General features: G+C 72.4%; 124 protein-coding genes, 4 tRNA genes and 3 pseudogenes (1 of these 131 running past the window's edge). 31 read left to right on the top strand and 100 right to left on the bottom strand.

Translation table 11 applies throughout. The features are described from left to right. Positions 1–482, top strand: the 3' portion of a protein-coding gene (locus ABD993_RS17020) for a TetR/AcrR family transcriptional regulator (RefSeq protein WP_345418810.1). The gene continues 139 nt to the left of window position 1, outside the view; only the last 482 of its 621 coding nucleotides appear in the window; the start codon falls outside the window, past its left edge; its stop codon occupies positions 480–482. A gap of 44 nt (positions 483–526) precedes the next feature. Next, positions 527–1351, top strand: coding sequence for an ArsR/SmtB family transcription factor (locus ABD993_RS17015; protein ID WP_345418807.1), 825 nt, complete (start codon positions 527–529; stop codon positions 1349–1351). Between the two features lie 70 nt (positions 1352–1421). Here ABD993_RS17015 and tsaD read toward each other — a convergent pair whose 3' ends face one another. From tsaD to ABD993_RS16965, 10 genes are all read right to left on the bottom strand, one after another. Beyond that, on the bottom strand, positions 1422–2408 hold the full coding sequence (tsaD, locus tag ABD993_RS17010) for a tRNA (adenosine(37)-N6)-threonylcarbamoyltransferase complex transferase subunit TsaD (RefSeq protein WP_425569028.1): 987 nt from the start codon (positions 2406–2408) through the stop codon (positions 1422–1424). A 56-nt stretch (positions 2409–2464) separates the two neighbouring features. Then, on the bottom strand, positions 2465–2911 hold the full coding sequence (gene rimI / locus ABD993_RS17005; RefSeq protein WP_345418801.1) for a ribosomal protein S18-alanine N-acetyltransferase: 447 nt from the start codon (positions 2909–2911) through the stop codon (positions 2465–2467). Continuing rightward, the gene (gene tsaB, locus ABD993_RS17000; protein ID WP_345418798.1) at positions 2908–3567 is read right to left on the bottom strand and encodes a tRNA (adenosine(37)-N6)-threonylcarbamoyltransferase complex dimerization subunit type 1 TsaB; all 660 of its coding nucleotides are present in this window, start codon (positions 3565–3567) and stop codon (positions 2908–2910) included. Before tsaB ends, rimI begins: the two co-directional genes overlap by 4 nt. Positions 3568–3664: 97 nt before the next feature. Then, entirely contained in the window at positions 3665–3811 is a 147-nt protein-coding gene (locus ABD993_RS16995; RefSeq protein WP_345418795.1) for a hypothetical protein, read from the bottom strand. Positions 3812–3868: 57 nt separating this feature from the next. Continuing rightward, entirely contained in the window at positions 3869–4588 is a 720-nt protein-coding gene (locus ABD993_RS16990; protein ID WP_345418792.1) for an HAD family hydrolase, read from the bottom strand. Continuing rightward, the gene (gene tsaE, locus ABD993_RS16985; RefSeq protein WP_345418790.1) at positions 4585–5028 is read right to left on the bottom strand and encodes a tRNA (adenosine(37)-N6)-threonylcarbamoyltransferase complex ATPase subunit type 1 TsaE; all 444 of its coding nucleotides are present in this window, start codon (positions 5026–5028) and stop codon (positions 4585–4587) included. Before tsaE ends, ABD993_RS16990 begins: the two co-directional genes overlap by 4 nt. Next, positions 5025–6131 carry an alpha/beta fold hydrolase gene (locus tag ABD993_RS16980; protein ID WP_345418787.1) on the bottom strand — a complete coding sequence of 369 codons (1107 nt, stop codon included), beginning with the start codon at positions 6129–6131 and terminating at the stop codon, positions 5025–5027. The genes tsaE and ABD993_RS16980 overlap by 4 nt, the downstream gene beginning before the upstream one ends. 2 nt (positions 6132–6133) lie before the next feature. Continuing rightward, complete coding sequence (gene alr / locus ABD993_RS16975) at positions 6134–7252, bottom strand: alanine racemase (protein WP_345418784.1); 1119 nt, start codon at positions 7250–7252, stop codon at positions 6134–6136. 160 nt (positions 7253–7412) lie between these two features. Then, the gene (locus ABD993_RS16970; protein ID WP_345418781.1) at positions 7413–8870 is read right to left on the bottom strand and encodes an NAD(P)H-hydrate dehydratase; all 1458 of its coding nucleotides are present in this window, start codon (positions 8868–8870) and stop codon (positions 7413–7415) included. Between the two features lie 16 nt (positions 8871–8886). Then, the gene (locus ABD993_RS16965) at positions 8887–9186 is read right to left on the bottom strand and encodes a DUF4333 domain-containing protein (protein ID WP_345418778.1); all 300 of its coding nucleotides are present in this window, start codon (positions 9184–9186) and stop codon (positions 8887–8889) included. A 167-nt stretch (positions 9187–9353) separates the two neighbouring features. Between ABD993_RS16965 and ABD993_RS16960 the strand changes: the two genes are divergently transcribed. The 3 genes from ABD993_RS16960 (at position 9354) to ABD993_RS16950 (ending at position 10954) form a co-directional block, all read left to right on the top strand. Continuing rightward, complete coding sequence (locus tag ABD993_RS16960) at positions 9354–10187, top strand: dienelactone hydrolase family protein (protein WP_345418775.1); 834 nt, start codon at positions 9354–9356, stop codon at positions 10185–10187. A gap of 183 nt (positions 10188–10370) precedes the next feature. Continuing rightward, complete coding sequence (locus ABD993_RS16955) at positions 10371–10619, top strand: hypothetical protein (protein WP_345418772.1); 249 nt, start codon at positions 10371–10373, stop codon at positions 10617–10619. Continuing rightward, positions 10619–10954 carry a hypothetical protein gene (locus tag ABD993_RS16950; protein WP_345418769.1) on the top strand — a complete coding sequence of 112 codons (336 nt, stop codon included), beginning with the start codon at positions 10619–10621 and terminating at the stop codon, positions 10952–10954. The genes ABD993_RS16955 and ABD993_RS16950 overlap by 1 nt, the downstream gene beginning before the upstream one ends. A gap of 147 nt (positions 10955–11101) precedes the next feature. Here the strand turns inward: ABD993_RS16950 and glmM are convergent, their stop codons facing one another. The 7 genes from glmM to eccCa all read right to left on the bottom strand — a co-directional run bounded on the left by glmM (position 11102) and on the right by eccCa (position 19202). Beyond that, positions 11102–12427: a phosphoglucosamine mutase gene (gene glmM / locus ABD993_RS16945; protein ID WP_345418766.1), complete on the bottom strand. Its 1326-nt coding sequence runs from the start codon at positions 12425–12427 to the stop codon at positions 11102–11104. Between the two features lie 11 nt (positions 12428–12438). Beyond that, positions 12439–12987 (bottom strand): 30S ribosomal protein S9, encoded by a 549-nt coding sequence (gene rpsI, locus ABD993_RS16940; RefSeq protein ID WP_425569024.1) that lies wholly within the window; start codon positions 12985–12987, stop codon positions 12439–12441. A 32-nt stretch (positions 12988–13019) separates the two neighbouring features. Continuing rightward, positions 13020–13463, bottom strand: a complete 444-nt coding sequence (rplM, locus tag ABD993_RS16935; RefSeq protein WP_345418761.1) for a 50S ribosomal protein L13 — start codon at positions 13461–13463, stop codon at positions 13020–13022. Positions 13464–13702: 239 nt separating this feature from the next. After that, a complete protein-coding gene (locus tag ABD993_RS16930; RefSeq protein ID WP_345418758.1) occupies positions 13703–13990 on the bottom strand; it encodes a WXG100 family type VII secretion target in 288 nt (95 codons plus the stop codon). 5 nt (positions 13991–13995) lie between these two features. After that, positions 13996–14307: a WXG100 family type VII secretion target gene (locus tag ABD993_RS16925; RefSeq protein WP_345418755.1), complete on the bottom strand. Its 312-nt coding sequence runs from the start codon at positions 14305–14307 to the stop codon at positions 13996–13998. Positions 14308–14379: 72 nt separating this feature from the next. Beyond that, positions 14380–15525, bottom strand: a complete 1146-nt coding sequence (locus ABD993_RS16920; RefSeq protein ID WP_345418752.1) for a type VII secretion-associated protein — start codon at positions 15523–15525, stop codon at positions 14380–14382. Further along, the gene (eccCa, locus tag ABD993_RS16915) at positions 15522–19202 is read right to left on the bottom strand and encodes a type VII secretion protein EccCa (RefSeq protein WP_345418749.1); all 3681 of its coding nucleotides are present in this window, start codon (positions 19200–19202) and stop codon (positions 15522–15524) included. Before eccCa ends, ABD993_RS16920 begins: the two co-directional genes overlap by 4 nt. Positions 19203–19308: 106 nt before the next feature. On the opposite strand from eccCa, the gene eccD reads away from it, so the two are divergent. Next, positions 19309–20646 (top strand): type VII secretion integral membrane protein EccD, encoded by a 1338-nt coding sequence (gene eccD, locus ABD993_RS16910; RefSeq protein ID WP_345418746.1) that lies wholly within the window; start codon positions 19309–19311, stop codon positions 20644–20646. After that, positions 20640–21854: a type VII secretion-associated serine protease mycosin gene (gene mycP, locus ABD993_RS16905; protein ID WP_345418744.1), complete on the top strand. Its 1215-nt coding sequence runs from the start codon at positions 20640–20642 to the stop codon at positions 21852–21854. The genes eccD and mycP overlap by 7 nt, the downstream gene beginning before the upstream one ends. A gap of 188 nt (positions 21855–22042) precedes the next feature. Here the strand turns inward: mycP and eccB are convergent, their stop codons facing one another. From eccB to ABD993_RS16890, 3 genes are all read right to left on the bottom strand, one after another. Then, positions 22043–23314 (bottom strand): type VII secretion protein EccB, encoded by a 1272-nt coding sequence (gene eccB / locus ABD993_RS16900; protein ID WP_345418742.1) that lies wholly within the window; start codon positions 23312–23314, stop codon positions 22043–22045. A 73-nt stretch (positions 23315–23387) separates the two neighbouring features. Beyond that, positions 23388–23822 carry a nucleoside deaminase gene (locus ABD993_RS16895; RefSeq protein WP_345418740.1) on the bottom strand — a complete coding sequence of 145 codons (435 nt, stop codon included), beginning with the start codon at positions 23820–23822 and terminating at the stop codon, positions 23388–23390. A gap of 5 nt (positions 23823–23827) precedes the next feature. Further along, the gene (locus tag ABD993_RS16890; RefSeq protein ID WP_345418737.1) at positions 23828–24712 is read right to left on the bottom strand and encodes an isopenicillin N synthase family dioxygenase; all 885 of its coding nucleotides are present in this window, start codon (positions 24710–24712) and stop codon (positions 23828–23830) included. 75 nt (positions 24713–24787) lie between these two features. On the opposite strand from ABD993_RS16890, the gene ABD993_RS16885 reads away from it, so the two are divergent. Then, positions 24788–26560, top strand: coding sequence for a hypothetical protein (locus ABD993_RS16885; protein WP_345418734.1), 1773 nt, complete (start codon positions 24788–24790; stop codon positions 26558–26560). Positions 26561–26580: 20 nt separating this feature from the next. Here the strand turns inward: ABD993_RS16885 and truA are convergent, their stop codons facing one another. The 8 genes from truA to infA all read right to left on the bottom strand — a co-directional run bounded on the left by truA (position 26581) and on the right by infA (position 31283). Continuing rightward, entirely contained in the window at positions 26581–27363 is a 783-nt protein-coding gene (truA, locus tag ABD993_RS16880; protein WP_345418909.1) for a tRNA pseudouridine(38-40) synthase TruA, read from the bottom strand. Between the two features lie 55 nt (positions 27364–27418). Next, positions 27419–28168 (bottom strand): 50S ribosomal protein L17, sunset domain variant, encoded by a 750-nt coding sequence (gene rplQ / locus ABD993_RS16875; RefSeq protein ID WP_486362896.1) that lies wholly within the window; start codon positions 28166–28168, stop codon positions 27419–27421. A gap of 2 nt (positions 28169–28170) precedes the next feature. Further along, positions 28171–29217 (bottom strand): DNA-directed RNA polymerase subunit alpha, encoded by a 1047-nt coding sequence (locus ABD993_RS16870; protein WP_345418731.1) that lies wholly within the window; start codon positions 29215–29217, stop codon positions 28171–28173. 97 nt (positions 29218–29314) lie between these two features. Beyond that, complete coding sequence (rpsD, locus tag ABD993_RS16865; RefSeq protein WP_345418728.1) at positions 29315–29920, bottom strand: 30S ribosomal protein S4; 606 nt, start codon at positions 29918–29920, stop codon at positions 29315–29317. A 20-nt stretch (positions 29921–29940) separates the two neighbouring features. After that, the gene (gene rpsK / locus ABD993_RS16860) at positions 29941–30348 is read right to left on the bottom strand and encodes a 30S ribosomal protein S11 (protein ID WP_345418725.1); all 408 of its coding nucleotides are present in this window, start codon (positions 30346–30348) and stop codon (positions 29941–29943) included. Then, positions 30348–30728 carry a 30S ribosomal protein S13 gene (gene rpsM / locus ABD993_RS16855; RefSeq protein ID WP_345418722.1) on the bottom strand — a complete coding sequence of 127 codons (381 nt, stop codon included), beginning with the start codon at positions 30726–30728 and terminating at the stop codon, positions 30348–30350. Before rpsM ends, rpsK begins: the two co-directional genes overlap by 1 nt. 194 nt (positions 30729–30922) lie before the next feature. Further along, positions 30923–31036 (bottom strand): 50S ribosomal protein L36, encoded by a 114-nt coding sequence (rpmJ, locus tag ABD993_RS16850; RefSeq protein ID WP_015883600.1) that lies wholly within the window; start codon positions 31034–31036, stop codon positions 30923–30925. Positions 31037–31061: 25 nt separating this feature from the next. Beyond that, positions 31062–31283 (bottom strand): translation initiation factor IF-1, encoded by a 222-nt coding sequence (gene infA, locus ABD993_RS16845; protein WP_010228514.1) that lies wholly within the window; start codon positions 31281–31283, stop codon positions 31062–31064. Between the two features lie 214 nt (positions 31284–31497). Here infA and ABD993_RS16840 point away from each other — a divergent pair, with 214 nt between their 5' ends. Beyond that, complete coding sequence (locus ABD993_RS16840) at positions 31498–32763, top strand: MFS transporter (protein ID WP_345418719.1); 1266 nt, start codon at positions 31498–31500, stop codon at positions 32761–32763. 73 nt (positions 32764–32836) lie between these two features. Here the strand turns inward: ABD993_RS16840 and map are convergent, their stop codons facing one another. The 28 genes from map to rpsL all read right to left on the bottom strand — a co-directional run bounded on the left by map (position 32837) and on the right by rpsL (position 50080). Continuing rightward, positions 32837–33658, bottom strand: a complete 822-nt coding sequence (map, locus tag ABD993_RS16835; protein WP_345418906.1) for a type I methionyl aminopeptidase — start codon at positions 33656–33658, stop codon at positions 32837–32839. A gap of 37 nt (positions 33659–33695) precedes the next feature. Then, positions 33696–34241 carry an adenylate kinase gene (locus ABD993_RS16830; RefSeq protein ID WP_345418716.1) on the bottom strand — a complete coding sequence of 182 codons (546 nt, stop codon included), beginning with the start codon at positions 34239–34241 and terminating at the stop codon, positions 33696–33698. Between the two features lie 140 nt (positions 34242–34381). Next, entirely contained in the window at positions 34382–35692 is a 1311-nt protein-coding gene (secY, locus tag ABD993_RS16825) for a preprotein translocase subunit SecY (protein WP_345418713.1), read from the bottom strand. A 144-nt stretch (positions 35693–35836) separates the two neighbouring features. Next, entirely contained in the window at positions 35837–36286 is a 450-nt protein-coding gene (gene rplO / locus ABD993_RS16820; RefSeq protein ID WP_345418710.1) for a 50S ribosomal protein L15, read from the bottom strand. Next, positions 36286–36477 carry a 50S ribosomal protein L30 gene (gene rpmD / locus ABD993_RS16815; RefSeq protein ID WP_345418707.1) on the bottom strand — a complete coding sequence of 64 codons (192 nt, stop codon included), beginning with the start codon at positions 36475–36477 and terminating at the stop codon, positions 36286–36288. The genes rplO and rpmD overlap by 1 nt, the downstream gene beginning before the upstream one ends. Next, positions 36477–37103 (bottom strand): 30S ribosomal protein S5, encoded by a 627-nt coding sequence (gene rpsE / locus ABD993_RS16810; protein WP_345418704.1) that lies wholly within the window; start codon positions 37101–37103, stop codon positions 36477–36479. The genes rpmD and rpsE overlap by 1 nt, the downstream gene beginning before the upstream one ends. A gap of 31 nt (positions 37104–37134) precedes the next feature. Continuing rightward, a complete protein-coding gene (gene rplR / locus ABD993_RS16805) occupies positions 37135–37539 on the bottom strand; it encodes a 50S ribosomal protein L18 (protein WP_345418701.1) in 405 nt (134 codons plus the stop codon). Positions 37540–37542: 3 nt separating this feature from the next. Next, positions 37543–38079, bottom strand: coding sequence for a 50S ribosomal protein L6 (gene rplF / locus ABD993_RS16800; protein WP_345418698.1), 537 nt, complete (start codon positions 38077–38079; stop codon positions 37543–37545). 14 nt (positions 38080–38093) lie between these two features. Next, complete coding sequence (gene rpsH, locus ABD993_RS16795) at positions 38094–38492, bottom strand: 30S ribosomal protein S8 (protein WP_345418696.1); 399 nt, start codon at positions 38490–38492, stop codon at positions 38094–38096. A gap of 72 nt (positions 38493–38564) precedes the next feature. After that, positions 38565–38750, bottom strand: a complete 186-nt coding sequence (locus ABD993_RS16790) for a type Z 30S ribosomal protein S14 (RefSeq protein ID WP_344427249.1) — start codon at positions 38748–38750, stop codon at positions 38565–38567. 4 nt (positions 38751–38754) lie between these two features. Continuing rightward, entirely contained in the window at positions 38755–39318 is a 564-nt protein-coding gene (gene rplE / locus ABD993_RS16785) for a 50S ribosomal protein L5 (RefSeq protein WP_345418692.1), read from the bottom strand. Beyond that, positions 39318–39647, bottom strand: a complete 330-nt coding sequence (gene rplX, locus ABD993_RS16780; protein ID WP_345418689.1) for a 50S ribosomal protein L24 — start codon at positions 39645–39647, stop codon at positions 39318–39320. The genes rplE and rplX overlap by 1 nt, the downstream gene beginning before the upstream one ends. 2 nt (positions 39648–39649) lie before the next feature. Beyond that, the gene (gene rplN, locus ABD993_RS16775; protein ID WP_345418687.1) at positions 39650–40018 is read right to left on the bottom strand and encodes a 50S ribosomal protein L14; all 369 of its coding nucleotides are present in this window, start codon (positions 40016–40018) and stop codon (positions 39650–39652) included. Further along, positions 40015–40284 carry a 30S ribosomal protein S17 gene (rpsQ, locus tag ABD993_RS16770; RefSeq protein WP_345418684.1) on the bottom strand — a complete coding sequence of 90 codons (270 nt, stop codon included), beginning with the start codon at positions 40282–40284 and terminating at the stop codon, positions 40015–40017. The genes rplN and rpsQ overlap by 4 nt, the downstream gene beginning before the upstream one ends. Continuing rightward, on the bottom strand, positions 40281–40517 hold the full coding sequence (gene rpmC / locus ABD993_RS16765; RefSeq protein ID WP_345418681.1) for a 50S ribosomal protein L29: 237 nt from the start codon (positions 40515–40517) through the stop codon (positions 40281–40283). Before rpmC ends, rpsQ begins: the two co-directional genes overlap by 4 nt. Continuing rightward, positions 40517–40936: a 50S ribosomal protein L16 gene (gene rplP, locus ABD993_RS16760; RefSeq protein ID WP_345418678.1), complete on the bottom strand. Its 420-nt coding sequence runs from the start codon at positions 40934–40936 to the stop codon at positions 40517–40519. Before rplP ends, rpmC begins: the two co-directional genes overlap by 1 nt. A 3-nt stretch (positions 40937–40939) precedes the next feature. Further along, entirely contained in the window at positions 40940–41761 is an 822-nt protein-coding gene (rpsC, locus tag ABD993_RS16755) for a 30S ribosomal protein S3 (protein ID WP_345418675.1), read from the bottom strand. Beyond that, positions 41761–42198 (bottom strand): 50S ribosomal protein L22, encoded by a 438-nt coding sequence (gene rplV / locus ABD993_RS16750; protein ID WP_345418672.1) that lies wholly within the window; start codon positions 42196–42198, stop codon positions 41761–41763. The genes rpsC and rplV overlap by 1 nt, the downstream gene beginning before the upstream one ends. Positions 42199–42236: 38 nt before the next feature. Further along, the gene (rpsS, locus tag ABD993_RS16745; RefSeq protein ID WP_020622935.1) at positions 42237–42518 is read right to left on the bottom strand and encodes a 30S ribosomal protein S19; all 282 of its coding nucleotides are present in this window, start codon (positions 42516–42518) and stop codon (positions 42237–42239) included. Between the two features lie 16 nt (positions 42519–42534). Beyond that, positions 42535–43371, bottom strand: a complete 837-nt coding sequence (rplB, locus tag ABD993_RS16740; RefSeq protein WP_345418667.1) for a 50S ribosomal protein L2 — start codon at positions 43369–43371, stop codon at positions 42535–42537. A 16-nt stretch (positions 43372–43387) separates the two neighbouring features. After that, entirely contained in the window at positions 43388–43687 is a 300-nt protein-coding gene (gene rplW, locus ABD993_RS16735; protein ID WP_345418664.1) for a 50S ribosomal protein L23, read from the bottom strand. Next, positions 43684–44379, bottom strand: coding sequence for a 50S ribosomal protein L4 (rplD, locus tag ABD993_RS16730; protein WP_345418661.1), 696 nt, complete (start codon positions 44377–44379; stop codon positions 43684–43686). Before rplD ends, rplW begins: the two co-directional genes overlap by 4 nt. Continuing rightward, positions 44376–45032 carry a 50S ribosomal protein L3 gene (rplC, locus tag ABD993_RS16725; RefSeq protein WP_345418658.1) on the bottom strand — a complete coding sequence of 219 codons (657 nt, stop codon included), beginning with the start codon at positions 45030–45032 and terminating at the stop codon, positions 44376–44378. The genes rplD and rplC overlap by 4 nt, the downstream gene beginning before the upstream one ends. A 7-nt stretch (positions 45033–45039) precedes the next feature. Further along, entirely contained in the window at positions 45040–45345 is a 306-nt protein-coding gene (gene rpsJ, locus ABD993_RS16720; RefSeq protein ID WP_003938093.1) for a 30S ribosomal protein S10, read from the bottom strand. A gap of 426 nt (positions 45346–45771) precedes the next feature. Further along, on the bottom strand, positions 45772–46965 hold the full coding sequence (gene tuf, locus ABD993_RS16715; protein WP_345418655.1) for an elongation factor Tu: 1194 nt from the start codon (positions 46963–46965) through the stop codon (positions 45772–45774). A 120-nt stretch (positions 46966–47085) separates the two neighbouring features. After that, on the bottom strand, positions 47086–49188 hold the full coding sequence (fusA, locus tag ABD993_RS16710) for an elongation factor G (RefSeq protein WP_345418652.1): 2103 nt from the start codon (positions 49186–49188) through the stop codon (positions 47086–47088). A 45-nt stretch (positions 49189–49233) separates the two neighbouring features. Next, a complete protein-coding gene (rpsG, locus tag ABD993_RS16705; RefSeq protein WP_345418648.1) occupies positions 49234–49704 on the bottom strand; it encodes a 30S ribosomal protein S7 in 471 nt (156 codons plus the stop codon). Between the two features lies 1 nt (position 49705). Beyond that, entirely contained in the window at positions 49706–50080 is a 375-nt protein-coding gene (rpsL, locus tag ABD993_RS16700) for a 30S ribosomal protein S12 (protein ID WP_093076962.1), read from the bottom strand. A 486-nt stretch (positions 50081–50566) separates the two neighbouring features. Between rpsL and ABD993_RS16695 the strand changes: the two genes are divergently transcribed. After that, positions 50567–52894: an alpha/beta hydrolase fold domain-containing protein gene (locus ABD993_RS16695; RefSeq protein WP_345418643.1), complete on the top strand. Its 2328-nt coding sequence runs from the start codon at positions 50567–50569 to the stop codon at positions 52892–52894. Here the strand turns inward: ABD993_RS16695 and ABD993_RS16690 are convergent. The 3 genes from ABD993_RS16690 to rpoB form a co-directional block, all read right to left on the bottom strand. Further along, positions 52879–53568, bottom strand: coding sequence for a helix-turn-helix transcriptional regulator (locus ABD993_RS16690; RefSeq protein ID WP_345418640.1), 690 nt, complete (start codon positions 53566–53568; stop codon positions 52879–52881). The two genes, ABD993_RS16695 and ABD993_RS16690, sit on opposite strands and share 16 nt — an antisense overlap. A gap of 267 nt (positions 53569–53835) precedes the next feature. Beyond that, positions 53836–57738, bottom strand: a complete 3903-nt coding sequence (locus tag ABD993_RS16685; protein WP_345418637.1) for a DNA-directed RNA polymerase subunit beta' — start codon at positions 57736–57738, stop codon at positions 53836–53838. Positions 57739–57780: 42 nt separating this feature from the next. Beyond that, the gene (rpoB, locus tag ABD993_RS16680) at positions 57781–61290 is read right to left on the bottom strand and encodes a DNA-directed RNA polymerase subunit beta (protein ID WP_345418634.1); all 3510 of its coding nucleotides are present in this window, start codon (positions 61288–61290) and stop codon (positions 57781–57783) included. Between the two features lie 600 nt (positions 61291–61890). Between rpoB and ABD993_RS16675 the strand changes: the two genes are divergently transcribed. Then, the gene (locus ABD993_RS16675; protein WP_345418631.1) at positions 61891–63543 is read left to right on the top strand and encodes a class I adenylate-forming enzyme family protein; all 1653 of its coding nucleotides are present in this window, start codon (positions 61891–61893) and stop codon (positions 63541–63543) included. A gap of 96 nt (positions 63544–63639) precedes the next feature. Here the strand turns inward: ABD993_RS16675 and rplL are convergent, their stop codons facing one another. From rplL to ABD993_RS16590, 17 genes are all read right to left on the bottom strand, one after another. After that, entirely contained in the window at positions 63640–64026 is a 387-nt protein-coding gene (rplL, locus tag ABD993_RS16670) for a 50S ribosomal protein L7/L12 (protein WP_345418628.1), read from the bottom strand. Positions 64027–64073: 47 nt separating this feature from the next. Beyond that, entirely contained in the window at positions 64074–64640 is a 567-nt protein-coding gene (rplJ, locus tag ABD993_RS16665; protein WP_345418625.1) for a 50S ribosomal protein L10, read from the bottom strand. A gap of 238 nt (positions 64641–64878) precedes the next feature. After that, positions 64879–65742, bottom strand: coding sequence for a hypothetical protein (locus ABD993_RS16660; RefSeq protein ID WP_345418624.1), 864 nt, complete (start codon positions 65740–65742; stop codon positions 64879–64881). Between the two features lie 49 nt (positions 65743–65791). Beyond that, positions 65792–66340, bottom strand: coding sequence for a hypothetical protein (locus ABD993_RS16655; RefSeq protein ID WP_345418621.1), 549 nt, complete (start codon positions 66338–66340; stop codon positions 65792–65794). 32 nt (positions 66341–66372) lie between these two features. After that, positions 66373–67614 carry an MCE family protein gene (locus ABD993_RS16650; protein ID WP_345418620.1) on the bottom strand — a complete coding sequence of 414 codons (1242 nt, stop codon included), beginning with the start codon at positions 67612–67614 and terminating at the stop codon, positions 66373–66375. Next, the gene (locus tag ABD993_RS16645; RefSeq protein WP_345418617.1) at positions 67611–68978 is read right to left on the bottom strand and encodes an MCE family protein; all 1368 of its coding nucleotides are present in this window, start codon (positions 68976–68978) and stop codon (positions 67611–67613) included. The genes ABD993_RS16650 and ABD993_RS16645 overlap by 4 nt, the downstream gene beginning before the upstream one ends. Continuing rightward, positions 68975–70312, bottom strand: coding sequence for an MCE family protein (locus ABD993_RS16640; RefSeq protein ID WP_345418614.1), 1338 nt, complete (start codon positions 70310–70312; stop codon positions 68975–68977). Before ABD993_RS16640 ends, ABD993_RS16645 begins: the two co-directional genes overlap by 4 nt. Next, a complete protein-coding gene (locus ABD993_RS16635; protein ID WP_345418611.1) occupies positions 70312–71280 on the bottom strand; it encodes an MCE family protein in 969 nt (322 codons plus the stop codon). The genes ABD993_RS16640 and ABD993_RS16635 overlap by 1 nt, the downstream gene beginning before the upstream one ends. Then, a complete protein-coding gene (locus tag ABD993_RS16630) occupies positions 71277–72440 on the bottom strand; it encodes an MCE family protein (protein WP_345418608.1) in 1164 nt (387 codons plus the stop codon). Before ABD993_RS16630 ends, ABD993_RS16635 begins: the two co-directional genes overlap by 4 nt. Beyond that, positions 72437–73807 (bottom strand): MCE family protein, encoded by a 1371-nt coding sequence (locus ABD993_RS16625; RefSeq protein ID WP_345418605.1) that lies wholly within the window; start codon positions 73805–73807, stop codon positions 72437–72439. Before ABD993_RS16625 ends, ABD993_RS16630 begins: the two co-directional genes overlap by 4 nt. 92 nt (positions 73808–73899) lie before the next feature. Then, positions 73900–74721 (bottom strand): MlaE family ABC transporter permease, encoded by an 822-nt coding sequence (locus ABD993_RS16620; protein ID WP_345418602.1) that lies wholly within the window; start codon positions 74719–74721, stop codon positions 73900–73902. Between the two features lies 1 nt (position 74722). Beyond that, entirely contained in the window at positions 74723–75454 is a 732-nt protein-coding gene (locus ABD993_RS16615; protein ID WP_345418903.1) for an MlaE family ABC transporter permease, read from the bottom strand. 160 nt (positions 75455–75614) lie between these two features. Continuing rightward, positions 75615–76862 (bottom strand): ABC transporter ATP-binding protein, encoded by a 1248-nt coding sequence (locus tag ABD993_RS16610; RefSeq protein WP_345418599.1) that lies wholly within the window; start codon positions 76860–76862, stop codon positions 75615–75617. Positions 76863–77095: 233 nt separating this feature from the next. Next, positions 77096–78055 carry an oxygenase MpaB family protein gene (locus ABD993_RS16605; protein WP_345418596.1) on the bottom strand — a complete coding sequence of 320 codons (960 nt, stop codon included), beginning with the start codon at positions 78053–78055 and terminating at the stop codon, positions 77096–77098. After that, positions 78052–78999 carry a R2-like ligand-binding oxidase gene (locus ABD993_RS16600; RefSeq protein ID WP_345418593.1) on the bottom strand — a complete coding sequence of 316 codons (948 nt, stop codon included), beginning with the start codon at positions 78997–78999 and terminating at the stop codon, positions 78052–78054. The genes ABD993_RS16605 and ABD993_RS16600 overlap by 4 nt, the downstream gene beginning before the upstream one ends. Continuing rightward, positions 78996–80123, bottom strand: a complete 1128-nt coding sequence (locus ABD993_RS16595) for an NDMA-dependent alcohol dehydrogenase (RefSeq protein ID WP_345418590.1) — start codon at positions 80121–80123, stop codon at positions 78996–78998. The genes ABD993_RS16600 and ABD993_RS16595 overlap by 4 nt, the downstream gene beginning before the upstream one ends. 85 nt (positions 80124–80208) lie before the next feature. Next, positions 80209–81495: a sensor histidine kinase gene (locus tag ABD993_RS16590; protein WP_345418587.1), complete on the bottom strand. Its 1287-nt coding sequence runs from the start codon at positions 81493–81495 to the stop codon at positions 80209–80211. A gap of 46 nt (positions 81496–81541) precedes the next feature. Between ABD993_RS16590 and ABD993_RS16585 the strand changes: the two genes are divergently transcribed. The 5 genes from ABD993_RS16585 to ABD993_RS16565 all read left to right on the top strand — a co-directional run bounded on the left by ABD993_RS16585 (position 81542) and on the right by ABD993_RS16565 (position 85962). Then, positions 81542–82189, top strand: a complete 648-nt coding sequence (locus ABD993_RS16585) for a response regulator (protein ID WP_345418584.1) — start codon at positions 81542–81544, stop codon at positions 82187–82189. A gap of 144 nt (positions 82190–82333) precedes the next feature. Next, positions 82334–82744: a sterol carrier protein gene (locus ABD993_RS16580; RefSeq protein WP_345418581.1), complete on the top strand. Its 411-nt coding sequence runs from the start codon at positions 82334–82336 to the stop codon at positions 82742–82744. A 50-nt stretch (positions 82745–82794) separates the two neighbouring features. Further along, on the top strand, positions 82795–83088 hold the full coding sequence (locus ABD993_RS16575; protein WP_345418578.1) for a hypothetical protein: 294 nt from the start codon (positions 82795–82797) through the stop codon (positions 83086–83088). Positions 83089–83326: 238 nt separating this feature from the next. After that, positions 83327–84823, top strand: coding sequence for a MocR-like transcription factor YczR (gene yczR, locus ABD993_RS16570; protein ID WP_345418575.1), 1497 nt, complete (start codon positions 83327–83329; stop codon positions 84821–84823). Positions 84824–84864: 41 nt separating this feature from the next. Beyond that, positions 84865–85962 (top strand): CaiB/BaiF CoA transferase family protein, encoded by a 1098-nt coding sequence (locus tag ABD993_RS16565; protein ID WP_345418572.1) that lies wholly within the window; start codon positions 84865–84867, stop codon positions 85960–85962. Between the two features lie 95 nt (positions 85963–86057). On the opposite strand, the gene rplA is transcribed toward ABD993_RS16565, so the two are convergent. The 5 genes from rplA to ABD993_RS16540 all read right to left on the bottom strand — a co-directional run bounded on the left by rplA (position 86058) and on the right by ABD993_RS16540 (position 88713). Then, positions 86058–86774, bottom strand: coding sequence for a 50S ribosomal protein L1 (rplA, locus tag ABD993_RS16560; RefSeq protein WP_345418570.1), 717 nt, complete (start codon positions 86772–86774; stop codon positions 86058–86060). Positions 86775–86839: 65 nt separating this feature from the next. Next, positions 86840–87271 carry a 50S ribosomal protein L11 gene (gene rplK, locus ABD993_RS16555; RefSeq protein WP_345418567.1) on the bottom strand — a complete coding sequence of 144 codons (432 nt, stop codon included), beginning with the start codon at positions 87269–87271 and terminating at the stop codon, positions 86840–86842. A gap of 64 nt (positions 87272–87335) precedes the next feature. Then, a complete protein-coding gene (nusG, locus tag ABD993_RS16550; protein ID WP_345418564.1) occupies positions 87336–88175 on the bottom strand; it encodes a transcription termination/antitermination protein NusG in 840 nt (279 codons plus the stop codon). Positions 88176–88227: 52 nt separating this feature from the next. Continuing rightward, positions 88228–88581, bottom strand: a complete 354-nt coding sequence (secE, locus tag ABD993_RS16545) for a preprotein translocase subunit SecE (protein ID WP_345418561.1) — start codon at positions 88579–88581, stop codon at positions 88228–88230. A gap of 56 nt (positions 88582–88637) precedes the next feature. Further along, positions 88638–88713, bottom strand: a tRNA-Trp gene (locus ABD993_RS16540). A gap of 167 nt (positions 88714–88880) precedes the next feature. Here ABD993_RS16540 and ABD993_RS16535 point away from each other — a divergent pair. Beyond that, positions 88881–90104: a pyridoxal phosphate-dependent aminotransferase gene (locus ABD993_RS16535; RefSeq protein ID WP_345418558.1), complete on the top strand. Its 1224-nt coding sequence runs from the start codon at positions 88881–88883 to the stop codon at positions 90102–90104. A gap of 39 nt (positions 90105–90143) precedes the next feature. Here ABD993_RS16535 and ABD993_RS16530 read toward each other — a convergent pair whose 3' ends face one another. The 8 genes from ABD993_RS16530 to rpmG (ABD993_RS16495) form a co-directional block, all read right to left on the bottom strand. Then, positions 90144–90353, bottom strand: coding sequence for a hypothetical protein (locus ABD993_RS16530; protein WP_345418556.1), 210 nt, complete (start codon positions 90351–90353; stop codon positions 90144–90146). A 94-nt stretch (positions 90354–90447) separates the two neighbouring features. Further along, positions 90448–90873: a MaoC/PaaZ C-terminal domain-containing protein gene (locus ABD993_RS16525; protein WP_345418553.1), complete on the bottom strand. Its 426-nt coding sequence runs from the start codon at positions 90871–90873 to the stop codon at positions 90448–90450. Continuing rightward, a complete protein-coding gene (locus ABD993_RS16520; RefSeq protein ID WP_345418551.1) occupies positions 90870–91307 on the bottom strand; it encodes an FAS1-like dehydratase domain-containing protein in 438 nt (145 codons plus the stop codon). Before ABD993_RS16520 ends, ABD993_RS16525 begins: the two co-directional genes overlap by 4 nt. 6 nt (positions 91308–91313) lie before the next feature. Then, entirely contained in the window at positions 91314–91481 is a 168-nt protein-coding gene (rpmG, locus tag ABD993_RS16515) for a 50S ribosomal protein L33 (protein WP_181780200.1), read from the bottom strand. A 41-nt stretch (positions 91482–91522) separates the two neighbouring features. Then, positions 91523–91595, bottom strand: a tRNA-Met gene (locus ABD993_RS16510). A 30-nt stretch (positions 91596–91625) separates the two neighbouring features. Next, positions 91626–91698, bottom strand: a tRNA-Thr gene (locus ABD993_RS16505). A 108-nt stretch (positions 91699–91806) separates the two neighbouring features. Then, entirely contained in the window at positions 91807–92034 is a 228-nt protein-coding gene (gene rpsR, locus ABD993_RS16500) for a 30S ribosomal protein S18 (protein ID WP_345418545.1), read from the bottom strand. Next, positions 92034–92204 (bottom strand): 50S ribosomal protein L33, encoded by a 171-nt coding sequence (gene rpmG / locus ABD993_RS16495; RefSeq protein WP_345418542.1) that lies wholly within the window; start codon positions 92202–92204, stop codon positions 92034–92036. The genes rpsR and rpmG (ABD993_RS16495) overlap by 1 nt, the downstream gene beginning before the upstream one ends. A 145-nt stretch (positions 92205–92349) precedes the next feature. On the opposite strand from rpmG (ABD993_RS16495), the gene ABD993_RS16490 reads away from it, so the two are divergent. From ABD993_RS16490 to ABD993_RS16480, 3 genes are all read left to right on the top strand, one after another. Then, positions 92350–92541, top strand: a complete 192-nt coding sequence (locus ABD993_RS16490; protein WP_345418539.1) for a hypothetical protein — start codon at positions 92350–92352, stop codon at positions 92539–92541. A 52-nt stretch (positions 92542–92593) separates the two neighbouring features. Next, positions 92594–95689, top strand: coding sequence for a helix-turn-helix transcriptional regulator (locus ABD993_RS16485; RefSeq protein ID WP_425569022.1), 3096 nt, complete (start codon positions 92594–92596; stop codon positions 95687–95689). Positions 95690–95817: 128 nt separating this feature from the next. Beyond that, positions 95818–96198, top strand: coding sequence for a hypothetical protein (locus ABD993_RS16480; protein ID WP_345418533.1), 381 nt, complete (start codon positions 95818–95820; stop codon positions 96196–96198). 10 nt (positions 96199–96208) lie between these two features. On the opposite strand, the gene ABD993_RS16475 is transcribed toward ABD993_RS16480, so the two are convergent. Beyond that, positions 96209–96436, bottom strand: a complete 228-nt coding sequence (locus ABD993_RS16475; RefSeq protein ID WP_345418530.1) for a hypothetical protein — start codon at positions 96434–96436, stop codon at positions 96209–96211. A 240-nt stretch (positions 96437–96676) separates the two neighbouring features. On the opposite strand from ABD993_RS16475, the gene tenA reads away from it, so the two are divergent. After that, positions 96677–97339: a thiaminase II gene (tenA, locus tag ABD993_RS16470; protein ID WP_345418527.1), complete on the top strand. Its 663-nt coding sequence runs from the start codon at positions 96677–96679 to the stop codon at positions 97337–97339. Here the strand turns inward: tenA and ABD993_RS16465 are convergent. The 4 genes and pseudogenes from ABD993_RS16465 to ABD993_RS16450 all read right to left on the bottom strand — a co-directional run bounded on the left by ABD993_RS16465 (position 97312) and on the right by ABD993_RS16450 (position 101004). Then, positions 97312–98447 (bottom strand): annotated as a pseudogene (locus ABD993_RS16465) (choline/carnitine O-acyltransferase). The gene tenA and the pseudogene ABD993_RS16465 overlap by 28 nt on opposite strands. Further along, complete coding sequence (locus ABD993_RS16460; RefSeq protein WP_345418524.1) at positions 98447–99310, bottom strand: HalD/BesD family halogenase; 864 nt, start codon at positions 99308–99310, stop codon at positions 98447–98449. The pseudogene ABD993_RS16465 and the gene ABD993_RS16460 overlap by 1 nt, the downstream one beginning before the upstream one ends. A 51-nt stretch (positions 99311–99361) precedes the next feature. Then, positions 99362–99781 (bottom strand): phage holin family protein, encoded by a 420-nt coding sequence (locus ABD993_RS16455; protein ID WP_345418521.1) that lies wholly within the window; start codon positions 99779–99781, stop codon positions 99362–99364. Then, positions 99778–101004, bottom strand: coding sequence for a serine hydrolase domain-containing protein (locus ABD993_RS16450; protein ID WP_345418518.1), 1227 nt, complete (start codon positions 101002–101004; stop codon positions 99778–99780). Before ABD993_RS16450 ends, ABD993_RS16455 begins: the two co-directional genes overlap by 4 nt. 42 nt (positions 101005–101046) lie before the next feature. On the opposite strand from ABD993_RS16450, the gene ABD993_RS16445 reads away from it, so the two are divergent. The 3 genes from ABD993_RS16445 to ABD993_RS16435 all read left to right on the top strand — a co-directional run bounded on the left by ABD993_RS16445 (position 101047) and on the right by ABD993_RS16435 (position 102618). Continuing rightward, positions 101047–102036 (top strand): patatin-like phospholipase family protein, encoded by a 990-nt coding sequence (locus ABD993_RS16445; protein ID WP_345418515.1) that lies wholly within the window; start codon positions 101047–101049, stop codon positions 102034–102036. 22 nt (positions 102037–102058) lie between these two features. Then, the gene (locus ABD993_RS16440; protein WP_345418513.1) at positions 102059–102325 is read left to right on the top strand and encodes a hypothetical protein; all 267 of its coding nucleotides are present in this window, start codon (positions 102059–102061) and stop codon (positions 102323–102325) included. A gap of 62 nt (positions 102326–102387) precedes the next feature. After that, positions 102388–102618, top strand: coding sequence for a hypothetical protein (locus tag ABD993_RS16435; protein WP_345418510.1), 231 nt, complete (start codon positions 102388–102390; stop codon positions 102616–102618). Between the two features lie 7 nt (positions 102619–102625). On the opposite strand, the gene ABD993_RS16430 is transcribed toward ABD993_RS16435, so the two are convergent. Then, the gene (locus ABD993_RS16430) at positions 102626–103063 is read right to left on the bottom strand and encodes a protein-tyrosine phosphatase family protein (RefSeq protein WP_345418507.1); all 438 of its coding nucleotides are present in this window, start codon (positions 103061–103063) and stop codon (positions 102626–102628) included. Between the two features lie 19 nt (positions 103064–103082). Here ABD993_RS16430 and ABD993_RS16425 point away from each other — a divergent pair, with 19 nt between their 5' ends. Further along, on the top strand, positions 103083–103865 hold the full coding sequence (locus ABD993_RS16425; RefSeq protein WP_345418504.1) for a putative protein N(5)-glutamine methyltransferase: 783 nt from the start codon (positions 103083–103085) through the stop codon (positions 103863–103865). Here the strand turns inward: ABD993_RS16425 and ABD993_RS16420 are convergent. Then, positions 103825–104223, bottom strand: coding sequence for a TOBE domain-containing protein (locus ABD993_RS16420; protein WP_345418501.1), 399 nt, complete (start codon positions 104221–104223; stop codon positions 103825–103827). The genes ABD993_RS16425 and ABD993_RS16420 overlap by 41 nt on opposite strands. Before the next feature lie 335 nt (positions 104224–104558). Here ABD993_RS16420 and ABD993_RS16415 point away from each other — a divergent pair, with 335 nt between their 5' ends. Then, positions 104559–105218, top strand: a complete 660-nt coding sequence (locus tag ABD993_RS16415) for a winged helix family transcriptional regulator (protein WP_345418498.1) — start codon at positions 104559–104561, stop codon at positions 105216–105218. A gap of 261 nt (positions 105219–105479) precedes the next feature. Here ABD993_RS16415 and ABD993_RS16410 read toward each other — a convergent pair whose 3' ends face one another. Together ABD993_RS16410 and ABD993_RS16405 are read right to left on the bottom strand one after the other, a co-directional pair. Continuing rightward, the gene (locus ABD993_RS16410) at positions 105480–106133 is read right to left on the bottom strand and encodes a GyrI-like domain-containing protein (RefSeq protein WP_345418492.1); all 654 of its coding nucleotides are present in this window, start codon (positions 106131–106133) and stop codon (positions 105480–105482) included. 359 nt (positions 106134–106492) lie between these two features. Next, a tRNA-Tyr gene (locus ABD993_RS16405) sits at positions 106493–106574 on the bottom strand. A 95-nt stretch (positions 106575–106669) separates the two neighbouring features. Between ABD993_RS16405 and ABD993_RS16400 the strand changes: the two genes are divergently transcribed. Further along, on the top strand, positions 106670–107161 hold the full coding sequence (locus tag ABD993_RS16400) for a YajQ family cyclic di-GMP-binding protein (RefSeq protein WP_345418489.1): 492 nt from the start codon (positions 106670–106672) through the stop codon (positions 107159–107161). A 163-nt stretch (positions 107162–107324) separates the two neighbouring features. Then, positions 107325–107663 (top strand): annotated as a pseudogene (locus ABD993_RS36745) (NAD(P)-binding domain-containing protein); the annotation flags it as partial. A 364-nt stretch (positions 107664–108027) separates the two neighbouring features. Here the strand turns inward: ABD993_RS36745 and ABD993_RS16395 are convergent. Both ABD993_RS16395 and ABD993_RS16390 read right to left on the bottom strand, forming a co-directional pair. Further along, complete coding sequence (locus ABD993_RS16395; protein ID WP_345418486.1) at positions 108028–108441, bottom strand: YsnF/AvaK domain-containing protein; 414 nt, start codon at positions 108439–108441, stop codon at positions 108028–108030. Positions 108442–108466: 25 nt separating this feature from the next. Further along, positions 108467–108634 (bottom strand): annotated as a pseudogene (locus ABD993_RS16390) (PRC-barrel domain-containing protein); the annotation flags it as partial. Between the two features lie 271 nt (positions 108635–108905). Here ABD993_RS16390 and ABD993_RS16385 point away from each other — a divergent pair. The 3 genes from ABD993_RS16385 to ABD993_RS16375 all read left to right on the top strand — a co-directional run. Continuing rightward, entirely contained in the window at positions 108906–109718 is an 813-nt protein-coding gene (locus tag ABD993_RS16385; RefSeq protein WP_345418483.1) for a hypothetical protein, read from the top strand. After that, entirely contained in the window at positions 109715–110179 is a 465-nt protein-coding gene (locus tag ABD993_RS16380) for a phage holin family protein (protein WP_345418480.1), read from the top strand. The genes ABD993_RS16385 and ABD993_RS16380 overlap by 4 nt, the downstream gene beginning before the upstream one ends. After that, the coding region (locus ABD993_RS16375; RefSeq protein ID WP_345418477.1) for a DUF3618 domain-containing protein at positions 110176–110444 on the top strand (269 nt) is incomplete at its 3' end. The genes ABD993_RS16380 and ABD993_RS16375, both read left to right, overlap by 4 nt.

Below are 110444 nucleotides of genomic sequence, written 5' to 3'. Positions count from 1 at the left end.
ACACGGAGTTCAGCCACGGCACGCTGCACTACTACTTCACCGACAAGGTGGAGCTGATCATGTACTGCGTCCGGCAGTACAAGGCGGTCTGCGTACAGCGGTACGACGCGATCGTCAGCGACTCGGACACACCGGAGGGCCTCGCGGAGGGGTTCGCCGAGGGCCTGGCCATCACGTGCCGGGAGGACGCGCTGATGCACCGGCTCTGGTACGACCTGCGCTCGCAGTCACTGTTCGAGGAGTCCTTCCGCTCGGACGTCGCGGAGATCGACGAGAGCCTCGAGCGGATGGTCTGGCGCATCGTCGCCCGGTACGCGGAGCTCTCCGGCGAGGAGCCCACCTGCTCCTCCGCCATGGCCTACGCGACCTTCGACGGCCTGTTCCAGCAGGCCCTGCTGCGCCACCTCGCCGGCAGCGAGCTCGCCCTCGACGACCTCCGCGCGGGCGCTCGCCACCTCCTGAGCCACGTCGTCTGCGCCTGACGGTTCGGCGGCGATCGAACCGTCCCCGGCCTAGCCTCGGTCCCGTGCCCGGAGACGCCGACATCGCCGCGGTCGGTGCGCTGCTCGGCGACGAGCGCCGCTGCCGCATCCTGCTCGCGCTCGCCGACGGCCGCGCGCTGCCCGCGAGCAGGCTCGCCGCCGAGGCGGGGATCAGCGCGGCCACCGCGAGCAGCCACCTGGCCAAGCTCCGCGAGGGCGGGTTGGTCGTGGTCGAGGCCCACGGCCGCCACCGCTTCCACCGGCTGGCGGGCCCGCACGTGGGGCGGCTGCTGGAGGCGATGGTCGCCCTCGCCCCGCCGCGCCCGGTCACCTCGCTGCGCGACGGCACCCGCGCCCGGGCCCTGCGCCGGGCCCGCACCTGCTACGACCACCTCGCGGGCGAGCTCGGCGTCGGGATCATGCGCCACCTGCTCGCGGCCGGCCTGCTCACCGGCGGCGACGGGCGGCGGGACCCGGCGGACCCGCCCGTCGGGTTCGGCCAGGACGTGGACTACCGCTTCACCCCGGCCGGGGACGCCTGGCTGGACGAGTTCGGCGTCCGCCTCACCCCCGGCCGCCGGGCGGTGCGGTACTGCGTGGACTGGACCGAGCAGGCCCACCACCTCTCCGGCTCCGCGGGCGCGGGGATCCTCACCCGGCTCGTCGAGCTGGGCTGGATCCGCCGCGCCCCGAACGACCGGGCCGTCATCCTGGCCGATCCCGCCGCCCTGGACCGCACCTTCGGTGCTCCTGCGCGGTCGGAAGGCCACCGGATTCTCCCGCAAGGTCGGGTGCGCGTAGCGGGTGCGGCCGCGGCGCTGCAGCTCGGGGACCAGCCCGTCGCAGACCTCGACCACCGGGTCCCGTGACATCTCCCCGCACCGCAGGCCGCCATCGCGTCGGTCCCGGCGAGGACCGGCGAGACGACGAACGTCTCCGTTACCGCGCCGCCCCCGCCACGACGATCTCCGTGACCGGCATGCTGGAGTCGGCGGGAATCCCCAGGTCGGAGGGTGTGGCGCCGGTGTGGACGAGATGGGCGCCGAGCGCCGCCACCATGGCACCGTTGTCCGTGCAGAGGCCCGGGCGGGGGACGCGCAGCCGCAGACCCGCCGCGGTGCAGCGCTCCTCGGCCATCTCCCGGAGCCGCGAGTTGGCCGCGACCCCGCCCCCCAGGAGCACGGTGTCCATCCCGAACTCCTGCGCGGCGCGGACCGTCTTCATCGTCAGCACGTCCGTGACGGCCTCCTGGAAGCTCGCCGCGACGTCCGCGACCGGGATCTCGCCGTCCAGCGACTCGACGTACCGGGCCACCGCGGTCTTCAGGCCGGAGAAGGAGAAGTCGTGCCGGGAGTCCCGGGGCCCGGTGAGGCCGCGCGGGAAGCGGATCGCGGTCCGGTCGCCGTCCTTCGCCGCCTTGTCGATCCACGGCCCGCCGGGGAACGGGAGGCCGAGCAGCCGCGCGACCTTGTCGAAGGCCTCGCCCGCGGCGTCGTCGATCGTGGCGCCGAGCGGGGTGACCGGGCCTGCGAGGTCCGGCACCGCGAGCAGGCTGGAGTGGCCGCCGGAGACGAGCAGCGCGAGCGCGGGCGGCAGCGGGCCGTGCTGCACGGTGTCGACGGCGACGTGCGCGGCCAGGTGGTTCACCCCGAACAACGGGACGTCCCAGGCCGCGGCGTAGGCCTTCGCCGCCGCGACCCCGACGAGCAGCGCGCCGGCGAGGCCGGGGCCCGCGGTGACGGCGACGGCGTCCACAGCGGAACCCGTGAGGCCCGCCTTCGCGAGCGCGCGGTGCACGGCCGGGACCATCGCCTGGAGGTGGGCGCGGGACGCCACCTCGGGCACGACGCCGCCGAACCGGGCGTGCTCCTCCACACTGGAGGCGATCTCGTTCGCCAGCAGCTCCGGGACGCCGGAGTCCGGCATCCGGACGATCCCGACCCCGGTCTCGTCGCAGGAGGTCTCGATGCCCAGGACGATGCTCACCGCGGGTCCCTCTTCATCGTGTAGGCGTCCGCCATGCTCGGTCGGTAGTAGCGCTTGCGCAGCCCGACCGTGGCGAACCCGGCCTTCTCGTACAGCCCGATCGCGGGCTCGTTGTCCGTCCGGACCTCGAGGAACACCGTCGCGTGGACCTCGTCCGCGGTGTCCAGCAGGGCCGCGAGCAGCGCCTTGCCGATCCCCTTGCCCTGATACGCCGGGTCGACGCCGATCGTGTGCACCTCCGCCTCGGCCTGCGGCGGGCCCGCGGTGAAGCCCAGCCCGGCGTACCCGACGAGCTCGTCGTCCACCCGGGCCGCGAAGTACGGCAGGCCGCGGGAGACCTCGTCCCGGAAGGCCTGGGCCGACCACGGGTCGTCGCCCGGGAAGAGGATCTTCTCGAGCTCGGCGCAGCGGGCGGCGTCGGCGCGGTAGAGGGGGCCGATCACGGGGTGACCTTCTTCCGCTCCCCCGGCGGGACGGCGTCGGGTCGGCGCAGGTAGAGCGGCTCCAACGGGCCGGGGACGCCGTGCAGCGCGGCCACGGCGACCAGCCCGAGCGGGGTCGGCGTCGCGGGCCCGGCGACGGGGAGGCCGAAACGGTCGGCCATCGTCCCGGCGGCGGCCACGACGTGCAGGTCCGCGACCCCGATCGACTCCGCCGCGCCGACGTGGGGGCCGGTGAGCCTGCGGACGCCCTCGCCCGCTCCGTCGTGGGCCTCGGGGCCGTCGTAGGCCGCCCAGTAGACCTCTCGACGCCGCGCGTCCGTCGCGACCAGCAGGTTCCCCTCGCACGGGGTCACGGCCGCGATCGCGTCCAGCGAGCAGACGCCGTGCACCGGGACGCCGAGGGCGTCCCCGAGCGCGGCCGCGGTGACCATGCCGACCCGCAGCCCGGTGAAGGGCCCGGGCCCCGCCCCGACGACGATCGCGTCCAGCTCGGGCAGCCGGACCCCCGCCTCGGCGCAGGCGGCCTGGACGCCGGGCATGAGCAGCTCACCGTGCTTGCGCCCGTCCTGTGTGACCCGCTCCGCGAGCAGCACCCCGTCCCGCACCACCCCGGCGGTGACGGCGGGGGTGGAGGTGTCCAGGGCCAAGACGAGCACCCCCGGAGCCTACGAGCCCCACCCCGAGCCCCCACGGGTCCCCCGCTCCCGACCCGCGAGTGCGACACCACGGCCCCCGAGTCGGACGGCGGCCGGGTCAGGCCGGGGTGGGGACCCGGGCGGGCTCGGTGGTCGGGGTGGCGGGTTCGGGTGGGAGTGCGGTGCAATCCGGGCCGCAGAGGGCCCAGCACTCCCCCGGCGGGTGGGCCGCCGGGCCGAACGGTGGGAGCACGTCGTCGGGCATCGGGCCTCCTCCTCGCGTGTGGAGGACAGAGAGCCGACGGACCCCGCGCGATACGTCCTACCAGTCCCGGAGCAGGTCCGGCAGGTCCGCGAGGCGGTGGATCACGGCGTCCGGTTCGACGTCCACCGGAACCTGCTGGTCCAGCGGGATGTCGCTGTGCGGGACGAGGACGGCGCGCATGCCGATGCCCTTGGCCCCGCTGATGTCGTCGTACGGGCGGTCGCCGACGTAGACGCAGCGGGTCGGGTCGGTCACCCCGACGGCCGCCAGCGCCGCGTGGAACGCCTCGGGGTGGGGCTTCGTGTACTCGAGGTCGCTGCTCCAGGTGACGCCGTCGAAGTAGTCCAGCACCCCGTCCCGGCGCAGCCACTCCTCGTGCCACTCGCCGGGCCACATCGTCGAGGACAGCACCCCGAGCTTGAGCCCCCTGTCCCGCAGCGCCTCCAACATCGGCGCCGCCTCGGGATCGGTGTGCGTGGCCTGCACCCAGAACTCGCGGTAGGCCTCCAGGGCCCGCCCGTGCAGCTCCGACGAGGTGTCCACCGCGGCCTCGGCCAGCACCTCCGCCATGTGGAAGGCCTTGGCACCGTCCTTCACCGCGGCCCAGCGGCCGGTGTCCGCCGCGGCGAGGGCCTGCGCGATCTCCTGGGCCTGCGCGGGGTCGTCCGCGTGCAGGATCTCGGCGTAGGTCCGCCAGCCCGCATGGAAGTCCATGGTCACCCAGGGCGTGAGCGTGCCGCCCCAGTCGAAGACGACGGCGTCGACCCCCCGGCTCATGACATCCGCTCCGCGCGGGCGACGCGGACGTCGTCCGGCCTGCGTTCCAGCGTGACGAGCACGTGCCGGTCGGCGAGCCGCTCGGCCACCCCCTCGCCCCACTCCACCGCCACGACGGCCTCGGTGAGGTCGGTGTCCAGGTCCAGGTCGTCCAGCTCCTCGATGCCGCCGAGGCGGTAGGCGTCGACGTGGACCAACGAGACGCCAGGCCCACCGGGCAGGGGGCGGTGCTCCCTGGCGATCACGAAGGTCGGCGAGGTGATGGGCCCGGCCACCTGCAGACCGCGCGCCAGGCCCCTGACCAGCGCGGTCTTGCCCGCGCCGAGCGGCCCGGACAGCACGACCAGGTCACCGGCGCCGAGCTCGCGGCCCAGCTCCTCGCCGAACGCCTCGGTGTCCGTGGTCTCCGGCAGCTCGACCGGGACCGTCCAGCTGATCACGCGCGCCTCCGCTCGCCGGGGATCCGCGCGGCGGACCGGCGGATGAGGCCCTCGATGGCGGCCTCGACCTCCTCGTGCCGTTCCAGCATCGGCATGTGCCCGACGCCCTCGAGCGCGAGGAACTCCGCCTTGGGGAGCTCGCCCGCGATGAGCTCGCCGTGCGAGAACGGGATGACCTGGTCCGCGGTGCCCGCCACCACCAACAGCTCGCTGCCCGAGAACGCGGGCAGCGCCGCGAGCCGGTCGTGGGTGCCGACGGTGTCGACGAAGTCCGTCAGCGCGTCCACCGCGTTCGCGCTGATCATGGTGTCCACCAGGTCGACCAGCGCCGGGTCCACCTTGCGGTCGCCGAAGGCGAAGCGGCGGGTGATGGACCAGATCAGGTCGCCCAGCGCGCGCCTGCCGGTCTCGACGAGCTTCGGCTGCAGCCGGGCCAGGCCACCGATCGTCCTGGTCAGCGGGTTGAACCGGGACAGCAGGGAGCCCGAGAGCCCCGCCGTGCCCATCTCGCCCGCACTGGTGGCGATCAGGCCCACGCCGAGCACGCGCTCGTCGAACAGCTCGGGATGCTGTTCGGCCAGGGCCATCAGCGTCATGCCGCCCATGGAGTGCCCGATCAGCACGAGCGGGCCGCTCGGGGCGAGGGAGCGGATGACCGAGTCCAGGTCGTGGCCCAGCTGGGCGATGGTGCAGCTCTCCCGGGGGGCCCGCTCGGAGCGCCCGTGGCTGCGCTGGTCGTAGAGGACGGTGCGGACCGGTGGGTCGGTGAACCGCGGCAGGTCCTCGGCCTGGAAGAACCAGGTGCGCCGATCCAGCGCGAAGCCGTGCACGAGTACCACCGTGAGCGCGGGATCACCGGTGTGCGGGTCCAGCTCCTCGCAGGCCAGCCGGATGCCGTCCTCCGTCATGACCGACGACGACGTCCGCGGCGGCTGCGCGCCCGGCTGCTCGCCCGCGGCATCCAGCTCGCCTGCGAGGCGACGCCGGTCCTTGGCGATCTCGTGCCGCTTGTGGGTCGCGACCCCCACGCCGACGGCGGCGCCCGCCGCTCCCGCGATGCCGCCCGCGACGCCCAGCGCCTGCCAGAGCCTGCGGCTGACCATGCTCACTCCCCGGAGTAGGTGCGCCGGACCCGGGTGCCGTGCACACCGGTGGCGACCTCGTAGTGGATCGTGCCGAGCTCGGTCGCCCAGTCCTGTGCGGTCGGTCCGCCCGCTCCGAAGAGGACCGCGACGTCCCCCTCGTGGACCTCGTCGTCGCCGCAGTCCACGACGACCTGGTCCATGCACACCCGGCCCACCACGGGCCGGATCCTGCCCGCCAGGTGCACGCGCATGCGACCGTTCGCGTTGAGCCTGCGGGGCACGCCGTCCGCGTAGCCTGCCGGGACGAGCGCGAGGGTGGTCTCACGCGGGGTGGTCCACTCGTGCCCGTAGGACACGCCCTCGCCCGCCGGTACCCGCTTGACCAGGGCGACCCGGCCGCGGAACTCCATCGCGGGGCGCAGCGGGGACTCGGCCACGGGCCGGTCCAGCGGGTCCAGCCCGTAGACCGCGATGCCCGGGCGGACGAGGTCGAGGTGGAGGTCGGGGCGGGTCATGGTGGCCGCGGAGTTGGCCAGGTGCCGGATCGGGTTCAGCCCGCGCGCCCGGGCGAGCTCCCAGGCCTCGTTCAGCCGGACGAGCTGGCGGTCGATCGTGGGGTTCGTCGGCTGGTCGGCGTAGGCGAGGTGGGACCAGACGGCCACGACCTCGGCGTCCTCGCCCGCCTTCTCCACGGCGTCCAGCAGGTCCGGCCAGTCGTGGAGAAGGCACCCGTTGCGGGACAGCCCGGTGTCGACCTTGAGGTGCAGCCGGGCCGGGCGGCCTGCGCGGCGGGCTCCCGCGAGGACCGCGGCGAGGTGCCGGGTCGAGGAGACCGAGAGGTCGATGCCCGCTTCGACGGCGGGGGTGAAGTCCTCGTCCGGCAGGTGCAGCCAGGACAGCACGGGCGCGGTGATGCCGGCCCACCGCAGCTCCAGGGCCTCCTCCAGGGTGCAGACGCCCAGCCAGGTCGCCCCGGCCCGCAGCGCCGCCCGGGAGACGGGGACGGCGCCGTGGCCGTACCCGTCCGCCTTCACGACGACCATGGTGGCCGCCCCGGACTCCCGCGCGGCCCCGGCGAGCAGCGCGACGTTGTGCCGCACGGCGGCCAGGTCGACGTTCGCCTCGAGACGGGGAGCCACCCGGACATTCTGGCATCCGGTGCCGACACATTCTCAGTCTGCGGCCCCCGAACCCCACGACCCGCGAGTCCGACACCCACGCCCGCCAGTCCGACACCCACGCCCGCGAGTCCGACCCGACGCCCCCCGGCCGGAACGCGGGCCGTCGCCCCCGCCCTGGTCAGACAGCGGCGGCACGGACCTCGCTGATCGCGGCCGGGACGTGGGCCTGCAGGGTCGAGGCCGGGGCGGGGACGGCGGGCCCGTCGCCGGTGCGGCCCGCGGCCAGGGTCGCGGCGCGGGAGTGCACGAACACCGCGCACCCCGCCGCCCACCAGGGTTCCAGCCCCGCGGCGAGCAGGGCACCGATCAGGCCGGACAGCACGTCGCCGGAGCCCGCGGTGGCCGCCCAGGAGTTCTCCGACGGGTGCACCAGGGTCCGGCCGTCCGGGTCGGCGACGACGGTCGCGTTGCCCTTGAGCAGCACCGTCACCCCCAGCGCGGCGGCGGCCCGGCGGGCGGCGCCGATCCGGTCCACGCCCACGTCGCCCGCGATCCGGGCGAACTCGCCGGCGTGCGGGGTGAGCACGATCGGCCTGCCGCTGATCCGTCGTCGGAGGTCCTCGTGCTGGGAGAGGAGGGTGATCGCGTCCGCGTCCACGCAGGTGGGGACGTCCCGGTCGAGGACGGCGCGCAGGACGTCCCGGCCTGCGTCGTCCGTGCCGATGCCGGGGCCCACGCTCCAGGCCTGGGTCCGGCCCGCCGCCTCCACCGACTCGGCGGCGACCACCTCGGGCCAGTACGCCCGGACGGTCTCCAGCGCCGAGCCGGCGAACCGGACCATCCCGCTGGTGGCGAGCACCGCGGCGCCGGTCGAGAGCACCGCCGCGCCGGGATAGGTGGCCGATCCCGCCGCGATCCCGACGACGCCCTGGGTGTACTTGTCGTCGGTCGGCCCGGGGATCGGCCAGCGCTCCCCGGCGTCGGCCGCGTCGAGCACCCACGCGTGGGGGTCCGCGGGACGCAGCCCGATGTCCACCAGCACCGTCTCACCACACTGCGGCGCGGCGAGCACGTGCACGGGCTTGAGCGCGCCGAAGGTGACGGTGAGGTCCGCGTCGACCGCGGCCCCGTCCGTCGCGCCGGTGTCGGCGTCCACCCCGCTGGGCAGGTCGACGGCGACGACCGGCACGCCCGCGGCCCCGGCGGCCTCCACCAGGGTTGCCGCCTGCTCGCGCAGCGCTCCCCTGCCCGAGATGCCGACGATGCCGTCGACCAGGACGTCCGCCCCGGTCACGGCGTCGCGGACGCGGGGATCGTCCGGGGTCAGGACAAGGCCGCGGGCCCGCCGCAGGGCGGCGAGCCCGGTGGCGTGGGCGCGGTCGGGGGTGAGCAGGACGGCGGTGACCCCCGCGCCGGCACGGCGGAGCTCCGCACCCGCCCAGAGCGCGTCGCCGCCGTTGTCCCCGGAGCCGACCAGCAGGGTGACCCGCCTGCCGGTCACCCGGGAGCCGAGGAACCGCCGCACCTCGAGGGCGAGCCCGTGGGCGGCCCGGCGCATGAGGGCGCCCTCCTCGCACCGGGCGAGGAGGACGGCCTCGGCGTCTCGGATCTGCTGTGCGGTCCAGACTCCCTGCATGAGGTGATTAGAGCCCTCAGAGTTCGTTGATGTCGAAGGAGACGTCCGAGCCGTTGACGGCGGTGACCTTGGCCTCGACGTCGAACGCGCGGTCGGGGATGGTCACGTGGCAGGTCAGGGTCGCGCCGACGGTCGCGTCGAGGCTCGACGGGCAGTCGACGGCGCTGGGCGCGGTGTTCAGCTGCTCCTGCACCACCCGGGTGATCTCGGACTTCACGTCGTCGCTGGAGACCGACATGCTGCAGGCGCTCAGGCCCAGGAGCAGGCCCCCGGCGGCGGCCACCGTGCCGATGATGCGTGCGATCCTGGCGTTCATGGCGTTCCTCTTCTGATCCTCGCCGGAGCTGTTTCCGGCCTGGTCAGAACGGTATTTCCGCGGGGGCTGCGGATCAGGAGTGGTGCTACCACACCCTGTGGGCGGGTCAGCCACCCTTCTCGGGTACGGGTTCGGCGCCGGGGGGCGCGCGACGGTAGGTTCTCCCCGTGGCCCGGACCAGCACCTTCACCCGTCCTCCCGCCCTGCGGAACGCCAAGGACGCCCTGGAGCAGCTGTCCCGCCCCGGGCCGAACGAGGTCCTCCGCGGCGACCTCGGCCTGATCGGCACGCCCGGTGTGGTGTTCGCGCCCGCGACCGGGATGGGGCTGCCCGCCGTGGCGTTCGGGCACGACTGGATGCAGCCGACCTCCCGCTACGCCGACCTGCTGCGCCACCTCGCGTCCTGGGGGATCGTCGCCGCGGCGCCCGGCTCGCAGCGCGGCCCGGTGCCGAGCGTGTCGCGCCTGTCCGCGGACCTGCGCACCACGCTCGACGTCTGCGCGGGCGTCCGGCTCGGAGACGGCGCCATCAGCGTCGACGCCCGACGCACTGCGCTGGCCGGGCACGGGATCGGCGCCGCCGCGGCGCTGCTGGCCGCGGCCGGGCACCCGAAGGTGCGGGCGGTCGTCGCGATCGCGGCGTCGCAGACCCGGCCGTCCCCGATGGACGCGGCGAAGGCGATCTCGGTGCCGTCGCTGCACATCGTGGCGGGCGAGGACACGGTCGCCCCGGCGGACGGGCACGCGGCGCAGATCGCGAACGCGACGGTGGGCCCGCGCTGGGTCCGCACCCTGCCGAAGGCGGGCCACACGGACTTCCTCGAGGGCCTGCACTGGTCGGACCTGGTCTTCTCGGGCGGCCCGAACGGCAAGGTCCGCCGGATCACGAGGGCCCTGGTCACGGCCTTCCTGCTCAAGGAGCTCGTCGACGAGGACCGGGTGGACGACCTGGTGGACGGCAAGGTCGGCGGCACCACCCTCGCCCGCTTCACCCCCCAGTAGCCCGCGACTCCCCCACTCCCGACCCGCGAGTCCCCCGTTGTCAGTCGCCGAGTCGGACACGCCCTCCACGAGCCTCGTCGTCGCGCGTCGATCGGACGAGCGGTGAGCCGCCACCGTTCACGATCGCGAACGATGGCCTCGGATCCCGTCCGAGCCGGCCCCGTCCGCGCGACCATCCCCGGCGTGCGATCCGACCTCCGCCTCGATCCCGCCGGTCTCGAAGCCGCCGCCGTCCGTGCCGCGGCCCTGGCCGACGAGTTGACCGTCCTCGCCCGGCGCGCGGACCGGCTTCCGGGCCTCGAGGACCTGCCCGAGTCGCTCGCCGCCGCACGGACCGCGTTGAACGACGCCGCATCGGTCCTGCGCAGCACGTCGTCGGCTGTGGCCGAGGCGGACGGTATGGCCGCTCGCGGGTTCCGGGGCCTGCGCTGATGAGGCCGACCACGGGGGCCGACGCGCTGGCGCAGCAGCTCGCCGAAGCCGCCGCGGAGGCGACCCGGATCAGCCGCATGGTCGCCGGGAGCTGGTGGGACGACCACGGCCGCGACCTCGCCGACGGTCTCGCCCGGATCGGCCTCGAGCTGGACCAGCACGCACGCCGTGCCGCCCGAGCCGCTGACGACGTCGTCAGCCTGCTGGCGGGAACCGACGGCATCCCGCCGCCCACACCGCGCCTGCCGAGCGTGGGCGGGAGGCGGGAGAGCGAGCACCGCGGAGTTCGGCTCCCCCTCCTCGACGACGGGTCGACCGACCGGCCACCGGCCTGACCCCGCCCGCCTGAGTCGACGCCCGACGACCGCACGCCTCGTCACCTGGCCACGCGCGTCGGCCGGGGCGTCCGATCCACACGTCGACGATGTCCGACTCGCCTGTCGGGAACGGGGGACTCGCGGGCGGGGTGCGGGGTGGCGCCGCTACTCCGCGCCGACGACCTGGGAGATGCGGGTGGCAAGGGTCTCGGCCAGGTCGTGGGTGGGGGCCTCCACCATCACCCGGACCAGCTGCTCCGTGCCCGAGGGGCGCAGGAGGACCCGGCCGGTGCGGCCCAGCTCGGCCTCCGCCGCGGCCACCGCGGCGGCGACCGCGGGCGAGGCCGCGACCGCCTCCTTGTCCGCGACCTCGACGTTCTGCAGCACCTGCGGCAGCACCGTGACCACTCCGGCGAGCTCGGCCAGCGAGCGACCGGTCTGGGCCATCCGGGCCATCACGCGCAACGCGGTGAGCAGGCCGTCCCCGGTCGTGGCGTACCGCGGCAACACGACGTGCCCGGACTGCTCGCCGCCCAGGCTGAGGCCGTGGGCCCGCAGGTCCTCCAGCACGTACCGGTCCCCGACCGCGGTGGTGCGCAGGGTGATCCCGGCGTCCGCCATGGCCAGGTGCAGGCCCAGGTTGCTCATGACCGTGGCGACCAGCGTGTCCTCGACCAGCTCGCCGGACTCCCGGAGGGCGAGCGCCAGGATCGCCATCAGCTGGTCCCCGTCGACCACCTGCCCGGTCGCGTCGACGGCGAGGCAGCGGTCCGCGTCCCCGTCGTGTGCGATGCCGAGGTCGGCACGCTCGCGCACCACGGCCGCGCGGAGTGACTCCATGTGCGTGGAGCCGACACCGTCGTTGATGTTCAGCCCGTCCGGCGCGGCGTGCAACGCGACGACGTCCGCTCCCGCCTTCGCGTAGGCGACCGGGGCGGCCTCGGACGCGGCCCCGTGGGCGCAGTCCACCACGACCCGCAGCCCGGACAGCGACACGGGCGTGCTCGCGACGAGATGGGCGACGTAGCGCTCCAGCGCGTCCGGCAGGTCGCGGACCCGGCCGATCGCCGCACCGGTGGGACGGCGGGCGGGCCCCTCGAGGCCCTCCTCGATCTCGAGCTCCAGCGCGTCCGGCAGCTTCTGCCCGCCCGCGGCGAAGAGCTTGATGCCGTTGTCCGGCATCGCGTTGTGCGAGGCGGAGATCATCACACCGAAGTCCGCCCCCAGGTCGGCGACCAGGTGGGCGACGGCGGGCGTGGGGACCACGCCGAGCCGCACGGCGTCCGCCCCCGCCGAGGTGAGCCCGGCGAGTACCGCGGCCTCCAGCATCTCCCCGCTGGCACGCGGGTCCCGCCCGACGAGCGCGACGGGCCGGTCGGAGTCACCGAGCACCCGGGCGGCCGAGGCGGACACGGCAACGGCGAGCTCCGGAGTGAGGAGCTCGCCGTTGGCCAGGCCTCGGACGCCGTCGGTTCCGAAGAGTCGACGCATCCGGGTGGAGATCAGCGCTTCGAGTACTGAGGCGCCTTGCGGGCCTTCTTGAGGCCGTACTTCTTGCGCTCGACGGCCCGCGGGTCGCGGGTGAGGAAGCCGGCCTTCTTCAGCGGCGGGCGGTCCTCGGAGTCGACCTCGATCAGCGCGCGGGCGATCGCCAGGCGCAGCGCACCGGCCTGGCCGGAGGTGCCGCCGCCGTGGAGGTTGGCGAAGATGTCGAACCGCTCGGTCTTCTCGACCGTGACCAGCGGCTCCTTGATGAGCTGCTGGTGGAGCTTGTTCGGGAAGTAGGTCTCGAGCGACTTGCCGTTCAGCGTGAACTGACCGGAGCCCGCCACGAGCCGCACGCGGACGACGGCCTCCTTGCGGCGGCCGACGGTCTGGACCGGGCGGTCCGACACGATCGGGGCCTCGACGGCGAACTCCTCCGCCGCGACCTCGGTCTCGTCCTCGCCGGCCTCGAACGCCGCGGCGTCGCCGATGGTGTAGTCGAGGCTCTCGCCTGCATCCTCGGAGGAGGTGTAGACCTCCTGGTCGGCGGACTCGGGGGTGCTCACGCTCTGTCCCTCTTCGGTGCTCTCGGGGTTGGTCACTGCGCGACCTGGATGATCTCGAACGGCTGCGGCTGCTGGGCCGAGTGCGGGTGCGACGGGCCGGCGTAGACCTTGAGCTTCTTGCTCATGGCCCGGCCGAGCCGGTTCTTCGGCAGCATGCCCTTGATGGCCTTCTCGACCAGCTTGTCGGGGTGGCTGTCGATCATCTCGCCGACCGACCGCTGCTTCAGGCCGCCCGGGAAACCGGAGTGCCGGTAGATGAACTTGTCGTCCCGCTTCTTGCCCGAGACCGCGATCTTCTCCGCATTGATGATCACGACGAAGTCGCCGGTGTCCATGTGCGGGGCATAGGTCGGCTTGTGCTTGCCGCGCAGGAGCGTGGCAGCGTGGGTGGCCAGGCGACCGAGCACCACGTCGGTGGCGTCGATCACGTGCCAGGCACGGGTGATCTCGCCGGGCTTGGGGCTGTACGTGGGCACGGGTCTACCTCGTCGTTCTCGGGCTCGGAGCTGCCTGAAAAGTCAGTCTCTCTTCTCATGCGGCGGAGCGGACGCCGGCCGACCACCAACAGCTCGGTGGCGGCGCGGGTCTCCACCCGTCGCACAACGAACAGTCAGGGTACCCGCTGCTCTCTCGGGGGTTGAAACGACCCCTCCGGACCGCGGACGCCCTGCTCGTGCACAGTACGCGCCCGCGCCCCGGGAGCGACACACCGGGGTCAGGTCCAGCGCCGGGCGTTGACCTGTTCGACCTGACGGTACCCGTCGTTCGCCTGGCCGAGGGCGGTGCCGATGCGCGCGAGGACGGCGGCGAGGTCCGCCGCGGCGGCGTCCCACTGCCGCTGGCGCGCCGCGTAGTCCGTGGCGGCTCGCCCCTCCCAGGTGGCGACGAGTGGCGCCAGCTCGCGCCGCAGGTCGTCCAGCCGGGCGGTGATGGACGCCGAGGTGCCCGCGACGGCGGTCTGCGCGGCGGCCAGCTCGGCGAAGGTGACCCTGATCTCCCCCATCGCGCTCAGCCCAGCGCCGCGCGGATCGCGGAGAGCCCGGCGGAGCCGTCCTCCTCGGCGCGCTGGTAGCTCACGCCGGACCCGACGATCGCCTCGCCGATCCCGCGCAGCGCCGCGGACAGCGCCCGCGCGTCGGCGTCCCAGCGCGCCATCAGGCCCTCGAACGCGGCCGCCGCCTCGCCGCGCCAGGCACCCGCCAACGGGGCCAGCTGTCCGCGCAGCGCGGAGAGCTGGGCCTGCACCTGCTCGTCGGTGGCGAGAACCTGCCTGCCCGCGCGGGCCATCTCCTCGGTCGTGGTGCCGAATCCGCCTGCCATGACCACTCCTGTCTGTCGGTGCGCGCAGCGTCGCAGCGCGGGCGGCGTGCCGGGCCGGAACCGGCGGAGGCGTTAGCGATCGCGAACGAGGGAGTCCCTGACCTGGGCACACGCGGCGTCCACGGCGGCGGAGCCCCCCGGCGGGTACCGGCAGCCGACGGCCAGCTCGTCCGCTCCCTCGAACCGCACCGCCCAGTCCACGGCGTCCTCCCGGTAGCGGGTCCAGCGGCCGTCGACCCGCAGCGCCGACACCGCGGCACCGGCCTCCGCGTGCCGGGCCCGCAGGTCGGCCGCGGCCCGCGCGGGCTCGGCGTCCGCGTCGTATCCCAACGGTGTCCGCTCGACGACGACCAGCGCCGTCGCGTCCGGCTGCCCGGCGGGGGCGAGCAGCACCCGACGCCGCTCCGGGGCCCCGCCGACGTGCGCCCAGCCCGCGGGCAGCGCGAACCGGTACCCGTGCGCGACGACGCCGTCGGCCGGGGTCGGCAGCACCGTGCCGAGACCGAGCAGGGCGACGGCGGCGACCACCCCCGCGACGGCCCACCGGACCCGGCGCGACCGCCGTGCCGGTGGCGGGGCGAGCAGCCAGCCGCCGTCCGCCGCGGGGTCCGCGGCCCCGACGGCACCGCCCGGGCCGGACTCGACCAGCGCCGTCCCCGGCCGCTCCGCCACCCGCACCGGCCCGACCCCGGCGGCGTCGCACAGCTCGGCGAGCAGCGGCGTCCGCGCCACCCCGCCGACGAGCAGCAACGGGGTCCCGCGCGGCAGCCCCTCGACCAGCCGCGCCAGCACCGGGCGGATCGCGGTCCGCACCTGCTCGGCCGTGACCCGCACCGCGCCCCGGGTGGTGCCGACGGTCGCCGCGGGGCACAGGGACAGGGCCTCGCGGACCGTCCGGACGTCCCCCGGCCGCGCCCCGCCCGGCAGCGCAGCGGCGACGGCGCGGTCCAGATCGGCCCCGCCGAGCGGGATCGCGCGGACGAGGACGCCGTCTCGCAGCACCCGCGTCCCCGACTCGCCGACGTCGACGACCATCCCCGGCGGCGCACCGGCCGGGACGACGCGGGCCCCGGGCCGGAACACCGTCGGCGCGACCCCCGCGGGCAGCACCCCGAGCAGGACCGGCGCGCCGTCTCGCAGCTCGGCGACCCGGCCCCCGTCGACGACCAGGATCGCGCCGCCGGACGCCGGGCCCGCCGCGGACCGCGTGCCGCTCACGGCTCCGTCCAGGCGAGCTGCACCGTCCGCGACCCGTGGTCGCGGTCCACCCACACCCCTCGGCCCGGCGGCTGCGGGCCCGCGCGGACGGCGCCGACGAGCGGCCCCTCGTCGGGGCTCCCGTGCAACACCACCGCGGGCCCGCCCAACTCGCGCAGCCGCGCGAGGACCGGGTCGAACATCGCCCGGGACGCGCCCGCCACCCGCCGCGCGAGCACCAGGTGCAGCCCGATGTCGACACCCTGGGCGAGGAGCTCCGCCAAGGGCGCCAACGGGTTCGACGCGGCGCCCACCGGCGCGACGAGATCGTGGTCGTCGACCAGGACGTACACCTCGGGACCGGTCCACCAGTCCCGCGCCCGCCACCGCTCCGCGGTGACCTCCGGGCCCGGCCTGCGCCGCTCCAGCGACGCGACCACCTCCCGGACCGCACCCGCCATCGCCTCCGCGGTGCCCGCGTGGGCCAGCACGTGCGCCTCAGGGAGGTCGCCGAGCAGGCTCCGCCGCGGGTCGAGAACGACGAGCCGGGCCTCCTCCGGGGTGTGGGCCCGGGCGATGCCCCGGGCGACCAGCCGCAGCAGCGCGGTCCTGCCGCTGCGACCGTCGCCGAAGCAGAGCAGGTGGGGCTCGGCGGGATCGAGCCGCAGGACCGTCCCCTCCTCGTCGACACCGACCGGGATCCCGTCGCCCCACAGGGGCTCGGCGGGAACCGACGCGGGCAGCACCCGCACCGGCGGGAAGGCCGGGCCGGGCCGGGGGTCGACCGGGCCCGTGGCCAGCACCATCGCGTCGCCGTCCGGGGCGAGGCCGTGCCCGGGCCGCGCGGGCACGGCCGCGGCCCGGCGACGGTCCACCTCGGAGTCGCCCGGCTCGCCGAGCCGCAGCTCCAGCCGCAGGCCGAGCTGGTCCTTGACCGCGGGCCGCAGCTCGCCCCAGCGGTTCACCGAGGCTGCGAGGTGCACGCCGTAGGCGAGCCCGCGGTGCGCGATCGCGGCGGTCCGGCCCACGGCCTCGTCGACGGCGGCCCAGGAGGCGCCCGCCCAGTCCGCGGTCAGCGCCGCGTACCCGTCCACGACCAGCAGGACGTCCGTCGCGGGCTCCGCAGCCAGGTCCCCCGCCGCGCGCCGGGCCCGGAACTCGGCGACCGACCCGATCCCCTCGGCCCGGAACAGCGCCTCCCGGCGCGCGAGGAGCGCGGCGACCTCGCCGAGCGTGCGCCGCACCAGGTCCGGCTCGCTCCGCCCCGCGACGGTCCCCACGTGCGGCAGGTCGGCCAGGCTCGACAGCGCTCCGCCGCCGAGGTCCAGCACGTGGACCCCGAGCTGCGCCGGGGTGTGCGCCCGGGCCAGCGCACGGACGAGGGTGGCCAGCGCCGTCGACTTGCCGGACCGCGGCCCCCCGGCGACGGCGACGTGTCCCGCCGCCCCGGACAGGTCCACCTCGAGCGGGTCCCGCCGCTGCCGGGTGTGCCGGTCGACCAGTCCGACGGTCACCCGCAGCCCACCGCCCACGGGGAGCGCGGCGAGCGCGGGCGAGGAGGCCAGCGGCGGCAACCAGACCCGGTGGGCGGGCGGTCCGCCCAGCGCCGTGACGGCCGCGACCGCCGACTCCAGCACCGAGTCCGCGGCGGGCTCGGTGACCACCGGCGCGGCGGCGACCCGCGCCGCCGTGAAGCGGTGCGCCCGCCGCGGCGAAGGAGCCGCATCCCGTTGTGCCACACCGGACACGTACGCACCGCGGAACCGGACGAGCTGGTCGGTGCCCGCCGCGAGGATGGCGGAACCGGGCAGCGGGGGGAGGGCGTGGGCGTCGGGTACGCCGAGCACCGCCCGCGACTCCGACGAGGAGAACGTGCGCAGCGCGATCCGGTACGACAGGTGCGACTCGAGCCCGCGCAACCGGCCCTCGTCGAGCCGCTGGGACGCGAGCAGCAGGTGCAGGCCCAGCGAGCGGCCCAGCCGTCCGACGGTCACGAACAGCTCGACCAGCTCCGGGCGCCGCGCCACGAGCTCGGAGAACTCGTCGACGACGACCATCAACACCGGCAGCGGCGGCAGCCCCGGGTCGGCGGCGCGGGCTCGCTCGTAGTCGGCGACGCCCGTCAGGTTCCCGGCCGCCCGCAGCAGCTCCTGCCTGCGGGTGATCTCGCCGGTCACGGCGTCGGCCATCCGGTCGACTAGGCTCAGCTCGTCCGCCAGGTTGGTGATCACCGCGGCGACGTGCGGCAGGCCGGTGAGGCCGAGGAAGGTCGCGCCGCCCTTGAAGTCCACCAGTACCAGGTTCAGCTCGTCCGGGCCGTGGGCCAGCACCAGCCCGACGACCAAGGCGCGCAACAGCTCGCTCTTCCCGGAGCCCGTCGCCCCGACGCACAGCCCGTGCGGCCCGCTGCCGCCCGCCGCCGACTCCTTGAGATCCAGGAGCAGCGGGCGGCCGCCGTCGTCCACCCCCAGGGGCACCCGCATGCGGTCCGCCGCGGTCCGCCCGGCCCGCAGCGCGGCGACGGCGGCGGGCCCGGTGCCGCTCAGGCCCATCAGCTCCGGCAACCCGTGCGCGACGAGCCCGGTCCCCCGTTCCACCCCCTCGGGCCGGTAGCGGGCCATCCGCCGCGCGAGGGCCAGTGCCTCTGCCTCGGCCAGCTCGTCCAGGACCTCGACGGGTGCGGGGTCGGCCAGGCGCACGCGCACCACGGACGGGCTCTCCCGCCGCCCGTCCGCCACGCCGACCCGGAGCACCGTGACGCCCTCGGTGGCGGCCCACGCGCCGGGTCCGTCCGTCCCGTCCACGATCACCAGGAGGTGCCGGGGCTGCGGGTCCGCCGCCCACCAGCGGCGCAGCTCGTCCGGGTCGGCGGTGTGCATGCGGACCGGGCCGAGCGCGTCCTGCTCGACGGCCTGGGCGTTGTGCGGCAACCACTTCACCCAGTCCCACGCGGTTCCGCCGAGCACCGCGACGCGCGCGTCCGCGGGCGAGTGCCACAGCACGTACCCGGCGACGAGCGCCCGGGCGACGGCGCGGGCGCGCTCGGTCGGACCGTCCAGCCAGACCGCGGACGCCGCGCGCAGGTCCACCGCCACGGGCAGGTCGGGGACCACCGAGTGCCGGGCCAGCAGCCGTCGGACGGCCTGGGCGCCGACGGGTTCGACGCCGTCCACCGGGCCGGTGCGCGGCGGCACCAGGGCCGTGGCGAGCCGTTGCGGGCCGCGGCCGAGGCGGATCTGGGCGAAGTCGTCGTCTGCGGGATCGCGCTCCCACAACCTGCCCGCGGACAGGACCTCGGGCCAGGCGGCCGGATGGGGGTGGACGTGCTCCCGGGACACGCGCTGGGCGGTCGCGACGGCACGGGCCCGGCGGCGCAGACCGGTGAGGTAGCGCAGGTAGTCGCGGCGGTCCTCGTCCAGCGAGGCGGTGCGGTCCGAGCCGCGGGCGGACCCGCCGGAGAGCACCATCCCGACCGCGGACAGGGCGAACATCCCGCCGAACACCCAGGCCTCGGGCCGCTCTACCCCGAGCACGCCGACGATCCCGACCGAGCCGAGCAGCATCGCGACCGGCATCGCGCGAGCGAGCAGGCCCGGTGGGACCGCCCGCTCGGGCTCCGGCGGCGGCTCCAGGTGGATCTCCCCGGACGGCAGCGGCGGGACCTCGCGCCGCCGCCTGTGCACCGCGACCTGTCCCATGCGACCCCCGGTTTCCCCGAAACGCCCCGTGCGGACGCCCGGTCCGCCGATACTGCGACAGGCCGCGGGTCGCGCGGGGCGTTTCGGGAGAACTCGGGGGACCGCGGTGACGTACCGGCGGGTGACGGTGCTGGGCCCACGGTCCATGGTGGACGTCGCCCTGCCCGCGGACGTCGCCGTGGCCGAGCTGGCGCCGATGCTGCTGGAGCTGTTGGGCGAGCCGCCGTCACCGGCGCCGGTCCCCTGGCGGCTCGACGGGATCGCGGGGGCTCCGCTGCCCCCGGCGGCGACGCTGGCCCAGCTCGGTGTGCTGGACGGCGAGCTGCTCCGCCTCGGCCCCGCCCTCCCTCCGCCCAGCCCACCGACCTTCGACGACGCCCCCGAAGCCGTGGCCGCCGCGGTGGCCGGGCGGGCCGGGGATCCCGACGCCACGCCCGCCGTGGCGGGAGCACTGGCGGTCGGGATGCTGTCCGCGGGGCTGGCGGGCCTGCGCGGCGACGGGGCGTGGGGGACCGCGGCGGCGGTGCTGGAGGTGGCGGTGGCGGCGGGGCTGGTCGTGGGGGTGGCGCGAGCGGCCGGTGCGCACGACCTCGGGAGTACCGCGGGAGCGGCCGGCGGCGGACCGGACCATGGCGGTGGGGGCGGGCGTGAGCAGGCCGGTGGGCGGACCGCTCGCACGGCCTGGGCGCTCGCCGCCCTGCCGCCCGCCGCGGCGGCGGGCTGGCTCGCGCTGCCCGGCCCGACCGCCGTCGGGTTGCCGGGGGCGGCGGTGGGTGCCGCGCTCGCCGCGTTCGCCGCGCAGGCGGCCCTGCGGATCGTGGCGCCATCGGTGCTCGCCGCCCTTCTCGTCTCCCTGACGAGTGCGTTCGGGCTGGTGGCAGCCGTGCTCACCGGGGCCGGAGCCGCTGCGGTCGGGACGACAGGGGCCTTGGCCGCGATCCTCGCCGCGCCGCTGGCCCCGCGCTGCGCACTGCGGCTCGCGGGACTGCGCCCCGGCGAGGACCCACCCGAGACGGCCACCGCGCAGGCTCGCGGGCACCTCGCGGGGCTCGTGGTCGCGGTCGCCGTCGTCGCGGCGGGTGGCGCGGTCCTCGCCGCGAGCGCACCCGGACCGTGGGGCCCCGCGTTCGCGGTGCTGACCTGCCTGGTGCTCGGGTTGCGGTCGAGGGGGTTCGCCGAACCGCTGCCCGCTCGAGCCCAGCTGGTCGCCGCGCTGGTCGGGGCGGCGGCGCTGACGGTGGTGGCGCCGGTGTCCCCGATGGTGCGGCTCGTGCTCGGTGCCGTGGGACTCGGCGCACTGCTGGGGTGCGCCACGCTCTCCCGCCCGCCGCTCGGCCCGGTCGGGCGCCGGACCGTCGACCTCGCCGAGCTGGCCGCGACCGCCCTGTGCGTCCCGCTGGCCGTCGCCGCGCTCGACCTGTTCGCCCTGGTCCGCGGGTGGTGAGGGGGCTGGCCGTGCTGACCGCCGCGGCGCTGGCACTCGGACACGCGGCGGCGGGCCCGGCGGTGCAGGGTCCGGGGGCGCCGGTCGGCGAGCCGGGGATCCGGCAGGTCACGCAGTGTGTGGGGCCGGGAGGTAGCGGGCTCGGGGGCGGTCTCGCGCTGCCCGGGGTGCACGCGCTCGCCGACGGCGCAGGCGTCCGGGTCGCGGTGATCGACACCGGGGTCGCGCCCCATCCGCGGCTCCCCCGGCTCACCGCCGGTGGCGACTACCTCACCGGCGGGGACGGGCTCACCGACTGCGACGGCCACGGCACCGCGGTCGCCGGGGTGCTCGCCGCCGAGCCGTCCGCCGGGGACGAGGTCGGGGGCGTCGCACCGGGTGTGGACGTCGTGTCGATCCGGCAGGCCAGCCCGTCCTTCACCGTCGCGGGTGGGACCCGGCCCGCCGGGGACACCGCGACCCTCGCCGAGGCGGTGGCGCGGGCGGTACGGCTCGGCGCCTCGGTCGTGACGGTCAGCGAGGCCGTCTGTCTGGACCCGGCGCGGGCCGAGCTGGTCGGACGGCCGTTGGCGGCCGCGCTGCGGGCGGCGGCGGCCGCGGACGTGCTGGTCGTGGCCGCGGCGGGCAACGTCGGCTCCGGCGGGTGCACCGGAGCGCCCGGCGAGGTCCCGTTGCCCGCGGCCGCGGGGTTCGCCCCGGGCGCACCTCCGCTCGCGGACGGCGTCCTGGCGGTCGGCGCCACCACCCCGGACGACGCTCCGGCCCCGTTCACCGTCCGGGGGCCGTGGGTGGACCTGGCCGCCCGCGGGACCGGGCTGAGGTCGCTCGCCCCGGGCGGCGGGCTGACCGAGCCCACGCTGGCCGGGACGAGCCTCGCGGTGCCGATCGTCGCAGGCTCCGCCGCCCTCGTCCGGCAACGGTTCCCGGAGCTGAGTGCCGCGGAGGTCGCGTCGAGGCTGATCGCGACCGCGCGTCGCCCCGCCGCCATCTCCGACGCCGTGGGCGCCGGTGCCGTCGATCCCCTCGCCGCCCTGACCGCCCTACCCCTGCCCGGCTCGCCCGCCGACCCGACCGCACCCGCCACGCCGGACCCGGCTGCCGCCCCGGCCCCGCGCTTCCCGGCCTGGGTCCCGCTGAGCGCCGTGGCGGTCCTCTCCCTGCTCGCGGCCGCGACCCCACTCCTGGTGGCCCGCCCCCGCCGCCCCTGACACTCCGCCGCCCCTGACACTCCGCGCCCTCGGAGACCCGGCCGCCGAGGCGTCACCACCGCCCCCTGCCACTCCGCGCCGACCCCGCCCCTCGGAGACTCGGCGGCCGGGTCTCCGAGGGCGCCGGACCGGCACCTCCGCCACCGGGCGACCCGGCCGGAGCGACTCACCGGCGGCAGCCGCACCCCTCACCCCACCGCCGCCCGGGCCTGGGCCAGATCCACCGTCCCGCCCCGCGGCAGCAGCCGCAGGATGGACTCGGGGGCGGGGGGCGGCGTCGGGTCGAGGCCGAGGGCCGCCGCGGTGTCGGCGTCCGCGACGCCGTAGGCGACCCCCGCCGTCGACACCAACCAGATCGCCCCGCCGCCGGTCGGCGACACCGACCGCACCGGCCCGCCACCGAAGAGGACGACCCCGTCCACCGCGACCGCCCCCGGCGCGACCGGCGGATCGCCCACCGCGACCGACCAGCGACCGGCGGACCAGAGTGCGCAGACCGGTCCGGCGGCGGCCCACTCCGGGGCCGTCTCCGGCCAGCCCGCCACGGGCAGCAGGTCCAACCGGGGTACCTCCGCGAGCGCCGACGGCGCGACCTCACGCGGCCCGGCCCCGCCACGCGCCCGCAACACCTCGGCGAGGGACGCGGGGACCTCCTGGACCCCGCCGGGGAGGACCGCGAACCAGCGTCGGAGGCCGTCGACGCCCTCGACGACCAGGACGTCTCCCGGGCGACCGGGCACCCCGGGAGGCCCGGGACCGCCCGCCTGCTCCGGGACGGCGAGCGCGGGCCCCTCCGGCAGTGCCGAGAGCACCGCCGACGCGACGGTCACGGGGTGCCGCCCGGCGAGCCCGAGCGCGGCCAGGACGGCCGGATCCGTGACGGCGTGCCGCACCCCGCCGACGACCGCGTACCGGTCCCCGGCGGGCGTCTGCGCCCACAGCGCGGGGCCCGGGCCCGGCGGCGGTGCCGCGGTTCCCGCCAGCACCAGCGGGCCGTCGCACACCCCCCACCGCTCCGGGACCCGCTCGCGGAGCCCGACCCCCGTCGCCCCGTCGACGGCGGCGGGCGCGGTCCGCGGCGCGCGGGCGAGATCGGCGTCCGCGACCAGCCGGGGATCCCCGGCTGGCAGTCCCAGCGCGGCCCGGACGAGCCTGGCCGCGATCACGTCGGGCACCGGGACCAGCCGCTCCCGGGCCACGGCGAACACCGCGCCCGACGGCGTACCCACCACCACCGCCTGCGCCGACCACGTCGGCCGCGGCGCGATCACGGCGTAGAGGGCGGCCCCGACGAGCCCGAGCACGGCCAGCAGGGCACCCACGACCGTGGCCCGCCGCTGCGCCCGCAGCTGTTCGTGCAGCGGGACGGGATCGGCACGGACCAGCGCCGCCTCCAGCCGGCGCACCCCGTACCGGTGCGCATCCGCCTGGTCTCTGGTTGCGGGTGGGCGGGGGATCATCACAGCGCGGGTGGGCGGGGGACCATGGGGTGCGACGCTAGCCCCGCACCCCCTCCCCCGAGGCGGAACGGGACTACTCGGCCACCCCGATGTCCTCGTTCCACAGCTCCGGGCGCGCGGCGATGAAGTCCTCCATCAGCTGCACGCAGCGGGGATCGTCCAGCACGGTCACCGAGACGCCGTGCTCGGCGAGCCAGTCGTGCCCGCCGTGGAAGGTCCGGGCCTCCCCGATCACCACGGCGCCGATGTGGAACTGCCGGATCAGGCCGCTGCAGTACCAGCACGGCGAGAGCGTGGTGACCATCGTGGTGCGCCGGTAGTCCTTCTGCCGTCCGGCGTCGCGGAAGGCCGCCGTCTCGCCGTGGACCGAGGGATCGTCGTCCTGCACCCGACGGTTGTGCCCCCGGCCGAGCACCTCGCCGTCCGGCCCGAGCAGCGCGGCACCGATCGGGATGCCCCCCGACGCCAGGCCCTTCCGGGCCTCCTCCAGTGCGATCTCGATCGACATGGCCGTCACCCTACGGAGATGGCGTCGAGCCGCTCACGGATGAACGGACCGCAGGTCACCGCGGGTCCGCCTGCCAACGGCGCGACGACGGCGTCCTGGTCCAGCTCGAAGAACCACACCAGCGACACCAGCTCCTCGGTCGGCGCCCCGGCCTGCGGCGGCAGGACGCGGTGCCTGCCGGACCGCCAGCGCCCGCTCCACAGCGCGAGCAGGTCGCCGATGTTGATGGTGAGGGCAGCGGGGTCGTACGGCGCGTCCCGCCAGCCGCGGGCGTCCGTGTGGACCTGCAACCCGCCGGCGCCCGGCTCGCGGTCCAGCACCGTGACCGTCCCGAAGTCGGTGTGCGGGCCGATCCGGAACTGCCCGGGGGCGGGCTCGCCGACCTCGGTCAGCGGCGGGTAGCGGTTGATGTTGAAGGTCCAGGTGGGGTTGTGGGTCGCGAAGGGCGGCGCGTCGAGGACCGCTGCGCACAGCGCGAGCAGGGCGTCGGAGACCCGACGCATGTGGGCCGCGTACTCCCGCACCACGCTCCGCAGGGAATCGGACGGCCAGACGTTGGGTGGGAACCACAGTGCGTCGACCTCGGGATCCCCGGTCGGGGTCTCGGGGCCGAAGGCCAGCGACTCCTTGAGGTCCGGCACCGCCTCGCCCTCGATCGCCCCGTTGGCCTCGACGCCCGGCGCGAGCCAACCGCGGCCCCCGATCCGCGCCGCCCACCGCTGCTTGTCCGGTCGGGCGAAGAACGCCCGGGCCTCCGCCCGCACGTCCGCCGCCAACCCCGCGGGCACCCCGTGCCCCGTCAGCAGCAGGAACCCGGCCTCGCGCAGGGACGCGTCGACCGCCGCGGGATCGGGGGATCCCAGATCGACGGTCCGGATCGGTTCGCTCACCAGGTGACCCTGCAACGGACGCGGGCGCCGGGCAAGCGTGGCAACCGAGACGAAACACGGCCTACCCTGGGGAGCGTGCCTCAGCCGGATCACCCGTCGGACGATCTGGCGCTCCTCCACCGGTTCGAGCCGGTCCTGCGCTACACCCACGGCGAGCTGTTCCTGCCCATCGCGGTGGACGACTACGTGGCCCACTGCAGCCTGTGGGACGAGCGGGACGAGCCACTCGTCCCCGCGGGCTCGCTCACCCTGGGCTCCCTCGCCGAGGAGGGCCGCCGCTACCGGGAGCGCAGGCTGCACCTGCGGTTCGTGCAGAAGTCGTTGGGCGCCAAGGAGGTCCGGCACTGGCGGCGCACCGAGCGGCCCCGGGTCGGCGGGATCGGCCGGTTCGCGGCGGTGGGGGTGATCGCGCGGCTGATCGACGTCGTGCTGCGGCTGTCCCTGCTCGTCCGCGGCAAGGTGCCCAACGGCCTCGTCGCGGCCGCCCACCGCCAGGGCAAGGACCTGGCGGGCGCCACCTACTACGGCCGGGTCGTGCGCACCGCGGGCTACACCGTCCTGCAGTACTGGTACTTCTACGCGTTCAACGACTGGCGCTCGACCTTCCACGGCGTCAACGACCACGAGGCCGACTGGGAGACCGTGTCGGTCTACCTGGTGCCCGGCCCGTCGGGCGGGCTGGAACCGGCCTGGGTCGCGGGCTCCTCGCACGACCACACCGGGGACGACCTGCGCCGCCGCTGGGACGATCCGTTGCTGGACAAGGAGGGCGAGCACCCGATCCTCTACCCGGGGGCCGGATCGCACTCGCACGCGTTCGTGGCCGGGGACTACGTCGTCAGCGTCGGGTTGCCCGCCCTGCGGGCCGTACTGCGGACCATCCAACGCGTGCGGGCCTGGCTGATGCCCTTCGCCCCCGAACCCGGCAGCGGCAGCTTCGACATCCCGTTCATCGACTACGCCCGGGGCGACGGCGTCGTGCTCACCGAGTGGAACCGGGTCCCGATCGACGACTCCACCGAGTGGGTGCGGGACTTCCGCGGGCTCTGGGGCCTGGACACCAAGGACTCCTTCGGCGGTGAGCGCGCCCCCGCGGGGCCCCGCTACGAGCGCGACGGCTCCGTCCGCGGCTCGTGGGCGGACCCGCTCGGCTGGGCGGGCCTGGACAAGGTCCCCGCGACCGCGGACGAGGAGGTCGCCGCGCTCGAGGAGCGGATGAAGCTCCTGCAGTCCCGCGTGGACGAGCTGGAGACCGAGATCGCCGCCGAGCGGCTGGCCGTCCGCGGGCTCTACGCCGAGATCCGCTACCTCGCCGCCCGGTCGGACGCCGCCCCCGGCCGCCCGGGGCACCTCCAGGAGCTGGAGGTCAAGGAGGCCCACCTGGCCGGGCTGGTGGCCGAACGGGTCCGGCTGACCGAGGAGATCGACGTCCAGGCGGGCAGGCTCGCGGGCCCCCGCCCACCCGGTCCCCCGGGCGCCCACCTGCGCAACCCGCACCTGCCCTACGTCGTGCACGCGGACTTCCGCTCGCGGTTCCTGCGGGTGTGGGCGGCGCTGTCCATCCCGGTGCTGATCGGGGGGCTCGGCGCGCTGCTGTTCTGGCCCAACCTGTCCACACTGTTGTGGTTCACGATCGGCCTGGTCGCGTTCGCCGTGGTGGAGTCGGTGGCCCGACGACGCTCGATCGAGTTCGCCGCGAGCCTCGCCGGGCTGGCGATCACCGCCCTGATCGTGGCGGGGGTGGTGGTCGCGCTGCTCTCCGGCTGGAAGATCGTCCTCGCGGGCTCCCTCGCCCTGGCCGCCCTGATCCTGCTCGTCGTGAACGTGCGCGAGCTCCGGGGGCGCTGAGCCACTGCACGGGCACGGCGTCAGGAGAGCGGCGCCCGCACGTTCCGTGTGATCGACGTGCGGGCCGCGAGCTCGGCGTCGGGCGGGTAGTCGACGCCGACCAGGGTCAGGCCGTGGGCGGGGGCCACCGCGACCCCCGACTCGCGCGAGGTGCGGTCCAGCAGCGACGCGGGCCAGTCCACCGCCCGCCGCCCGCGGCCCACGTCGAGCAGCGCCCCGATCAGGCTGCGGACCATCGAGTGGCAGAAGGCGTCCGCCGACAACGCGGCCGTCAGGACCCCGTCCGACGCGGACCAGGACAACCGCTCCAACCCGCGCACCGTCGTCGCGCCCTCGCGGTGCTTGCAGAAGGCGGCGAAGTCGTGCTCCCCCACCAGCAGCGCGGACGCCGCGTTCACCGCGGTCAGGTCCACCGGGTGCGGCCACGACAGGGTGTCCCTGGCCCGCAGGGGGTCCGCTCCCCACGGGGTCACGGCCACGCGGTAGCGGTAGTGCCGTCGCAACGCCGCGAACCGCGCGTCGAACGCGGCAGGCACCTCGACCGCGTAGCGCACCCGGACGTCCGGCGGGAGCAGCCGGGCGAGCCGCCGCACCAACCAGGCCGGATCGACGTCTGCGGGCAGGTCCACGTGCACGACCTGCCCCGTCGCGTGCACGCCGGCATCCGTCCGCCCCGCGACGGTGAGCTGCACAGGGGACCGCACCAGCCGGGACAGCGCCGAGGTCAGCACCCCCTGCACGGTCCGCAGCGAGGGCTGCACGGCCCACCCGGAGAAGTCCGTGCCGTCGTAGGCCACGTCCAGTCGAAAGCGAACGAGCCCGCCACCGGAATCGGTGGCGGGCTCGGACACGGGGTGCTCAGGACTCAGAGTCGGAGTCCTTCTGCTGCGACGCGGGCAGCGAGAACCCGGCGGCCTCGGCGGCCTCCGAGCTCGCGAACCAGACCTCGGCCACAGTGCGGTCGTAGTGCGCCGAACCGGGGACGTGGTACAGCATCGAGTCCGCGTTGCCCTTGATCTCGAAGCCCTCCGGCGCCTCGGCCGGGTCCTCCAGCGGGGCGTGGCTGCCCTCGCCGTAGGGGGCCTCGTTGGTCGAGGCGGACTCCTCGACCTCGGCGGCCTGCAGGGTCTCGGCGGCCTCGGTCGACTCGGCCTGGGCGGCCTCGATCTTCTCCTCGGTCACCTCCGGCTCCGTCGTGGCGGCCTGCGAGGCGGCGGCCCGGCGAGCACGGTTGGCCTCGTCGGTGACCGTCTTCTGCTGGATCAGCTCGATGACGGCCATCTTGGCGTTGTCGCCCTTGCGCGGCATCGTCTTGGTGATGCGCGTGTAGCCGCCGTTGCGGTCCGCGTAGAACGGGCCGATCTCCTCGACGAGCCGGTGGACGACCGACTTGTCGCGGATGAGCTTCATGATCTCGCGGCGGTTGTGCAGGTCGCCCCGCTTCGCCTTGGTGATCAGTCGCTCCGCGTACGGACGCAGCCGCCGGGCCTTGGCCTCGGTGGTGGTGATCCGGCCGTGCTGGAACAGCGCGGTCGCCAGGTTGGCCAGGATCAGCCGCTGGTGAGCGGGCGACCCGCCGAGGCGGGCTCCCTTGGTGGGCTGAGGCATGGCTACAACTGCTCCGTTTCTGCGTAGTCCTGGCCGTCGTCGCCGAACGGGTCGGCGTCGTAGCCACCGTCGCTGCCGTAGTCGGCGGCCGCGGCGGAGGGGTCGAACCCGGGCGGGCTGTCCTTGAGCGCGAGACCGAGGCCGACGAGCTTCATCTTGACCTCGTCGATCGACTTCGCGCCGAAGTTGCGGATGTCCAGCAGGTCCGCCTCGCTGCGCCCGACGAGCTCACCCACGGTGTGGATGCCCTCGCGCTTGAGGCAGTTGTAGGACCGGACCGTGAGGTCGAGCTCCTCGATCGGCATCGCGAAGGCCGCGATGGTGTCCGCCTCCTGGGGCGACGGGCCGATCTCGATGCCCTCGGCGTCGACGTTCAGCTCGCGGGCGAGACCGAACAGCTCGACGAGGGTCTTGCCCGCCGAGGCCAGCGCGTCACGCGGGCCGATGGAGGGCTTGGTCTCGACGTCCAGCACCAGCTTGTCGAAGTCCGTGCGCTGCTCGACACGGGTGGCCTCGACCTTGTAGGTCACCTTGAGCACCGGCGAGTAGATCGAGTCGACCGGGATGCGGCCGATCTCGGCGCCGGTGGCCTTGTTCTGCATGGCCGGGACGTAGCCACGACCCCGCTCGACGACGAGCTCCACCTCGAGGCGGCCCTTGTCGTTCAGCGTGGCGATGTGCAGGTCCGGGTTGTGCACGGTGACGCCCGCAGGCGGGACGATGTCCCCCGCGGTGACCGCACCGGGGCCCTGCTTGCGCAGGTACATGGTGACCGGCTCGTCCTCCTCGGAGCTCACGACGAGCTCCTTGAGGTTCAGGATGATGTCGGTGACATCCTCCTTCACCCCGGGGACGGTGGTGAACTCGTGCAGCACGCCGTCGATGCGGATGCTGGTGACCGCCGCCCCCGGGATGGAGGACAGCAGGGTGCGCCGGAGCGAGTTGCCCAGCGTGTAGCCGAAGCCCGGCTCGAGCGGCTCGATGACGAACCGGGAGCGGGTCTCGGTGACCGAGTCCTCGGTCAGGGAAGGGCGCTGAGAGATCAGCACGGTGTGACTCCTTCTGTGGTCCCGCGGCACCCACTATTTGATGCCGCAGTGAGCCCCCCGCCCCACTGCAGGGCGGGGGGACCCTCTGTCGAGGGGACTACTTCGAGTACAGCTCGACGATCAGCTGCTCGGTGACCTGCGTGTCGATCTGCGCCCGCTCCGGGAGCTGGTGCACGAGGATGCGCAGGGTCGACGGCACGACCTGGAGCCAGGCGGGCACCGGACGGTCGCCGACGAGCTCCTTGGCGATCACGAACGGGTCCAGCGCCAGGCTCTTCGGCTTGACGTCGATGATGTCGTACTGCGAGACGCGGAAGCTGGGGATGTTCACCTTCTGGCCGTTGACCAGGAAGTGCCCGTGGTTCACCAGCTGCCGGGCCATCCGCCGGGTGCGCGCGAGGCCCGCCCGGTAGACGACGTTGTCCAGCCGCGACTCGAGGATGCGGAGCAGCTCGTCACCGGTCTTGCCGGAACGGCGGTTCGCCTCCTCGTAGTACGAGCGGAACTGCCGCTCGAGCACGCCGTACGCGAAGCGCGCCTTCTGCTTCTCCTGCATCTGCAGGAGGTACTCGGTCTCCTTGATCCGGATCCGGCCGTGCTGGCCGGGCGGGTAGGGACGACGCTCGAACGCCTGGTCGCCGCCGACGAGGTCGACCTTCAGTCGGCGGGACTTGCGGGTCATGGGTCCGGTGTAACGAGCCATGAGTGGTTACTCCCTTTCCCTTAGACCCGGCGCCGCTTGGGCGGGCGGCATCCGTTGTGCGGCTGGGGCGTGACGTCCGAGATCGTCCCGACCTCGAGGCCTGCGGCCTGAAGCGAACGGATCGCGGTCTCGCGGCCCGAACCCGGGCCCTTGACGAAGACGTCGACCTTCTTCATGCCGTGCTCGGCCGCCTTGCGGGCGGCGGACTCGGCGGCCATCTGCGCCGCGAACGGCGTGGACTTGCGCGAGCCCTTGAAGCCGACGTGACCGGCCGAGGCCCAGGCGATGACGGCACCGGTCGGGTCCGTGATGGACACGATGGTGTTGTTGAACGTCGACTTGATGTGCGCGTGGCCGTGCGCGACGTTCTTCTTCTCCTTGCGGCGGACCTTCTTGGGTCCGGCCGTACCACGGGTGCGGGGCGGCATTACTTCTTACCTGCCTTCTTCTTGCCCGCCACGGTCTTCTTCGGGCCCTTGCGGCCGCGCGCGTTGGTCTTGGTGCGCTGACCGCGGACCGGGAGTCCACGACGGTGGCGGATGCCCTGGTAGCACCCGATCTCGATCTTGCGACGGATGTCGGCCTGCACCTCGCGGCGGAGGTCACCCTCGACGCGGAGGTTGCCCTCGATGTACTCGCGAAGGGACGCGAGCTGCTCGTCGGTCAGGTCCTTGCTGCGCAGGTCCACGCTGATGCCCGTGGCGGCCAGGATCTCCTTGGAGCGCGAGCGCCCGATCCCGTAGATGTAGGTCAGTGCGACCTCCATCCGCTTGTCGCGGGGGAGGTCGACACCAGAGAGTCGTGCCATGCGGCGGGTGTCTCCTTAGTCGGCCGGGTACTCCCGACGGTCGTCCTGGGGGACTAGTCCCAGGCACCGGCCCGGTACCGGTGGTGAACCGCGCCTCTCGTGGCACGGCAGATCCGTCGGGTTCCTCTGTTCTGACGGTCGGACCCCGACGAGCGGGTCCTCCCTGAGCCAGCTGCTCCGCGAGGTGCGGGTGATCAGCCCTGACGCTGCTTGTGACGCAGGTTCTCGCAGATCACCATGACCCGCCCGTGACGGCGGATCACCTTGCACTTGTCGCAGATCGGCTTGACGCTCGGCTTGACCTTCACGTCTGTCGATCCCTCTGGTTGAGCGTCACTTGTAGCGGTAGACGATGCGGCCGCGGGAGAGGTCGTACGGAGAGAGCTCCACGACCACCCGGTCCTCGGGGAGGATCCGGATGTAGTGCTGCCGCATCTTCCCGCTGATGTGCGCGAGGACCCGGTGCCCGTTCTCCAGCTCCACGCGGAACATCGCGTTCGGCAGGGGTTCGACGACCCGGCCCTCGACCTCGATCGCCCCGTCCTTCTTGGCCATAGCCTCCGCGTTCCGTGACAGGTTTCCTGTGGTGTCGTACAGGCGCACCGAAGGCGGGACGGAGCCGAGGGTGCGGTCAGACACGAACGGAACCGGCGCCACACGGCGCGCCGAGGATCCAGTGTACGTGGTGCTTGACTCACCGTGCCGCCAGGGGGTACTCGCGCGCAAAGCGCTTGACCCCGACCCCGGGGCGGGTGGTCCAGTATGCGCCATGAGCACCGGGACGTCCCCTTCGCAGACCACACGGATCCCCCGTGCGCTGCGCCCGTTCCGGCACCGTGACTACACCCTGCTGGCCGCCTCCATGGCCGCGTCGCTGTTCGCGAGCGGGCTGTGGGTCGTCGCGCTCGTCTACCAGGTCATCGCCCTCGGCGGCGGGCCGTCCCAGCTCTCGCTGGTCAGCGCCGCGGCCGCCACCGGTCTGCTGCTGTCCGTCCTGCTCGGCGGGGTCGCCGCCGACCGGATGTCCCGACGGCGGCTGCTCCGGCTGGTCGAGACCGTCCGGATCGCGATGGCCGGGCTGGCCGCCACACTGGCGCTGACCGGGACCCTGCAGCTGTGGAGCCTGGCCGTCATCGCATTCGCGGTCGGCGCTGCCGAGGCGTTCTTCTTCCCCGCGTACTCGGCGATCCTGCCGACCCTGCTGCCGCCGGACGAGCTGCTGGCCGCCAACGGCCTCGAAGGCATCCTGCGCCCGGCCACCATGTACGCCGCGGGACCCGCGCTGGCGGGAGCACTGGTCGCCGGGTTCGGCCCGGCGTACGCCCTCGGCGGTGCCGCGGCGGGCTACCTGCTGGCCCTGCTCCCCCTGCTCGCCATCCGGGTGCCCGCGATGAGCGCCGAGCGGGGGAGGACCTCCGTGCTGGGGGATCTCGGCGAGGGCTTCCGCTACCTCCTGCGCACCGGCTGGCTGTTCGCCACGCTGGCGTTCGCCGTGCTCCTCGTCCTCGTCGTGATCGGCCCGATCGAGGTCCTGCTGCCCTTCGCCGTGCGTGACCGGACGGCGAGCGGACCCGGCGGCTACGCCCTGGTGCTGGCCCTGTTCGGGCTGGGCGGGGCGGTCGGCTCGGTGGTCGCCTCCGCGGGCCGGATGCCGCGGCGCTACCTCACGGTGATGATCCTGCTCTGGGGTCTCGGCGGGGTCCCGCTGGTGCTCGTCGGGTTCACCGACCGGCTGTGGGTGATGGGGGCCGTCGTGGCCGTCGTGGGCGCCACCCACGGCGCCGCGATGGTCATCTGGGGCACGTTGCTGCAGCGGCGCGTCCCGCCCGCTCTCCTCGGCCGGGTCTCCAGCCTGGACTTCTTCGTGTCGCTGGCCCTCATGCCCGTCTCGATGGCGTTGGCGGGCCCGATCGGCGAGAGCATCGGCATCCCGCTCACCTTCACCCTCGCCGCACTGGTCCCGGTCCCCCTCGCGGTCCTGGCCCTGCTGATCTGGCGCCTGCCCCGGGACGAGACCGCGCACTCCCTCGACTGAACCGCGCGCCCTGGTCGAACGAGGGCGCGTCGAGGACCGCCTCGCCGCGCTCCCGGTCTCCTCGGCCGCGCGCTCAGCCCGGGAGGGTGAGGACGGAGTGCCCGTCCGCCGTGACCGCCACGGAGTGCTCCCAGTGCACGGCCCGCAGGCCGGACTCGGTGACGACGGTCCAGCCGTCCTCCAGCTCCCGGGTCTCCGGGTCCCCCGCCGTGAGCATCGGCTCGATGGCCAGGGCCATGCCGGGGACCAGCTTCGGGCCCTTGCCCGGCTCGCCGTGGTTGGGCAGGAACGGGTCCATGTGCATCGACGTGCCGATGCCGTGCCCGCCGTACTCGGCGACGATCCCGTAGTCCGCCCGGTCCGCGATCGCCGCGGCCTTGCAGGCCTCCTGGATCGCGTACGAGATGTCGGTCAGCCGCGCCCCGGGCCGCACGGCCTCGATGCCGGCCCACATCGCGGACTCGCAGGCCTTCGACAGCGCCCGGTCGGCGTCCGAGACGTCCCCGACGGCGATCGTCACCGCCGAGTCGCCGTGCCAGCCGTCCAGGATCGCGCCGCAGTCCACCGAGATCAGGTCCCCCTCGGCGAGCACCTGCTGCGCCGAGGGGATCCCGTGGACGATCTGCTCGTTCACCGACGCGCAGATGCTCGCCGGGAACCCGTGGTAGCCGAGGAACGAGGGGACGGCGCCCGCATCGCGGATGACCTGCTCGGCCACCGCGTCCAGCTCGCCGGTCGAAACGCCCGGCTTCGCCAGGTCCGCGACCGCCGCCAGCGCGGCCGCGACGACCGCACCCGCCGCCCGCATGGCCTCGATCTCGGCCGGGCTCTTCAGCTCGATGTCGCGCCCCCGCAGTCGTGCCAGCGCGCCGCGCACGCCGCCCTGTCTGCCCATCATGCCGGCCTCCCGGACAACCGGGCCTCCTCGAGAGTTACTTGCCGAGCGCCGCGGTCACCCGGTCGGTGATCTCCGCGACCTCCCCGACGGCGTCGATCACGACGAGCCGGTCGGCGTAGTACTGCAGGAGCGGGGCCGTCTCGTCCCGGTAGACCTGCTGCCGGTTCCGGATGACGTCCTCGGTGTCGTCCGAGCGGCCGCGGCCGAGCAGCCGCTGGACGAGCTCCTCGTCCGGCACCTCGAACTGGACCACGGCGTCGAGCTCCACACCCAGGCCCGCGAGGATCTCGGAGAGCGAGTCCGCCTGCGAGGTGGTGCGCGGGAAGCCGTCCAGGATGAAGCCCTTGGCGGTGTCCGAGTCCGACAGCCGGTCGGAGACCATGCCGACCGTCACCGAGTCCGGCACGAGGTTCCCGGCGTCCATGTAGGTCTTCGCCTCGAGACCCAGCGGCGTCTCGTCCTTCAGGTTGGCGCGGAAGAGGTCTCCCGTGGAGATGTGGGGGATGTCGAACTGCTCGGCCAACCGCGCGGCCTGGGTGCCCTTGCCCGCTCCGGGCGGGCCGACGAGAACGAGTCGCACTGGGAGCTCGACCTCCTAGCTTTCTTCTCCTGGGCCGCCCACTCCGGCGGCGGCGAGGTGTACCCCGGGAGGCCTGAGGGCCCCGGCCGGTCGATGGTGCATCTTCGACGGCCTGTCGAACAAGGCCCCCTCATCGCACTCTAACGCAGGAAACCCTCGTAGTTGCGCTGCATGAGCTGGCTCTCGATCTGCTTCACGGTGTCCAGGCCCACACCGACCATGATCAGCACCGCGGTGCCGCCGAAGGGGAAGTTCTGGTTCTGACCGGAGCCCGTCAGACCCAGGAAGAAGTTGGGCAGGACGGCGATGATGCCCAGGTAGAGGGACCCGGGCAGGGTGATCCGGCTCAGCACGAAGTTGAGGTACTCGGCGGTGGGTCGACCGGGGCGGATGCCCGGGATGAACCCGCCGAACTTCTTCATCTCGTCCGCCCGCTCCTCGGGGTTGAACGTGATGCCCACGTAGAAGTAGGTGAAGAAGATGATGAGCGCGACGTACAGGAGGATGTGCAGCCAGTTGGACTGGTCGACCAGGTAGGTCTGCACGAACTGCTGGAGCCCGCCGCCCGCGTTCCCGATGAACTGCGAGAGCAGCTGGGGCAGGTACAGCAGCGACGACCCGAAGATCACCGGGATGACGCCTGCCTGGTTCACCTTGAGCGGCAGGTACGTCGACGTGCCGCCGTACATCCGACGGCCGACCATCCGCTTGGCGTACTGCACCGGGATGCGGCGCTGGCCCTGCTCGACGAACACGACGCTCACGATGATCGCGAGGCCGAACACGCAGACGCCCGCGAAGACCAGCGGACCGGCGTTGTTGAAGATGTTGACGCCCTCGGCCGGGATGCGGTGCGCGATCGAGGCGAAGATCAGCAACGACATGCCGTTGCCGATGCCCTTCTCGGTCACCTGCTCGCCGAGCCACATGACGATCGACGTGCCCGCCGTCATCACGATGACGATGATGGACAGCGTCCACACCGTGGAGTTCGGGATGATCGGCTCGGTGCAGTTCCCCAGCAGGGCGCCGCGGTCCGCGAGCGCCACGATCCCGGTGGCCTGCAGGACCGCCAGCGCGATCGTGAGGTACCGGGTGTACTGGGTGAGCTTGTTCTGCCCCGACTGCCCTTCCTTCTTCAGCGCCTCGAACCGCGGGATGACCACGGTGAGCAGCTGGATGATGATCGACGCCGTGATGTACGGCATGATCCCCAGCGCGAGGATGGACAGCTGGAGCAGCGCGCCGCCCGAGAACAGGTTGATCAGCGAGTAGATGCCCGCGTTCTCACTGCCCTCGACCTGCCGGATGCACTCCTGCACGTTCGGGTAGGACACGCCGGGCGACGGGATGTTCGCCCCCAGCCGGTAGACGGCCACGACCCCGAGGGTGAAGAGGATCTTCTTCCGGAGATCCGGGGTCGTGAAGGCCGCCCGGAAAGCGCTGAGCACCTCGGTGATCCTCCTGGTCTTGTCGCCGCGCGGCCACTGATGGTGACGGCCCGGGCGGGAACCGACTCTAACAGCGACGACGCCGCCCGTTCGGCCGCCCCTGGCAGGGCGGACCGGACGGACGGCGTCGCCGGTGGTACCTCTTTACAGTTCGCTGGCAGAGCCGCCGGCGGCCGCGATCTTCTCCTTGGCGGAGCCCGAGAAGCGGTGCGCGGAGACGGTGAGCTTCACACCGTCCAGGTCCCCGGTGCCGAGGACCTTGACCGGCCGGCCCTTGCGGACCGCGCCGACCTCGACGAGGGCCTCGGGGGTGACCTCGCCGCCCTGCGGGAAGAGCACCGCGAGGTCGCCGACGTTCACGACCTGGTACTCGACCCGGAACCGGTTCTTGAAGCCCTTGAGCTTGGGCAGCCGCATGTGCAGCGGCATCTGCCCGCCCTCGAAGGCCGGGGACACGGTCTTGCGGGCCTTGGTGCCCTTGGTACCGCGACCGGCCGTCTTGCCCTTGGAGCCCTCACCACGACCCACACGGGTCTTGGCGGTCTTGGACCCCGGAGCCGGACGCAGGTGGTGAACCTTGATCGTCTCGCTCATCAGGACTTCACCTCCTCCACCGTCACCAGGTGACGGACGGTGTTGATCATGCCGCGGACCTGCGTGGTGTCCGGCCACTCCTGGGACTGGCGGATCTTGCGCAGGCCGAGGGCCTTGAGGGTCTCACGCTGGTTGCGCTGCCCGCCGATGGCGGACTTGATCTGCGTGACCTTGAGCTTCTTGTCCGCCATCAGGCCCTCGCAGCCTGGGCCGCTTCGGCCCGAGCACGCAGCATCGACGCGGGCGCGACGTCCTCGAGGGGCAGACCGCGACGGGCCGCCACCTCCTCCGGACGCTGGATCATCTTCAGCGCGGCCACCGTGGCGTGCACGATGTTGATCGCGTTGTCGCTGCCCAGCGACTTCGAGAGGATGTCGTGGATGCCCGCGCACTCCAGCACCGCGCGGACCGGGCCACCGGCGATGACACCGGTACCGGGGCTGGCCGGGCGCAGCATGACCACGCCCGCGGCCGCCTCGCCCTGGACCCGGTGCACGATCGTGCCGCCGATGCGGGGGACGCGGAAGAAGTTCTTCTTCGCCTCCTCGACACCCTTGGCGATCGCCGCCGGGACCTCCTTGGCCTTGCCGTAGCCCACGCCGACCAGCCCGTCGCCGTCGCCGACGATCATCAGCGCGGTGAAGCTGAAGCGCCGACCACCCTTGACGACCTTGGCGACACGGTTGATCGTGACGAGCCGCTCGATGTACGGGGTCTTGTCCTGGGCCGCCCCGCCACGGCCTCCGTCGCGGCGGTCCCGGCGGTCGTTGTTCGGCCCGCCCGGTCCACCGCCCTCGCGCCGCGTACGTCCCGGCATCAGACGGTCCCTTCCATCTTCTTCTCCAGCATCAGAACTTCAGGCCTCCCTCGCGGGCGGCATCGGCGAGCGACGCGATGCGACCCTGGTAGCCGAAGCCACCGTGGTCGAACACGACCGCGTCGATGCCTGCGGCCTTGGCGCGGTCGGCGATGAGCTCGCCCACCTTGGCGGCCTTGGCCTTCTTGTCGCCCTCGAGGGCGGCCACGTCCGCGTCGAGCGTCGAGGCGTGGGCGAGCGTGTGGCCCGCCACGTCGTCGATCAGCTGGACGTGGATGTGGCGCGAGCTCCGCTTCACGGCCAGGCGCGGCCGCTCGGAGGTCCCGCTGATCTTCTTGCGCAGCCGGGCGTGGCGGCGGGTGACCCCGCGCCGACGGGTGGCGGACACCCGCGAGCCAGTGCGCTTCTTGGCGTTCGCAGAAATCGTCTCGGCCATCGCTTACTTACCCGTCTTCCCGACCTTGCGGCGGACGTTCTCCCCCGCGTACCGCACGCCCTTGCCCTTGTAGGGCTCCGGCTTGCGGATCTTGCGGATGTTCGCCGCGGTCTCGCCCACCAGCTGCTTGTCGATCCCGGAGACCGAGAACTTGGTCGGCGACTCGACGGCGAAGGTGATCCCCTCGGCCGGCGTGACGACGACGGGGTGGCTGAAGCCGAGCGCGAACTCCAGGTTCGAACCCTTGAGCGCGACGCGGTAACCGACGCCGACGATCTCGAGCTTCTTCTCGTAGCCCTTGGTGACACCCTCGACGAGGTTGTTCACCAGGGTCCGCGACAGGCCGTGGTAGGCCTTGGTCCTGCGCTCGTCGTCCGGCCGCTTGACCGCGACGACGCCGTCCTCGAGCTCGACCGTGATCGGCGCGATGACGGTGTGCGACAAGGTCCCCTTGGGGCCCTTGACGGTGACGGTCCGGCCGTCGATCTTGACGTCGACGCCGGACGGAACGGTGATCGGCAGCTTCCCGATGCGGGACATCGTCTACTCCCCTCTCACCAGACGTAGGCGAGGACTTCCCCGCCCACGCCCGTCCGGTATGCCTGCTTGTCCGTCATGAGGCCCTGGCTCGTCGAGATGATCGCGACGCCCAGGCCGCCGAGAACGCGCGGCAGGTTGGTCGACTTCGCGTAGACCCGCAGGCCCGGCTTCGAGACCCGGCGGAGCCCGGCGACGCTGCGCTCGCGGTTCCGGCCGTACTTCAGCTCGATGACCAGGGACTTGCCGACCTCGGCGTCCTCGGTGTGGTGGCTCGCGATGTAGCCCTCCTTCTGCAGGATCTCCGCAATGGCGACCTTCAGCTTGGAGTGCGGCATCACGACCTGGTCGTGATAGGCCGAGTTCGCGTTCCGCAGACGCGTGAGCATGTCTGCGATCGGATCGGTCATCGTCATAATCGGTGTCTCTTCCCCGCCGTGGTTCCCTGATCCTCAGGGCCTACGGCGAACGAAACGACAGCTGGTCTCTTACCAGCTGCTCTTGCTGACGCCCGGCAGCTCGCCGGCGTGCGCCATCTCGCGGACGCACACCCGGCAGAGGCCGAACTTGCGCAGGACCGCGCGCGGACGCCCGCACTTCTGGCAGCGGGTGTACCCGCGCACCTTGAACTTCGGGGTCTTGGCGGCCTTGATCTTCAGCGCCTTCTTCGCCATGTTCTCAGTTCTCCTTGAAGGGGAAGCCGAGCCGGCGCAGGAGCGCCCGGCCCTCCTCGTCCGTGGTCGCGGTGGTCACGACGGTGATGTCCATGCCACGCGGGCGGTCGATGGAGTCCGGGTCGATCTCGTGGAACATGGACTGCTCCGTGAGACCGAACGTGTAGTTGCCCCGCCCGTCGAACTGGGTGGACGAGAGACCGCGGAAGTCGCGGATACGCGGCAGCGCGATCGTCAGCAGCCGGTCCAGGAACTCCCACATCCGGTCGTTGCGGAGGGTGACCTTCGCGCCGATCGGCATGCCCTCGCGGAGCTTGAACTGCGCGATGGACTTGGTGGCCCGGCGGATCTGCGGCTTCTGACCGGTGATGGTGGTCAGGTCCCGCACGGCGCCGTCGATCAGCTTCGAGTCACGGGCGGCGTCTCCGACACCCATGTTCACGACGACCTTCACGACGCCGGGGATCTGCATGACGTTGGAGTACGAGAACTCCTCCTGCAGACCCGACTTGATCTCGTCGAGGTAGCGCTGCTTGAGGCGCGGGTTGGTCTTCTCAGCGGTCGTCATCAGATCTCCTTCCCGGACTTGCGGGAGATCCGGACGCGCTTGGCCTTGCCGCCGTCCTCGGACTCGACGAGCTTCTTGCCGACTCGCGTCGGCTTGCCGTCGGAGTCGACGACCATCACGTTCGAGACGTGGATGGCCGCTTCCTGGGTGACGATCCCGCCGGACTGCGCGCCCCGCTGGTTCTGGCTCACCCGCGTGTGCTTCTTGATGCGGTTCACGCCCTCGACGAGGACCCGGTCGCGCTCGGGGTAGGCCTGGATGACCTTGCCCTTCGCGCCCTTGTCCTTACCGGCGATGACGAGGACCGTGTCGCCCTTCTTGACCTTCATGCTCACAACACCTCCGGGGCGAGGGAGATGATCTTCATGAACTTCTTGTCGCGCAGCTCGCGACCGACCGGACCGAAGATGCGGGTCCCCCGCGGCTCGCCGTTGTCCTTGATCAGGACGGCGGCGTTCTCGTCGAACCGGATGTAGCTGCCGTCCGGACGACGCCGCTCCTTGACGGTGCGGACGATGACGGCCTTGACGACGTCACCGCGCTTCACACCGGCGGCGGGGATCGCGTCCTTCACGGTGGCGACGATGGTGTCGCCGATCCCCGCGTAGCGCCGCGCCGAACCGCCCAGCACCCGGATGCACAGGATCTCCTTGGCACCGGTGTTGTCCGCGACACGCAGCCGCGACTCCTGCTGGATCACTTCGCCTTCTCCAGGATCTCGACCAGCCGCCACCGCTTGGTGGCCGACAGGGGTCGGGTCTCCATCAGCCGGACGCGGTCGCCGACGCCTGCCGTGTTGGCCTCGTCGTGCGCCTTGACCTTGCTGGTCCGCCGGATGACCTTGCCGTACAGCGGGTGCTTCACGCGGTCCTCGAGGGTGACCACGATGGTCTTGTCCATCTTGTCGGACACGACCAGGCCCTCACGGACCTTCCGCTCCCCGCGCGTGCTGACTGTCTCGCTCATGCCGCGCCCTCATCGTCGCTCGGGGCGGCCGAGAGGCCCAGCTCGCGCTCGCGCATGACGGTGTAGACCCGCGCGATGTCGTGCCGGACGGTACGCAGCCGCCGGTTGTTGTCCAGCTGCCCGGTCGCCATCTGGAAGCGGAGGTTGAACAGCTCCTCCTTGGCCTCCTTGACCCGCAGCACGAGCTCCTCGTCGGACAGCTCACGCAGCTCGGCAGCAGTGGTGGCCGCCATCAGATGTCACCACCCTCACGGGTCACGATCCGGCACTTCATGGGCAGCTTGTGGATGGCGCGACGCAGGGCCTCGCGGGCCAGCTTGTCGTCCGGGTAGCTCATCTCGAAGAGCACCCGGCCGGGCTTGACGTTCGTCACCCACTTCTCGGGGGAGCCCTTACCGGAACCCATGCGGGTCTCGGCGGGCTTCTTGGTCAGCGGACGGTCCGGGAAGACGTTGATCCAGACCTTGCCACCACGCTTGATGTGCCGGTTGATCGCGATACGCGCCGACTCGATCTGGCGGTTGGTGACGTAGGCCGGCTCGAGCGCCTGGATCCCGAGGTCGCCGAACGTGACCTTGGTGCCACCGGTCGACATCCCCGTCCGGTGCGGACGGTGCTGCTTGCGGTGCTTCACCTTGCGGGGGATCAGCATGACTCAGTTCTCCCCGGTGCTAGGCGCGGGAGCGTCGGCGACAGCGGTGGTGGCCCCACCCTGTCCGGCCGCGGCGCGCCCGGCGTCCGTGCTGGTCGCGGTCGTGCCCGAGGCACCCGAGCGACGGCGGGCCGGGCGCTCGCGGCGCGGGGCGCCACGACCCGGGTCCGCGGCGGCGGGCGCGCCCTCACGGCGGCCACCGACGACGTCACCCTTGTAGATCCAGACCTTCACGCCGATGCGACCGAAGGTGGTCTTGGCCTCGAACAGGCCGTAGTCGATGTCCGCGCGCAGCGTGTGCAGCGGGACGCGACCCTCGCGGTAGAACTCCGAGCGCGACATCTCCGCGCCACCGAGGCGACCGGAGCACTGCACCCGGATCCCCTTGACCTGCGGCGAGCGCATGGCCGACTGGATGGCCTTGCGCATCGCGCGCCGGAAGGCGACGCGGTTGGACAGCTGCTCGGCGACACCCTGTGCCACGAGCTGCGCGTCCGACTCGGAGTTCTTGACCTCGAGGATGTTGAGCTGGACCTGCTTCTTGGTCAGCTTCTCGAGGTTGCCGCGGATGCGGTCGGCCTCGGCGCCGCGGCGGCCGATCACGATGCCCGGACGCGCGGTGTGGATGTCCACCCGCACGCGGTCCCGGGTCCGCTCGATCTCGACCTTGGAGATGCCTGCCCGCTCCATGCCCTTGGAGAGCATGCGGCGGATCTCGACGTCCTCCTTCACGTACTCCGCGTACTGCTTGTCGGCGTACCAGCGGGACTTCCAGTCCGTGGTGATGCCGAGCCGGAACCCGTGCGGGTTGATCTTCTGCCCCATCAGCGGGCCCTTCCCTTCGCACCGCGGTCTGCACGGGCGCGGCCACTGGACTTGGCAGCGGGCCGGGACTCGACCTCGATGGTGATGTGGCTCGTCCGCTTGCGGATGCGGTACGCACGCCCCTGGGCGCGCGGCCGGATGCGCTTGAGCGTCGGGCCCTCGTCGACCATGGCCACGGCGACCACGAGGGTCTCCGGGTCCATGTCGAAGTTGTTCTCGGCGTTGGCCGCGGCGCTCGCCACGACCTTGGCCACCGGCTCCGCGGCGGCCTGCGGCGAGTACCGCAGGATGGCCAGGGCCTCGTTCACCGGCAGGCCGCGGACGAGGTCCACGACTCGACGGCACTTGGTCGGCGACATGCGCACGAACCGGGCCTTCGCCAACGCTCGAGCGGGCTCGAGCGCGGCGTCGGCGGTGCTGCTGGCTGCGTCAGCCATTACTTCTCCACCTCTCCTTAGTCGCTACTCGGTCCGCCTCAGCGCCTGCGCGCCTTGCGGTCGTCCTTGATGTGGCCACGGAACGTGCGGGTGGGAGCGAACTCCCCCAGCTTGTGGCCGACCATCGAGTCCGACACGAACACCGGCACGTGCTTGCGGCCGTCGTGCACCGCAATCGTGTGGCCGATCATGTCGGGGATGATCGTGGACCTGCGGCTCCAGGTCCGGATGACGGTCTTCTTGCCCGACTCGTTGAGAGCGTCCACCTTCTTGAGCAGGTGGTCGTCCACGAACGGGCCCTTCTTCAGGCTACGCGGCATGTCTTAACCTCCCTGCTCAACGCTTGTTCTTACCGGTACGACGCCGGCGGACGATCAACTTGTCACTGGGCTTGGTGCGACGGGTGCGGCCCTCGGGCTTGCCCGCGGGGTTGACCGGGTGGCGACCACCGGAGGTCTTCCCCTCACCACCACCGTGCGGGTGGTCCACCGGGTTCATGGCGACACCACGGACGGTCGGGCGCTTGCCCTTCCACCGCATGCGGCCCGCCTTGCCCCAGTTGATGTTGGAGTGCTCGGCGTTGCCCACCTCGCCGACGGTGGCGCGGCAGCGCACGTCGACGTTGCGGATCTCGCCGGACGGCATGCGCAGCTGCGCGTAGGGGCCGTCCTTCGCCACCAGCTGCACGCTCGACCCGGCGGACCGCGCGATCTTGGCGCCGCCACCGGGGCGGAGCTCGATCGCGTGGATCACGGTGCCGGTCGGGATGTTGCGCAGCGGCAGGTTGTTGCCGACCTTGATGTCGGCGCGCGGCCCGGACTCGACCTTGTCGCCCTGCTTCAGGCGGGCAGGGGCGATGATGTAGCGCTTCTCGCCGTCCGCGAAGTGCAGCAGCGCGATGCGGGACGTCCGGTTGGGGTCGTACTCGATGTGCGCGACCTTGGCCGGAATGCCGTCCTTGTCGTTCCGCCGGAAGTCGATCAGGCGGTAGGCACGCTTGTGACCGCCGCCCTGGTGGCGGGTGGTCACCCGGCCGTGCGCGTTGCGCCCGCCCTTGCTGTGCAGCGGACGGATCAGCGACTTCTCCGGGGTGTCGCGGGTGATCTCCGCGAAGTCGGAGACGCTGGAACCGCGGCGGCCGGGGGTGGTCGGCTTGTACTTACGGATACCCATGGGTCAGCTCGCTCCCTCAGCTCGCCCGGGCGCCGAACACGTCGATGTCCTTGCTCTCCTCGGAGAGCGTGACGATCGCGCGCTTGGTGTCCTTGCGCTTGCCGTAGCCGGTCTTGGAGCGCTTGCGCTTACCGGGGCGGTTCAGCGTGTTCACGCTGGTGACCTTCACCCCGAAAACCTTCTCCACGGCGATCTTGATCTGGGTCTTGTTCGCGTCCGGGTGGACCTCGAAGGTGTACTGCTTGCCGTCGAGCAGCGAGTAGCTCTTCTCGGACACCACCGGCGCGAGCAGGATGTCGCGCGGGTCGGGGATCACTTGACCTCCTCCTTCGCGGCGGTCTCGGCGCGCTCGGCACGCTTGGTCTTCACGCCGATCGGGCCGGCGAGGAAGGCCTCGAGCGAGGCCTCCGTGAACACCACGGCGTCGTTGACGAGCACGTCGTAGGTGTTCAGCTGGTCCGGCGCGATGAGGTGCACGTCCGGCAGGTTGCGCAGGCTCAGCAGGTTCACCGAGTCGTTCCGGTCGACGACCGCGAGGACCCGGGTCTCGGCTCCGGCGATCGCGGCGACGGCGGTCCTGGCCGCCTTCGTCGAGGGGGTGTCCCCGTCGACGATGCCGGAGACCACGTGCACCAGGCCGGCGCGGGCGCGGTCCGAGAGGGCCCCGCGCAGGGCGGCTGCCTTCATCTTCTTCGGGGTCTTCTGCGTGTAGTCCCGCGGCGTGGGGCCGTGGACGACGCCACCACCGGCGAACTGCGGCGCGCGGGTCGAGCCCTGACGGGCGCGGCCGGTGCCCTTCTGGCGGTACGGCTTGCGCCCACCGCCGCGGACCTCGCCGCGGGTCTTCGTGTCGTGCGTGCCCTGGCGGGCCGCGGCCAGCTGGGCCACGACGACCTGGTGCATCAGCGGGATGTTCGCGGTCACGTCGAAGACGTGGGCCGGGAGGTCCACCGAACCGGTCTTCTTCCCGGCGGCGTCCTTCACCTCGACGGTGTTCGTGCTGCTCATGCCTTCGCACCACCCTTCGCGGCGCTCTTGACCACCACGAGGCCGCCCTTGGGGCCGGGGACCGCGCCCTTGATGAGCAGCAGCCCACGCTCGGCGTCCACACGGTGGATCTTCAGGTTCTGCGTGGTCTGGCGGTTCACGCCCATGCGGCCCGCCATCCGGACGCCCTTGAAGACGCGGCCCGGGGTGGCACAGCCACCGATGGAGCCCGGCGAACGGTGCTTGCGCTGGGTGCCGTGCGAGGCGCCGAGGCCCTTGAACCCGTGGCGCTTCATGACACCCGCGGTGCCCTTGCCCTTGGTGGTGCCGACGACGTCGACGACCGACCCGGCGTCGAACGCCTCCGCGGTGATCTCCTGGCCGAGCTCGTAGCTCGCGGCGTCGGAGGTGCGGAGCTCGATGGTGAAGCGCCGGGGGGTCACGCCCGCCTTGGCGAAGTGACCGGCCTCCGGCTTGTTCACCTTGCGCGGGTCGATCGCACCGAAGGCGAGCTGGACCGCGACGTAGCCGTCCGTCTCCTGGGAGCGGATCTGGGTCACGACGTTCGGCCCGGCCTGGACCACGGTGACCGGAACCACGCGGTTGTTCTCGTCGAATACCTGGGTCATCCCGAGCTTGCGCCCGAGGATCCCGGTGATCTGCCTGTCGCTCATCGGTGCCCTACTGGATGTTGACGTCGACGCTGGCCGGCAGGTCGATGCGCATGAGCGCGTCGACCGTCTTCGGCGTGGGGTCGAGGATGTCGATCAGCCGCTTGTGCGTGCGCATCTCGAAGTGCTCGCGCGAGTCCTTGTACTTGTGCGGCGAGCGGATGACGCAGTACACGTTCTTCTCGGTGGGCAGCGGCACAGGACCGACGACCCGGGCACCGGTACGCGTCACCGTCTCCACGATCTTGCGAGCAGACGCGTCGATTGCCTCGTGGTCGTAGGCCTTGAGCCTGATGCGGATCTTCTGTCCCGCCATGGTCGTGGGTCGTCCTCTTCTTCCTGCCGCTGCTTTCGCGGGTGTCTCCGGGTGTTCCCCCGGGGGAGCCCCGACCAGTTCGCTCACCACGGGCATCGACGCACGCGGGCCCGGAAGGGCTCGGCATCCGATGCGGCTCGTGTCCGCGCTCTGTTCAGGTCTCACCCTGTGGGCTCCGGTCCACGAGGTCGGGCGTGTCGCCTGACTACTCACAGACCGGTCCCCGGGACTCCGCTCTCCCCCCAGGGGGATCACTTCACTCCGGGGTCGACGCTCCGACTCACACCCGCCCCAGTTCCGGTGGTCCGGCTTGGTGCGTGTGCAGGCCTTCGCGCGCAACCCGTCAAGGATGCCACACGGCGAAGTGCGGCCCTCGACCGGGGTGCGGCCCGTGGACCACAGGGGGTCCACGGGCCGCAGGGGGTCTTACTTGTTGATCTTGGTGACCTGGCCGGCGCCCACGGTCCGTCCACCCTCACGGATGGCGAGCTGCAGGCCCTCCTCCATGGCGATGGGCTGGATCAGCTGGACGCTGATCTCCGTGTTGTCGCCGGGCATGACCATCTCGGTGCCCTGCGGCAGGGTGACCACGCCGGTCACGTCCGTCGTCCGGAAGTAGAACTGGGGACGGTAGTTGTTGAAGAACGGCGTGTGACGGCCACCCTCGTCCTTGCCCAGGATGTAGACCTGGGCCTCGAACTCGGTGTGCGGGGTGATCGAGTTGGGCTTCACGACGACCTGGCCGCGCTCGACGTCCTCGCGCTTGATGCCGCGGAGCAGCAGGCCGACGTTCTCACCCGCGCGACCCTCGTCGAGGATCTTGCGGAACATCTCGACACCGGTGACGGTGGTCGTGGTGGCCTTCTCGCGGATACCGACGATCTCGACGGTCTCGTTGACCTTCACGATGCCACGCTCGATACGGCCGGTGACGACCGTGCCGCGGCCGGTGATCGTGAAGACGTCCTCGACGGGCATGAGGAAGGGCTTCTCGATGTCCCGCTCGGGCTCCGGGATCGACTCGTCGACGGCGTCCATCAGCTCGAGGAGCTTGTCCGCCCACTCCTTGTCGCCCTCGAGCGCCTTGAGCGCCGAGACGCGGACGATCGGCAGGTCGTCGCCCGGGTACTCCTGCGACGACAGCAGCTCGCGAACCTCGAGCTCGACGAGCTCCAGGATCTCCTCGTCGTCCACCATGTCGGACTTGTTCAGCGCGACCACGATGTACGGCACACCGACCTGGCGGGCGAGCAGCACGTGCTCACGCGTCTGCGGCATGGGGCCGTCGGTCGCCGCGACCACCAGGATGGCGCCGTCCATCTGCGCCGCACCGGTGATCATGTTCTTGATGTAGTCGGCGTGCCCGGGGCAGTCGACGTGCGCGTAGTGCCGCTTCTCCGTCTGGTACTCGACGTGCGCGATGGAGATCGTGATACCGCGCTGCCGCTCCTCGGGAGCCTTGTCGATCTGGTCGAACGCCGACGCCTCGTTGAGGTTCGGGTACTTGTCGTGCAGAACCTTGGTGATGGCCGCCGTCAGCGTGGTCTTGCCGTGGTCGATGTGACCGATCGTGCCGATGTTGACGTGCGGCTTGGTCCGCTCGAACTTCGCCTTCGCCACTGCAGTGTCCTCCTGGACTTGATCTTCTACTCCGCCGTGCTGACGGCAGGTCTGGGGGTTGAGAGGTGCGGGTCGCGGACCTTACAGGCCCGCGACTCGCTCCTCACGAGCGGTCCGGACTTACTCGCCGGTCGCCTTCGCGATGATCTCCTTGGCGACGCTCGAGGGGACCTCGGCGTAGCTGTCGAACACCATCGTGTAGTTCGCCCGGCCCTGGGTCCGCGACCGGAGGTCGCCGACGTAGCCGAACATCTCCGAGAGCGGGACCAGCGCCTTGACGACGCGGGCACCCGCCCGCTCCTCCATGGCCTGGATCTGGCCGCGGCGGGAGTTGAGGTCACCGATCACGTCGCCCATGTAGTCCTCGGGCGTCGTGACCTCGACGGCCATCATCGGCTCGAGCAGCGCGGGGCTGGCGAGACGCGCAGCCTCCTTGAGCGCCATCGAACCGGCGACCTTGAAGGCCATCTCGGACGAGTCGACCTCGTGGTACGCACCGTCGACCAGGGTCAGCTTGATCCCGACGAGCGGGTAGCCCGCGAGGATGCCGTACTGCATGGCGTCCTGCGCGCCGGCGTCCACGGACGGGATGTACTCCCGCGGGATGCGGCCACCGGTGACCTTGTTGTCGAACTCGTACAGCGCACCGTCGGCGGTGTCCAGCGGCTCCAGGTTGATCAGGACCTTCGCGAACTGTCCCGAGCCACCGGTCTGCTTCTTGTGCGTGTAGCTGTACTTCTCGACGGCCTTGCGGATCGTCTCGCGGTACGCGACCTGAGGCTTGCCGATGTTGGCCTCGACCTTGTAGTCGCTCTTCATCCGGTTGACGAGCACCTCGAGGTGGAGCTCACCCATGCCTGCGATGATCGTCTGGCCGGTCTCGTCGTCCAGGGAGACCTGGAACGTCGGGTCCTCCTCGGCGAGCTTCTGGATCGCGATGCCCAGCTTCTCCTGGTCGGCCTTGGTCTTCGGCTCGACCGCGACCTGGATCACCGGGTCCGGGAACGTCATCGACTCGAGCACGATGGGTGCCTGCGGGTCGCTGAGCGTGTCGCCGGTGGTGGTGTCCTTGAGCCCGATGACGGCGTAGATGTGGCCCGCCATGGCCTCGTCGACCGGGTTCTCCTTGTTGGCGTGCATCTGGAAGAGCTTCCCGATGCGCTCCTTGCGGTCCTTGGTCGAGTTCACGACCTGGGAACCCGCGGCGACCCGGCCCGAGTACACCCGGACGTAGGTCAGCTTGCCGAAGAACGGGTGCGCGGCGATCTTGAAGGCCAGGCCCGCGAACGGCTCGTCCTTGCTGGGCTTGCGGCTGGCCGGGGTCTCCCCGTCCGGCAGCGTGCCCTCGACCGGCGGCACGTCGTACGGCGACGGCAGGTAGTCGATGACCGCGTCGAGCATGGGCTGGACGCCCTTGTTCTTGAACGCGGAGCCACAGAGCACCGGGTACGCCGAGCGGTTCTTGACGATCGCCCGGATACCGGCCTTCAGCTGCTCGACCGTGAGCTCCTCGCCACCGAGGTAGAGCTCCATCAGCTCGTCGTCCGTCTCCGCGACGGCCTCGATGAGCGCGGTGCGGTACTCCTCCGCGCGCTCCTTGAGGTCCGCCGGGATCTCCTCGACGGCGTAGTCCTCGCCCTTGGCCACCTCGCCGCGCCAGGTGAGCGCGCGGTTCTCGACCAGGTCGACGACGCCGATGAAGTCGTTCTCGGAGCCGATGGGCAGCTGGATCGGCAGCGGCGTGGCGCCGAGCCGGTCCTTGATGGTGCTCACGGTGAAGTAGAAGTCCGCGCCCAGCTTGTCCATCTTGTTGACGAAGCAGATGCGGGGGACGTCGTACTTGGTGGCCTGCCGCCAGACCTGCTCGGACTGCGGCTCGACCCCCTCCTTGCCGTCGAAGACCGCCACCGCGCCGTCGAGCACGCGCAGGGATCGCTCCACCTCGACGGTGAAGTCGACGTGGCCCGGCGTGTCGATGATGTTGATCTGGTGGTCTTTCCAGAAGCAGGTCGTCGCGGCGGACGTGATCGTGATGCCGCGCTTCTGCTCCTCCTCCATCCAGTCCATCGTGGCCGCGCCGTCGTGGACCTCACCGATCTTGTAGTTGATCCCGGTGTAGTACAGGATCCGCTCGGTGGTGGTGGTCTTACCGGCGTCGATGTGGGCCATGATGCCGATGTTGCGGACCTTGGTGAGGTCCGTCAGCACATCCTGTGCTGCCACTTCTCAGCTCTCCCTAGACCAGGTTGGCGCGGGCCGGTCGGCTCGTCACCAGCGGTAGTGGGCGAAGGCCTTGTTGGACTCCGCCATCTTGTGCATGTCCTCGCGCCGCTTCACGCTGGCGCCGAGGCCGTTGCTCGCGTCGAGCAGCTCGTTCATGAGGCGCTCGACCATGGTCTTCTCGCGCCGCTGGCCCGCGTAGCTGACCAGCCAGCGCAGCCCCAGCGTGGTCTGCCGGACGGCACGCACCTCGACCGGGACCTGGTAGGTCGCGCCACCGACACGGCGGCTGCGGACCTCGAGGGCGGGCTTGACGTTGTCCAGCGCGCGCTTGAGCGTGACGACCGGGTCGGCCCCGGTCTTGTCGCGAGTGCCCTCGAGCGCGGCGTAGACGATCCGCTCGGCGAGCGAGCGCTTGCCGTCCTTGAGCACCTTGTTGATCAGCTGTGTCACCAGCGGGGAGGCGTAGACCGGGTCGTTGACCAGCGGACGCTTCGGAGCGGGGCCCTTGCGAGGCATCTCAGCTCTTCTCCTTCTTCGCGCCGTACCGGCTACGGGACTGCTTGCGGTTCTTGACGCCCTGGGTGTCGAGCGAGCCGCGGATGACCTTGTACCGGACACCCGGCAGGTCCTTCACACGGCCGCCACGCACGAGCACGATGGAGTGCTCCTGCAGGTTGTGGCCCTCACCCGGGATGTAGGCGGTGACCTCGATGCCGCTGCTCAGCTTCACGCGAGCGACCTTCCGCAGCGCGGAGTTCGGCTTCTTCGGGGTCGTGGTGTAGACGCGGGTGCAGACGCCGCGGCGCTGGGGCGAACCCTTCAGCGCTGCCGTCTTGGTCTTGGAGACCTTGTCCTCGCGGCCCTTGCGGACCAACTGCTGGATCGTGGGCATGAACCCTCTGTTCTCTTTCCCTGCTGATGCTGCTCAGGTGTCTCACCCCGGCGGCTGCCCGGGTGGGCGGATCGTGCCGTCCGACCAGGTCCGGGGGCTCCGGTTCCACTCCGGGTGCCGAACCACGGGGTCGGGCGTGTCGCGGCCCGTGCACCGACCGCGGAATCGGGGAACTCCGCGGGGCGTCCGGGACGGACGTCGAGGCGCGCGAGAACGCGCGCACGGACCAAGCGTACGCGGCCCGTCTGACGAGGGTCAAAACGGGTCCACACCCGTGCCCCGCGGGCATCGGGCGGCCACGTGCCGGTCATCGCCGCGTTGCCGGAAGGGTGCCGCATCCGGCAGGCGACAGGCAAGCCGACTCACCCGCTCGTCGCAGATCGTCTCCCGCTCGCCGCACCCCGGTCGCCACCGGGCCCTGCGGGGGCCAGGTCTGGCCCGCACGCCCCGTCGGCGCCGCTGACCTGCGTCATTACCCTCCCGATCGTGCGCCTCACACTGCCGTGTGCCGCTGTCCGTGCGGCGACCCGACTGCTCTCCTCCGTGTCGCTGTCCCCCAGGCTCCCGTTGCCGGTCGCCCGCGGGCTGCTCGACCTCCAGGGCCGGGTGCTCCCGGTGCCCCGCGGGACCCGCACGGAGCGGACCCCGACGGGCCTGCGGGTGCGGACCCCCGGCGCCGACCGGGACCGCGTCGTGCTGTTCCTGCACGGCGGCGGCTACCTGACCGGGTCCCCGTGGTCGCACCGCTCGCTCGCGGCCTGGTTGAGCGAGGCCGCGGGCGCCCCGGTGGAGCTGCTCGACTACCGCCTGGCACCCGAGCACCCGTATCCGGCCGGACTGGACGACGCGGAGCAGGCCTACGTGCGCCTGCTCGACGCGGGACTCCCTGCTCAACGCCTCGCCCTCGCGGGAGATTCCGCGGGCGCCGGGCTCGCGGTGGCGCTGCTGCTCAGACTGCGGGACAAGGGGACCCCACTCCCCGCGACGATCGGGCTGATCTCCCCGTGGGTCGACCTCTCGCTCACCGACCCGCACCTGGAGTCCCACGCGGCGTCCGACGCGATGCTCGGCCCCGAGCTGCTCCGCGCGGGCCTGCGGGCCTACCTGGGCGGCAGGCCGGTGCCCGCCGAGCTGCGCCCGCTCGAGGCCGACCTGTCCGCGCTCCCGCCGGTCCACGTGGTCGCCGGGGCGGACGAGGTGCTCGTCGGGGACGCGGACCGGTTGGTCGCCCGGCTCCGGGAGGCCGGTGGCACGGTGACCTACACCCGTTCCGAGGGGATGTGGCACGACCACGTCACCGAGGCGGGCGTGCTCGACCGGGCCCACACCGACCTGCGGGACCTCGGCCTGGCCCTGCGCCGGGACCTCGCCGCCCGACGGGTGCGGGTCGCCGTCGTCGGAGCCGGGTTCGGGGGCATCGGGATGGGCGTGGCCCTGCGCGAGGACGACCTCGGCGAGGTCACGCTGCTGGAGAAGGCCGAGCGGCCGGGCGGGGTGTGGCGGGACAACACCTACCCGGGGGCCGCCTGCGACGTGCCGTCCCACCTCTACTCGTACTCCTTCGCCCAGGGCCGGGAGTGGAGCAGGCGCTACGCGGTCCAGCCGGACATCCTGCAGTACCTCGAGCGGGTCGCCGCCGAGCACGGGCTCGACGCCGTGCTGCACACCGGCACCGAGGTGACCGACGCGGTGTGGGACGACGCCGCGGCGCTCTGGCGGCTCGCGACCAGCGAGGGAGCCGTCGAGGCGGAGGCACTCGTGTCCGCGTGCGGCCAGCTCTCGCACCCCGCCGTCCCCGATCTGCCCGGCCTGGACGACTTCATCGGGCCCGCGTTCCACTCGGCTCGCTGGGACCACTCGGTGGACCTGCGCCGCAAGCGGATCGCGGTGATCGGGACGGGGGCGAGCGCGATCCAGTTCGTCCCGGAGATCGCCCGCGAGGCCGCGCAGGTCACGGTGTTCCAGCGCAGCGCGGCCTGGATCCTGCCCAAGCCCGACGCCGCGTACGGCCCCCGCGCGCACCGCCTGTTCAGCCGGTTCCCGTTGTGGCACAAGCTGTCCCGGCTCGGCTGGACGGCGTTCTTCGAGGCGGGCGCGCTGGGCCTGACCCGGGTTCGGGCGATCGCCGCGCCGTTCCCCGTCGTGCACCGGGCGCTGCTGCGCCGCCAGGTCGCCGACCCGGTGCTGCGGGAGCGGCTCGAGCCGGACTATCCCGTGGGCTGCAAGCGGATCCTGTTCTCCTCCGACTGGTTCCGCACCCTGGCCCGGCCCCGGGTGCACCTGACCGAGGAGAAGATCGCGGAGGTGACCCCGACGGGCGTCCGCACCGCGGACGGCACCCTGCACGAGGCGGACGTCATCGTGTTCGGCACCGGTTTCCGCACCCAGGACTTCCTGGCCCCGATGCGCGTGGTCGGCCGGGACGGCCGCGAGCTGTCCGCGCAGTGGCGAGACGGCGCGCGGGCCCACCTCGGGGTGACGGTGCCGGGCTTCCCGAACCTGTTCCTGCTCTACGGCCCCAACACCAACGTCGGCTCCGGGTCGATCGTGCACATGCTGGAGTGCCAGATCCGGCACGCCCGCGAGGGCATCCGCAGGTTGGCCGCAGGCGCCCGCACCGTCGAGGTGCGCCCCGATGCGGCGACCGCGTACGACGTGGAGATGCAGTCCCGGCTCGGCGACAGCGTGTGGACCGAGTGCGCGAGCTGGTACCGCACGGAGACCGGACGGATCACGAACAACTGGCCGGGGACCATGCGGGAGTACGCCCGACGCACCGCGGCGCTGGACCCGGCGGACTACGTCATCGGGTAGGCGCGGGCCACGAGCTCGGCCCGGCTGCGCACGCCCAGCCGGGCGAAGATCCGCTTGAGCGTCTGCTTCACGGTGTTCGGCGAGATGTGCAGCCGGTGCCCGATCTCGGCGTTCGTCAGCCCCCGAGCCACCAGCGCCACGATCTCCCGGTCCCGGTCGGTCAGCGGGACCGCCGCCGGGCGCCCCTGCAGTCCGGCCACCAGCGCGGACACGTGGTGGGCCAGGGCGCCTGCGTGGCGGACGTCCGCCGCCCCGAACGGGGCCGCCGACGCGTGCCTGCAGAACCCGAGGGTGCCCACGATCCGACCGCCGCCCAGCAGCGGGGCGACGATGTAGTGCTCCAGCCCGGCGGGCCCCATGACGTGGTCGTAGAGCGCCGACGAGTGCCAGCCCTGCTCCCCCAGCAGGTCCAGCGCGCTGACGGGGACGTGCTCGGCCACCATCAGCCCCAGCACGGGATCCTCGGCGCGCCCGATCTCCTCGTAGCGCTGCAGCACCCGCTCGGGGATCCCCGCGGCGTCCACGCTGACCGGCCGCCCGTCCGGGCCGTGCAGGTAGATGCTGTGCACCTCCGCGCCCACGAGGGAGCCCACGTGGCGCAGGTACGCGGCACGCAGCTCGGCCTCGGACCGGGTCGCGGCCAGTCTGCCCGCGACCGCATGGACGGCGTTCACGTCGAAGTACTCACCCGGGTACTAGCAGGGACGACCGGATGAACCGGAGTATGACAGGCCGCGCCCGCAGTGGGGGGTGCCGCCGGCAGGGCACGACGACGTGCCGACCGGCGGCCACGCGGCCGCCGGGGACGGTGGGGCACGTCCGTCCCCCCGGAGGCACCCTCGCCCGACGGTGGGCGGGGGTGCCCCTCGGCGTCGGACACCACCGTGAACGCCGAAGGGCCGGTCACCTCTCGGTGACCGGCCCCGTCGGAGTCGTTCTGCTTACCGGTAGTCGCGACCGAAGTCGTAGTCGTCCAGCGGGACCGCGGCACCGGTGCCCGTGCCGAACACGTCGGGGCTGTAGTAGCCGTCGTCGTAGCTCGGCAGCGCGTAGGCGGCCGCGCGGGCCTCCTCCGTGGGCTGCACCTGGATGTTGCGGTACCGGCCGATCCCCGTACCGGCGGGGATCAGCTTGCCGATGATCACGTTCTCCTTGAGCCCGACGAGCTTGTCGCGCTTTCCGTTGATCGCGGCATCGGTGAGGATCCGGGTGGTCTCCTGGAAGGAGGCCGCGGACAGCCACGACTCCGTGGCCAGCGAGGCCTTCGTGATCCCCATGAGCACCGGACGGCCGGAGGCCGGCTCGTTGCCCTCGGCCACCACGCGCCGGTTCTGCGACTCGAAGTCGCCGCGCTCGGCGAGCGCGCCCGGCAGGAACTCGGTGGCCCCCGAGTCGATGATCGTGACCCGGCGGAGCATCTGCCGGACGATCACCTCGATGTGCTTGTCGTGGATGTCCACGCTCTGCGTGCGGTACACCTTCTGCACCTCACGCACGAGGTGCAGCTGCACCTCACGCGGGCCCATGACGCGCAGGACCTCGTGCGGGTCCGCCGTGCCCTCGAGCAGCAGCTGCCCGACCTCGACGTGGTCGCCGTCGCGGAGCGGGCGCTCCTCGCCGTCGACCGTGGTCATGGCCAGCCACTGACGCTTCGACAGCTTCTCGTAGACGATCTCCTCGCCGCCGTCGTCCGGCGTGAGGGTGATCTTCCAGAAGCGGTCGCCGTCCTCGATGCGGATCCGGCCGTCGACGTCCGCGATGGGCGCCTTACCGCGCGGGACACGGGCCTCGAAGAGCTCCGTGACACGGGGCAGACCGGTCGTGATGTCGTCACCGGCGACACCACCCTGGTGGAACGTCCGCATCGTCAGCTGCGTGCCGGGCTCACCGATGGACTGGGCGGCGACGATGCCGACGGCCTCGCCCACGTCGACCAGCTTGCCGGTCGCCATCGAGCGGCCGTAGCACATGCCGCAGATGCCGGTACCGGACTCGCAGGTCAGCGCGCTGCGGACCCGGATGCTCCGGACGCCTGCCGCCACGAGGGCGTCCAGCGCCGGGTCCCCGAGGTCCCCGCCCTTCTCGACGATGATGTTGCCCGCCGAGTCGCGGACCTCCTCGGCCGAGCACCGCGCGTACACGGAGGTACGGATGTAGCGGTGCGGGATGAGGGTGCCGTCCGCGGTCTCCTCGGTGACGGCCATGTTGACCGCACGCGTGGTGCCGCAGTCGACCTCGCGCACGATGACGTCCTGCGAGACGTCCACCAGACGACGGGTCAGGTAGCCCGAGTCGGCGGTCCGCAGCGCGGTGTCCGCCAGCCCCTTCCGGGTGCCGTGCGTCGAGATGAAGTACTCGACGACGGACAGACCCTCGCGGAAGTTCGCCTTGATGGGGCGCGGGATGTACTCACCCTTGGGGTTCGCGACCAGACCACGCATACCGGCGAGCTGCCGGACCTGCGTCATGTTGCCCGCGGCCCCCGACTTCACGATCATCGGGATCGGGTTGTCGTCCGGGAAGTTGTCCTCCATGGCCTTGGCGACCTCTTCGGACGCCTGGGTCCAGATCTTCACCATCTCGTCGTTGCGCTCCTGGTGGGAGAGCGCACCACGGGCGTAGCGCTTGTTGACCTGGTCGGCTTTGGCCTCGTAGCCGTCGAGGATCTGCTGCTTGTTCGGCGGCACCACGACGTCGTCGATCGCGATCGTGACGCCGGACCGGGTGGCCCAGTAGAACCCGGCGTCCTTCAGGCGGTCCAGGCACTGCGCGACCTCGGTCATGGAGTAGCGCTCGGCCAGGTCGTTGATGATCGCGGCCTGGCGCTTCTTCGGGAGCGCCTCGTTGACGAACGGGTAGTCCGCCGGGAGGAGCTCGTTGAAGAGCACGCGACCCAGGGTCGTCTCGGCGAGCCAGACGTCTCCCTCGGGCACCTCGATGCCGGCGATCGGGGCGACCCCGGGCAGCCGGATCTTGATGGGCGCCTGCAGGTGCAGGGCCTTGCGGTCGTACGCCATGATCGCCTCGGCGACCGAGCTGTACGACTGGCCGTGCCCGAACGCGTCCGGGCGCTCACGGGTCAGGTGGTACAGACCCGTGACCATGTCCAGCCGCGGCATGGCGAGCGGGCGACCCGACGCGGGCGACAGGATGTTGTTGCTCGAGAGCATCAGCACCCGGGCCTCGGCCTGGGCCTCGGCCGACAGCGGCAGGTGGACCGCCATCTGGTCACCGTCGAAGTCCGCGTTGAACGCCTCGCAGACCAGCGGGTGCAGCTGGATGGCCTTGCCCTCCACCAGCTGCGGCTCGAAGGCCTGGATGCCGAGGCGGTGCAGCGTGGGCGCACGGTTGAGCAGCACGGGGTGCTCGGAGATGACCTCCTCGAGCACGTCCCACACCTGCGAGCGCCCGCGCTCCACCATCCGCTTGGCGGACTTGATGTTCTGCGCGTGGTTCAGGTCGACCAGCCGCTTCATCACGAACGGCTTGAACAGCTCCAGCGCCATCTGCTTGGGCAGACCGCACTGGTGCAGCTTGAGCTGCGGGCCGACGACGATGACCGAACGGCCCGAGTAGTCGACGCGCTTGCCGAGCAGGTTCTGGCGGAACCGGCCCTGCTTGCCCTTGAGCAGGTCGGACAGCGACTTGAGCGGCCGGTTGCCAGGGCCCGTCACCGGACGGCCGCGGCGGCCGTTGTCGAACAGCGCGTCGACGGCCTCCTGCAGCATCCGCTTCTCGTTGTTGACGATGATCTCGGGCGCGCCGAGGTCGATCAGTCGCTTGAGGCGGTTGTTCCGGTTGATGACCCGGCGGTACAGGTCGTTCAGGTCGGACGTGGCGAAGCGGCCACCGTCCAACTGCACCATGGGACGCAGGTCCGGCGGGATGACCGGGACGCAGTCCAGCACCATGCCCATGGGCGAGTTGCCCGTGGTCTGGAAGGCCGCGACGACCTTGAGGCGCTTGAGGGCGCGGAGCTTCTTCTGCCCCTTGCCGCTGCGGATGATCTCGCGCAGCTTCTCGGCCTCGGCCGGGATGTCGAAGGTCTGCAGCAGGTTCTGGATCGCCTCGGCGCCCATGGCCCCGGTGAAGTAGTCCCCGTACCGGTCGTACAGCTCGCGGTAGAGGCCCTCGTCCGGGATGAGCTGCTGGACGGCCAGCTTGGAGAAGGTCGTCCAGATCTCGTCGAGTCGGTCCAGCTCGCGCTGGGCCCGGTCGCGGAGCTGGCGCATCTCGCGCTCGCCACCCTCCTTGACCTTGCGGCGGACGTCGCTCTTGGCGCCCTCCGCCTCGAGCGCGGCGATGTCGGCCTCGAGCTTCTGGGCCCGGGCCTCCAGGTCGCCGTCGCGGCGCTGCTCGACCCGCTTGCGCTCCACGCTCATCTCGTTCTCGAGCGTGGACAGGTCCTGGTGACGCAGCTCGGTGTTCACCGAGGTGATCACGTAGGCCGCGAAGTAGATGATCTTCTCGAGATCCTTCGGCGCCAGGTCGAGCAGGTAGCCCAGCCGGCTCGGCACACCCTTGAAGTACCAGATGTGCGTGACCGGGGCGGCCAGCTCGATGTGCCCCATCCGCTCACGCCGCACCTTGGCGCGAGTGACCTCGACGCCGCAGCGCTCGCAGATGATGCCCTTGAACCGGACGCGCTTGTACTTGCCGCAGTAGCACTCCCAGTCCCGGGTCGGGCCGAAGATCTTCTCGCAGAAGAGTCCGTCCTTCTCGGGCTTGAGGGTGCGGTAGTTGATGGTCTCCGGCTTCTTGACCTCGCCGTGCGACCACTGGCGGATGTCCTCGGCGGTGGCCAGACCGATCCGCAGCTCGTCGAAGAAGTTGACGTCGAGCACTGAGTGAGCCTCTGTTCCTTCGTCGGGTCGGGGTCGCGTCTACTAGTTGACGACGTCGTCGACGGTCATCGAGTCGCTGCCGGGGCGGCTGGACAGGTTGATGCCCAGGTTCGCCGCGGCGCGCTCGAGGTCCTCGTCGTCCGTGTCGCGCATCTCGATGGCGGCACCGTCGGAGCTGAGCACCTCGACGTTCAGGCAGAGCGACTGAAGTTCCTTCAGCAGCACCTTGAACGACTCCGGGATGCCCGGCTCGGGGATGTTCTCCCCCTTGACGATGGCCTCGTAGACCTTGACCCGACCCACCACGTCGTCCGACTTGATGGTGAGCAGTTCCTGCAGCGTGTAGGCCGCGCCGTAGGCCTGCATCGCCCAGCACTCCATCTCACCGAAGCGCTGGCCGCCGAACTGGGCCTTACCGCCGAGCGGCTGCTGGGTGATCATCGAGTACGGGCCGGTGGAGCGCGCGTGGATCTTGTCGTCCACCAGGTGGGCGAGCTTCAGGATGTACATGTAGCCGACGGCCACCGGGAACGGGTACGGCTCGCCCGAACGCCCGTCGAACAGCTGCGCCTTGCCGTCCGGGCCGACCATGCGCTCGCCGTCCCGGTTCGGCCGGGTCGACGACAGCAGCCCGGTGATCTCGTTCTCCTTGGCGCCGTCGAACACCGGGGTGGCCGTGTTCGTGTTCGGCGGGACGGAGTAGAGCTCCTCCGGCATCTTGGCCGCCCACTCGGGCTTGCCCTCGATCTCCCAGCCGGACTTGGCGATCCACCCGAGGTGGGTCTCCAGGACCTGGCCGATGTTCATCCGTCGCGGCACACCGTGGGTGTTCAGGATGATGTCGACCGGGGTGCCGTCCGGCAGGAACGGCATGTCCTCGGCGGGCAGGATCTTGCCGATGACGCCCTTGTTGCCGTGGCGTCCGGCGAGCTTGTCGCCGTCGGAGATCTTGCGCTTCTGGGCCACGTAGACGCGGACCAGCTCGTTCACGCCGGGGGGCAGCTCGTCGTCGTCGTCCCGCGAGAACACGCGGATGCCGATGACCTTGCCGTTCTCGCCGTGGGGCACCTTCAGCGACGTGTCGCGCACCTCGCGCGCCTTCTCGCCGAAGATCGCGCGGAGCAGGCGCTCCTCCGGGGTCAGCTCGGTCTCGCCCTTGGGCGTGACCTTGCCGACCAGGATGTCGCCGGGCTGCACCTCGGCGCCGATCCGGATGATGCCGCGCTCGTCCAGGTCCGCGAGGACCTCCTCGGAGACGTTCGGGATGTCCCGGGTGATCTCCTCGGCGCCGAGCTTGGTGTCCCGGGCGTCGATCTCGTGCTCCTCGATGTGGATCGAGGTGAGCACGTCGTCCTGCACGAGGCGCTGCGACAGGATGATCGCGTCCTCGTAGTTGTGGCCCTCCCACGGCATGATCGCCACGAGCAGGTTCTTGCCCAGGGCCATCTCGCCGTTCTCGGTGCAGGGCCCGTCCGCGAGGACCTGCCCCACCTCGACGCGCTGGCCCTCGTCGACGATCGGCTTCTGGTTGTTGCAGGTGCCCTGGTTCGAGCGCCGGAACTTGTTCAGCCGGTACGTCTGACGGGTGCCCTCGTCCGCCATGACGGTGATGTAGTCGGCGCAGAGCTCCTCGACCACACCCGCCTTCTCGGTGACGACGACGTCTCCCGCGTCCACCGCGGCGCGGAGCTCCATCCCGGTACCGACGAGCGGCGACTCGGAACGGAGCAGCGGCACGGACTGGCGCTGCATGTTCGCGCCCATCAGGGCGCGGTTCGCGTCGTCGTGCTCGAGGAACGGGATGAGCGCGGTCGCCACCGACACCATCTGGCGCGGCGAGACGTCGATGTAGTCGACGCCGTTCGGCGTGATCAGGTCGACCTCGCCGCCCTTGGTGCGGACCAGGACCCGCTCCTCGGTGAAGCTGCCGTCCGGGTTGAGCGGTGCGTTCGCCTGCGCGACGACGTACCGGTCCTCCTCGTCCGCCGTGAGGTAGTCGATCTGCTCGGTGACCCGGCCCTCGACGACCTTGCGGTACGGCGTCTGGATGAAGCCGAACGGGTTGACCTGAGCGAACGTGCTCAGCGAGCCGATCAGGCCGATGTTCGGGCCCTCAGGGGTCTCGATGGGGCACATGCGGCCGTAGTGCGACGGGTGCACGTCTCGCACCTCGAAGCCCGCCCGCTCACGGGACAGACCACCCGGGCCCAGCGCGGAGAGACGCCGCTTGTGCGTCAGACCGGCCAGCGGGTTGTGCTGGTCCATGAACTGGGACAGCTGCGAGGTCCCGAAGAACTCCTTGATCGCGGCCACGACGGGCCGGATGTTGATCAGGGTCTGCGGGGTGATCGCCTCGACGTCCTGCGTGGTCATCCGCTCACGGACGACGCGCTCCATCCGGGACAGGCCCACGCGGACCTGGTTCTGGATGAGCTCGCCGACGGTGCGCAGGCGCCGGTTGCCGAAGTGGTCGATGTCGTCCGTCTCGACGGGGATGTCCCGCCCGTCGGACTGCGCGGTCATCGAGGTCTCGCCCGCGTGCAGCCGGACGAGGTACTCGATGGTCGTGGCGATGTCCTCCTCGGTCAGCGTGCCGACCGAGGTGGGCTCCGACAGACCCAGCTTCTTGTTGATCTTGTACCGGCCGACCTTGGCGAGGTCGTAGCGCTTGTCCTTGAAGAACAGGTTCTCCAGGAGCGTCTGCGCCGACTCGCGGGTCGGCGGCTCGCCCGGACGCAGCTTGCGGTAGATGTCCAGCAGCGCCTCGTCCTGCCCGGCGGTGTGGTCCTTCTCCAGCGTGGCCAGGATCGTCTCGGAGAACCCGAAGCGCTCCCGGATCTGCTCGGCCGACCAGCCCAGCGCCTTGAGCAGCACGGTGACCGGCTGACGGCGCTTGCGGTCGATGCGGACACCGACGGTGTCCCGCTTGTCGACGTCGAACTCGAGCCAGGCGCCACGGCTCGGGATGACCTTGACCGAGTAGACGTCCTTCTCGGTGGTCTTGTCGATGGCGTGGTCGAAGTACACGCCGGGCGACCGCACGAGCTGCGACACGACGACGCGCTCGGTGCCGTTGATGATGTAGGTGCCCTTGTCGGTCATCACCGGGAAGTCACCCATGAACACCGTCTGGCTCTTGATCTCGCCGGTGGTGTTGTTGGTGAACTCCGCGGTGACGAACAGCGGGGCGCCGTAGGTCATGTCCTTGTCCCGGCACTCCTCGACGGAGGCCTTGACCTCGTCGAAGCGCGGGTCCGAGAAGGACAGCGACATGGAACCCGAGAAATCCTCGATCGGAGAGATCTCCGTCAGGATCTCCTCCAGACCGCCGACGGGGTTCTCGTCCCCGGCGTCGATCCGGCGCTGGAACCAGGCCTCGTCGCCGACCAGCCACTGGAAGGACTGGATCTGCAGGTCGAGGAGGTCGGGGACCTCCAGCGGCTCAGCGATCTTCGCGAAGGAGACACGGGTGGGTGCGCCAGGGAAGTTCGGGTTCGCCGACACGACGTTCCCAGGGTTCGCAGTGGTCACGGTGGCGCGGGAGACAGCCAAGATGCGTCCTTCCGAGAACTACGCTCTCGTCTGGCGAATCCGGCCCCGCAGGCGCTACCGTCGTCGTCGTCCGCACCGAGGTGGTCGGTGCGTCCGGTCCGATGCAGATGACGTCTCGGGTCGTGCCGGGGAGCTGAACTCGCCGTCTGTTGTCAGGGCGCGACCGCCGGTCCAGGTCCGCCGAGCACGATGACGGACCTTCTTCCACCGGCGAGAATCCGGTGCGAGACTTCCGACAGCGTGCACGCCGAACCTGGGCGGAGGCAGCGCAAAGAGTCAGACTAGCCGCGAAGGCAGCCGCTGTCGAGACACGTCGCTCAGCTCACTGGACGCAGCCAAGCACCGTGACGTAAGAGTGACCTGACAGGCGCACCGAGTCAAGACCGTACGCGTCGGTAAGTGGTCCTTTACAAGGGACGACCGGTGCGGACGTGGCCCCCGACACTCGACCGACGGCGAGTCCTGTGACCTTTCCCGCCGATCGCACGTTCCGAAGTTCACTCGTTCAGAGCAGTGCCGCCGTCACTCCGGTCAGTTTACGCGCGGGCCCGGCGGGTCGATGATCGACGGGCCCCATCACCGACGACGGAGGCCCACTCGATGAGTGACTACGACTCGCGGCCCTGGCTGGCCCGCTACGACGAGGGGCAACCGACCTCGATCACCCCCGAGTACCCGGACATGGTGGCGCTGTTCCGGGCCACCGTGGCGCGCCACGGCGACCGGGACGCCCTGCGCTACTTCGACGGCCGCATCACCTACGCCGAGCTCGACGCCCTGTCCGACGTCCTCGCCGTCGGGCTGCTCGCCGAGGGCTTCACGGCGGGCGAGCGGGCGGCGCTGTTCGTGCAGAACGACCCGCAGTACGTGATCGCGCTGCTGGCGGTCTGGAAGGCGGGCGGGATCGCCGTCAACGTGAACCCGATGAACCGCGAGCGGGAGCTGCGGCTGCTGCTGGACGACTCCGGGGCGAGCGTGCTCGTCGTCCTGGAGACGCTGTACCGGGACGTCGCTGCGGCCGTGGTGCCGGAGACCGCGGTGCGGACCGTGCTGACCACCTCCGAGCTGGAGTACCAGTCCCGCGACGACCCCCGGATCCTCGGCGGCGTCGCGCGGATCGCCTCATCGGACACACTGGACATGGCCTCGCTGATCGAGCGGTCCCGCGGCCAGGCCCCACCGCCGGTCACGCTCGCGCCGGAGGACACCGCCGTCCTCACGTACACCTCGGGCACGACCGGGCCGCCCAAGGGCGCCATGAACACCCACGCCAACCTGGTGTTCAACTCCCAGACCTACCGCGAGCTCTGCGAGCTGGGCCCGGACGACGTGGTGCTCGGCGTGGCCCCGCTGTTCCACATCACCGGGCTGATCGGGCACGTCACCACGGCGATGCTGCTGGGCGCCCCGCTGGTGCTCTTCCACCGCTTCGACCCGGGGGCGGCGCTGGAGATCATCCGCGAGGAGCGGGCGACCTTCACGGTCGGCTCGATCACCGTGTTCATCGCCCTGATGAACGCGCCGGAGGCGAACGCGGACGACCTGAAGACGCTCACCAAGATCTGGTCCGGCGGCGCACCGATCCCGCCGTCGACGGTGACGGCCTTCCAGGAGACCTTCGGGCAGTACATCCACAACATCTACGGGCTCACCGAGACCACCTCACCGAGCCACGGCGTACCCGCCCACGCCCGGGCACCGGTCGACGAGGCGTCGGGGGCGCTGTCCGTCGGCGTGCCGGTCTACGACACCGTGGTCCGGATCGTCGGCGAGGACGGCGAGGACCTGCCCGTCGGCGAGGTCGGCGAGATCGTGACGACGGGCCCGCAGGTGGTGAAGGGGTACTGGAACAAGCCGGAGGAGACGGCGAAGGCGCTGCCGGGCGGGGCGCTGCACACCGGGGACGTCGGGTACATGGACGCGGACGGCTGGTTCTACATCGTCGACCGCAAGAAGGACCAGATCAACGTGTCCGGCTACAAGGTCTGGCCGCGCGAGGTCGAGGACATGCTCTACGAGCACCCTGCGGTGCGCGAGGCGGCGGTCGTCGGCGTGCCGGACGAGTACCGGGGCGAGTCGGTGAAGGCGTTCGTGTCGCTGCGCCCGGGCGCCTCCGCGACGGAGGAGGAGCTGATCGCCTTCACCAGGGCCCGGATGGCGGCCTACAAGTACCCGCGGGCCGTGGAGTTCCTCGACGAGATCCCCAAGACGGTGTCCGGCAAGCTCCTGCGCCGCGAGCTGCGGGGCCGCTGAGACAGGCGCTGGGACAGGCGCTGGGACAGGCGCTGGGACAGCAGACGGGGCGGGCACCCGCAGTGGGTGCCCGCCCCGTCGGAGGTGCGGCGCGGATCAGCTCAGGCTGACCTTGGCGCCTGCCTCCTCGAGCTTCGCCTTCGCGGCGTCGGCCGCGTCCTTGGCGACACCCTCGAGGATCGGCTTCGGGGCCGACTCGACGAGGTCCTTGGCCTCCTTCAGGCCGAGGCCCGAGACCAGCTCGCGGACGACCTTGATGACCTGGATCTTCTTGTCACCGGCGGCGTCGAGGACGACGTTGAACTCGTCCTTCTCGGCCTCGGCCTCGGCCGGGGCGGCACCGGGGGCCGCGGCGGCGACGGCGACCGGGGCGGCCGCGGTGACCTCGAAGGTCTCCTCGAACTTCTTCACGAAGTCGGAGAGCTCGATGAGGGTGAGCTCCTTGAACGCGTCGAGCAGCTCGTCGCTGGACAGCTTCGCCATGGTGGCGGTTCCTTTCGGGTGTAGCGGAAGTGTGGGGGGAGCTGTGGTCAGCTCTCGGTGGGGGCTGCGTCCTCGGCGGGGGCGGCGGTCTCGCCGCCCTCGGCGGCCTTCTTGTCGGCCAGGGCCTGGACCAGCCGGGCGACCTGCGACGCCGGGGCGTTGAACAGACCGGCGGCCTTGGCGAGGTTGCCCTTCATCGCGCCGGCCAGCTTGGCCAGCAGGACCTCGCGGGACTCGAGATCGGCGAGCTTCTCGACCTCCGTGCTCGTGAGAGCACGGCCGTCCATGTAGCCGCCCTTGATGACGAGGCCCTTGTTGTCCTTCGCGAAGGCCTTCAGCGCCTTGGCGGCGTCGACCGCCTCGCCCTTGACGAACGCGATGGCCGTCGGGCCGGTCAGGAGGTCGTCCAGACCGTCCACGCCCGCGTCCGCCGCCGCACGCTTGACCAGCGTGTTCTTGGCGACGCGGAAGCTCGCGTCGTCGCCCAGCGCGCGACGCAGCTCCTTGAGCTGCGCCACGGTGAGGCCGGTGTAGCCCGTGACCACCGAGGCGGACGCGCCCCGGAACCGGTCGGCGATCTCATCGACCGCCTCGACCTTGTCGGGTCGTGCCATGTGGTGCCTCCTCTCGGGTGTCGGTGGAACCACCGCGAGGGGCCGGACACGACGAACGCCCCGTGCGCAGGCACGGGGCGTGGCAGCAGGCGAAAGCCCGACTGGTGAACCTCGTCCTCCTGCGCGGGCCGCCCGGCGAGCCGGACCTTAGACATCCCGGAGGATGCAGACCTGCGGTCTTCGGTGGAACTGGGACGAGCATACGCGGCCGCGGCGGACACCCCGCCCCGGGGGTCGGTCAGGCGACCTGGACGGCGGCGATCTTCCACGTCCCGTCGACCCGCTCGCCGGTGACCGTGAGGCGGCCCGCCGCGGCGACCTGCTGCTGGTCACCCGCGGCGCGGGTGGCCTGCTGGTCCAGGAACACGACCAGGACGGCACGGTCGCCCGTGATCGACTCCACGGCGGCCTGCGAGATCGTCGCGGTGACGACGGCCTGCTGCTGCGGCGCCAGGTTCCGGACCTCGCCGAAGAGCTGGTCGAACTGCTGCGCGAACTCCGGGGTGATGACCTCCCGCGCCGCGGCCTCGTTCTGGTCGAGGCGGGTGAAGTCGTAGGAGTAGACGGTCTTCACGGCGTCGCCGAGCTGCTGGGAGACCTGCGTGGTCTCGGCGACGTCCACCAGCGCGGTGTTCCGGGCAGCCGGGGAGCTGCGCAGGGTCCACCAGCTCACCCCGGCCAGCACCGCCAGGGCCAGCAGCACGACGGTCGCGCCCGCGAGCAGCATGGTGCCGCGGCGGGTGCGCGGGGGCGCGGGAACCCGGCGTCGCAACCCGGCGGCCCGCCGCTCCCCCGCCGGCGACGGGTGACCGTCCCGAGCGTCGGCGGGCGCGCTCCCCGCCGGCGTCTCCTGGGCGCCCCGGGTGTCGCTCAGTGGCTCTTGGGCGTCCCGAGTGTCAGCGGGGGCCGGCGTGTCCGCGGGGGCGGGCGTGTCCGCGGGGACCGGGGTGTGGGCCGCGCGGTCCGTGACCGGGCCTCGGGCGACCCGGGGGGCGGCCGTGTCCGGGCCGCGGCCCGCGACCGTGGGGCGGCGGATGCCGGTGCTCGCGCGGCGGGTGGTGCCGGTGCGGGGGGTGCCGGTGCTGCTGTTCTGGGGAGCCATGGCTCTCGACCTCCTGGGGCCGTCGGTCGACCGGGGCGGGTGGGCGGTGTCAGCCGGTGGCGCCGGGGGCGCGGACCGGGGCCAGCCTGCTGACCTTCCAGCCGTCGTCGGTGTGGGTCATCTCGAGCTGGAGGCGCTGGCGGGTGGTGATCGGCTGCTGGCCGTCCGGGGTGACCTGCACGTCCACCCCGACGAGCACCCTGGCGATCCCCGCCTGCTCGTTCAGCTCGCTGACCGCGGCGTCGGAGACCGTGGCCGTGGTGGTCCGCTTCGACTCCCCCACGAACTGCGCGTACTGGGCGCGGTTGGTGCGGAACTCCTCGAGCACGGCGCCGGTGGAGGTCTGCTCCCAGCGGTCGAGGCCGCCGTCGACGTCGTGGAAGTCGAGGGTGTTCAGGCTGATCGCGGCCTGGCGCGCGGCGACGAGAACGTCGTCTCGCTGCTCGGCCAGCGAGCGCTGCGCGCTGGTCAGCGTGGTCAGCCAGAGCACCCCGAACACGAGCGCGGCGACGAGCGCCACCGCGGCGGCGATCTGCAGCGCCCGACCCCGCTTCGGCGGGGCGGGGCTCGCGGGTGGGGTGTCCAGGAGCGCGGTCATGGTGGTCTCCATCCGGTCGGCGGGGAGCGACCTCAGGCGAGGATCCCGGCGGGAGTGCCGAGGGGAAGCGTGATCGGGGGGACGGGGCCGTCGGAACCCGACGGCAGCGGCATGTCGGCGGACGGGTTGCCCCCCGCGGTGGCCGGTGCCTGCGGGGTGGTCGAGCCCCTCTGACGTGGGGCGTTCTGCGCGCCGCGGACGCTCGTCGGGCTGCCCTGCGGCTCGGCGCAGTAGGTGCCGGGATCCACCCGGGTGTTCTCGAGCTGGTTCCCGGCGCGGTGCGGGGTGGCCTCGTACCCGGCCACGCAGGGCACCGGGTCGAAGACGTTGAGCACGAGCCCGAGGTGGGCGGTGCCGTCGTTCGGCACGGCGGTGTAGGCGTTGGCGATCACGCCCGGGTAGGTGACCAGGAGCTGAGCCAGGTTCGCCTGCCGGGGCTCGGCGATCCGGGAGACCGTGAGCAGGTTCGCGACCGTCTCGGACAGCCCGCCGCCGCTCTCCCGCAGCAGCGCGCGGATCTCGTCCGCGGCCTGCGGTGCCGTCTGGATCAGCCTGCGCAGGTCCGGGTCCGAGGTCTTCAGCTGCTCGGCGATGAGCTTGAGCGAGGCGCTGAAGTCCGCGAACTGGCCCGCGGTCTCGTTCTGCGTGGTCAGCACGGTGCGGCCGTCGCGGAGCAGGTCCCTGGTCTGCGGCAGCGCGTCGATCGCGGAGTTCGAGAACTCGTCCGTCGCGTCGAGCAGGCGTTGCAGCGGCACCCCGGCGTTCGCGAAGCTCCGCCCCAGCTCGGAGACCACGGTCTGCAGGCTGTCCAGCGGGACCGAGCGGACGAAGCCGTCGAGGCTGGTCACCACCTCGTCGACCTGGACGGGCAGCGCCACCCGGGAGGCCGGGATGACCGTGCCGGACGCGAGCGCGGGCCCGCCGTCGGACGTCGGCTGCAGGTCCACGTACTGCTCACCGATCGCGGAGAGGTTCCGCACCGCGGCGTTGAGGTCCGCGGGGATGTCCGGGCCGCCGCGGTCCAGGTCGAGCTGGACGTCGACGCCGTCCGCGGTCAGGGTCAGCGGTCCCACCCGCCCGACGCTCACGCCGCGGTAGGTCACGTCGGCCCCGGTGAAGATGCCGCCGGAGTCGCTGAGCCGCATGGTGACCGGGTAGGTCGTGGCGCCGAAGATCCGGCCGAGGTCGGCGTAGCGGAACCCGACGTACCCGACGCCGATCACGGCGATCGCCACCAGCGCGAGCAGCTGCACGCGGACGGTCCGGGAGATCATCGGCCACCTCCGAGGAGTCCGCCGAGCAGGCCGCCGCGGCCGCCGGAACCGGTGGGGGCGCCGGGATCGCCGGAGCCGTCGGTCGGGCCGGGCGGGACCGGGGTGGCCGTCGGCGGGGTCGCCGTCGAGCCCTGCGCCCGGCCCGCCGTCGTCGGGACCGAGCCGAGCAGCGGGAGCTGCGGCTCGGTGCCGTTGCCGCCGACCAGCGGCGCGAGCAGCTGGGCGGTCGGCGGCAGCCTGCCCAGGATCGGCAGGTCCGGGCTGAGCGGCGTGCGCGCCCGGATGAGGTTGTCCAGCAGGTTCTTCGCGTCGAGGTCCACCCGGACGTAGAGGTTCGCGTAGTCGCCCGCGAACGCGTCCTGGGCGGCGTCGGTGAACGGGAAGGACCCGAGGAGCTGCAGTGAGTTCGGCAGGTCCTGGCCGGACTCGGCGAGCTTCCGCAGCGTCGGCTGCAGTGCCCGGAGGTCGGCGAGGACGTCGTCTCGGCTGCGGTTGATCGTGTCCGTCGCCGTGCCGGAGAGCCGGTCCAGCGCGCGGAGCATGTCGACGAGCCGGCCGCGCTGGCTCTCCAGCTCGGCGAGGCCGGGCTCGAGGTTGTCCAGGGCGTTCGCGATCTGCGGGCGCCGGTCGTTCAGCGTGGCCGACAGCCGGTTGATGCCGTCGAGGGCGCGGGTGATCTCGCCCTTCCGGTCGTCGAGGGCGCCGACGAGGGTGTCCAGGTTGTCCAACAGCGAGCGGATCTGCGGCTCGCGGCCGGTCAGTGCGGTGTTCAGCTCGGTCGAGATCGTCTTGATCTGCGCGACCCCGCCGCCGTTGAGCAGCAGGGACAGCGCGCCGAAGACCTCCTCGACCTCGACGGCGCGGCCTGCGCGGTCGAGCGGGATGGTCGCGCCGTCGGCGAGGCGGCCGACGGAGGCGGAGCTTGCGGAGCCGACCATCGAGCCGGAGGCGGAGCTTGCGGAGCCGACCATCGGGCCGGAGGTGGAGCTGACCGTCGAGCCGGCGCCCTGGGTGGGGGCGGCGAGCTCGACGAACTTCTCCCCGAGCAGCGAGGTCGTGCGCACCCGGGCGGTCGCGTCGGCGGGCAGCGCCACCGCGCCGTTGACCGCGACCGTGACCCGGGCGTTCCAGCTCTGCGGGTCGACGTCGATGGACCGCACGGTGCCGACGTTGACGTCCGCGACCTTCACCAGCGACTGCGGGACGAGGTCCACGACGTCCGGGAACTCGATGGTCACCGAGTACGGCGAGTCGCCGAGGTCCGCGCCACCGGGCAGCTCGACGCCGCGCAGCCCGCCGGAGAGGACGCCGCAGCCGCTCAGGGCGACCGAGGCGGTGGCGAGGACCGCCGCGAGCCGCTTCACGAGCCACCTCCGAAGAGCTTCGAGAAGAAGCCGCCGATGCCGCCGCCGGAGTCCTGCTGGGCGGGCGGCGCGGGGGCCTGGGTCGGGGCCGCGGGGAGCGGCAGGGCCGGGGCCGCGCCCTGCTGCGGCGGGGCGGCGGGGTTCGGGTTCTGCCCGGTGGGCAGCGGGATCGTCGGGATCGCGAGCCCGGCGACCGGGATGGCCTGGCCCTTGTAGATCGAGTCCAACACCTGCACCGGCGTGGGCAGCAGCCCGGGGTCCGGCAGCGCCTTGCAGACCTCGAGCAGGCCGGTGAGCGCCTGGAGCTGCGCCGGGGTGGCCTTGTCGATCTGGCTGCAGACCGTGTAGATCAGCGGGTTGCTCAGCTCGTTGATGTTCGCCCTCGTGTCCAGCGTCCCCGAGGACCCGTTGTAGGTGTTCGCCAGGTTCGACACGCCCAGCGGCGCCACGTCGAGGATCTCCGTGAGCGCCCGACGCTGCTCCACCAGGACGGTCGTGACGTCCGAGAGCCGGTCCACGTTCGACCGGATCGCCGCCCGGTTGTCCCTGACGAACCCGGCCACGTCCCCCAGCGCGATCCCCAGGTCGTGCAGCGCCCCGCCCAGCTCCTGCCGCTCGTCCGCGAGGAACCCGGTGACGTCCGCGAGCCTGCCGTTGAACTCGCGCACCTTCGCGTCGTCCTGGGCGAGGGTCCGGGTGAACTTCTGCAGCTCGGTGACGGTGCCGAAGAGGTCGTCGCTCGAGCCGGCCAGCGTCGACGAGAGGTTGCCGAGGCCGGTGATCGTGTCGTTGAGCGCCTGGCCGTTGCCCACCAGGTTCGCGGCCCCGACGTTCAGGGCGTCGGATACCGCGCCCGTCGAGTTCGCGCCGTTCGGGCCGAGGGCCCGGGAGAGCTCGGTCGCGGTGCGCGCGAGGTCGTCGACGCCCAACGGGACGGCGGTGCGCTCCAGCGGGATCGTGGCGCCGTCGGCCAGCTGCGGCGCGTCCTCGGCCACCGTCGGGAACAGCTGCACGTACCGCCCCGTGACCAGGCTCGGCGACACGACGGCGGCCTTCGCGTCCGGCGCGAGGTGCACGGCCGAGTCGGTGAGCGTCATGTCGACGCGCACCCGGGTGCCCTCGGGGGTGATCGTGTCGATCTTCCCGACGGGCACGCCGAGCACCCGCACCTCGTTGTCCTCGAACAGCGCGGAGGTGTTGGTGAAGTACGCGGTGACCTTCCGGCCGCCACCCTTCGCCACCAGCCAGACGCCCGTCGCCACCAGCACGGCGACGATCCCGACGAGCGCGGTGATCTGCAGCGCACGCCGGTCCTGAGACCACGACCCGGCCATCAGCAGCCTCCCGGGTTCAGCGGGCCGATGCTCGGGACCGGGAGCAGGCCGCAGATGTAGTTGTCGAACCAGCGGCCGTTGCCGACGGCGTTGGAGAACAGCCGGACGAACACGGCCTCGTTCTGCAGCGTCTGCGCCAGGTTGTCCTGGTTGCGCTGCAGTACCGCGACGACCCGGTCGAGCGTCTCCAGCGTGGGCCGCAGCTGGTCGCGGTTGTCCGCGACCAGGCCCGAGAGCTGCTGGGACAACAGGCGGGTGCCGGACAGGAGCCGGTCGATCGCGTCCTTGCGCTTCTGCAGCTCGCCGAGCAGCAGGTTGCCGTCGGAGAGCAGCGTGTCGAAGTCCTGGCGGCGGTCGGCGAGGATGCCGGAGAGGTTGCGGGCGCCCGCCAGGAGCTGCCGGATCTGCTCGTCCCGGCTCGAGATCGTGGTGGACAGCCGGGAGAGCCCGTCGAGGGTGCCGCGGACGTCGTCGGGGGTGTCCCGGAAGGTGTCGGACAGCGTCCGCAGGCTCGTGGCCAGCTGGGTCGTGTCGATCGCGTCGATCGTGCCGGAGAGCCCGTTGAAGGCCTCGACGACGTCGAACGGCGAGATCGTCCGGTCGCGCGGGATGGCGGTGCCCGGGTCCAGCTCACGGTCGCCCTGCACGTCCAGCGCCAGGTACTTCGAGCCCAGCAGCGTGGCGATCTCGATGGAGGCGGCGGTGCGGTCGCCGACCCAGGCGTCGTCCACCCGGAAGTCGACGTCCACGTGGTCGCCGTTCAGCGCCACCGAGGTGACCCGCCCGACCTCCACGCCTGCGACGGTCACCCGGTCGCCGGACTGCAGGCCCGCCGCCTCGCGGAACTCGGCCTTGTAGGTCTGCCCGCCGAACAGCGACGGGGCCTGGAAGGCGACCACCGCGACCACGGCGATCAGCAGCAGCCCGACGACGGCGAGCAGCACGGGACGCTTGGTCAGCGCGGTCATCGCGAGCCTCCCGTCAGCGGGGCGAAGATCGGCAGGTCGGGGGCGCCGGGCGGGACGAGCCCGTTCGCGAGCTGTTGAAGCCCCGGCGGGACACCCGGCAGCAGCGGCGACGACTGGCCCTGGACGCCGTCCGGGTCCGGACCGCACCGCGGCGCGTCCGCCTTGACCAGCGGGATCTCGACGGCGGGCAGCAGGTCCCCGAGGCCGATCGAGCCCGATGCCCCGCAGAGGTAGAACTGGAACCAGCTGCCGTAGCTCGCGGCCCGGCTGATCGTGTTGAGCTTGCCCGGCGCGGTCTTGAGCAGGTCGTCGATCACCGGCTCGGCCTGGTCGAGCTGCCCGGCGAGGTCGCCGAGTGCTGCGATGTCGCGGCGCAGCGGCTCGCGCGCCTCGCCGACGAAGCCGCCGGTGGTCTCCGTGAGGTCGCCGATGGAGGCGATCGCCTGCCCGATGGGCTCGCGGTCCCGGGCCAGCCCGGACACGAGCTTCCGCAGCGAGACCACCAGCTGGTTGAGCTGGTCGTCGTGGCTGTTGACGGTGTCGAGCACCGCGTTGAGGTTGTCGATGACCTGTCCGATCACCTGGTCGCGGTCGGCGATGGTGCCGGTCAGCGAGGCGGTGCCGGCGAGCAGGCTCTCCACCGTGCCGCCCTCGCCCTGCAGGGTCGAGATGATCTCCGTGGACAGCTGGTTGACCTGCTGCGGGTCGAGGCCCTGGAACAGCGGCTTGAAGCCGTTGAACAGCGTGGTCAGGTTCAGCGGCGGACGGGTCCGGGACGCGGGGATCGTGCCGCCCTCGGGGAGCCTGCCGCCGCCCGCGCCCTGGGCCAGGGAGAGGAAGCGCTGGCCGATGAGGTTCTTGTAGAGGACCGACGCGGTGACGGACTGCGGGACGACCAGCGCGGAGTCCACACTGAAGTCGACCTGCGCCTCCCGGCGGTCCACGATCTCGATCTTGTCGACGGACCCCACCGTCACCCCGGCGATCCGCACGTCGTCCCCGACGAGCAGGCCGTTGACGTCGGTGAAGCGCGCCGAGTACGTCGCCTTGTCCCCGCCCTGGCTGTTGGCGATGGTCAGCGCGAGGACGGTCGTCGCGAGGGCCGTGACCAGGGCGAACGCCAGGAACTTGGTGAGCGGGCCGACTGGGATCCGACTCATGCCACCGTCACCTCCGCCCCGCGGTAGAGCGGGCCCACCAGGACGCTCCCCCAGCCCGGGACCTGGTCCGGGGACGTGCCCTGGCGGAAGGACACCAGCTCGGCGATCTGCTGCTGCTCACCGGGCGAGTTGGTGATGCCCATGTCGTAGGAGGCGGGCGTGGCGCCGGGCTTCGACGTGGCGGTCCAGCTCTGGCTGCCGTCGTAGGTGCCGAAGGTGTCGACGCCGAGGGCCTCCGGGTTCCCCATCGGCGTGCCGAGCGGGGCGGGCGGGGCCACCGAGCCGTCCCGGAACGGGCCGTCCGGCGGGTACTGCGGGCCCGGGTTGACCAGCGGGTAGCAGCGGGGGCCGCGGTCGTCGCGGTACTCGGGCTCGTCCTGGTCGGGGATGTACTTGCCCCTGGTCGCGGCGAGCTCCAGCGTGATGTGCACGCCCGGCTCGTTCGTGCCCTTGCCGAACACCTGGTCCAGGTACGGGATCAGGCCGGTGACCTGCCGGAAGAAGCAGGGGAACTCCGGCGAGTAGCGGGCCAGGGTCTCCAGCGTCGGGCGGCTGGAGTCCGCCAGCCCGATCAGGTTCTCCTTGTTGGCGTCGAGGAAGGCCCGCAGGTCGTCCGACGCCCCCGTCACCGACGAGTACAGCGCCCGCAGCTCGTCCGCCTGGTCGACGATGGTGTCGCTGGTGGTGGTCAGCGTGTCCAGCGCGTCGAGCAGGTCCGGGGCGGAGTTCGAGAGGTTCTCCGAGAAGTCCGCGAGCTGGGTGATGTCCGCCTGCAGGTCGGGGATCGCCGGGCGGAACCCGCCGGTCAGCGTGTTCAGCTGCTCCAGGGTCCGGCCGAGCTGGTCGCCGCGGCCCGCCAGGGACTGCGACAGCGCGCCGAGGGTGGTGGCGAGGTCCTGCGGCTTCACGGCCTGCAGGAGCGGGAGCAGGTCGTCCAGCACCCGCTCGACCTCGATGCCCGCGACGCTGCGGTCCAGCTGGATCGTGTCGTAGGAGGCCAGCTTCACCGTGCCCGGAGTACCCGGCGGCACCAGCGACACGTACTTCTCGCCGAACAGCGTCTTGGGCAGCAGCCGGGCGGTCACGTTCGCAGGGATCAGGTCGATCTTGTCGTCGTCGATGACCAGGTCGACGTCCGCGCCGTTCCCGGTCGTGCTGATCTTCTGCACGGACCCGACGATCAGGCCGCGGATCTTGACGTCCGCCTTCTCGTTCAGCTGCGTCCCGACCCGGTCGACGTGCAGGCTCACCGGCACGCCGCCGGAGAACGCACCCGCGTACTGGGCCACCGCCAGCCCCAGCAGCAACACGATGACCAGCACGAACACCAGTCCGCGCAGTGCCTTGGCGCCGTCGACGGTTCTCATGACGCCGCTCGCAAGCTCGTGTCGGTGCTCATGCCGCCACTCGCAAGCTCGTGTCGGTGCTCATGACGCCACTCGCAAGCTCGTGTCGGGCCTCATCCGGCCACCCGGACGCTGGTGTCGGTGCCGAAGAGGACGAGCGTCAGGAAGAAGTCGAGGATCGCTGTGCTCACGATGGACAGCCGCACCGCGCGGCCCACCGCGACGCCGACGCCCGCCGGGCCGCCCTTCGCGTGGTAGCCGTAGTGGCAGTGGATCAGGATGACCACCGTGGCGAAGACGACGACCTTCAGATAGGACGCCAACACGTCGCTGACCGGCAGGAACAGGTCGAAGTAGTGGTCGTACGTCCCGCCCGGCAGCCCGTTGATCACGGTGACGTTGATCCGGGCCGCGGCGAAGCTCATCAGCAGGCCGATGGTGTACATCGGGATGACGGCGACGATGCCGGCGATCACCCGCGTCGTCACGAGGAAGGGGACGGACGGGACCGCCATGACCTCCAGCGCGTCGACCTCCTCGGAGATCCGCATCGCGCCGAGCTGGGCGGTGAAGCCCGCGCCCAGGGTCGCGGTCAGCGCGGACGCCGCGACCAGCGGCGCGATGTCGCGGGTCGTGAAGTACGCGGTGATGAACCCGGTCAGCGCCTCGACGCCGAGCGAGTCCAGCGCCCGGAAGCCCTGCAGGCCGACCAGCGACCCGACGAACAGCGACAGCGCGGCCATCACGCCCGCCGTGCCGAGGATGACGATCAGCGCGCCGGACCCGAAGCTGACCTCGGCCAGCAGCCGGGCGATCTCCTTCGGGTAGCGGCGCAGCGTGCGCGGGATCCACGCGACGGCGCGGGCGTAGAGCGAGAGCTGGTCGCCGAGCTCCTCCAGCCTGCGGACGGGCTCGAGGACGATGCGCGAGGCCATGTCAGATCCCCTTCGGCGGCACGAGCTCGAGGTACAGGGCCGTGAGCACGAGGTTGATCAGGAAGACGAGCACGAACGAGATGACGACGGACTGGTTCACCGCGTCGCCCACCCCCTTCGCCCCGGGCGGCGGGTTGAGCCCGCGGTAAGCGGCCACGATCCCGGCGGTGAAGCCGAACAGGAACGCCTTGACCTCGCTGACGACGATGTCGCTGACCTGGGCGATCGCCGAGAAGCTGGCGACGTACGCCCCGGGCGTCCCGCCCTGGATGATCACGTTGAAGAAGTAGCCCCCCGCCACCCCGACGACCGTGGCGACCCCGTTGAGCACGAGGGCGGTGGTGGCCATCGCCAACACCCGTGGAACGACGAGGCGCTGGATCGGCGAGATGCCGAGCACCTTCATCGCGTCGATCTCCTCGCGGATGGTGCGGGCACCGAGATCAGCACAGACGGCGCTTCCTCCCGCGCCGGAGATCAGCAGCGCGGTGACGATCGGCGCGGCCTGCTGCACGATCGCGAGCACCGAGCCCGCGCCGGTCTGGCTCTGCGCGCCGAACTGCTGGGTCAGGCTCGCCAACAGCAGCGCGATCGTGGCGCCGAAGGGGATGGTGAACAGCGCCGTGGGCAGCGCGGACACCTTCGTCACGAACCAGGTCTGCTCGATGTACTCGCGCAGCTGAAACGGCGGCCGGAAGGTCTGCCGGACGATGTCCAGGCCCAGCCCGAACATCCGGCCGACGGGGGTCAGGGCGCGGGTGAGGGGGCTGGGGCCTGCCTGCTGGGGAGCGGACACGACATTCCTCTACGAGTCCCGTGAGCCGGGGGAGCTCACGGGGGCGGGTGGGGAGCAGGTTCACGGCGGGCGGTGGGGGCCGGTCCGCCGCGACGGTCTAGCTGCGGAAGCGGTGCCTGCCGGGGCCGGAGGTCGGTCCCGACGGCGGTCGCGAGTCGGTCGGCGGGGTCACCGGTTGGCCGAGTGGGGCCTCGGGCGGGGACACGGGGGTGGGCGGATCGGGCAGGCGCGGGAGGGTTTGGGTGGGCTCCTCGGGCGCCGGACTGAACAGGTCGTGCGACGCGGGGCCGTTCGTGGCGGGGCCGTTCGTGGCGGGGCCGTTCGTGGAGGGGGCGCCGTACGGGGCGGCGCCGACGGCCGTGGGTCGGGCCTGCGGGGCCTGCTGCTCGGCCTGCGACCGGCGGATCGCCTCCTGCGCGGCGGGCGGGAGGGTGTGCATCATCTCCTCGACCCGGCGCTGCCGCCGCCCGACCGCCTTGCGCTCCGGCAGCCCCGCGGTGGCCTCGAGCTGCGGCTTGATCGGCGGCAGCCCGGACAGCTCCTCGACCTCGGCCATCTCGCGCTGGGCCTGGGCGGTGTCCTTCTCCTCGCTCATGCCGATCGGGCCCTGGCGGCGGCCGTTGAGGAACTGGGCGACCACCGGGTCGTCGCTGGTCAGCAGCACCTCACGCGGCCCGAACATGGCCAGGTGCTTGCGGTAGAGCATGCCGATGTTGTCCGGCACGGTCTGCGCGGTGTTGATGTCGTGGGTGACGATCAGGAACGTCGAGTCCGTCTGCGCGTTCAGGTCGATGATGAGCTGGTTCAGGTACGCCGTACGGACGGGGTCGAGACCGGAGTCCGGCTCGTCGAACAGGATGATCTCGGGGTCCAGCACGAGCGCCCGGGCCAGGCCCGCGCGCTTGCGCATCCCACCGGAGATCTCGCCCGGCAGCTTGGACTCGTCGCCCTTGAGCCCCACCATGTCCATCTTCTCCGCGACGATGTCGCGGATCTGGGACTCGGACTTCTTCGTGTGCTCGCGCAGCGGGAAGGCGATGTTGTCGTAGAGGTTCATCGAGCCGAAGAGCGCGCCGTCCTGGAACAGCACGCCGAACAGCTTCCGGATGTCGTAGAGCCTCGACTCCGAGCATCGCACGAGGTCGGTGTCGTGGATGACGATCGAGCCCTTCTCCGGCTTGAGCAGCCCGATCAGCGACTTGAGGAACACCGACTTGCCCGTGCCGGACGGGCCCAGCAGTACGCTGACCTCGCCGGGCGGGAGCGTCAGCGTGACGTCCGACCAGATGTTGGCGCGTCCGAAGGACTTGGTCAGTCCCTCGACCCTCACCTCGACACCGGGCACGTCGCCTCCTTGCGCGTTCGGTGCACCCGCTTCTGGGCGGACGCCTCCTGCAGCGTCCAACGAGCGCACCGCACTCCGGTTACTGCCCAGTATTTCCGGCACCCGTGCCACTCACCCGACGACCTGAGAACGTCGGCGACGGGCCGTGACGAGGACTTCGCGAATCGACGTCCATTGCTCACGCAACGACTCGGCGTTGGTCCGAACGGCCCCATGTCGGTACAACAGCCGTCTCAGGATCTGGATGGAGTGACGGGGGTGGATATCACCCGATCGGAGTACGTGTCGTGAGGCACCGGGCACCCCGTGGGGAAGGTCCCGAGCCGCCGGACGTCGAATCCGTCGGGGTAGCTGCGGATGTTCGGCAGGTCCCGGACGAACTGCGGGCGGGTGCGCACCGGGAACCACCGGACGACCCGGCCGCGCAGCCGCAGCGCGCCCCGGGAGAGCACCTGGAACCAGCGAGGCGGGGCCGTGTAGCGGAAGGCCTCGCGCAGCGGCGCGTCCATCAGCGACCGGGAGAAGGCGTCGATCAGCGTCGTCGGAGCCTTGTCGTTCGGCGGGAAGGTGCACAGCAGCGCGAGGGTGGAGTCCGCGACCGCGCGGCCGCCCGGGTCGAAGGCGAAGTGCTCGCGCTCGTAGGCGTCGTGCAGCGCGGCGAACTCCTGCCAGGTGTCCGGGATCCCCTTGATCCCCATGTGCCTGCCGAGCTCGCGGTAGTAGTTCGCGCTGGCCCGCTTCTCGGTCTCGGAGAAGGGCCGCCAGCCGTAGGCGTCCATCCACCGGATCGGGCTGACGACGAACGTGGCCAGCGTGTACAGCAGGTCCCCGTTGCCGATCGGGTAGCTGCGGTGCATCTGGTTCATGCGCCGGATCGCGTCCGTCCCGGTGCCGGTGAACCCGTGCTCCAGGACGGCCTCGAGGATCAGACCCGTGTCGTCGTACCGCTTCTGGACGCGCTCGGTGAACTCCCCCGTCTCGGCCAGGAGCTTGCCGATGGTCGGCACCGCGTAGGTGCGGAACAGCGCGAAGGACAGCGCCTGGTTGATGTCCCACGGGAACTCGTAGTGGGACATGAGCTGGTTGATCTCGACGTAGTCGACGTCGGGATCGAGCTGCTCGATCTCGCGGAGCCGGGCGTATCTGGAGCTGATGCCGACTCTGCGGGAGGGAGTGCGTCGTCGGGAGCTCATACCGCGGCCAGCTCCTTCCGGTCCTCCTCGTGGAAGCGCTCCTCGAGGGCCTCCGGGGAGGCGTCGACGTCGATGCTGAGCAGGTCCGCGCCGCGCGCCGACTCGATGGCACCGAGCCTGCGGCCCAGCTTGTCCATCGCGTACTCGGCCATCTCGGAGATGTCGATGCCGAAGGGCACGTCCTCGAACTGCTCGAAGGTCGCGGTGACGACGCCCATCGCCGGGACGAGCAGCTCCTGCATCCGCTCGTCGACGGCGTCGAACAGCGTGTCGTCGGCGGCGACGTGGCGGCGGCAGGTGAAGGTGCCCCACGCCATGTGGCGCCGCTCGTCGTCCCCGATGTGCTTGATCACCTGCTGGATGCCGGGGAGGATCCCGCGGCTCGCGCACACCTTCTGCCAGGCGTAGTAGCCGGTCAGCGCCAACGTGCCCTCGACGATGTGGTTGTAGGTGACCGACGCCCGGATCTGGTTGCGCGGGCTGGGGTCGATCGCGAGCGCGTACAGGGAGTCCGGCAGCTGCTTGGTGAAGATCTCCATGTAGGCGTCGTTGTAGGTGAGGAACTCGTGGAGGTCGCCGGTCATGCCGACGGCGTCGAACCAGAGCCGGAAGGCCTGCGTGTGCTTGGCCTCCTCGTACACGAACTGGGTCAGGTACATCTCGTCGGCGAAGCGGCCCTCGGCGGCCATCGCCGCGACGAAGGGCTGCAGGTCCTGGGTCACCGACTCCTCGCCGGCGAGGAACTGGGCGGCCAGCGCGCAGGTCCACCAGCGCTCGTCGTCGCTCATCGCCGCGAAGTCGCGCGCGTCCTGGGTGAAGTCGATGCCCGCCGGGTCCCAGTGCCTGCCGTTGCCCTTGCGGAACAGCCGCATCGGGAAGGAGTCCGGTTTGATCCCCTGCGGACTCAGCGAGGCGAACCCCTGGCGTTTTCCGTGTTCGATCACGTCGGCTCCTCTGCCGGTCGGAATCGGATGAGCCCTCGGATGTTCCGGCCGGCCCGCATGTCCTCGTACCCCTCGTTCACCTGGTCGAGGGTGTACTCCTTGGTGATCAGCTCGCGGAGCTTGAGCCTGCCGAGGTTGTGCAGCTCCAGCAGGCGCGGGACGTCGTGCCGGCCGTTGGAGCTGCCGAACAGGGCGCCGCGGATCTGCTTCTCGTAGAGCGTGAGCTCCAGCAGGGACAGGCTCGCGGTCTCCTGCTCGGCCTTGCCCAGGGCGGTCACCACGACCCGCCCCCGCTTGCCGACGAGCTGCAGCGCGGGCTGGAGATCGTCGCCGTCCGCCACGCCGGTGGTGAGGATCGCGGCGTCGGCGAGCTGGCCGCGGGTGAGCTCGGAGATGATCGGCCAGGCCTCGTCGATGCTGCTCGCGACGTGGGTCGCGCCCAGCTCGATGGCCTTCTCCCGCTTGAACTCGACCGGGTCCACGGCGACGACGTACCGGCAGCCGGCGTTGACCGCGCCCTGGATCGCGTTGGCCCCGATCCCGCCGATCCCGATGACGACGGCCGCGTCGCCCGCCCGCAGGTCGGCCGTGCGGACCGCGGAACCGAACCCGGTGGTGACACCGCAGCCGACGAGGGCCGCGAGGTCCAGCGGGAAGCCCTCGTCGATCTTCACGACGGACTTCACCGGCACCACGGTGTGCTGGGCGAACGTGCCGAGCAGACACATCTGCCCGACGTCCTCGCCGCGCGCGTGCACCCGGTAGGTGCCGTCGAGCTGGGGGCCGAGGGTGGCGCCCGCGCCGTCGTCGCAGAGCGAGGTCATGCCGCGCACACAGTAGGAGCAGCGGCCGCAGCTGGGCAGGAAGGTCATCACGACCGGATCGCCCACGGCCACCTCGGTCACCCCGGGCCCGACCTCGCGCACCCGGCCCGCGCCCTCGTGCCCGCCCACCATCGGGTAGGCGACGGGGAGGTCACCGGTGACGAGGTGTTCGTCGGAGTGGCACAGCCCGGAGGCCGTCAGCTCGACGAGCACCTCACCGGGGCCGGGCGGGTCGAGCTCGACCTCCTCGACCTCCCACTTGCCACCCTGTTCCCACAGCACCGCTGCTCGGGTCCTCATGGCACCGAATCATGACGCGCGCCACAACGGACCGCAGGGGCCCACGGGGTCCGCAGCTGACCCGCCCGGGCCGGCAGCGGGTCGCTCAGGCCGGGTCCAGGGAGAGGATGAGCCGCGCGACCAACCCCCCGCCCTCCCGCGGCTCCAGGGTCAGCTCGCCGTTCATGGCCCCCACCAGCGCCTCCACGATCCACAGGCCCAGGCCCGCGGTGCCGCGGCGCTCGCCCAGGGCGACCCCCTTCGTCGTCACCAGGCCCTCCTGGCCCGGCGGGAGCCCGGGGCCCCGGTCGCGGACCTCGGCCGCCAGCACACCGTCCGAGTAGGACAGGGCCAGCTCGACGGGCGAGTCGCCGCTGTGTCGCGCCGCGTTCTCGGCGAGGTTGGTGAGCACCCGGCGCAACCGCTGGGGATCGCAGCGCACGGCGGCACCGGGCGGCTCGACCGTGATCCGCCGACGGTCCGGCGCCACCGCCGCGGCGTCCAGCACGGCCTCGGCCAGCTCCCCCAGCACCACACGCCGGTCGGTGACCCGGCCGAGCGGGCTGCCGTCCCGCACGGCGAGGTCGGCCAGGCCCTCGAGCATGTCCCGCAGGTGCACCGCGTGCTCGGCCAGCAGCCGGATCGCGGTGTCCGCGGCCTGCGGGGCCAGCCTGCCCGCGGCGAGGTCACCGGTCAGGGCGGTCAGGGACGCGACGGGGGTGCGGAACTCGTGCAGGACGACCCGCACCCCGTCGAGCCGGGCCTGCTGCGCGGCGACCAGCCGGGCCCGTAGCCCGCGCTCGGACAACAGCTTCTCGTGCTCTGCCAGCTCCCGTGCGCGGGACTCCGCGGCGACCGCGAGCTGTCGCTCCAACATCCGGACCAGCACCCCGACCAGGACGGCCGCCGCGACGAGGAACCCGCTCCACCACGCCCCGGTCAGCAGCCGCTCGGACAGCGGGACGTCCGGGTCGGAGCCGACCACGCAGGCGACCGTGAACCCGAACCCCACCCCCAGCGCCCCGAGCCGGCCCAGCACCGGCCCGCTGCGCAGCGACATGGCGATCGCGATGAGCGGGAGCACCGCCACGAAGATGCTGTCCGCACCCCCGGTGAGCCCGCACGCGACCAGGACCAGCACGCCGTCGATCACGGTGATCACCGCGGGCCGGGCGGGCAGCGGTCGTTCCGCCCACTCGGTGACGAGCAGCGCGGCAGCGTAGACGGCCGTGGCCGCGACGATCACCCACACCACCAGCATCCGGCCCCGGGCCAGCTCCGGGCCGATGACCAGCGCCAACCCGACGGCGGCCACCACCGCCGCGCGGATCACCACCGCGGCGCGCTCCTCGGCCGAGTCCGAGCGCCGCGTCCACGGGCCGTAGACCTCCACGCGGGCCTCCCTCCACCGATCGGCGCAGCGTAGCTACGCTCCCCCCGTGCCGGAGGGGCCCTACACCGTCGTCATCGTGGACGACCACGCCCTGTTCGCCCAGGGTCTCGCCCTGTTGCTGGAGTCTCGCGCCGGGGAGACCTTCCGGGTCGTCGGGTCCGCGACGGCGGGCGAGGAGGCGGTCGCGCTCGTCGGCAGGAACCGTGCGGACGTGGCCATCGTCGACCTGGCGCTGCCGCCGCTCGGTGGAGTGGAGACCATCCGACGGATGAAGGCCGCCTACCCGGACACCCGGGTACTGGCGCTGTCCGGCACCGAGGACCTCGACCTCGCCGCCGCGGCCCTGCGCGCCGGAGCGGACGGGTACCTCGGGAAGTCCGCCGATCCGGACGTGCTGGTCGCGCCGCTGCTGTCGGTGCTGGCCGGGGTCCGGGTGGTCCGCGCCGAGCTGCTCGACGCGCTGCTGGTCTCCGCCGACCGCACCGCGGACGGGCTGCTGGACCGGCTGTCCGAACGGGACGTCGAGCTGTGGCGGCTGCTCGCGCGGGGCCTGGAGACGAGCGAGATCGCCCGCCCGATGCTGGTCAGCGAGCGCACGGCGAAGCGCATGATCGCCTCCCTGCTGCACAAGCTGGGTGCGGCCAACCGGATCGAGGCGGCCGCGCTGGCCGGTCGCGCAGGCCTGCTCGACTGAGCCGCGCCCGGCCGACGACGGCACGGCGACTCCCGTCCGTCGGGCCGGGATGACACCTCCGGGCCAGGGGTGGCCCGGTCGGGGGGTCGCCCCGGTCGGCAGGCCCCGCCACACTTCCCGCATCCGACCGAGAGGGGCTGCATCGTGGCGGCGTTCCAGAACGAGGCCGAGGTCTACGAGTACCTCGGGGGTGTGTTCCGGATGGGCATGGAGGACGCGGCCCTGGTCGAGAAGCTCAAGCCCTCCGGTGTCGTCCTGCGCATCACCTACACCGACCCCGACGCGGTGCTGACCGTGGACATGCCGAACTCCGAGATCTTCGAGGGGCCGGATCGGGGGCCGCAGCCCAACGTCGAGCTGTTCATGACCGCGGACACCGGCAACCGCTTCTGGCTCGGCAAGGTCGTACTGCCGGTCGCGCTGGCCAAGGGCCACGTCCGTGCGAAGGGCCCGGTGGCCACGCTGCTGAAGGTGCTGCCGCTGGCCAAGGGCCTCTTCGGGCCCTACCGGGCGAGCCTGGAGGAGAAGGGCAGGTCGGACCTGCTCAACGCCTGATCGGGTGATCGAGAGCACCGCCGTACGGCCCAGTGAGTGATACTCCGGCCGTGGACTCGCCGCGGCACGCCCGCGCTCTCCCGGACACGTTGACCGTGGACGTGCAGATGTGGACGCCCCTGCGCGGGCGACTGCACGACTTCACGACGCTCGAGTGCGACACCCCCCGGCCCCTGCCTCGCGACGACGACGAGTGGCACCGCTGGGCGGTGGCCGTACTCGACGCCGTCGCGAGGCGGGACGACTGGCAGCCGGGGCGCTACTACTTCCGCGCCGAGGTGCTCGACGACGCAGGCCGCCAGGCCGAGGTGCTCACGCAGGACCACTGGGAGTACCGGACGTAGCCCGGGACCGTGGCGGCCGCTCCAGCGCGTATCGGAACCTCCACCACGCGGCCTTGAGGTCGCCCCACGGCGTGGCCCTGTACCGGGGGGCGTCGCGCAGGGACCGGCTGTCCGCGCCGTAGCGCGGCGCCAGGAGCGCGATGAGGACGAGGACCGAGAGCAGGATCGTGGCTGTCATGGCTCCATCGTGCGTAGGATTGGCCTGGTTCGGTATAGCCAATTCAGCAGAGGTGGCCTGATGGACCACGCGACCCGTCGGATCGGGAGCGGGAGCTTCGCGCGCCTGCTCGGTACCTGGCGCCCGCCGGACGACCGCGGGTTGGCCGTGGCGCTCGCCGACCGCGTCCGGTTGCTCGTGCTCGACGGCAGGCTGCCGATCGGTACCCGCGTCCCGGCCGAGCGCGAGCTGGCCGGTGCGCTGGACGTCAGCCGGACGACCGTCGCCGCCGCCTACGAGACCCTGCGCGCGGACGGGTACCTGGAGAGCAGGCGCGGGGCGGGCAGCTGGACGCGGGTCCCCGCGACCGCGGTCACGGAGCCGGACGCCTACGCCGTCGAGACGCCGTTCTCGCCGCTGACCGGGGGCGGGCTGACCGACCTCGCCCACGCGGCGCCGGCCGCCCCGACGGACGCGATCCGCAAGGCGACCGTCGCCGCCGTCGGCGACCTGGACGGCCACCTCGGGGGGCACGGCTACTCGTTGGCCGGGACCCCTGCCCTGCGCGAGGCCGTCGCGCGGCGGTTCACCGACCGCGGCGTGCCCACCACGCCGGACCAGATCCTGGTCACCACCGGGGCGCAGAACGCGATCGTGCTGGTCCTGGCCCTGTTCACCGGCCCCGGCGACCGCGTCCTGGTCGAGCACCCCACCTATCCGAACGCGCTCGACGCCATCCGCGGCCGCGGCGCCCGCCCGGTGCCGGTCCCGCTCACCGCGGCCGCGACGACGGTCGGCCCCGCCTCCGCGAGCTGGGACCTCGACCTGTTGCGCGACACGATCCGGGACGCCAACCCGGCCTTGACCTACCTCGTGCCGGACTTCCACAACCCCACCGGCGCGGTGATGACGCCGCAGGAGCGCGCGGGCGTCGTCGAGCTGGCGCGGCGGACCCGCACCCCGCTGGTGGTCGACGAGACCCTCGCCGAGCTCCCGCTCGACGTCCCGACCCCGCAGCCGGTCGCCGCCCATGCCCCCGACTCCCCGCTGGTCGTGACGATCGGCTCGGCGAGCAAGGTCTTCTGGGGCGGGCTACGGATCGGCTGGATCCGGGCCGCACCCGCCGTGATCCGCCGCATCGCCGCCCTTCGACCCGCGGTGGACCTCGGCGGGGCGGTGCTGGACCAGCTGGTCACCGCGCGCCTGGTGGACGACGTCGAGGCCGTCGTCGCCGAGCGCCAGGCGGATCTGCGCGCGGCCCGTGCGGACCTGCTCGCCGGGCTCGCCCGGTCCTTCCCCCAGTGGCACCCGAACCGGCCGACCGGCGGCCTGAGCCTGTGGGTCGACCTCGGCGAGCCGGTGTCGAGCCTGCTGACCGGGGCCGCCCGGCGGCACGGCGTGCTGCTGGCGGCGGGCCCCCGCTTCGGGCTCGACGGGGCCTTCGAGCGCTACATCCGACTCCCGTTCACGCTGCGCCCGGACCGGATGGCCACGGCACTCGAACGGCTCACCGCGGCCTGGCAGGGTCTGCACCATCAGCCGGATGGTGACGTCGCCGACTCCATCGCCGTCGCCTGACCGGCTACGCTGCTGAACGATCGATCGATAGGAGATTGCACGTGGCATCACGCAGCGGACCCCTCGCCGGGGTACGGGTCGTCGAGCTGGCCGGGATCGGACCCGGGCCGCACGCGGCGATGATCCTGGCCGACCTCGGGGCGGAGGTCGTGCGGATCGACCGGCCCGGCGGCCTGCAGCTCGGCACGGCCGCCGCCGACCCCACGCTGCGCGGGCGGCGCCGGGTGGCGGCGGACCTGAAGAGCCCCGAGGGCCGCGAGACGGTGCTCGCGCTCGTCGAGAAGGCGGACGTCCTGCTGGAGGGCTACCGCCCGGGCGTCACCGAGCGGCTCGGCGTGGGTCCGGCGGACTGCCACGCCCGCAACCCGCGGCTGGTCTACGGCCGGATGACCGGCTGGGGCCAGGAGGGCCCGATGGCCGCGCGGGCGGGCCACGACATCAACTACATCGCCCTGACCGGGGCGCTGCACGCCATCGGCCGCGGGAACGGCGAGCGTCCGGTGCCGCCGCTGAACCTGGTCGGGGACTTCGGCGGCGGCTCGATGCTGCTGGTCATCGGCGTGCTCGCGGCGCTGTTCGAGGCCCGCGGCTCCGGCGAGGGCCAGGTCGTGGACACCGCGATGGTGGACGGTGCGAGCCTGCTCGTGCAGATGGTCTGGTCGATGCTGAACTCGAAGATCTGGCAGGACAGCCCGGGCAGCAACCTGCTGGACGGCTACGCGCCCTTCTACGACACCTACACCTGCGCGGACGGCAAGCACATGGCCGTGGGTGCGATCGAGCCCCAGTTCTACGCCGAGCTGCTCACGGGCCTGGGGATCGACCCGGAGTCGCTGCCCCCGCAGACGGAGGTGCAGTCCTGGCCCGCCATCAAGGCGCGCTTCACCGAGGTCTTCCTGACCCGGACCCGTGACGAGTGGGCCGCGGTCTTCGACGGCACGGACGCCTGCACCACACCGGTCCTGGCCTTCGGCGAGGTCGCCGCGCACCCGCACATGGCGGCGCGGAACACGATCGTCAGCCCGGACGACGTGGCCCAGGCCGCCCCGGCACCTCGCTTCTCCCGCACCGCCACCGAGGTGCCCGGCGCACCCGGCGATCTCGAGACCGTCGACACGATCCTGGCCGACTGGACCTGAGCCCGTCGGACTCGCGAGCGGTGGGGTCGGACTCGCGGTGGGACGCACGAATGCCCCCTCCCGGTGCGGGAGGGGGCATTCGGCGTTGCGGAGGCTCAGACGGTCTCGTCCACCAGCAGGTTGCGGGTGCGGTTCGGGTCGACCGGGATGCCCGGGCCCGAGGTCGTGGAGACCGTGATCTTCTTGATGTAGCGGCCCTTGGCGGCCGACGGCTTGGCGCGCAGGATCTCGTCCAGCGCCGCGCCGTAGTTCTCCACCAGCTTCTCGGTGTCGAACGAGGCCTTCCCGATGACCAGGTGCAGGTTGGCCTGCTTGTCCACCCGGAAGTTGATCTTGCCGCCCTTGATCTCGTTGACGGCCTTGGCCACGTCCGGGGTGACGGTGCCGGTCTTCGGGTTCGGCATCAGGCCACGCGGGCCGAGGATGCGCGCGATCCGACCGACCTTGGCCATCTGGTCCGGGGTGGCGATGGCGGCGTCGAAGTCCAGCCAGCCGCCCTGGATCCGCTCGATGAGGTCCTCGGCGCCGACGACGTCCGCGCCCGCGGCCTCGGCCTCGGCGGCCCGGTCACCGACGGCGAACACGATCACTCGGGCGGTCTTGCCGGTCCCGTGGGGCAGGTTCACGGTCCCGCGGACCATCTGGTCCGCCTTGCGGGGGTCGACACCCAGCCGCATGGCGACCTCGACGGTCGGGTCGTAGTTGGTGCTCGCGGTCTCCTTGGCCAGCTTGGCGGCCTCGAGCGGCGAGTAGAGGGCGTCGCGGTCGATCTTCGCCGCGGCGGCCTCGTAGACCTTGCTGCGCTTTGCCATCTTCAGTCCTTCTCAGAAGATCGTGGTAGGAGCCGCGCTCGGCTCTCCCACGCGTACGGGTGTGGTCAGTTGACCGTGATGCCCATGGAGCGGGCGGTGCCTGCGATGATCTTCGCGGCGCCGTCCAGGTCGTTGGCGTTCAGGTCGCGCATCTTGAGCTGCGCGATCTCCCGCACCTGGTCCATGGTCACCGAGGCGACCTTGACGGTGTGCGGGGTGCCGGAGCCCTTGTCCACGCCCGCGGCCTTGAGCAGCAGCCGCGCGGCGGGCGGGGTCTTGAGCTCGAAGGTGAACGAGCGGTCCTCGAACACCGAGATCTCGACCGGCACGACGTCGCCGCGCTGGGCCTCGGTCGCGGCGTTGTAGGCCTTGCAGAACTCCATGATGTTGACGCCGTGCTGACCCAGCGCGGGGCCGACCGGCGGGGCGGGCGTGGCCGCGCCCGCCTTGATCTGGAGCTTGATGATCGCGGAGAGCTTCCGCTTCTTGGGAGGCATGTTCGTTTCCTTGGGTGTCGACTCTCCCGCAGCGGACCTGCCCCGCGGCGGGAAGTGCGGGTCGTCAGATCTTGGAGACCTGACTGAAGGCCAGCTCGACGGGCGTCTCACGGCCGAAGATGCTGACCAGCACCTTCAGCTTCTGCGCGTCGACGTTGACCTCGTTGATGGTGGCCGGGAGGGTGGCGAACGGGCCGTCCATGACGGTGACGGACTCGCCGACCTCGAAGTCGACCTCGACCGTGGCGCCGCCGCCCGACGACGCGCCGCCGCCGGAACCGGCCGCCGCGGCCGCCTTCTCCTTGGGCGCCTCCTGCTTCGGGAGCAGGAACTTGAGCACCTCGTTGAGGGTCAGCGGGGACGGCTTGTTCGTGGCGCCCACGAACCCGGTGACGCCGGGGGTGTTGCGGACGGCGCCCCACGACTGGTCGTTGAGCTCCATCCGGACCAGGATGTAGCCGGGCAGCACCTTGCGCTGCACCTGCTTGCGCTGGCCGTTCTTGATCTCGGTGACCTCCTCGGTGGGCACCTCGACCTGGAAGATGTAGTCCTCGACGTCCAGCGTCTGCACGCGGGTCTCGAGGTTGGTCTTCACCTTGTTCTCGTAGCCGGCGTAGGAGTGCACGACGTACCAGTCGCCGGGGGCGCGGCGCAGGGCCTCGGTCATCGCCTCGACCGGGTCCTGCTCCTCGAGCTCCTCGTCCACCGCGGCGATCTCGGAGACCGTCTCGTCGGCGTCCGCGGAGTCCTCGGACTCCAGCGTCTCCGCCGCCGCACCGGGGGTCTCGGTGTCCTCGGGGTCGGTGTAGGTGTCGGAGGCAGCGTCCTCGCCGTGGGCCGCTTCGACGTCGGCAGCCTGCACCGTCGTCTCGTCCTCGGCCGGTCGGCCGTCTGGGGAGGTCACGTGCTTCTCGCTTCCTTCGTCAGCTCTCGTGGTGCTCGTCTCACCGGTGCCGCTAGGCCCCGAACAGGGCCTCGACGCCCAGGCCGAACACCCAGTCCAGCAGCGACACCAGCGCGACCATGAAGGCGACGAACACCAGCACGACGATCGTGTAGGTGACCAACTGCTTGCGCGTGGGCCAGATGACCTTGCGCAGCTCCGCCACGACCTCGCGGAGGAACCGGACCAGCCGCGCGAAGACCGACGCCTTCTTGGGCGCGCCCTCCCCGCGGGAGCGGGTCGGCCTGCCCTTGCCGGGCGTGGTGACCGCGCCGGACCCGGACGCCCCTGCAGGCGACGTGCGGCGACCACGGCGGTCGGCCGCGGAACGGGGCCGCTCGCGGCCCTCCTCACCCTCGTCGCTCACAGACTCGTCCTCACCGGCGGGCACGCCGCCTTCGCCTCACTGATCCTGTCCCGGTGTGGCAGGGGTGACAGGACTTGAACCTGCAACCTGCGGTTTTGGAGACCGCTGCTCTGCCAGTTGAGCTACACCCCTTCGCCGCTCCGCATCGCCCGGGGACGAGCACGGAGCAGGCGCACCGAAAGATCCGGTGCACGCGGCGACACGAGTGTACGCACGGCCCACGACGCCGTGCACACCGCCTCCCCGGAGGTCGAAACCCCCTCGCGCGAGCGTACGTGTCGTGCGCGAGGATGGGCGCCATGTCCGCACCGACGTCTGCAACGAAGCCCAGGATCTCCGCCCGGATCGGCGGCATCGCCGAGTCCGCCACCCTCGCCGTGGACGCCAAGGCGAAGGCGCTCAAGGCGGAGGGCCGCCCGGTGATCGGCTTCGGCGCGGGCGAGCCGGACTTCCCCACGCCCCCGGCGATCGTCGAGGCGGCGCAGGCGGCGGCGGCCGACCCGAAGAACCACCGCTACTCCCCCGCGGGCGGGCTCCCCGAGCTCAAGGCCGCGATCGTCGCGAAGACGAAGCGGGACAGCGGCTACGAGGTCGCGGCGAACCAGGTGCTGGTCACCAACGGCGGCAAGCAGGCCGTCTACCAGACCTTCGCCACCCTGCTGGACCCGGGCGACGAGGTCATCCTGCCCGCCCCGTACTGGACCACCTACCCGGAGGCCATCGCGCTGGCCGGGGGCGTGTCGACGGTCGTCGTCACGGGCCCGGAGCAGGACTACCTGCCCACCGTCGAGCAGCTGGAGGCCGCGCGCACGCCGGCCACGAAGGTGCTGCTGTGGTGCTCGCCGTCGAACCCGACGGGCTCGGTCGCCTCGCGCGAGCTGACCGAGGCCGTGGGCCGCTGGGCCGTCGAGCACGGCGTCTGGGTCGTCACGGACGAGATCTACGAGCACCTGACCTACGACGGCGCCGAGGCCGTCTCGATGCCCGTGGCCGTCCCCGAGCTGGCGGACACCTGCGTGGTGCTCAACGGGGTCGCCAAGACCTACGCGATGACCGGCTGGCGGGTGGGCTGGATGATCGGCCCGGCGGACGTCATCAAGGCGGCCACGAACCTGCAGAGCCACCTCTCGTCGAACGTGTCGAACGTGTCGCAGCGCGCCGCGATCGAAGCGCTCAGCGGCTCGTTGGACGCCGTGGAGGAGATGAAGACGGCCTTCGACCGCCGTCGCCGCACCATCGTCGAGCTGCTCTCGGCCATTCCCGGGGTGGAGTGCCCCACCCCGCGCGGGGCGTTCTACGTCTACCCGGACGTGCGCGGCCTGCTCGGCAAGGAGATCCGCGGCCGGCGCATCGAGAGCAGCCTGGACCTCGCGGCCGTGGTGCTGGAGGAGGCCGAGGTCGCGGTGGTGCCGGGCGAGGCCTTCGGCACCCCGGGCTACTTCCGGCTGTCGTACGCCCTGGGCGACGACGACCTCAAGACCGGCGTGACCCGCATGGCCGACCTGCTGGCCGAGGCGAAGTAGACCGGCGGCCGGGGCGGGCGCACCCGCCCCGGCCGAGTCTCACTTGTCGGTGTCCGCCAGGTCGGCCAGGGCGGCCGCGCGCTTGGCGTACTTCCACTTGGCCAGGTCCCCGACGGTCTTGATACCGAAGGCGGCCAGCTGCTCGTCGTGCTTCTCCGTGAGGCCCTCGAGGGCGGACGGCGGCGCGTCGAGGATCTCCGCGGCCGTCTTGTCCTCCCAGGCCTTGTCCACCAGCTTGCCGAACTTCACGGTCCTGCTCCCTCCGTCGATTGATGGTCGCAGGCAGCCTGGCCTCCCGAGCGGATCACGGCAACCGGACACACCCGGCCGTGTCCCGTGAGTCTCAGTGGGCGGGGAGGACGACTTCCGCGACGGCCCGCCCGAGAACGGCCTTGCCGTCGTACACGGCCTTGATGTCCACTTTCGCGATCCCGTCGGTGACGTCCGAGACGACCGCGGTGACGGTGACGGTGGCGCCCGAGTCGTCGTCCGGGACGAGGACGGGGCGGGTGAAGCGGGCGCCGTAGCTGCGCACCCGCGTGGCGTCCCCGACCCAGTCGGTGACGATCCGACCCGCGGCACCCAGGGTCAGCATCCCGTGGGCGATCACGCCGGGCAGACCGGCGCCGGTGGCGACCCGGTCGCTCCAGTGGATGGGGTTGAGGTCGCCCGAGGCGCCCGCGTACCGGACGAGGTCCGCGCGGGTGAGGTGCAGCTCCAGCGGCGGGAGCTCGGTGCCCTTGACGACGGACCCCTTCTCGACGCTCACGTCTGCGTCACCAGGAGCCCGGTGAAGGTGGCCACGGGCTCCTCGGCCGCGGTGGCGACCTCGCAGCGCAGCGTGAGGAAGTGGCTGCCCGCACGGGTGCTGAGGGTGTCCACGTGCAGGGTGGTGAAGAGCTCGTCCCCGGCGAAGATGGGGCGCTGGAACACGATGCGCTGGTCGCCGTGGACCATGCGGGTGTAGTCCCAGCCGAAGTCCGGGTCCTTGAGGAAGCCCTCGATGACCGGCATGGCGAACGTCGTCGAGAACGTCGGCGGCGCGACCAGGTCGGGATGACCGGCCGCGCGCGCCGCGTCGACGTCGTGGCTCAGCGGGGACGGGTCCCCGATGGCCGTGGCGAACTCGCGGATCTTCTCCCGGCCGACCTGGTACGGGCCTGCGGCGGGGAGAGTGCGTCCGACGAAGGACTCGTCAGGCAACGCGGGTCAGCGGGTCTCGCGGTGCGCCTTGTGGGTGCCGCAGTTCGGGCAGAACTTCTTCACCTCGAGGCGGTCCGGGTCGTTACGCCGGTTCTTCTTGGTGATGTAGTTGCGGTGCTTGCAGTCCTCGCAGGCAAGCGTGATCTTCGGCCGGACGTCCGTCGCCTTGCCCATGGGAGTGCCTCCTGCTTAATGCTGCTGATCAGTCGAGTGTGTAGCGGTGGCCGGACTTGAACCGGCGACACAGCGATTATGAGCCGCTTGCTCTACCACCTGAGCTACACCGCCTTGCGAGACTCGTCACCGGGTCCCGCTCGGAGCCCCTTTACGGAATCGAACCGTAGACCTTCTCCTTACCATGGAGACGCTCTGCCGACTGAGCTAAAGGGGCGGCACGGGCTTGCGAGGTCAGCCCCGCGAGCCGTGGAGAACTCTACACAACACCCCGGAGGGGCCCCGAAACCGGGGTACCTCCGGGATGTCCGTGCAGCTCAGGGGGTCAGCGACCGGCCCCAGGGTAGGGAAGCAGCGCCATCTCCCGCGCGTTGCGGATCGCGGTCGCCACCTTCCTCTGCTCCTGCGGTCCCAGACCCGTCACCCTGCGGGCGCGGATCTTGCCTCGGTCGGAGATGAACTGGCGCAGGAGACCGGTGTCCTTCCAGTCGATCTCCTGACCCTTCTTCAACGGGTTCTTCTTCTTACGGACGGGCCGCTCGGGGCGGGGCATCAGCGCTCCTCGCGGAACTCGACGTGTGTACGCACACGAGCATCGTACTTGCGAAGTACGAGACGGTCAGGATCGTTGCGCCGATTCTTGCGGGTCACGTACGTCGTGCCGGTCCCCGCGGTGGAGCGGAGCCTCACGATCGGCCGTACGGCGGCGGACTTGGCGGCCACGCCGTCCTCCTCTCGTCATGAAAACGGTTGTCATGAAGGGTAACGCACGGGCCCCCGGATCCCTTACCCGGCCACTGCCGAGGGCCCTCGGGACGGCGTGATCGCCCGATGCCCCCACCCCGCCCTCAGGCGGACCGTCGTCCTCATGACGACGGACGTGACCTTCCTGCAGACCCTGGTCGACGAGCGACGCGAGACCTTCCTCGCCGAGGCCCGCACCGCCCGACTGGCGCGGCTGGCCCGGCGGTGGCGGCGGGTCCCGGCCCCACCCCCGCCACCGCCGGAGAAGTCCGCGCACGCGCCGCGGGGCCGGGTCGCCGCCGCCGCGGGACAGTGAGCCCCCCGCGACTCCCGGAGATCTGTCGGGGGCGCGTGCGAGCATGACGCCCGTGCCGCGACCGGGGGTGGGGATCGGGCTCGTCGGCCGGGTGGCCGAGCGGGCCGCGCTCACCGCTGCGCTGGACCGGGCCCGGGCCGGGAGCGGCGGTGCAGTGCTGCTGGCGGGGGACGCGGGCGTCGGCAAGTCCCGGCTGGTCGGTGAGGTCGCGGCAGGCGCGTCGGACGCGCTGGTGCTGCTCGGGCGGTGTCTCGACACGGCCGGGTCCGAGCTGCCGTACCTGCCGTTCACCGAGGTCGCGGGGCAGCTCGCGGCCGCGGACCCCCAGGTGGTCGAGCGGTATCCGGGGTTGCTCCGGCTGACCACGCTCGGGGGTGAACCCGAGCGCGGCGGGCGCGAGCTCGGCCAGCTCCAGATGTTCGAGGCACTGCTGTCGGCCCTCGGTGCGGCCGCGGCGCGGCGCCCGGTGCTGCTGGTGGTCGAGGACCTGCACTGGGCGGACCGGTCCAGCCGCGACCTGCTGGTGTTCCTGCTGTCCCGGCTCGCCGACCAGCCGTTGCTCGTCGTCGCCACCTACCGGGCGGACGACCTGCACCGGCGGCACCCGCTGCGCCCGGTGCTCGCCGAGCTGGTGCGGCTGCCCGCGGTCGAGCGGCTGGACCTGGCGCCGCTGCCGCCGGAGGACACCGTCGCGCTGGTCCGCAGCCTGGCCGCCGAGCTGGGGCTGGCGGAACGGGAGCTCCGCACGCTCGCCGAGCGCAGCGAGGGGAACGCGTTCTTCGCCGAGGAGCTGGTGTCCGCCGCGGGGGGTGGCGGGCTGCCCGAGGCGCTGGCGGACGTGCTGCTCACCCGCTTCGAGCGGCTCCCCGCCGCGGCCCGGCAGGTGCTGCGGGTCGCGGCGGTCGCCGGGCGCAGTGTCGCGGACGACACGTTGGCCGAGGTCAGCGGGCTGGAGCCGGGCGAGTTCACCGAGGCGGTCCGGGAGGCGGTCGCGCACCAGGTGCTCATCACGGACGCCGCGGGCGAGCTGGCCTTCCGGCACGCGCTGCTCCGCGAGGCGGTGTACGAGGACCTGCTGCCCGGGGAGCGCGGGCGGATCCACGGCCGGTACGCGGACCTGCTCGCCGCCCGGATGGACGCGGGTCCGCGGCCCGGCCTCGGCGCATCCCCGGCCGCCGCCCTGGCCCACCACGCGCTCGCCGCCCACGACCTGCCCCGGGCCCTGGCGGCGAGCGTGCGGGCCGCGCGGGAGGCCGACCGGCTCGGGGCACCCGCCGAGGTGCTGCGGCACGCGGAGCGGGCCGTGGAGCTCTGGCCCGCGGTGCCGGATGCCGCCGGCGTGGCCGGGGCGGACGAGCTCGCCGTCACGCTGTGGGCGGCGTGGTCGGCCAGCGCGACGGGGGACCCGGACCGCGGCCTGGCGCTGAGCACCCGGGCACTGGACCTGGTGGACGCGCTCGACGATCCCGAGCGGGCGGCGGACGTCCGCGTCCGCCATGCCATCCGCCTGCTGGAGCGGATGGACGGCGGTGCGGCCGCCGTCGCGACCACCCGGGAGGCCATCGCGCTGCTCGCCGGGCGGCCCCCCGGTGCCGAGCTCGCGTGGGCGCACGCGATCCTCGCCCGGGCGATGTGGCGCACGGACGACGTCGCAGGCCTGCGCGAGCACGGCGAGGCGGCGTTACGCATCGCCAGGGCCACCGCAGCGGACCTGCGCTCGGAGCCGCCCACGCCGCGCCGCGGAGGACCGCAGCCGGGATCTCGGGGCGCCGCATCGGCCGACCTCGATCGGCGCGGGGCCGCCGCCGGAGGGCGGGCGGCGGGTCCCGGCGGATCGGACACCCTCATCGGGGACGCGCTGCAGGACATCGCCGCCGTGGAGGCGGACGCGTTGATCAGCCTGGCGGTGCTGGAGGAGTTCGAGGGCCGCGGGTGGCGCAGCCGGGAGCTGCTCACCGAGGCGATGCCGCAGGCGCGCGAGTCCGGGAACACCGGCGTGGAGCTGCGGATCTTCTACAACCGCGGGATGTCGTTGCTCGAGGAGGGCGCGCTCGGAGCCGCCGCGGACGAGTTCGCCGCGGGCGGGCGGCGGGCGGTCGAGACCGGCACCACGTGGAGCGCCTACGGCATGGACATGCGGGTCGCCCAGCTGATCTCCGAGTTCATGGCGGGCCGCTGGGACGCCGCCGAGCGGACCGCCCGGCTCGGCGGTGCCCGCGTCGCTCCCGCGGTGGCGGGCAGGCTGGCCGCGGCGGGCCTGCTGGTGGACGTCGCCCGCGGCCGGTCGGCCGAGGCCGAGCGGCGGTGGCGGGAGCTGGACTCGCGCAGCCAGGAGGACGATCAGGTGGTCCTGCTGCTCGGCCAGGCGGGTACCGAGCTGGCGCTCTGGCGGGGAGACCGAGCGGAGGCGCTGCGGCGGGCCGAGACCGCGCTCGCGGACCTGCGGCGGATCCTTCCCCACCACCTCGCGTCGATCGCGCTCGCGGCGCTGGGCCTCGCCGCGCTGGAGCCCGGGGACGACGGGGACCCCGCCGACCGGGCGGCCGCCCTGCTCGCCGCCGCCGAGGACGCCGCCACCCGGGGCATCGCCCGGTCGGGCTCGGTGGGTGTCGAGGGCCGGGCCTGGTCGGCCCGCGCCCGCGCCGAGGCGGCCCGGGTGCGCGGCGGGGACGACCCCGCGCTCTGGACCACCGTCGTCGAGGCGTTCGGCTACGGCGAGCCCTACCGCCGGGCCCAGGCGCTGCTGCGGCGGGCCGAGGCCGCGCTGCGGGCGGCCGGGGCGGCGGACCGGTCCGTCGCGGCGCGGCTGCGCGAGGCGGCGGCGGCGGATCTCGCCGAGGCCCATGCGACCGCCGTCGAGCTGGGCGCGGGGCCGCTCGCCGCGGCCGTCCGGGAGACCGCCGACCACGCGGGCGCCCCCACGGTGGCCCCGGAGGGCCGGTCGGGCCCGCTGACCCCCCGCGAGCACGCCGTGCTCCGGCTGGTGGCCGAGGGCCGGACGAACCGGCAGGTCGGGGAGGTCCTCTACATCTCCGAGAAGACGGTCTCCGTGCACCTGTCCCGGGTGATGGCGAAGCTGGGCGCCGCGAGCCGGACCGAGGCCGTCGCCGTCGGATACGAGCGGGGGCTGATCCCGATCAGCCGATGAGCGGAGGAGACGGCTGCGCCGAACGGCGGTGCCGCTGACCTTCGTCCCTCGCCGGAGATGACGACACCGATCGGGTGAGGGCGGCCGGGAGCGTTAACGGCCGCGGGTGGGGGCTCGATATCGGGGACGTGACCGTCCTGCCCGCGTTCCCCGCCGCCACCGCCCTCGACCGGGCCGTGCAGACGGTGGCGATCCCGAGGCAGTCGCGGGGAGCTCACCGGGCCGCCGCCTCACCGGGGCGCCCGTCGGAGCGCTCGCGTGTGCCGGTCACGGCGGTCCCGGTGCGTGCGCTGCTGAGCCCGGTCGAGCCGGTGCGCGCGCGCGAGACCAGGGTCAGCCCGGCGCTGCGCGGGGCGGCCGCCGCCGCGTACACGATCGTGGCGCGCGCGGGCAGCCTCACCACGCTCGCGGCGATGCTGGTGCTCGGAGGGGCCGTGGCCGCCTCCACGGACGACACGGCGCCGAGCGGGGCCGCGGCGAGCACCGCCACGACCCTGCAGGGACCGTAGGGAGCGCCCGTCAGGCGGCGACGCCGTCTCGGCCGTCGGCGTTCAGTGGGCTCTTCAGCACGTGGTCGACCAGCCGCATGACCAGCTGCCCTCCCCCGAGCCGGTAGCCGAACTCCTCCCAGGTGAGGAGCTCGCGCGAGAGGACCTCACCGACGGGGCCCGGGTACAGCCGGGTCACGCGGAAGGCCGCGGCGCGCAGCCGCATCTTCTCGTGGTGATCCATGGGGACGGGACTCATAACCACTCACCTCCACAGGCGATGGACGTGCGGGCCGGTTGCGCGCCCTCTGCGCTGAGTCGCCATCCGGGATGCTCCATGGTGACCCACCCCGTTTACCGGCAGGTGTCATCGTACTCGAAGAGTGACGGACCTCTCACACAGCGCACACGTTTCGTGCAGGATCCACTACAACGTGCGTCCATCGGTACCTCACGTGCACGGCCGGATACCGCGGAGTCACGACCTACGCTCAGGATCATGCGCACGACTGAGCTCCTCTGGGCCGACGCCGCCGGGATCTACGACGCCGTCCTCGCCCATCCCTTCGTCACCGGGCTGACCGACGGCACGCTCCCGCACTCGGCCTTCCGCCATTACATCGTCCAGGACGCCCACTACCTGCGCGGGTACGCCCGCGCCCTGGCGCTGTGCGCGGCGAAGGCGCCCGGCGAGGCCGACCTGGTGATGTTCTGCGAGCACGCCGGCGGCGCGATCGCCGCCGAGCAGGACCTGCACGCGGAGCTGCTCGGCAAGCTGGGTCTCACCGCCGAGTCGGCCGCCGCCCTGCCGGTCGCCCCCGCGACCCGGGCGTACGTGTCGTACCTGCTGGCCACCGCGTACTCCGGGTCGTACGCCGAGGCCGTCGCCGCGGTGCTGCCCTGCTACTGGATCTACGCGAAGGTCGGGCAGCACCTGGTCGAGGCGGGCTCCCCGGACCCGCTCTACGCCCGCTGGATCGGCACCTACGGCGGCGGGGAGTTCCAGGCCGTCGTCGACGCGGTGCTCGCCGCCACCGACCGGATCGGCGCCTCGGCCTCCGAGGCCGAGCTGGCCCGGATGCGCCACCACTTCACGACCACCAGCCGCTACGAGTGGATGTTCTGGGACGGCGGCTACCGCGAGGAGACCTGGCCCGTCTGACCGAGCAGCTCCTGCAGCTCGGTGAGGGCGCGGCCGAGCTCGTCGGCGAAGACCTCCATCTCGTGGGCCTCGCTGCGCGGGGTGCTCAGGTAGAGGTGGAAGCGGTCCGGCAGCAGCACGTACGCCACGCCGATGCAGCGCGGGCTCGTGGAGCCGAAGCCGAAGAAGTCGACCGTCTCCGACGGTGCGGAGCTGGTGCTCAGGTAGTCGTTCCGCATCGTGAGCCAGCCGGGACTCGAGAAGAGCGGAGCGTCGCCGCCACCCCGGCGGCCGAGCTCCCACAGGGCGTCGGGCGAGACCCCCAGCTCCTTGGCCGAACGGGAGCCGAAGTCCGGGATCGCCACCGTGCGCGAGGCCGTGGCCGCCGCGTAGTCCGCGAACTCCCGGCGGGCCGGCGCGGCGCGGTCTCGACCGTCTCGAGCGCCTCGGCGTTCGCCGCGGCCAGCGCCGCCCGGTCCGCCGCCCACTCCGCTCGCGCACCGGTCGTCAGCGGGCCCACCGGGTGCTCGGCGGGATCGGCCGACAGCAGTCCGGCCAGGGCGTCGGCGACGGCGAGCGGGCGCCCCCCGGGATCGAGGACGTCCAGGGCGAACAGCCGCCCCCGCCGGAACACGACGATGTGCCGCGAATCCGCGAACCGGACGGTGTCGTGCACCGGTCCCGGGATCCGGGTGGTCCCGAACAGCGCCGGGAGCTGCACGGACGACAGCGGGCGGCCGCGGCGCTCCGGGCGCGGCACCCGACCCTCCCGGATCCGCAGGTGCAGGTCCACCGCGGCCTCGGTGAGCGCGGCGGCCCGCGCGACCTGGTCCGCCGCGGGCAGGCGGAGCAGGAAGAAGAAGTTCGCGTTGAGCGCGATCCGGTCCCGGCGGCCGAGGTAGCGGAAGTCCCAGAACTCGTCCAGCCAGCTCTCGGCGGTCTCCGCGTACGGCTCCAGCTCGGCGTGCAGGGCGGGGGCGGGCCCGGCGAGGAAGTCCGCGGCGGCCTTCTCGGTCTCGGCCAGCTCCTCGGGGGAGAGCAGCGGGGCGCACCACGCCAGGAACCGCTCGACGGACTCCGCCGGAGCGGGCAGCGGGACGCGGGGCAGGTCGGCGTCGGGCGAGGTCATCAGTCGAGGAGCCCGTCCGTGCTGGTGCGGGCGGCGGCGGTGTGGACCGGCAGGACCCGGCCGAAGAGCTGACGGGTGCGCTCGAGGCTGCCGACCACGCCCGGGCGCTCGGTGTAGGACAGCACCGCGGTGTGCCGTTCGACCGCCCCCGCGACCGCGGTGACCCGGTGCAGCGAGTACCGGCCCCGGAAGATCTGCAGGTCCCCGACGCGCAGGCGCAGGCTGCGGACCCGGCCGCGCTCGCCGTCGAGCACCGCGCCCACCGCATACGGGTTCTCGTCCGACGGGGTGCGGATGCCGGGCACGTACTCGAACACCCCGCCGCCGTCCGGGGCCTGGGTGAGCAGGGTGACCGCGAACTCGTTGGTGTCGAAGTGCCAGGGGTGCTCCTGGCCCGGGCTCACGACGTTGAGACACAGCCCCGCCAGCGGGTCGGCGAGCGGGAAGACCTCCGGCACCTCCACGCACGCCGCGACGAACCGCCGCATCTCCGGGGCGCGGTGCAGCCGCGCGATCAGCTGGTCCGCCGGGATCCGGTCCCCCGGCACGAACGCGTTGCCCCGCTCGACGGTCCGGCGCGCGGGATGGTCGCCGGGCAGCCGCGGGTCCGTCGCGGTGTGGTAAACGTTGACGATCTCGGTGGCCCGGTGGGCGTGCGGTGCCACCGCCCGCCCCTCCTGCTGGACGCGCTCGAGCAGCTCCGGGCGGAGGAACCCGCGCAGGACCGAGCATCCGTCCACGCGTAGGTCGGCCCGCACCCGGTCGACCGCGGCGGCCCACGCGGCGCTGTCGGGCCTGCCCAGGGGGTAGCGGTCGGTGTCGATCAGGTCAGCGGCGTCGCCGCGCAGCGTCGAGCGGGTCATGCCTGCAGATCCTGGTGGGCGCGGGCCCGATCCGCACCCGCGAACGGAGGCCTACCGCTGGTCGATGCTGTCCGGGATCAGCAGGTGCAGCAGGAAGCCGACGACCGCCACCACGATCGCGCCCCAGAACCCGGCCCAGAACCCGTCCACCACGAACGGCAGCCCGACGCTGCGGGACAGCCACCCGACCAGCAGGAACAGCAGGGCGTTCACCACCAGGCCGAACAGGCCGAGGGTCAGCACGTAGAGCGGGCAGCTCAGCACCTTGACGATCGGCTTGAGGATGGCGTTGACGACCCCGAAGATCAGCGCGACCAGCACCAGCGTGCCGATCCGGCTGCCGGTGGTGGCACCGCCGAGCTCGATGCCGTCCACCAGCCAGACCGCCACCCACAGGGCGACGGCGATGACCACCACCCGCACGACGAAGGCGACCACCGGATGACCGGGCCGCGCCACGGGGACACTCACGAGACCACCGCCTGGGAGACGAGCGTCCGCAGCTGCGGACGGATCGGGTAGGTGCTGGAGGGCATCAGCTGGGTCATGAACACCACCGTGATGTCCTCCTCGGGGAAGACGGTGAAGGTGGTGCTGGCCAGCCCACCCCAGCCGTACTCGCCCGGGCTCTGCAGCTGCTTGCCCGCCGCGGGATCGACCACCACGGAGAAGCCCAGCCCGAACCCGGTGCCCGCGAAGGCCGACTCGGCGAAGATCGGCCGCCCGAAGGACTCCAGGTCGGCGTTGCCGGGCAGGTGGTTGCGCGTGGCGTAGGCGAGCGTGCGCGGGCCGAGCAGCCGCACGCCGTCCAGCTCGCCGCCGCGCGCGAGCATCTGGGCGAAGCGGTGGTAGTCGCCGAGCGTGGACGCGAGCCCGCCGCCGCCGGACAGGTACGTGGGCGGCTGGGTGATCGCGTCCCCCATCGCGCTGGAGCGGACCAGCCCGCCGCCGGGCTTGGGCACGTAGAGCGTGGCCAGGTGCTCGGTGTCGACGACGTGGAAGCCGGTGTCCAGCATGCCCAGCGGGGTGAGGATGCGGGTGCGGAAGAAGTCCGCCAGCGACTGCCCGGACACGACCTCGACGACCCGGCCGAGCACGTCGGTGTTCACGCCGTAGTTCCACTCGGTGCCCGGCTGGAACAGCAGCGGCAGACCCGCCCAGACGTCGCACGCGGCGGCGAGGTCCTGCCCGCGCGGCGGGGCGAACTCGTGGCCCTTGGCCCGGTACATCTCGTCCACCGGGTGGGCGTGGTGGAAGCCGTAGGTCAGGCCCGCGGTGTGGGTGAGCAGGTGCCACACGCGCACCGGCTCGGTCGCCGGGACGGTGCCCGGGTTCGCCGCGGAGCCGCCGGTGTAGACGCGCATGTCCGCGAAGGAGGGGATGTAGCGGGAGACCGGGTCGGTCAGCTCGAGCAGCCCCTCCTCCCACAGCATGAGCGCCGCGACGGAGGTGATCGGCTTGGTCATCGAGTAGATGCGCCAGATCGTGTCGTCGGTGACCGGCAGGTCGCCCGCCACGTCTCGGCGGCCGTAGTGCGAGACGTGGGCGAGCCGTCCCCGGCGCGCGACGGCGACGGACCAGCCCGCCAGCCTGCCATCGTCTACGTACTCAGCGAAATGGGTGTCGATCCGGGCCAGGCGGGCGGCGTCGAACCCCAGCTCGGCGGGGTCGACCTCGACCTTGCAGACGCTCACCTCGCCGACCCTACCCAGATCCGGCGGGTGATGATGTCCAGCGTGGAGGGTGACGACGAGGTGCTGCGCGCGCTGTTCCGCCGCCGGGACGCCGGGAGCCGCGCGGGGAACCGCACGGACGGGCACCGGATCGCGCTGGTCGTCGGCGGCGGCGGGATGCGCGGGGCCTACGCGGGCGGGATGGTCTGGGCGCTGGAGCAGGCCGGGCTCACGGCGGGGTTCGACGTCGCCTACGGCGCCTCCGCCGGCGCGTTCGTGGCGACCGCCGCCCTGCTGGGCCACGGCCACGACGCCTCCCGCATCTTCCCGGACGACATGGCCCGCCCCGCGTTCGTCGACCCGCGGCGGCTGGGGCGGGCGCCGATGGTCTCGCTGGACCACCTGATCCACCACGTCCTCGTGCACGTCAAGCCGACGGACTGGGACGCGCTGCGGGACTCCCCCGCCCCGCTGAAGGTCATGGTCACCGACGTCGACGACATGACCCCGCACGTCCTGGAGGGGCTGCCCACCGCGGCGGACTGGCGGCTCGCCATGCGGGCCACCGCGGCCATCCCGTTCCTCACCGGGCCGCCGGTCGAGCTGCACGGCAGGCGCTGGGTCGACGGGTCCATCGCCGATCCGCTGCCCGTCGCGCGGGCGCTGCACGACGGCGCCACCCACGTCCTCGCCCTGCTCACCCGCACCCTCCCCGAGCTGCGCCGGACCGCCCCCGCCAACCCGTGGTGGGCCCGCGGGCTCGACCGGCTGGTCCCCGGGCTGGGCGCGATGACGCAGGACGTGTGGCGGTACGCGGAGAGCCTCACCCTGCTGTCCGACGCCGCCCACCCCGGCCGCGGGGACAGTCACCTGCAGGCGATCGCCCCGCAGCACAGCGCGGGGATCCGTGGGCTCACGACCGACCCGGTGCGCGTCGAGCGGGCCTCGCACCTCGGGCACGCCGCCGCCGTGGCCGCCCTGCGCCGCGTCGACCCGGGGATCTCCTTCGGCCCCGATGAGTATTCGTCACCGGGACGGTCAACCCCTCCGTAGGCCACGACGAGGGGGAGGCGGAGTGACCGACGAGCCACGCCGCTTCGCCAGGCGGCGCGTCGAGCTGTGCGCAGGCGAGTGCCGTCCGCACGTCGAGGACGAGTGGCGGGGGGTGCTGGTGCTGGTGGAGGCCGGGGAGATCGAGCTGCGCTGCGAGCTGGGCGGCCGCCGCCGCTTCGGCGCGGGCAGCGTCCTCTGGTTCACCGGGCTGGGGCTCCGCGAGATCCACAACCCCGGCGTCGAACCGGCCGTCTTCGTCGGGGTGACCAGGTCACCGCCCGAAACCTGAGGTCACCGGACCGTAGCGTCGCGTGACCACGACCGACACGTGAGCGTCCGACCATGGTCGGCATGAGCACCGACGTGACCGTCGCTCCGGTGGAGAACGCGCGCTCGGCCGCGATCGCCGACCTCCTCGACGCGCTGGCGGACCTGGCCACGAGCTACCGCGACCTGCCCGAGTCCGACCGCGTCGACCGGTGTACCGAGGACGCGGACCGGATCACGGCCGAGGTCGCCCGACACCTGTTCACCGCACGCACCCGGCTGTCGTCCGCCTACGGGCGGCAGCGGGGCCAGTGACCTCGGGTCACGAGGTCCGGACCCGCTCCGCGAAGCCCTTGACCCAGCGCCGCTGCCAGGGGGTCTCGACGGCTCGGGGCCGGTAGTGCGCGCGGGTCCAGGCCACGGCGTCGTCCGCCGGGTGCCCGGCCAACACGGCCATGCACGCGATCACCGTGCCGGTGCGGCCGACGCCGCCCCCGCAGCTCACCTCGACCCGGGCGCCGCCGCGGGCCCGTCGGTAGGCGTCGACGATCGCCGCGACGGCCGCGGAGCGGTCCCGCGGCACCCGGAAGTCCGGCCACTCGATCCACGCGGACTCCCACTCGGGTTCCGCGTCGTGGCCCCGCCTGCCCAGACACAACGAGAACTCCGGCAGCGGGCCCTCGGGCAGGGGTTGGCGACGGCCGCGGCCCCGGACCGCGGTGCCGTCGGGGAGCAGGACAGCGCCGTCCAGCCGAGTCATGGGGCCATACTGCCCGTTCGTGGGATCCGACGAGATCGTGGTGGCGCTGCGCGCCGCGGGCTGTGTCTTCGCCGAGGAGGAGACCGCGGTCCTGATCGGCTCCGCCGGGTCCGCAGCCGAGCTGGACGCGCTGGTCGCCGCCCGGGTCGCGGGCAGCCCGCTGGAGCAGCTCGTCGGCTGGGTGGACTTCGCCGGGCTGCGGATCGCCGTCGGGCCGGGGGTGTTCGTGCCGCGGCGGCGCACCGAGCTGCTGGCCCGGCAGGTGATCGCCCTGCGACCCGCCGTGGTCGTGGAGCTCTGCTGCGGGGTGGCGGCGGTTGCCGCGGCGGTGGCGGCGGCATTGCCCGAGGCCGAGGTGCACGCCGCCGACCACTCCCCGGAGGCGCTCGTGCACGCCCGGGAGAACCTGCGCCCGGACCGCGTGCACGGCGGTGACCTGGACGCCGAGCTACCGCCCGACCTGCGGGGCAGGGTGGACGTCGTCGTCGCCAACGCGCCGTACGTGCCCACCGCGGCGATCGGGACGATGCCGCCCGAGGCGCGCGACCACGAGCCCCACGAGGCCCTCGACGGCGGCGCCGACGGGCTCGACCACCATCGCCGGATCGGTGCGCTGGCACCGCGCTGGCTCCGCCCCGGCGGTCACCTGCTGATCGAGACCTCGCGCGGCCAGGCCGCGGGCACGGCGGCGGCGATGGTCGGGTTCACCACCGAGGTGCTGCGGGACGAGGAGCGGGACGGCACCGCGGTCCTGGGCACCCTCAGCGGCGCGGGGTCTCCACCACCACGTTCGTCGACTTGATCACGGCGACGGCGAGCGAGCCCGGCGCCAGCCCGAGCTCCTCGACCGCCTCGCTGCTCATCAGCGACACGATGCGGTGCGGACCGCACTGCATCTCCACCTGCGCCATCACGGTGTCCGCGACGACGGAGGTGACCAGCCCGACCATCCGGTTGCGGGCCGAGGAGGCCACCGACGACGGATCCGGCGCGGCCGAGGCGTGCTCGCGGGTGAATGCGGCGAGCGCGGCGCCGTCGACGACCTTGCGCCGCGACGCGTCGAGGTGCACCGGCAGGGTGCCCGCCTCGATCCACCGCCGCACGGTGTCGTCGCTGACCCCGAGCAGGCCCGCGACCTCCGAGATCCTGTACTCCGCCACGCCGCGGACCCTAGGGCATGTGCGGCACGGCCCGGGCGAGGTCCCCGGTCGCGGCGCCGGCGCGGTGCCGCCGCGCAGCCGGGCCCAGCCGCCCCCGCCGCACGAACCCTCCTCACACCACGGGCGCGGTTCAGGTCTACCCCTGTGAGTGATCATGGATCATGATCGTGACGGTCCGTGGGACCCGCTGGTCCAGACGGGTAAATAGTCACCTGGCGTCACGATTTGTAACTCTGTGAGTTCTCGTTGATCTCCCGGACACAGGACGGCCGCCTACCCGACACGCGACTCGGACGGGATGAGCGCACCCCGCTGACCTCCCGGAAGGACCCGCGTTGGACGTCCTCGTCCTCTCGACCGCCTCCGACGGTCGTGTCGTGCTCCCCGCACTCGACCTGCTCCCCCACACCGTGCACACCGCCCCGCCCGCCGTGGCGGCGTTCCTGTCCGCCACCGCGTGCGACGTCGTCCTGGTCGACGGGCGGACCCAGCCGCGCGCGGCCGCCCAGCTCGCCACGCTGCTCGCCGCGACCGACCGGGGCATCCCGGTGGTGGCGGTGGTCGACGAGGCCGCACTCGACGCCGTCGTGGCCGGCGCGTTCGACCAGCTGCTGTTGACGACCGCAGGCCCGGCGGAGGCGGACGCCAGGCTCCGGCTCTCCCAGCGGCACCGGGCGCCCGCCGAGTCGGACCGCGTCGACGACGCGGTCGTGCTGCGGGTCGGGCCCTTCGAGCTGGACCAGCACGCCTACACGATCACCATCGGCACCGAGCCGCTCCCGCTCACCCACCACGAGTTCGAGGTGTTCCGCGCGCTGCTCGCCCACGCGGGCCGCCCGCTCTCCCGGGAACGCCTGCTGGGGGCGTTGGGTGGGCCGGACGCGAGCCCGCGAGCGATCGACTGCCACGTCCGCGCCCTGCGATCCAAGCTGGGCCCGCACCGGACCAGCATCCGGACGGTCCGCGGACTGGGGTACCTCGCCGTCACCGCCTAACGTGGCCGCATGGAGTGGCAGACGGTCCGCGAGGGGAACCTGCCGGTCGAGCGGCACGCCGAGCTGCTCCGGTCCCCGCACCCGCACTCCCCCGAGTTCGTCGCCGGGTCGCGGAGCCGGTCGTAGGTCCGGCCGGAGCTTCGAACGCGCGGGCCGGCGCCTCGGTGTGAGGGTTCGGCCCGCCAGGAACCGCGGACGTCGTCGGTGCTGCGCAGCCTGTGCGGCTCGGCCTCCGGCTGCCGAGTGGTCGGCGGACCCCTCTCACCGAGACGAGCCGGGAGTGGACGCTGGATCGTCGACCCGCTCGATCACGGGCTGTCGCAGGATCGTCCTGAGCTTGGCGGGTCCCACCCGGCGGGGGTCGCTGAGATAGATCTCGTGGTGCTTCCCGGTCATCGCGAGGCCCCGCCCGGGGATGTACTCCTCGTGCATGCGGCGCAGGAGCTCCGCCTCGTCGTCATAGGACCCGATGTGGAGTGCCTGGACGCAGCGGCCCTCGACGAGGTCCTCCATCCGGAGGTCGTCCAGCCGGACGGGCCGGTCCTTCCGTCCCGCGTGCTCGACGGCCGCGGCCAGCATCTCCGGCGTCGTCCAGTCCGGAACCATGATCATCATGGTCCAGTCCCACCGCGACTTGTCCCGCGCGTCGGTGAAGGTCGCCATGTCGTCCGCCCACCACAGACCCTCGAGCGGCATGACGACGTAGTCCCGGCCGAGCTCGCGCCTGCTCGCGAACTTCAGCGCGTAGGCCACGGGGTAGAGCGTGGCCACCGCCTCCGCGTACACGGGGGTGTTCGGGTCGCCGTGGCCGTCGATCATCAGGTACCGCAGCTCGGGCACGTCGACGATCTCCAGCACGTCCCGACGCGCGCGGTAGCACGCCAGCTCACGCTTGAAGTCCCGCTTCTCCTCCACCCACGACACCCTCCCACGGCACTCGGGCTCGCGCCGTCGAGCTGTCGGTTCCGGGAGGACGAGATGCAGGTCCGCCGGCGCCCCGGGAGCCCGTCGCCGGCCACCGCCCCTACCCGACCACTGGCCTGCTCCCAGCGGAAACACCCTGCTGCACGGCACCCCACTGCGACGCTCGGACCGAGCACCTCGACCACCTCCGCCGGTGGTCCCGAGGCGGCGGCACCACGGTGGACAACGGAGCGGGCACGTGCGCCTTCCATCAACCTGGCGCGCGCGATACCCCCGTAGCGGGCGACCCCGGGATGAGGACGGCCCCTGAGCCGCATCCGAGCAGCTCAGGGGCCGTTCACCCTGGGGTGTGGCAGGTGAAGGATTCGAACCTTCGTAGGCTAAGCCGACGGATTTACAGTCCGCTCCCTTTGGCCACTCGGGCAACCTGCCGGGGTGCAGTCGGCGTGCCGACGTGCGGGGAGAAGGATACGACAGGCGTGATCGGGTCCCGCAGAGGGGGGCCCGCCGGAAGCGAGGAGGAGCTCATGGCCGACCCGTCGTTCGACGTCGTCAGCAAGGTCGACCGGCAGGAGGTCGACAACGCCCTGAACCAGGCGGCCAAGGAGCTGTCGCAGCGCTTCGACTTCCGCGGCACCGGCACCTCCATCGACTGGGCGGGCGAGGAGGCGATCACCCTGGAGTCGGAGACCGAGGAGCGGTTGAAGGCGGCCGTCGAGGTCTTCAAGGAGAAGCTGATCAAGCGCAACATCTCGCTCAAGGCCTTCGAGGTCGGCGAGCCCGCGGTCTCCGGCAAGACCTACAAGGTCACCGGCAAGATCATCCAGGGCATCGAGTCGGACAAGGCCAAGGAGATCTCCAAGACCATCCGCGAGGAGAAGCTCAAGGGCGTCCAGGCCCAGATCCAGGGCGACCAGCTCCGTGTCTCGGGCAAGAAGAAGGACGACCTGCAAGCCGTCATCGCCCTGCTCAAGGGCAAGGACTTCGGCATCGCCCTGCAGTTCACCAACTACCGCTGACGCACCCACTCTGACCTGCGCGAACAGGTCAGGAGGTGGGTGGCGGTACAACGTAGGCACAACCGAGCGCGGGTACTGCGCAACGACCGCCGCGGACGGCGCCGATGGGTGATCACCACGCTGCCGGGCCGGTCGAGGCACCCTCGCCGCCCTCGGGCCCGACGGGTTCCTGCAGGCCATGCAGCCGGGGACGACCTGGATCGACATGAGCAGCAACTCCGCGGCAGGCACCGAGCCGGTGCACCGAGACGCCCTGGCCCGCGGCATCGAGGTTCTCGACGCACCCGTCGGCGGTGGCGTCGCCTCCGCCGAGGTGGGCAGGCTGAAGCTGGTCGTCGGGGGTGAGGCCGAGGTCCTCGCCCGCCGACGGGCCTGCTCGCGGTCCTCGGCGAGGACGACCGCCTCGTGCACGTCGGCGGTCTCGGCGCGGGCTACACCGCCAAGCTCCTGGTCAACCTGCTGTGGTTCAGCCAGGTCGTCGCCACCGCGGAGGCCCTGCTGATCGGCGAGTGCGCCGGGCTGGACCTGTCGACGCTGCGCGACGGCAGGTCCTGTCGACGCCGCGCGACGGCGATCACCTGCCGTCGTCCGGACTCGATCGGTGCCTCTGGAGATCTCGGCCATCGTCGACCAGGGCCGGCGAGTGACCCACCTCGGCCCGGTCGACGGGGAGCCGGCGGTGGCATTCCCGGAGGAGCGCCCCCGCCACGACTCAGCGTCGACGGATTCTGCGACAACCGCGTTCCGCAACGGAGAAAACGTACGCCGTCGCCGAGGAAAGCGCGGATCGGCGAACAAACCCGCTACCGGTACGCCGAAAGGACATCACTTTCCAGTGATGTCCTTTCGACTTGGGCACCGCACTGTCAGTGGCGCTCGGGCTGCTCGACGCCCGAGGTGTCGATCTGCTCCTTGCGCACCTCGCCGGACACCTGCTCCTGCTCGGTGACGGTCTCCTTGCCGATACGGACCCGCTCCACGGGTACCGCCTCCGTCTCGGTGACCGGACGCTCGGCGTGCAGTGTCACCTCGTGCTCCTCCTCGGAGATCGAGGGTCCGTCGACCGCGTCGCCGATGTTGGTGTCGGTGATCGGTTCACGCTCGATGCGCACCTCCTCGTGCGACACAGGGACGGTCAGCGTGACGTTCTCGGTCACGACGTATTTGCGCAGCCGAGCGCGGCCCGCCTCGGTGGTCTCGGTGCCGACGTGCAGTCGCTCCTCGGAGCGGGTCAGCGGTTGACAGGGCGTCCTTGTCGAACGGCACCCGGAGGTCCTCACCGGCGATGTCCGCGGTGGCGAGCGGGACCAGGGAGACGTGGTTGCCGAACAGACCGCTCTTGACCGCGGCCCACTCGGGCCTCTCCGACCGGTTGCCGAGGAACACCCCGTCGATCTTGCCGAGCTTGTCGCCGTCCCGGCCGACGACGGTCTTTCCGTACAGTGTGGACGGATCGCTGATGTTGAAGGTCATGATTCTCTCCGAGTTCGCGGTGGGCGTGGCACAGTGGTCGGTCGCCGGACGGATAGCCCGGCGACCGGGGGCTTCACACCCGAATCCGTGATGATTTTCTCGGAGTCCACCGGCCCGATTCGACGGGGTCGACACCTGAAAAGAGCCGGCGATTGCGCCATTCGGCGGCAATTCGGCCGTACCGTGCCCCGGGCGGCTTGACTCGCCCACCGGTCGGGTATCGCCGCCCGGTGCGAGACGACCCTGCCCGAACCATCGAGGAGCGACGCCGATGACCCAGCCCGCGAGCGGACCGCCTCCGGCCGTCCAGACCCCGACGAGTGAGTCCCCGACCGATCCGTCACTGCCGCAGGTCGCCCGGGCCGAAACCGGTGCGATCGGCCACAGTGCCGCCGACGCCGGGAGACAGATCGCCGACACCGCCGTCGACCAGGCCGCCGAGGTGGGCCAGGAGGCCCGCCGCCAGGCGAAGGACCTGTTCGCCCAGGCTCGTGAGCAGGCCACCGGCCAAGTCCGCACCGGGCAGCAGAAGGCGGGCGAGAGCCTGCAGGCGCTCGCCTCGGAGCTGCGCGACATGGCGGGCGCGGGCGAACGTTCCGGGGTCGCCTCCGACCTCGCGGCGCAGGCGGCCGAGCGACTCGAGGGCGCCTCGCACTGGCTCGTCGAGCGCGAGCCCGGCGACCTGGTCGAGGAGTTCCGCGGGTTCGCCCGCCGCCGCCCCGGTGCCTTCCTGCTCGGCGCGGCCGCGGCGGGCCTGCTGGTCGGACGGCTCACCCGTGGAGCGATCGACGCGAACCGTGACACCGGCTCGTCGACCACGCCGGGATCCCCGGACGTGCCACCGCCGACCACCACGCCGCCGCGGGCACCCGAGCCGCACATGAACCCCTACGGCGGGCAGAGCCGACCCGTCGGCCAGAGCGGGTCCTCCCCCGATCCCGCGGATGCGGACGCCGAGGCACAGTGGACGCAGCCGGATCGGACCCCGTCACACGCCGCGAGGGCCGGAGCGACCACGGTCGGCGAGTACGTCGAGGAGCTGGAGCGTCGGGAACCCCGGATCGGTCCCGGTGGTGGACGATGACCGCACCACGCCCCCCAGCCGGCGCCCATCCGGCCGAGACCGGTCGGCACGCCGCCTCCGGCGAACCACCCACGGATCAGCGATCGGTCGGCGACCTGGTCGGCAACGTCACCCGCGACCTCTCGATCCTCATGCGCCAGGAGCTCGCGCTGGCGAAGGCCGAGCTCAAGCAGGAGGCCGGCAAGACCGGCAAGGCCGCGGGCGCGTTCGGCGGGGCGGGCTTCGCGGCCTGGTTCGTCGTGCTGTTCCTGTCCCTCGCCCTCTGGGCCGCCCTGTCCAACCTGACGGATCCCGGGTGGGCCGCGCTCATCGTCGCCGCCCTCTGGGCCGTGATCGCCGGAATCCTCTACGCGACCGGCCGCAGCTCCTTCCGCAAGGTCCACCCCAAGCCCGAACGCACCGTCGACACGCTCGGCCAGGTGCCCGAGGCCCTCAAGGGCCACCGAGGAGACACCCCGTGAGCACCCCCCTCACCCCCGACGACCCCGACCAGCTGCGCCGCGAGATCGAGGCCACCCAGGCCCGGCTCAGCAGCGACGTCAACGCCGTCTCCGACAAGGTCAACCCCTCCCGCGTCGTCGGGCGGCGGGTGGACCGCGTCAAGGCCACCGCGGGCCGCGTCCGGGAGTCCGTGATGGGCAGCGACCCCGCAGGCTCCGCCCACGACACCGCCAACCACGTCGCGGGCGCCGCCCACGACACCGCGAGCACCGTGGCGGGTGCGGT

Origin of the sequence: Pseudonocardia xishanensis (assembly GCF_039541715.1) — a bacterium.
Taxonomy (GTDB): domain Bacteria; phylum Actinomycetota; class Actinomycetes; order Mycobacteriales; family Pseudonocardiaceae; genus Pseudonocardia; species Pseudonocardia xishanensis.
The sequence above is the reverse complement of the archived record's forward strand: the minus strand, read 5'-3'. Positions and strand labels throughout refer to the sequence as shown.

Coding starts and splice junctions, on each gene's coding strand:
- tsaD (WP_425569028.1), bottom strand. CDS start 2,408: ATGCCGGACTCCGGCGTCCCGGAGCTGCTGGCGAACGAGATCGCCTCC.
- ABD993_RS16995 (WP_345418795.1), bottom strand. CDS start 3,811: ATGCCCGACGACGTGCTCCCACCGTTCGGCCCGGCGGCCCACCCGCCG.
- ABD993_RS16990 (WP_345418792.1), bottom strand. CDS start 4,588: ATGAGCCGGGGGGTCGACGCCGTCGTCTTCGACTGGGGCGGCACGCTC.
- ABD993_RS16980 (WP_345418787.1), bottom strand. CDS start 6,131: ATGGTCAGCCGCAGGCTCTGGCAGGCGCTGGGCGTCGCGGGCGGCATC.
- ABD993_RS16970 (WP_345418781.1), bottom strand. CDS start 8,870: ATGCAGGGAGTCTGGACCGCACAGCAGATCCGAGACGCCGAGGCCGTC.
- ABD993_RS16965 (WP_345418778.1), bottom strand. CDS start 9,186: ATGAACGCCAGGATCGCACGCATCATCGGCACGGTGGCCGCCGCCGGG.
- ABD993_RS16950 (WP_345418769.1), top strand. CDS start 10,619: ATGAGGCCGACCACGGGGGCCGACGCGCTGGCGCAGCAGCTCGCCGAA.
- glmM (WP_345418766.1), bottom strand. CDS start 12,427: ATGCGTCGACTCTTCGGAACCGACGGCGTCCGAGGCCTGGCCAACGGC.
- ABD993_RS16930 (WP_345418758.1), bottom strand. CDS start 13,990: ATGGGGGAGATCAGGGTCACCTTCGCCGAGCTGGCCGCCGCGCAGACC.
- ABD993_RS16925 (WP_345418755.1), bottom strand. CDS start 14,307: ATGGCAGGCGGATTCGGCACCACGACCGAGGAGATGGCCCGCGCGGGC.
- eccCa (WP_345418749.1), bottom strand. CDS start 19,202: ATGGGACAGGTCGCGGTGCACAGGCGGCGGCGCGAGGTCCCGCCGCTG.
- eccB (WP_345418742.1), bottom strand. CDS start 23,314: ATGATCCCCCGCCCACCCGCAACCAGAGACCAGGCGGATGCGCACCGG.
- ABD993_RS16895 (WP_345418740.1), bottom strand. CDS start 23,822: ATGTCGATCGAGATCGCACTGGAGGAGGCCCGGAAGGGCCTGGCGTCG.
- rplQ (WP_486362896.1), bottom strand. CDS start 28,168: ATGCCTCAGCCCACCAAGGGAGCCCGCCTCGGCGGGTCGCCCGCTCAC.
- rpsD (WP_345418728.1), bottom strand. CDS start 29,920: ATGGCTCGTTACACCGGACCCATGACCCGCAAGTCCCGCCGACTGAAG.
- rpsK (WP_345418725.1), bottom strand. CDS start 30,348: ATGCCGCCCCGCACCCGTGGTACGGCCGGACCCAAGAAGGTCCGCCGC.
- rpsM (WP_345418722.1), bottom strand. CDS start 30,728: ATGGCACGACTCTCTGGTGTCGACCTCCCCCGCGACAAGCGGATGGAG.
- infA (WP_010228514.1), bottom strand. CDS start 31,283: ATGGCCAAGAAGGACGGGGCGATCGAGGTCGAGGGCCGGGTCGTCGAA.
- ABD993_RS16840 (WP_345418719.1), top strand. CDS start 31,498: ATGAGCACCGGGACGTCCCCTTCGCAGACCACACGGATCCCCCGTGCG.
- map (WP_345418906.1), bottom strand. CDS start 33,658: ATGGGCAGACAGGGCGGCGTGCGCGGCGCGCTGGCACGACTGCGGGGG.
- rplO (WP_345418710.1), bottom strand. CDS start 36,286: ATGAGCGAGACGATCAAGGTTCACCACCTGCGTCCGGCTCCGGGGTCC.
- rpmD (WP_345418707.1), bottom strand. CDS start 36,477: ATGGCGGACAAGAAGCTCAAGGTCACGCAGATCAAGTCCGCCATCGGC.
- rpsE (WP_345418704.1), bottom strand. CDS start 37,103: ATGCCGGGACGTACGCGGCGCGAGGGCGGTGGACCGGGCGGGCCGAAC.
- rplR (WP_345418701.1), bottom strand. CDS start 37,539: ATGGCCGAGACGATTTCTGCGAACGCCAAGAAGCGCACTGGCTCGCGG.
- rplF (WP_345418698.1), bottom strand. CDS start 38,079: ATGTCCCGCATCGGGAAGCTGCCGATCACCGTTCCGTCCGGCGTCGAC.
- rpsH (WP_345418696.1), bottom strand. CDS start 38,492: ATGACGATGACCGATCCGATCGCAGACATGCTCACGCGTCTGCGGAAC.
- ABD993_RS16790 (WP_344427249.1), bottom strand. CDS start 38,750: ATGGCGAAGAAGGCGCTGAAGATCAAGGCCGCCAAGACCCCGAAGTTC.
- rplE (WP_345418692.1), bottom strand. CDS start 39,318: ATGACGACCGCTGAGAAGACCAACCCGCGCCTCAAGCAGCGCTACCTC.
- rplX (WP_345418689.1), bottom strand. CDS start 39,647: ATGAAGGTCAAGAAGGGCGACACGGTCCTCGTCATCGCCGGTAAGGAC.
- rpsQ (WP_345418684.1), bottom strand. CDS start 40,284: ATGAGCGAGACAGTCAGCACGCGCGGGGAGCGGAAGGTCCGTGAGGGC.
- rpmC (WP_345418681.1), bottom strand. CDS start 40,517: ATGGCGGCCACCACTGCTGCCGAGCTGCGTGAGCTGTCCGACGAGGAG.
- rplP (WP_345418678.1), bottom strand. CDS start 40,936: ATGCTGATCCCCCGCAAGGTGAAGCACCGCAAGCAGCACCGTCCGCAC.
- rpsC (WP_345418675.1), bottom strand. CDS start 41,761: ATGGGGCAGAAGATCAACCCGCACGGGTTCCGGCTCGGCATCACCACG.
- rplV (WP_345418672.1), bottom strand. CDS start 42,198: ATGGCTGACGCAGCCAGCAGCACCGCCGACGCCGCGCTCGAGCCCGCT.
- rpsS (WP_020622935.1), bottom strand. CDS start 42,518: ATGCCGCGTAGCCTGAAGAAGGGCCCGTTCGTGGACGACCACCTGCTC.
- rplB (WP_345418667.1), bottom strand. CDS start 43,371: ATGGGTATCCGTAAGTACAAGCCGACCACCCCCGGCCGCCGCGGTTCC.
- rplD (WP_345418661.1), bottom strand. CDS start 44,379: ATGAGCAGCACGAACACCGTCGAGGTGAAGGACGCCGCCGGGAAGAAG.
- rplC (WP_345418658.1), bottom strand. CDS start 45,032: ATGAGCGACAGGCAGATCACCGGGATCCTCGGGCGCAAGCTCGGGATG.
- rpsJ (WP_003938093.1), bottom strand. CDS start 45,345: ATGGCGGGACAGAAGATCCGCATCAGGCTCAAGGCCTACGACCACGAG.
- rpsG (WP_345418648.1), bottom strand. CDS start 49,704: ATGCCTCGCAAGGGCCCCGCTCCGAAGCGTCCGCTGGTCAACGACCCG.
- rpsL (WP_093076962.1), bottom strand. CDS start 50,080: ATGCCCACGATCCAGCAGTTGGTCCGCAAGGGCCGCGAGGACAAGGTC.
- ABD993_RS16675 (WP_345418631.1), top strand. CDS start 61,891: ATGAGTGACTACGACTCGCGGCCCTGGCTGGCCCGCTACGACGAGGGG.
- rplL (WP_345418628.1), bottom strand. CDS start 64,026: ATGGCGAAGCTGTCCAGCGACGAGCTGCTCGACGCGTTCAAGGAGCTC.
- rplJ (WP_345418625.1), bottom strand. CDS start 64,640: ATGGCACGACCCGACAAGGTCGAGGCGGTCGATGAGATCGCCGACCGG.
- ABD993_RS16660 (WP_345418624.1), bottom strand. CDS start 65,742: ATGGCTCCCCAGAACAGCAGCACCGGCACCCCCCGCACCGGCACCACC.
- ABD993_RS16655 (WP_345418621.1), bottom strand. CDS start 66,340: ATGACCGCGCTCCTGGACACCCCACCCGCGAGCCCCGCCCCGCCGAAG.
- ABD993_RS16650 (WP_345418620.1), bottom strand. CDS start 67,614: ATGATCTCCCGGACCGTCCGCGTGCAGCTGCTCGCGCTGGTGGCGATC.
- ABD993_RS16640 (WP_345418614.1), bottom strand. CDS start 70,312: ATGGCCGGGTCGTGGTCTCAGGACCGGCGTGCGCTGCAGATCACCGCG.
- ABD993_RS16635 (WP_345418611.1), bottom strand. CDS start 71,280: ATGACCGCGCTGACCAAGCGTCCCGTGCTGCTCGCCGTCGTCGGGCTG.
- ABD993_RS16630 (WP_345418608.1), bottom strand. CDS start 72,440: ATGAGTCGGATCCCAGTCGGCCCGCTCACCAAGTTCCTGGCGTTCGCC.
- ABD993_RS16625 (WP_345418605.1), bottom strand. CDS start 73,807: ATGAGAACCGTCGACGGCGCCAAGGCACTGCGCGGACTGGTGTTCGTG.
- ABD993_RS16620 (WP_345418602.1), bottom strand. CDS start 74,721: ATGGCCTCGCGCATCGTCCTCGAGCCCGTCCGCAGGCTGGAGGAGCTC.
- ABD993_RS16615 (WP_345418903.1), bottom strand. CDS start 75,454: ATGTTCGGGCTGGGCCTGGACATCGTCCGGCAGACCTTCCGGCCGCCG.
- ABD993_RS16605 (WP_345418596.1), bottom strand. CDS start 78,055: ATGAGCTCCCGACGACGCACTCCCTCCCGCAGAGTCGGCATCAGCTCC.
- ABD993_RS16595 (WP_345418590.1), bottom strand. CDS start 80,123: ATGAGGACCCGAGCAGCGGTGCTGTGGGAACAGGGTGGCAAGTGGGAG.
- yczR (WP_345418575.1), top strand. CDS start 83,327: ATGGACCACGCGACCCGTCGGATCGGGAGCGGGAGCTTCGCGCGCCTG.
- rplA (WP_345418570.1), bottom strand. CDS start 86,774: ATGGCAAAGCGCAGCAAGGTCTACGAGGCCGCCGCGGCGAAGATCGAC.
- rplK (WP_345418567.1), bottom strand. CDS start 87,271: ATGCCTCCCAAGAAGCGGAAGCTCTCCGCGATCATCAAGCTCCAGATC.
- ABD993_RS16535 (WP_345418558.1), top strand. CDS start 88,881: ATGTCCGCACCGACGTCTGCAACGAAGCCCAGGATCTCCGCCCGGATC.
- rpmG (WP_181780200.1), bottom strand. CDS start 91,481: ATGGGCAAGGCGACGGACGTCCGGCCGAAGATCACGCTTGCCTGCGAG.
- rpsR (WP_345418545.1), bottom strand. CDS start 92,034: ATGCCCCGCCCCGAGCGGCCCGTCCGTAAGAAGAAGAACCCGTTGAAG.
- ABD993_RS16490 (WP_345418539.1), top strand. CDS start 92,350: ATGACGACGGACGTGACCTTCCTGCAGACCCTGGTCGACGAGCGACGC.
- ABD993_RS16475 (WP_345418530.1), bottom strand. CDS start 96,436: ATGAGTCCCGTCCCCATGGATCACCACGAGAAGATGCGGCTGCGCGCC.
- tenA (WP_345418527.1), top strand. CDS start 96,677: ATGCGCACGACTGAGCTCCTCTGGGCCGACGCCGCCGGGATCTACGAC.
- ABD993_RS16460 (WP_345418524.1), bottom strand. CDS start 99,310: ATGACCCGCTCGACGCTGCGCGGCGACGCCGCTGACCTGATCGACACC.
- ABD993_RS16435 (WP_345418510.1), top strand. CDS start 102,388: ATGAGCACCGACGTGACCGTCGCTCCGGTGGAGAACGCGCGCTCGGCC.
- ABD993_RS16430 (WP_345418507.1), bottom strand. CDS start 103,063: ATGACTCGGCTGGACGGCGCTGTCCTGCTCCCCGACGGCACCGCGGTC.
- ABD993_RS16400 (WP_345418489.1), top strand. CDS start 106,670: ATGGCCGACCCGTCGTTCGACGTCGTCAGCAAGGTCGACCGGCAGGAG.
- ABD993_RS16385 (WP_345418483.1), top strand. CDS start 108,906: ATGACCCAGCCCGCGAGCGGACCGCCTCCGGCCGTCCAGACCCCGACG.
- ABD993_RS16380 (WP_345418480.1), top strand. CDS start 109,715: ATGACCGCACCACGCCCCCCAGCCGGCGCCCATCCGGCCGAGACCGGT.